The organism is Demequina capsici (genome assembly GCF_032102965.1).
In the GTDB taxonomy this organism is placed as follows: Bacteria; Actinomycetota; Actinomycetes; order Actinomycetales; family Demequinaceae; genus Demequina; species Demequina capsici.
In genome coordinates this window covers 2503316-2618658 of the sequence record NZ_CP134880.1, presented here as the reverse complement: position 1 = coordinate 2618658, position 115343 = coordinate 2503316, and the positions used below count along the sequence as shown (strand labels likewise).

Annotated in this window: 93 protein-coding genes and 4 tRNA genes (2 of these 97 running past the window's edge); 57 read left to right on the top strand and 40 right to left on the bottom strand. The window is 70.3% G+C overall.

What is annotated here, in order from left to right:
* The 11 genes from RN607_RS12455 to RN607_RS12405 all read left to right on the top strand — a co-directional run.
* Positions 1-2268: the 3' portion of an NADH-quinone oxidoreductase subunit G gene (locus RN607_RS12455; RefSeq protein ID WP_313497659.1), read on the top strand. It extends 192 nt beyond the left edge of the window; the window shows 2268 of its 2460 coding nt (coding positions 193-2460); its start codon lies beyond the left edge, outside the window; its stop codon occupies positions 2266-2268.
* Position 2269: 1 nt separating this feature from the next.
* Complete coding sequence (gene nuoH / locus RN607_RS12450) at positions 2270-3718, top strand: NADH-quinone oxidoreductase subunit NuoH (protein WP_313497657.1); 1449 nt, start codon at positions 2270-2272, stop codon at positions 3716-3718.
* A complete protein-coding gene (gene nuoI / locus RN607_RS12445; protein ID WP_313497655.1) occupies positions 3711-4400 on the top strand; it encodes an NADH-quinone oxidoreductase subunit NuoI in 690 nt (229 codons plus the stop codon). The genes nuoH and nuoI overlap by 8 nt, the downstream gene beginning before the upstream one ends.
* The gene (locus RN607_RS12440) at positions 4397-5140 is read left to right on the top strand and encodes an NADH-quinone oxidoreductase subunit J (RefSeq protein ID WP_313542920.1); all 744 of its coding nucleotides are present in this window, start codon (positions 4397-4399) and stop codon (positions 5138-5140) included. Before nuoI ends, RN607_RS12440 begins: the two co-directional genes overlap by 4 nt.
* Positions 5137-5436 carry an NADH-quinone oxidoreductase subunit NuoK gene (gene nuoK, locus RN607_RS12435; protein WP_313497651.1) on the top strand — a complete coding sequence of 100 codons (300 nt, stop codon included), beginning with the start codon at positions 5137-5139 and terminating at the stop codon, positions 5434-5436. The genes RN607_RS12440 and nuoK overlap by 4 nt, the downstream gene beginning before the upstream one ends.
* Positions 5437-5439: 3 nt before the next feature.
* The gene (gene nuoL / locus RN607_RS12430; protein WP_313542919.1) at positions 5440-7320 is read left to right on the top strand and encodes an NADH-quinone oxidoreductase subunit L; all 1881 of its coding nucleotides are present in this window, start codon (positions 5440-5442) and stop codon (positions 7318-7320) included.
* A complete protein-coding gene (locus RN607_RS12425) occupies positions 7321-8814 on the top strand; it encodes an NADH-quinone oxidoreductase subunit M (protein WP_313542917.1) in 1494 nt (497 codons plus the stop codon). It abuts the gene before it with no gap.
* Complete coding sequence (nuoN, locus tag RN607_RS12420) at positions 8814-10385, top strand: NADH-quinone oxidoreductase subunit NuoN (RefSeq protein ID WP_313542915.1); 1572 nt, start codon at positions 8814-8816, stop codon at positions 10383-10385. The genes RN607_RS12425 and nuoN overlap by 1 nt, the downstream gene beginning before the upstream one ends.
* 10 nt (positions 10386-10395) lie before the next feature.
* The gene (locus RN607_RS12415) at positions 10396-11412 is read left to right on the top strand and encodes a polyprenyl synthetase family protein (protein WP_313497644.1); all 1017 of its coding nucleotides are present in this window, start codon (positions 10396-10398) and stop codon (positions 11410-11412) included.
* Positions 11413-11535: 123 nt separating this feature from the next.
* Positions 11536-12132, top strand: coding sequence for a sigma factor-like helix-turn-helix DNA-binding protein (locus RN607_RS12410; RefSeq protein WP_313542913.1), 597 nt, complete (start codon positions 11536-11538; stop codon positions 12130-12132).
* Positions 12129-13667, top strand: coding sequence for a hypothetical protein (locus RN607_RS12405; RefSeq protein WP_313542912.1), 1539 nt, complete (start codon positions 12129-12131; stop codon positions 13665-13667). Before RN607_RS12410 ends, RN607_RS12405 begins: the two co-directional genes overlap by 4 nt.
* 5 nt (positions 13668-13672) lie before the next feature.
* Here RN607_RS12405 and rarD read toward each other — a convergent pair whose 3' ends face one another.
* The 6 genes from rarD to RN607_RS12375 form a co-directional block, all read right to left on the bottom strand.
* Positions 13673-14734 carry an EamA family transporter RarD gene (gene rarD, locus RN607_RS12400; protein ID WP_313542910.1) on the bottom strand — a complete coding sequence of 354 codons (1062 nt, stop codon included), beginning with the start codon at positions 14732-14734 and terminating at the stop codon, positions 13673-13675.
* A gap of 75 nt (positions 14735-14809) precedes the next feature.
* A complete protein-coding gene (locus RN607_RS12395) occupies positions 14810-16855 on the bottom strand; it encodes a glycosyl hydrolase (protein ID WP_313545440.1) in 2046 nt (681 codons plus the stop codon).
* 29 nt (positions 16856-16884) lie between these two features.
* Positions 16885-17610: an efflux RND transporter periplasmic adaptor subunit gene (locus tag RN607_RS12390; RefSeq protein WP_313542907.1), complete on the bottom strand. Its 726-nt coding sequence runs from the start codon at positions 17608-17610 to the stop codon at positions 16885-16887.
* A complete protein-coding gene (locus tag RN607_RS12385; RefSeq protein ID WP_313542905.1) occupies positions 17607-19520 on the bottom strand; it encodes a glycosyltransferase family 2 protein in 1914 nt (637 codons plus the stop codon). Before RN607_RS12385 ends, RN607_RS12390 begins: the two co-directional genes overlap by 4 nt.
* 281 nt (positions 19521-19801) lie before the next feature.
* A complete protein-coding gene (locus RN607_RS12380; protein WP_313497634.1) occupies positions 19802-20551 on the bottom strand; it encodes a phosphoadenylyl-sulfate reductase in 750 nt (249 codons plus the stop codon).
* Positions 20548-22335, bottom strand: a complete 1788-nt coding sequence (locus RN607_RS12375; protein ID WP_313542903.1) for a nitrite/sulfite reductase — start codon at positions 22333-22335, stop codon at positions 20548-20550. The genes RN607_RS12380 and RN607_RS12375 overlap by 4 nt, the downstream gene beginning before the upstream one ends.
* A 452-nt stretch (positions 22336-22787) precedes the next feature.
* Here RN607_RS12375 and RN607_RS12370 point away from each other — a divergent pair, with 452 nt between their 5' ends.
* Positions 22788-24179 carry a ricin-type beta-trefoil lectin domain protein gene (locus RN607_RS12370; protein WP_313542901.1) on the top strand — a complete coding sequence of 464 codons (1392 nt, stop codon included), beginning with the start codon at positions 22788-22790 and terminating at the stop codon, positions 24177-24179.
* Positions 24176-25855, top strand: coding sequence for a beta-1,3-glucanase family protein (locus RN607_RS12365; RefSeq protein ID WP_313542899.1), 1680 nt, complete (start codon positions 24176-24178; stop codon positions 25853-25855). The genes RN607_RS12370 and RN607_RS12365 overlap by 4 nt, the downstream gene beginning before the upstream one ends.
* A 124-nt stretch (positions 25856-25979) precedes the next feature.
* Here RN607_RS12365 and RN607_RS12360 read toward each other — a convergent pair whose 3' ends face one another.
* From RN607_RS12360 to RN607_RS12350, 3 genes are all read right to left on the bottom strand, one after another.
* Positions 25980-27668, bottom strand: a complete 1689-nt coding sequence (locus RN607_RS12360; protein WP_313542898.1) for a glycosyl hydrolase family 18 protein — start codon at positions 27666-27668, stop codon at positions 25980-25982.
* A 201-nt stretch (positions 27669-27869) separates the two neighbouring features.
* Complete coding sequence (locus RN607_RS12355) at positions 27870-28511, bottom strand: hypothetical protein (RefSeq protein WP_313542896.1); 642 nt, start codon at positions 28509-28511, stop codon at positions 27870-27872.
* A gap of 78 nt (positions 28512-28589) precedes the next feature.
* Positions 28590-29657, bottom strand: a complete 1068-nt coding sequence (locus RN607_RS12350) for a phospholipase D-like domain-containing protein (protein ID WP_313497622.1) — start codon at positions 29655-29657, stop codon at positions 28590-28592.
* Positions 29658-29793: 136 nt separating this feature from the next.
* Between RN607_RS12350 and RN607_RS12345 the strand changes: the two genes are divergently transcribed.
* The 9 genes from RN607_RS12345 to RN607_RS12305 all read left to right on the top strand — a co-directional run bounded on the left by RN607_RS12345 (position 29794) and on the right by RN607_RS12305 (position 40571).
* Positions 29794-31749, top strand: coding sequence for a tetratricopeptide repeat protein (locus RN607_RS12345; protein WP_313542894.1), 1956 nt, complete (start codon positions 29794-29796; stop codon positions 31747-31749).
* 70 nt (positions 31750-31819) lie between these two features.
* Positions 31820-32461, top strand: a complete 642-nt coding sequence (locus tag RN607_RS12340) for a DUF4125 family protein (RefSeq protein ID WP_313542891.1) — start codon at positions 31820-31822, stop codon at positions 32459-32461.
* 148 nt (positions 32462-32609) lie between these two features.
* Complete coding sequence (locus RN607_RS12335; protein WP_313542889.1) at positions 32610-34013, top strand: FAD-dependent oxidoreductase; 1404 nt, start codon at positions 32610-32612, stop codon at positions 34011-34013.
* A gap of 2 nt (positions 34014-34015) precedes the next feature.
* The gene (locus RN607_RS12330) at positions 34016-34513 is read left to right on the top strand and encodes a GNAT family N-acetyltransferase (protein ID WP_313542887.1); all 498 of its coding nucleotides are present in this window, start codon (positions 34016-34018) and stop codon (positions 34511-34513) included.
* A gap of 76 nt (positions 34514-34589) precedes the next feature.
* Positions 34590-35525, top strand: coding sequence for a zinc metalloprotease HtpX (gene htpX, locus RN607_RS12325; protein WP_313497613.1), 936 nt, complete (start codon positions 34590-34592; stop codon positions 35523-35525).
* Between the two features lie 129 nt (positions 35526-35654).
* Positions 35655-36212: an isochorismatase family protein gene (locus tag RN607_RS12320; protein WP_313542885.1), complete on the top strand. Its 558-nt coding sequence runs from the start codon at positions 35655-35657 to the stop codon at positions 36210-36212.
* A 216-nt stretch (positions 36213-36428) separates the two neighbouring features.
* Entirely contained in the window at positions 36429-37964 is a 1536-nt protein-coding gene (locus RN607_RS12315; RefSeq protein WP_313542883.1) for an FMN-binding glutamate synthase family protein, read from the top strand.
* A gap of 31 nt (positions 37965-37995) precedes the next feature.
* Positions 37996-39717: a thiamine pyrophosphate-dependent enzyme gene (locus RN607_RS12310; protein ID WP_313542881.1), complete on the top strand. Its 1722-nt coding sequence runs from the start codon at positions 37996-37998 to the stop codon at positions 39715-39717.
* Between the two features lie 101 nt (positions 39718-39818).
* Positions 39819-40571: an SDR family NAD(P)-dependent oxidoreductase gene (locus RN607_RS12305; RefSeq protein ID WP_313542879.1), complete on the top strand. Its 753-nt coding sequence runs from the start codon at positions 39819-39821 to the stop codon at positions 40569-40571.
* Positions 40572-40612: 41 nt separating this feature from the next.
* Here RN607_RS12305 and RN607_RS12300 read toward each other — a convergent pair whose 3' ends face one another.
* Positions 40613-41257 (bottom strand): dihydrofolate reductase family protein, encoded by a 645-nt coding sequence (locus RN607_RS12300; protein WP_313542876.1) that lies wholly within the window; start codon positions 41255-41257, stop codon positions 40613-40615.
* A gap of 123 nt (positions 41258-41380) precedes the next feature.
* On the opposite strand from RN607_RS12300, the gene RN607_RS12295 reads away from it, so the two are divergent.
* A complete protein-coding gene (locus RN607_RS12295) occupies positions 41381-41614 on the top strand; it encodes a hypothetical protein (protein ID WP_313542875.1) in 234 nt (77 codons plus the stop codon).
* 71 nt (positions 41615-41685) lie between these two features.
* The gene (locus tag RN607_RS12290) at positions 41686-41925 is read left to right on the top strand and encodes a hypothetical protein (RefSeq protein ID WP_313542874.1); all 240 of its coding nucleotides are present in this window, start codon (positions 41686-41688) and stop codon (positions 41923-41925) included.
* 10 nt (positions 41926-41935) lie between these two features.
* Here the strand turns inward: RN607_RS12290 and RN607_RS12285 are convergent, their stop codons facing one another.
* Positions 41936-42424 (bottom strand): YajQ family cyclic di-GMP-binding protein, encoded by a 489-nt coding sequence (locus tag RN607_RS12285; protein WP_313497601.1) that lies wholly within the window; start codon positions 42422-42424, stop codon positions 41936-41938.
* Positions 42425-42527: 103 nt separating this feature from the next.
* Between RN607_RS12285 and RN607_RS12280 the strand changes: the two genes are divergently transcribed.
* Positions 42528-42609: transfer RNA gene (locus RN607_RS12280), tRNA-Tyr, on the top strand.
* A 378-nt stretch (positions 42610-42987) separates the two neighbouring features.
* On the opposite strand, the gene RN607_RS12275 is transcribed toward RN607_RS12280, so the two are convergent.
* A complete protein-coding gene (locus RN607_RS12275) occupies positions 42988-44436 on the bottom strand; it encodes a sugar porter family MFS transporter (RefSeq protein ID WP_313497599.1) in 1449 nt (482 codons plus the stop codon).
* Positions 44437-44592: 156 nt separating this feature from the next.
* Positions 44593-45069 (bottom strand): Lrp/AsnC family transcriptional regulator, encoded by a 477-nt coding sequence (locus RN607_RS12270; protein ID WP_313497597.1) that lies wholly within the window; start codon positions 45067-45069, stop codon positions 44593-44595.
* A 256-nt stretch (positions 45070-45325) separates the two neighbouring features.
* On the opposite strand from RN607_RS12270, the gene RN607_RS12265 reads away from it, so the two are divergent.
* The 4 genes from RN607_RS12265 to RN607_RS12250 are packed head-to-tail and all read left to right on the top strand — an operon-like array spanning position 45326 to position 49331.
* Complete coding sequence (locus RN607_RS12265) at positions 45326-46510, top strand: polyamine ABC transporter substrate-binding protein (RefSeq protein ID WP_313497595.1); 1185 nt, start codon at positions 45326-45328, stop codon at positions 46508-46510.
* Entirely contained in the window at positions 46497-47645 is a 1149-nt protein-coding gene (locus tag RN607_RS12260; protein ID WP_313542872.1) for an ABC transporter ATP-binding protein, read from the top strand. Before RN607_RS12265 ends, RN607_RS12260 begins: the two co-directional genes overlap by 14 nt.
* Before the next feature lies 1 nt (position 47646).
* The gene (locus RN607_RS12255; protein ID WP_313542870.1) at positions 47647-48510 is read left to right on the top strand and encodes an ABC transporter permease; all 864 of its coding nucleotides are present in this window, start codon (positions 47647-47649) and stop codon (positions 48508-48510) included.
* A complete protein-coding gene (locus tag RN607_RS12250) occupies positions 48507-49331 on the top strand; it encodes an ABC transporter permease (protein ID WP_313542868.1) in 825 nt (274 codons plus the stop codon). Before RN607_RS12255 ends, RN607_RS12250 begins: the two co-directional genes overlap by 4 nt.
* Positions 49332-49393: 62 nt before the next feature.
* Here the strand turns inward: RN607_RS12250 and RN607_RS12245 are convergent, their stop codons facing one another.
* Positions 49394-50776: an aspartate aminotransferase family protein gene (locus RN607_RS12245; RefSeq protein WP_313542866.1), complete on the bottom strand. Its 1383-nt coding sequence runs from the start codon at positions 50774-50776 to the stop codon at positions 49394-49396.
* A 235-nt stretch (positions 50777-51011) separates the two neighbouring features.
* On the opposite strand from RN607_RS12245, the gene RN607_RS12240 reads away from it, so the two are divergent.
* Positions 51012-52235, top strand: a complete 1224-nt coding sequence (locus tag RN607_RS12240) for an MFS transporter (RefSeq protein WP_313542863.1) — start codon at positions 51012-51014, stop codon at positions 52233-52235.
* Between the two features lie 57 nt (positions 52236-52292).
* Here RN607_RS12240 and RN607_RS12235 read toward each other — a convergent pair whose 3' ends face one another.
* Positions 52293-53591 carry a winged helix-turn-helix domain-containing protein gene (locus tag RN607_RS12235; RefSeq protein WP_313542861.1) on the bottom strand — a complete coding sequence of 433 codons (1299 nt, stop codon included), beginning with the start codon at positions 53589-53591 and terminating at the stop codon, positions 52293-52295.
* A 131-nt stretch (positions 53592-53722) separates the two neighbouring features.
* On the opposite strand from RN607_RS12235, the gene RN607_RS12230 reads away from it, so the two are divergent.
* The 7 genes from RN607_RS12230 to RN607_RS12200 all read left to right on the top strand — a co-directional run bounded on the left by RN607_RS12230 (position 53723) and on the right by RN607_RS12200 (position 57748).
* Positions 53723-53795, top strand: a tRNA-Thr gene (locus RN607_RS12230).
* Positions 53796-53829: 34 nt separating this feature from the next.
* Positions 53830-53903: transfer RNA gene (locus RN607_RS12225), tRNA-Met, on the top strand.
* A 68-nt stretch (positions 53904-53971) separates the two neighbouring features.
* On the top strand, positions 53972-54136 hold the full coding sequence (gene rpmG / locus RN607_RS12220) for a 50S ribosomal protein L33 (RefSeq protein WP_062200684.1): 165 nt from the start codon (positions 53972-53974) through the stop codon (positions 54134-54136).
* A 100-nt stretch (positions 54137-54236) separates the two neighbouring features.
* The gene (locus RN607_RS12215; protein ID WP_313542860.1) at positions 54237-55241 is read left to right on the top strand and encodes an endonuclease/exonuclease/phosphatase family protein; all 1005 of its coding nucleotides are present in this window, start codon (positions 54237-54239) and stop codon (positions 55239-55241) included.
* 53 nt (positions 55242-55294) lie between these two features.
* The gene (locus tag RN607_RS12210; RefSeq protein ID WP_313497579.1) at positions 55295-55741 is read left to right on the top strand and encodes an FAS1-like dehydratase domain-containing protein; all 447 of its coding nucleotides are present in this window, start codon (positions 55295-55297) and stop codon (positions 55739-55741) included.
* Positions 55738-56169 carry a MaoC/PaaZ C-terminal domain-containing protein gene (locus RN607_RS12205; protein ID WP_313497577.1) on the top strand — a complete coding sequence of 144 codons (432 nt, stop codon included), beginning with the start codon at positions 55738-55740 and terminating at the stop codon, positions 56167-56169. Before RN607_RS12210 ends, RN607_RS12205 begins: the two co-directional genes overlap by 4 nt.
* A 103-nt stretch (positions 56170-56272) precedes the next feature.
* Entirely contained in the window at positions 56273-57748 is a 1476-nt protein-coding gene (locus tag RN607_RS12200; RefSeq protein WP_313542858.1) for an NCS2 family permease, read from the top strand.
* Between the two features lie 12 nt (positions 57749-57760).
* Here the strand turns inward: RN607_RS12200 and RN607_RS12195 are convergent, their stop codons facing one another.
* Positions 57761-58816: a LacI family DNA-binding transcriptional regulator gene (locus tag RN607_RS12195; RefSeq protein ID WP_313542856.1), complete on the bottom strand. Its 1056-nt coding sequence runs from the start codon at positions 58814-58816 to the stop codon at positions 57761-57763.
* 103 nt (positions 58817-58919) lie between these two features.
* On the opposite strand from RN607_RS12195, the gene RN607_RS12190 reads away from it, so the two are divergent.
* Positions 58920-60272: an MFS transporter gene (locus tag RN607_RS12190; RefSeq protein ID WP_313542854.1), complete on the top strand. Its 1353-nt coding sequence runs from the start codon at positions 58920-58922 to the stop codon at positions 60270-60272.
* Between the two features lie 13 nt (positions 60273-60285).
* Complete coding sequence (locus tag RN607_RS12185; protein ID WP_313542852.1) at positions 60286-61344, top strand: UDP-N-acetylmuramate dehydrogenase; 1059 nt, start codon at positions 60286-60288, stop codon at positions 61342-61344.
* Between the two features lie 95 nt (positions 61345-61439).
* Here RN607_RS12185 and RN607_RS12180 read toward each other — a convergent pair whose 3' ends face one another.
* From RN607_RS12180 to RN607_RS12165, 4 genes are all read right to left on the bottom strand, one after another.
* Entirely contained in the window at positions 61440-63983 is a 2544-nt protein-coding gene (locus tag RN607_RS12180; RefSeq protein WP_313542849.1) for an ABC transporter permease, read from the bottom strand.
* Positions 63983-64717 (bottom strand): ABC transporter ATP-binding protein, encoded by a 735-nt coding sequence (locus RN607_RS12175; RefSeq protein ID WP_313497568.1) that lies wholly within the window; start codon positions 64715-64717, stop codon positions 63983-63985. The genes RN607_RS12180 and RN607_RS12175 overlap by 1 nt, the downstream gene beginning before the upstream one ends.
* 144 nt (positions 64718-64861) lie before the next feature.
* Positions 64862-65563, bottom strand: a complete 702-nt coding sequence (locus RN607_RS12170) for a response regulator (RefSeq protein WP_313542847.1) — start codon at positions 65561-65563, stop codon at positions 64862-64864.
* Complete coding sequence (locus tag RN607_RS12165) at positions 65560-66843, bottom strand: sensor histidine kinase (protein ID WP_313542845.1); 1284 nt, start codon at positions 66841-66843, stop codon at positions 65560-65562. The genes RN607_RS12170 and RN607_RS12165 overlap by 4 nt, the downstream gene beginning before the upstream one ends.
* 135 nt (positions 66844-66978) lie before the next feature.
* On the opposite strand from RN607_RS12165, the gene RN607_RS12160 reads away from it, so the two are divergent.
* The 6 genes from RN607_RS12160 (at position 66979) to RN607_RS12135 (ending at position 74575) form a co-directional block, all read left to right on the top strand.
* On the top strand, positions 66979-71313 hold the full coding sequence (locus tag RN607_RS12160; protein WP_313542844.1) for a type VII secretion EssC family protein: 4335 nt from the start codon (positions 66979-66981) through the stop codon (positions 71311-71313).
* Positions 71314-71395: 82 nt separating this feature from the next.
* Positions 71396-71695 carry a WXG100 family type VII secretion target gene (locus RN607_RS12155; protein ID WP_313497560.1) on the top strand — a complete coding sequence of 100 codons (300 nt, stop codon included), beginning with the start codon at positions 71396-71398 and terminating at the stop codon, positions 71693-71695.
* Between the two features lie 27 nt (positions 71696-71722).
* Complete coding sequence (locus RN607_RS12150; RefSeq protein WP_313542842.1) at positions 71723-72055, top strand: hypothetical protein; 333 nt, start codon at positions 71723-71725, stop codon at positions 72053-72055.
* The gene (locus RN607_RS12145) at positions 72055-73428 is read left to right on the top strand and encodes a hypothetical protein (protein WP_313542840.1); all 1374 of its coding nucleotides are present in this window, start codon (positions 72055-72057) and stop codon (positions 73426-73428) included. Before RN607_RS12150 ends, RN607_RS12145 begins: the two co-directional genes overlap by 1 nt.
* Positions 73425-74033, top strand: coding sequence for a hypothetical protein (locus RN607_RS12140; RefSeq protein WP_313542838.1), 609 nt, complete (start codon positions 73425-73427; stop codon positions 74031-74033). The genes RN607_RS12145 and RN607_RS12140 overlap by 4 nt, the downstream gene beginning before the upstream one ends.
* Complete coding sequence (locus RN607_RS12135; protein WP_313542835.1) at positions 74030-74575, top strand: hypothetical protein; 546 nt, start codon at positions 74030-74032, stop codon at positions 74573-74575. Before RN607_RS12140 ends, RN607_RS12135 begins: the two co-directional genes overlap by 4 nt.
* Here RN607_RS12135 and RN607_RS12130 read toward each other — a convergent pair.
* From RN607_RS12130 to RN607_RS12100, 7 genes are all read right to left on the bottom strand, one after another.
* Complete coding sequence (locus tag RN607_RS12130) at positions 74565-75221, bottom strand: response regulator transcription factor (RefSeq protein ID WP_313497551.1); 657 nt, start codon at positions 75219-75221, stop codon at positions 74565-74567. The two genes, RN607_RS12135 and RN607_RS12130, sit on opposite strands and share 11 nt — an antisense overlap.
* A complete protein-coding gene (locus RN607_RS12125) occupies positions 75218-76717 on the bottom strand; it encodes a sensor histidine kinase (protein WP_313542833.1) in 1500 nt (499 codons plus the stop codon). Before RN607_RS12125 ends, RN607_RS12130 begins: the two co-directional genes overlap by 4 nt.
* A 284-nt stretch (positions 76718-77001) precedes the next feature.
* Positions 77002-77499 carry a hypothetical protein gene (locus RN607_RS12120; protein WP_313542831.1) on the bottom strand — a complete coding sequence of 166 codons (498 nt, stop codon included), beginning with the start codon at positions 77497-77499 and terminating at the stop codon, positions 77002-77004.
* Between the two features lie 85 nt (positions 77500-77584).
* On the bottom strand, positions 77585-78103 hold the full coding sequence (locus tag RN607_RS12115) for a hypothetical protein (protein WP_313497546.1): 519 nt from the start codon (positions 78101-78103) through the stop codon (positions 77585-77587).
* A gap of 58 nt (positions 78104-78161) precedes the next feature.
* Positions 78162-78989 carry an ABC transporter permease gene (locus tag RN607_RS12110; protein WP_313497544.1) on the bottom strand — a complete coding sequence of 276 codons (828 nt, stop codon included), beginning with the start codon at positions 78987-78989 and terminating at the stop codon, positions 78162-78164.
* Positions 78986-79861, bottom strand: coding sequence for an ABC transporter ATP-binding protein (locus RN607_RS12105; RefSeq protein WP_313497542.1), 876 nt, complete (start codon positions 79859-79861; stop codon positions 78986-78988). Before RN607_RS12105 ends, RN607_RS12110 begins: the two co-directional genes overlap by 4 nt.
* 98 nt (positions 79862-79959) lie before the next feature.
* Complete coding sequence (locus RN607_RS12100; RefSeq protein WP_313497540.1) at positions 79960-81165, bottom strand: pyridoxal phosphate-dependent aminotransferase; 1206 nt, start codon at positions 81163-81165, stop codon at positions 79960-79962.
* Positions 81166-81333: 168 nt separating this feature from the next.
* Here RN607_RS12100 and RN607_RS12095 point away from each other — a divergent pair.
* From RN607_RS12095 to RN607_RS12055, 9 genes are all read left to right on the top strand, one after another.
* Positions 81334-81406 (top strand) — tRNA-Trp (locus tag RN607_RS12095).
* Positions 81407-81465: 59 nt separating this feature from the next.
* Positions 81466-81723: a preprotein translocase subunit SecE gene (gene secE / locus RN607_RS12090; RefSeq protein ID WP_313497539.1), complete on the top strand. Its 258-nt coding sequence runs from the start codon at positions 81466-81468 to the stop codon at positions 81721-81723.
* A gap of 27 nt (positions 81724-81750) precedes the next feature.
* A complete protein-coding gene (gene nusG / locus RN607_RS12085; RefSeq protein ID WP_313497537.1) occupies positions 81751-82590 on the top strand; it encodes a transcription termination/antitermination protein NusG in 840 nt (279 codons plus the stop codon).
* Positions 82591-82651: 61 nt separating this feature from the next.
* Positions 82652-83086 (top strand): 50S ribosomal protein L11, encoded by a 435-nt coding sequence (gene rplK / locus RN607_RS12080; RefSeq protein ID WP_313497534.1) that lies wholly within the window; start codon positions 82652-82654, stop codon positions 83084-83086.
* A 71-nt stretch (positions 83087-83157) separates the two neighbouring features.
* Positions 83158-83856 carry a 50S ribosomal protein L1 gene (gene rplA / locus RN607_RS12075; RefSeq protein ID WP_313497533.1) on the top strand — a complete coding sequence of 233 codons (699 nt, stop codon included), beginning with the start codon at positions 83158-83160 and terminating at the stop codon, positions 83854-83856.
* Between the two features lie 317 nt (positions 83857-84173).
* Positions 84174-84695 carry a 50S ribosomal protein L10 gene (gene rplJ, locus RN607_RS12070; RefSeq protein ID WP_313497531.1) on the top strand — a complete coding sequence of 174 codons (522 nt, stop codon included), beginning with the start codon at positions 84174-84176 and terminating at the stop codon, positions 84693-84695.
* A gap of 57 nt (positions 84696-84752) precedes the next feature.
* The gene (gene rplL / locus RN607_RS12065; protein WP_313497529.1) at positions 84753-85136 is read left to right on the top strand and encodes a 50S ribosomal protein L7/L12; all 384 of its coding nucleotides are present in this window, start codon (positions 84753-84755) and stop codon (positions 85134-85136) included.
* A 360-nt stretch (positions 85137-85496) separates the two neighbouring features.
* Complete coding sequence (gene rpoB, locus RN607_RS12060) at positions 85497-88976, top strand: DNA-directed RNA polymerase subunit beta (protein WP_313497527.1); 3480 nt, start codon at positions 85497-85499, stop codon at positions 88974-88976.
* Between the two features lie 24 nt (positions 88977-89000).
* Positions 89001-92876, top strand: coding sequence for a DNA-directed RNA polymerase subunit beta' (locus RN607_RS12055; protein WP_313542829.1), 3876 nt, complete (start codon positions 89001-89003; stop codon positions 92874-92876).
* 94 nt (positions 92877-92970) lie between these two features.
* Here the strand turns inward: RN607_RS12055 and RN607_RS12050 are convergent, their stop codons facing one another.
* From RN607_RS12050 to RN607_RS12005, 10 genes are all read right to left on the bottom strand, one after another.
* Entirely contained in the window at positions 92971-94350 is a 1380-nt protein-coding gene (locus tag RN607_RS12050) for a S8 family serine peptidase (protein WP_313542827.1), read from the bottom strand.
* A 435-nt stretch (positions 94351-94785) separates the two neighbouring features.
* Positions 94786-95238 (bottom strand): hypothetical protein, encoded by a 453-nt coding sequence (locus RN607_RS12045; RefSeq protein WP_313542826.1) that lies wholly within the window; start codon positions 95236-95238, stop codon positions 94786-94788.
* Complete coding sequence (locus tag RN607_RS12040; RefSeq protein ID WP_313542825.1) at positions 95235-96050, bottom strand: PP2C family protein-serine/threonine phosphatase; 816 nt, start codon at positions 96048-96050, stop codon at positions 95235-95237. Before RN607_RS12040 ends, RN607_RS12045 begins: the two co-directional genes overlap by 4 nt.
* Positions 96050-97249 carry a DUF5684 domain-containing protein gene (locus tag RN607_RS12035; RefSeq protein ID WP_313542822.1) on the bottom strand — a complete coding sequence of 400 codons (1200 nt, stop codon included), beginning with the start codon at positions 97247-97249 and terminating at the stop codon, positions 96050-96052. Before RN607_RS12035 ends, RN607_RS12040 begins: the two co-directional genes overlap by 1 nt.
* A complete protein-coding gene (locus RN607_RS12030; protein WP_313542820.1) occupies positions 97236-99701 on the bottom strand; it encodes a transglutaminase family protein in 2466 nt (821 codons plus the stop codon). Before RN607_RS12030 ends, RN607_RS12035 begins: the two co-directional genes overlap by 14 nt.
* A complete protein-coding gene (locus tag RN607_RS12025; protein ID WP_313542818.1) occupies positions 99701-101056 on the bottom strand; it encodes a DUF58 domain-containing protein in 1356 nt (451 codons plus the stop codon). Before RN607_RS12025 ends, RN607_RS12030 begins: the two co-directional genes overlap by 1 nt.
* Before the next feature lie 5 nt (positions 101057-101061).
* Positions 101062-102027: an AAA family ATPase gene (locus RN607_RS12020; protein ID WP_313542816.1), complete on the bottom strand. Its 966-nt coding sequence runs from the start codon at positions 102025-102027 to the stop codon at positions 101062-101064.
* A 26-nt stretch (positions 102028-102053) separates the two neighbouring features.
* On the bottom strand, positions 102054-108020 hold the full coding sequence (locus RN607_RS12015; protein WP_313542814.1) for an Ig-like domain-containing protein: 5967 nt from the start codon (positions 108018-108020) through the stop codon (positions 102054-102056).
* Positions 108020-109138 (bottom strand): serine/threonine-protein kinase, encoded by a 1119-nt coding sequence (locus RN607_RS12010; RefSeq protein WP_313542812.1) that lies wholly within the window; start codon positions 109136-109138, stop codon positions 108020-108022. Before RN607_RS12010 ends, RN607_RS12015 begins: the two co-directional genes overlap by 1 nt.
* Positions 109139-109202: 64 nt before the next feature.
* Positions 109203-110048: an FHA domain-containing protein gene (locus RN607_RS12005; protein ID WP_313497509.1), complete on the bottom strand. Its 846-nt coding sequence runs from the start codon at positions 110046-110048 to the stop codon at positions 109203-109205.
* An 80-nt stretch (positions 110049-110128) separates the two neighbouring features.
* On the opposite strand from RN607_RS12005, the gene RN607_RS12000 reads away from it, so the two are divergent.
* The gene (locus RN607_RS12000) at positions 110129-110551 is read left to right on the top strand and encodes an acyl-CoA thioesterase (RefSeq protein WP_313542810.1); all 423 of its coding nucleotides are present in this window, start codon (positions 110129-110131) and stop codon (positions 110549-110551) included.
* Between the two features lie 6 nt (positions 110552-110557).
* On the opposite strand, the gene fgd is transcribed toward RN607_RS12000, so the two are convergent.
* Genes fgd through cofC form a run of 3 tightly spaced genes read right to left on the bottom strand, consistent with a single transcriptional unit; the run spans position 110558 to position 113126 of the window.
* Positions 110558-111577 carry a glucose-6-phosphate dehydrogenase (coenzyme-F420) gene (gene fgd / locus RN607_RS11995; RefSeq protein ID WP_313542809.1) on the bottom strand — a complete coding sequence of 340 codons (1020 nt, stop codon included), beginning with the start codon at positions 111575-111577 and terminating at the stop codon, positions 110558-110560.
* On the bottom strand, positions 111574-112443 hold the full coding sequence (gene cofE / locus RN607_RS11990; protein WP_313542807.1) for a coenzyme F420-0:L-glutamate ligase: 870 nt from the start codon (positions 112441-112443) through the stop codon (positions 111574-111576). The genes fgd and cofE overlap by 4 nt, the downstream gene beginning before the upstream one ends.
* A gap of 26 nt (positions 112444-112469) precedes the next feature.
* Positions 112470-113126, bottom strand: coding sequence for a 2-phospho-L-lactate guanylyltransferase (cofC, locus tag RN607_RS11985; protein ID WP_313542805.1), 657 nt, complete (start codon positions 113124-113126; stop codon positions 112470-112472).
* Between the two features lie 56 nt (positions 113127-113182).
* Between cofC and cofD the strand changes: the two genes are divergently transcribed.
* The gene (gene cofD / locus RN607_RS11980; RefSeq protein WP_313542803.1) at positions 113183-114142 is read left to right on the top strand and encodes a 2-phospho-L-lactate transferase; all 960 of its coding nucleotides are present in this window, start codon (positions 113183-113185) and stop codon (positions 114140-114142) included.
* Between the two features lie 128 nt (positions 114143-114270).
* Positions 114271-115343: the 5' portion of an amidohydrolase family protein gene (locus RN607_RS11975; protein WP_313542801.1), read on the top strand. Its footprint extends 238 nt past the window's final position; only the first 1073 of its 1311 coding nucleotides appear in the window; it begins with the start codon at positions 114271-114273; its stop codon lies off the right edge, out of view.

Genomic DNA, 115343 nt, shown 5'->3' with positions numbered 1-115343 from the left:
AGCCCCGGCCCCGACGGCAACCTGCGCGCGTTCCCCAAGCCCCAGGCGTCGTGCACCATGACCGTCACCGACGGCATGGTCGTGCACACGCAGCACACCTCCGAGGAGGCGGACCGGGCGCAGAAGGGTGTGCTCGAGCTGCTTCTCATCAACCACCCGCTCGACTGCCCGGTCTGCGACAAGGGCGGCGAGTGCCCCCTGCAGAACCAGGCGATGAGCCACGGCCGGCCGGAGTCGCGCTTCGTGGACGTCAAGCGCGTCTTCGAGAAGCCGCTTCCGCTCAGCTCCGAGATCCTGCTGGATCGTGAGCGCTGCGTGCTGTGCCAGCGCTGCACCCGCTTCTCCAAGCAGATCGCGGGCGACGCGTTCATCGACCTGCAGAACCGTGGTGCCATGCAGCAGATCGGCACGTTCGACGAGAACGTGCTGGACTTCGACGGCTACAGCCCCGCGGGCCCCGCCGCCGAGGACGAGTCGGGCCGCGCGTTCAGCTCGTACTACTCGGGCAACACCGTGCAGATCTGCCCGGTGGGCGCCCTGACCTCGGCCGCGTACCGCTTCCGCTCCCGCCCGTTCGACCTGGTGAGCTCGCCCGGCATCTCCGAGCACGACAGCTCGGGCTCCGCGATCCGTACCGACCACCGTCGCGGCAAGATCCTTCGCCGCCTCGCGGACAACGACCCCGTGGTCAACGAGGACTGGATCACCGACAAGGACCGCTTCGCGTTCACGTGGCAGAACCTCTCCGACCGCCTCGAGCGCCCGCTCGTGCGCAAGGATGGCGAGCTGGTCGAGGCGTCGTGGCCCGAGGCCATCGCCGCCGCCGCCGCGGGCCTCAAGGCCGCGCGCGACGGCAAGGGCGTGGGCGTCCTGCCCGGCGGCCGCGTGACCCTCGAGGACGCATACGCGTACGCCAAGCTGGCCCGCGTGGCGCTCGGCACGAACGACGTCGACGCCCGGGCACGTGTCGCTTCCGCCGAGGAGCAGGCGTTCCTCGGGTCCGCGGTGGCGGGCACCGGCCTTGGCGTCACCTTCGCGGACCTCGAGAAGGCGCCGGCCGTGCTGCTGGTCGGCTTCGAGGCCGAGGACGAGGGCGGCGTGGTCTTCCTGCGCATGCGCAAGTCGCTCGGCAAGCAGAAGGTGTTCACGGCGGCGCCGTTCCTCACGCGAGGGGCGGAGAAGCTCGCCGCGACGCTGCTCCCTGTCGCCCCTGGCGACGAGGCTGCGCTGCTCGGCGGCCTGGACGGGGACGCGCTCCAGGCGATCTCCACCGAGGGCGCCGTCATCGTCGTCGGAGAGCGTCTGGCCGCCGTGCCCGGCGCGCTCACGGCCGCCGTCGCTCTCGCCGAGCGCACCGGCGCCCGCCTGGCGTGGATCCCGCGCCGTGCAGGTGAGCGGGGCGCCGTCGAGGCGGGCACCCTGCCCGGTCTGCTCCCGGGCGGTCGCAGCGTCACCAGCGCGACCGCCGCCAAGGCCGTCGCCGAGGCGTGGGGCGTCGAGTCGCTCCCCACCGCCGAGGGTCGCGACGTCGCCGCGATCGTCGCCGCAGCCGCCGCCGGCGAGCTCGACGCACTGGTCGTCGGCGGCGTCAGCCTGTCCGACGTCACCGGCCTGGCCGACGCGATCGACCACGCCGGCTTCGTGGTCAGCCTCGAGGTCCGTCGCACCCGCATCGCCGAGCAGGCCGACGTGGTCCTCCCCGTCGCCCCGCCGTCGGAGAAGGCAGGCACGTTCGTCAACTGGGAGGGTCGCCTGCGCTCGTTCGCGACGGCCATCGCCACGGACGCGATGTCGGACCACCGCGTGCTCGACATCCTGGCGCGCGAGCTGGGCGTCGAGCTCGGCACCGGCTCGATCGGCCAGGTGAACGCGGAGCTCGCCACGCTCGGCGCCGCCGCGAACGGCGAGCGGCCCAAGGCTCCCGCGGTGAAGGCGTCCAAGGCCCCCAAGGCCGGCGCCGTGCGTCTCGCGTCGTGGCACCAGCTGATCGACGAGAGCGCGCTGCAGGAGGGTGAGCCCTACCTGGCCGGCACCGCTCGTGCCACCGTCGCGCGCCTGTCGAAGGCCACCGCCGACAGCATCGGCTTCGCCGAGGGCTCCGTCACCGTCACCGCCGGCGACGGCGACGGCGTGACGGTCCCCGCGATCGTCACCGAGGGCATGGTCGACGGCGTCGTGTGGCTCCCCACCAAGTCTCCCGGCAGCTGGGTGGCGCAGGCGTTGGGCGTCGCGCCCGGCGCAGTCGTGACCGTGAAGGGCGGTGCCTGACATGGCTCTCCTGAGTTCGCTCGGGTCCGTGATGACCTACGACTCGGACGCGTTGAAGAACGCCCACTGCGGCGTGACCGACGCGGCGTCCGCGACCGCCGACCAGACGGCGTGCCTGAACGCCTGGGGCACGCTCGCGGGCGACCCGGTGTGGCTCGTGATCGTCAAGGCCGTGCTGATCCTGGTGTTCCTGCTGCTGTCCGTGCTGTTCGCGGTGTGGTTCGAGCGCCGCGTCATCGGCCGCCTGCAGTCCCGCCCCGGTCCCAACATGCACGGCCCCTTCGGCCTGCTGCAGTCGGTCATGGACGCGATGAAGCTCCTGTTCAAGGAGGACATCACCGTCCGCGCCTCGGAGAAGGTGCTGTACATCATCGCGCCGATGATCTCCGTGTTCTCTGCGCTGCTGATCTTCGCGGTGATCCCGTTCGGACCCGCCACGCACATCCCCGGCACGGACATCGTCACGCCGGTGCAGCTCACCGACTTCCCGGTGGCGGTCCTGTACATCCTGGCGTGCGCCGCGATCGGCGTGTACGGCATCGTGCTCGGCGGCTGGGCCTCGGGCTCCATCTACCCGCTGATGGGCGCCGTGCGCTCCACCGCGCAGATCATCTCCTACGAGCTGGCCATGGGCCTGTCGCTCGTCACCGTCTTCATGCTGTCGGGCTCCATGAGCACGTCGCAGATCGTCGATGCGCAGACGGACCGCTGGTGGGTATGGCCCCTGCTCCCGGCCTTCGTGCTCTACGTGATCTCCATGGTCGGCGAGACCAACCGCCTGCCCTTCGACCTCCCCGAGGCGGAGGGTGAGCTTGTCGCGGGCTTCATGACCGAGTACTCGTCCATGAAGTTCGCCTGGTACTTCCTCGCCGAGTACATGAACATGATCAACGTCTCGGCGGTTGCCGCGACGCTGTTCCTGGGCGGGTGGCGAGCCCCATGGCCCGCCTCGTGGCCGGGCGCGGAGATGCTGAACGCCGGCCTGTTCCCGCCGCTGTGGCTGATCATCAAGATCTGGCTGCTCATGTTCGTGTTCGTGTGGATCCGCGGCGCCCTGCTGCGCTTCCGCTACGACCAGTTCATGCGGTTCGGATGGAAGGTGCTGATCCCCGTGGGCCTCGGCTGGCTGGTGTTCTTCGCCGTCGGCCGCCAGTTCATGGACTTCTACAACCGTGACCTCAACCTGTACGACGCCGTCGCCTGGCTGGTCGCGATCCTGCTGGTGTACGCCGTCTGGGGCTTCGTGAAGGACGCGAGGGCGGAGAAGGCGAGCAAGCTGGCGGACGTGGAGGACGAGCCGGTCGAGGAGTTCGACGCCTTCGCGGGCGGGTACCCCGTGCCGCCGCTGCCGCACCAGACCCTGCCGCCGTCGCCCCGTTCCGGGCGCACGGTCGAGGCCAGCCGGAGAACAGAGCCTGTCAAGACCGAGGAGGGAGGCGCCGATGACTGACGCCGACGAGACCTGGGAGGTCAATCGAGCGCGCGACGGCAAGGTCGAGCAGTTCGAGTCGAACCTCCCCAAGAAGGGCCCGATCGGGCAGGCGTTCGCGCCGGTCGCCGGCTTCGGCGTCACCCTTCGCAACTTCTTCAAGCCGACGGTCACCGAGCAGTACCCGCGCAAGAAGACGCCGCCGATGCCGCGCTACCACGGGCGGCACCAGCTGAACCGGTACCCGGACGGGCTCGAGAAGTGCATCGGCTGCGAGCTGTGCGCCTGGGCGTGCCCGGCGGACGCGATCTACGTCGAGGCCGACTCCAACACGCCGGACGCGCAGTTCAGCCCCGGCGAGCGCTACGGTCGCGTGTACCAGATCAACTATCTGCGCTGCATCTTCTGCGGTCTGTGCATCGAGGCGTGCCCCACCCGTGCGCTGACGATGACCAACGAGTACGAGCTGGCGGGGCCCACCCGTGAGGGCCTCATCTACGAGAAGCAGGACCTGCTCGCCCCGCTCCAGGAGGGCATGCTGCAGGCGCCGCACCCCATGGTGCCCGGCACCACCGACGGCGACTACTACCGTGGCGATGTCACCAAGGTGGTCAAGGAGCAGACGGACTGGGTCCGCAAGAACCGTCCCGAGGACCCGACGCTGCCTGAGAACGCCTACCGCGTGGAGGAGGCGTCCCGATGATCAGCCCGGTCCTGTTCTGGTCGGTCGCGTTCCTCACGGTCGTGCCCGCCCTGTCGCTGCTGTTCGCCAAGAAGGCGGTCCACATCGCGATGAGCATCGTCGCGGTGATGGTCGGCCTGGCCGTCGCCTACGTCGCGCTGGACGCCCCGTTCCTGGGCGTCGTCCAGATCGTCGTCTACACCGGCGCTGTCATGATGCTCTTCCTCTTCGTCCTCATGCTGGTCGGAGTCGACCAGCGCGAGAGCATGAAGGAGACCCTCAAGGGCCAGCGCTGGATCGCCGTGATCGGCGCAGGCGGCCTGGCGATCCTGCTGATCTCCGCGATCGGACAGCTCACCTACACGCCCGCAGACACGATGACCACCGGCGACCCCGACAAGGTGGCGAACCTCCTCTTCAGCGACTACCCCGTGGTCATGGAGATCCTGGGCGCGCTGCTCATCACGGCGGCCGTCGGAGCGCTGGTCCTCACGCACACTCCGCGCCTCACGCCCCGGCGTGGACAGGCCGAGCTGCAGAAGGCCCGAGTGCTCGCCGGCGCCAACCCTGTCAACAAGCCGATGCCTGGCGTCTACGCCCGCCACAACGCGCTCGACGTGCCGGCGCTCGACCCGGAGGGCAAGTCCCTCGAGGACTCGGTCTCCCGCGTCCTCGAGATCCGCCACCAGACGCAGGAGGGCGTGGAGTTCCGCGCCGCCCTGAAGGATCCGTCCAAGAAGACGACGGAGGAGGACAAGTGAGCCCCATCGCCTTCGTCTACCTCGCGACGGTGCTGTTCGGCATCGGCGCGGCAGCGGTCCTCACGCGCCGCAACGCGATCATCGCCTTCATGGGTGTCGAGCTCATGCTCAACGCCTCCAACCTCGCGCTCGTCGCCTTCTCCCGCATCCACGGAGAGATCGACGGCCAGGTGATGGCCTTCTTCGTCATGGTGGTCGCGGCCGCCGAGGTCGTGGTCGGACTCGCGATCATCATCGCGGTGTTCCGTGCCCGCCAGACCATCTCCCTCGACGAGCCCGCGGAACTGAAGGGTTGATCGATGCTTGACCTGACCTGGCTCCTGATCGCCGTGCCCCTGGCGAGCAGCCTCGTGCTGATCCTTCTGGGCAAGCGCGCCGACAAGTGGGGACACTGGATGGGCGTGGCCGCATCGACGGCAGCCTTCGTCGTGGGCCTCGGCGCCCTGATCCAGATGCTCGGCCTCGACTCCGAGTCCCGCACGCACGCGATGCACCTGTTCACCTGGATCTCGGGCGGCGAGCTGCACGTCGACGCAGGGCTGCTCCTGGACCCGCTGTCGATGACTTTCGTGATGCTCGTGACCTTCGTGGGCACGCTCATCCACCTCTACTCTGTGGCCTACATGGAGCACGACCCGCGCAGGCGGATCTTCTTCGCGTACCTCAACCTGTTCATCGCCGCGATGCTGCTGCTGGTGCTCGCCGACTCGTACCTGCTGCTGTTCGTCGGCTGGGAGGGCGTGGGCCTCGCGTCCTACCTGCTGATCGGCTTCTGGAACCACAAGCCCGAGTACGCGACCGCCGCGAACAAGGCGTTCGTCGTCAACCGTGTGGGCGACGTCGGCCTGATCATCGCGATGGGCCTCATGTTCACCGCGTTCGGCTCGCTCAGCTTCTCCGACGTGTTCGCGCAGGTCGGCGACGTGTCGACCGCCCAGCTCACCGCGATCGGCCTCACGCTGCTGGTGGCCGCCACCGGAAAGTCCGCGCAGTTCCCGCTGCAGTCCTGGCTGGGCGACGCGATGGCGGGCCCCACGCCCGTGTCGGCCCTGATCCACGCGGCCACCATGGTCACCGCCGGCGTCTACCTGATCGTGCGCTCGTCGGCCATCTTCGACCTCACCGACACGGCACGCCTGGTGGTCACGTCGGTGGGTGCGATCACGCTGGTCATGGGAGCCATCATCGGCATGGCCAAGGACGACATCAAGAAGGCGCTCGCCGCCTCCACCATGTCGCAGATCGGCTACATGATGCTCGCCGCGGGCCTGGGCCCCATCGGCTACGCGTTCGCGATCTTCCACCTGCTCACGCACGGCTTCTTCAAGGCCGGCATGTTCCTGGGCGCGGGCTCGGTGATGCACGGCATGAACGACACGGTGGACATGCGACGCTTCGGCGCGCTGCGCACCGCCATGGTCGTCACCTGGGTCACGTTCGGGCTCGGCTGGCTCGCGATCCTGGGCGTCCCGCCGTTCTCCGGCTTCTGGTCCAAGGACAAGATCATCGAGGCCGCGTTCGTGGGCGAGGGATGGCAGCCCTGGGTGTTCGGCCTGGCCGCGCTGATCGGCGCCGGGCTGACCGCGTACTACATGTCGCGCCTGTTCTTCATGACCTTCCACGGCAAGGCCCGGTGGACCGACGAGATGCATCCGCACGAGTCCCCGTGGCTCGTGACGGCGCCCATGATCGTCCTGTCCGTCGGCTCCGCGCTGCTCGGTTGGTTCCTCGCCTCCGGCGACCGCTTCACCACCTGGCTGGAGCCCGTCACCGGGCACGTCGAGGAGCACGACCCCGTCATGGCGGTGCCGCTCATCATGACCTTCACGCTGCTGCTCGTCGCAGTCGGCGTGGTCGTCGCCTGGCTGCAGTACGGTCGCACGGAGGTGCCCACCGAGGCGCCTGCACCGTCGCTCGGCACCATGCTGGCGCGCAACGACTTCTACCAGGACTCGGTCAACCGCGGTGTCCTCCAGCGACCCGGCACGCATCTCACGCGCACCCTCGTGTACGCCGATGCCGCGCTGGTCGACGGAGCCGTCAACGGCACCGGCACAGGGCTGCTGAGGCTCGGAGAGTTCCTGCGTCGATTCCAGTCCGGGCAGGTGCGCAGCTACGCCGCGCTGCTCCTGATCGCAGTCGCCGGCCTGATCGCCGGCGTCGTCCTGGGGGTGCTGTAGATGTTCCCGTTCCTGACCGTCCTGGTGCTGCTGCCGCTGGCAGGCGCCGCCCTGCTGCGGGCCCTGCCTGAAGGCGCGCGCAGCCGGGTGCGTGAGATCGCGCTCGGCGTCACCCTGCTGGAGCTCGCGCTCGGCATCGTGATGCTCACGCAGTTCGACCTGTCCGACGCGGCGACGCAGCAGTTCACCGAGACCTACTCGTGGATCCCGCAGATCGGTGCGAGCTGGGCGCTCGGAGTCAACGGCTTCGGGCTGTCGATGGTCGCGCTGTCGCTCATCCTCACCCCGCTGGTGATCCTGGCCGAATGGAGGCGCGACGCGGAGGACCACCACCGCGCCGCCCGCTACCTGGCGCTGATCCTGGTGCTGCAGGCGTTCATGGTCGGCATCTTCGCCGCCCGCGACGTCTTCCTGTTCTACGTCATGTTCGAGGCGATGCTGATCCCGCTGTACTTCCTCATCGGAGGCTTCGGCGGGGAGCAGCGACGCTACGCGGCCGTCAAGTTCCTGCTGTACTCGCTCGTCGGCGGGCTCATCATGCTCGTGGCGGTCGTCGCCCTGTACTTCGTGGGCCCCGGCGGCGAGCAGGCCTACCTGATCGACAACCTGGCCGGGTACGACTTCGGCACCACCGCCGAGCGGCTGATGTTCCTGGGCTTCTTCCTGGCGTTCGCCATCAAGGCGCCGATGGTCCCCGTGCACACGTGGCTGCCCACCGTCGCCGAGACCGCGCGCCCCGGCACCACCGCGCTGCTCGTGGCCGTGCTCGACAAGATCGGCACCTTCGGCATGATCACGCTGGGCATGGTGATCTTCCCGCAGGCGTCGAAGTGGGCGGCGCCCGTCATCATCGTGTTCGCGGTCATCTCCGTGATCTACGGAGCCGTCGCCGCCATCGGTCAGACCGACATGCTGCGCCTCGTGTCGTTCACCTCGGTGAGCCACTTCGGCATCATGGTCCTGGGCATCTACGCGTTCCAGCAGACCTCCGTCGAGGGCGCGGCGTTCTACATGTTCAACCACGGCCTGAGCACCGGCGCGCTGTTCCTGGTGGTCGGATTCCTCATCGAGCGCAACGGCAGCCCTCACGTCAGCGCCTACGGCGGCCTCCAGAAGGTCGTGCCCGTCATGGCCGGCACGTTCCTCGTCATCGGCCTGAGCGCGCTCGCGCTGCCCGGACTGTCGCCGTTCGTGTCGGAGATCATGGTGCTGGTCGGCTCCTTCGGGGTCGCCAACGCCGCGGTGGTCGTCGCCGCGCTGGGCGTGATCCTCGCCGCGCTGTACGTGCTGCTGACCTACCAGAAGGTGTTCACCGGACCCACCAAGGAGGGTCTGGAGAAGACCAGGGAGCTCGGCATCCGCGAGCGGTTCGTGCTGTGGCCGCTCATCGGCCTGATGCTGCTGCTCGGGTTCCTGCCGAGCCTGGCGATCGACTATCTGCGTGATCCGGCCGCCGCCGTGGTCACCACCGTCAACGCGGAGGTTTCCGAGTGATGTTCACCGCTCCCGACATCTCCTACATGGCGTTCGCGCCGCTGCTGATCGTCCTGCTCGCAGGCGCTGTCGGCGTGCTCGTCGAGGCGATCATCAGGACCCCGGCCACGCGCCGCGCGGTCCAGCTGGCGCTGACGCTCGTCGCCCTGCTGGGTGCCCTCGTGGTGTCCGCCGTGCAGTGGGCCTCGCTGACGGCTGCGGGCAACGTGGCGCAGACGGGCTTCTTCGTGGTCGACCGTCAGGCGCTCGCGTGGTTCTGCCTGCTGCTGGTCTTCGGTGCGCTCGGCGCGCTGCTGTTCGCGGCGCGCACGCGTGCGGGCGAGGAGTCGTTCACGTCGCTCGGAGCGGCCACCCCTGGGTCCCCTGAGGAGGCCGAGGCACGCCGCCGCGGGCTCGAGGTGACGGAGGTCTTCCCGCTGCTGCTCTTCGCGGTCGGCGGCATGATGGCGTTCGTCTCCACGACGGACTTCCTGGCGCTGTTCGTCGCTCTCGAGGTGTTCTCGCTGCCGCTGTACATCATGGTCGCGCTGGCGCGTCGCAAGCGTCTGCTGTCCCACGAGGGCGCGCTGAAGTACTTCCTTCTCGGCGCGTTCTCGTCGGCCATCTACCTGTTCGGCGTGGCGCTCCTGTACGGCGCCGCCGCATCCACGTCGTACGGAGACGTCCTCACCGCCGTGCTCGCCTCTCCCGGCGATCTCGCGCTGTTCGTCCCCGGTGCGGTCCTCGTGATCGTCGGCCTGCTGTTCAAGCTGGGCGCCGTGCCGTTCCACACCTGGTCCCCGGACGCCTACCAGGCTGCCCCCACCCCGGTGACGGCCTTCATGGCCGCCGCCACCAAGGCCGCCGCGGCCGCCGCGCTGCTGCGCATCGTGTTCACCGCGCTGTACCCGCTCGAGTGGGAGCTCAGCTGGATGATCTGGACCGTCGCCATCGTCACGATGGTGGTCGGCACCGTCGTCGCGTTGGTGCAGACGGACATCAAGCGCATGCTCGCGTACTCGTCGGTGGCCCACGCGGGCTTCATCCTCGTGGCGTTCGCAGGCTTCTCCGCGCAGGCGCTGTCCGCCGTGCCGTTCTACATGCTCACCTACGGCCTTGCCACGATCGGCGCGTTCGCGGTGATCACGCAGGTGCGTGAGAAGGCGGAGGACGGCACGGTCGGCGGCGAGGCCACCCGGCTCGGGCAGTGGGCGGGTCTGGGACGACGCGACCCGATGCTGGCCGGCGCGATGGCCCTGTTCCTGCTGTCGTTCGCAGGCATCCCGCTGACTGCCGGCTTCATCGGCAAGTTCCAGGCGTTCGCCGCGGCGATCGACGGGGGCGGCTGGCCGCTGGTGCTCGTCGCCGTGGTGGCGTCGGCGGCGGCGGCGTTCTTCTACGTGCGTCTGATCGTCCTGATGTTCCTCACGGACGTCCCTGAGGACCAGCAGGCGCTCGTGGAGGTCGACTACCACCCGTACACCCGCGTCGTCATCTGGATCACCGCCGCCGCGGTGCTGATCCTCGGTGTGCTTCCGGCCGGTGCGCTCTCCATCGCCTCCGACGCCGGTGTGCTCCTGATCGGGCTGTAGGCTCGAACGCATGTCAGTCCCCATCGGCAACGACCAGCTGCAGGATGCGCTGACACCGCGACTGGAGCTGATCGAGGAGCGGTTGCGCGACGCGGTCGCGCAGTCCGACAGGCTCGCGGACGCGACGTCCAGGCATCTGGTGGACGCCGGCGGCAAGCGGCTCCGTCCCATGCTGGTGCTGCTCGCATCGCAGCTGGGCGACGGATCGCGCCCGGAGGTGCTCGACGCGGCGGTGGTGTGCGAGCTGACGCATCTGGCGACCCTCTACCACGACGACGTGATGGACTCCGCGCCCACCCGGCGTGGAGCGCCGTCGGCGCACGAGGTGTGGGGCAACTCGGTCGCGATCCTCACCGGCGACCTCCTGTTCGCCCGGGCGTCGGTCGTGGTCGCGGGCCTCGGGCCGGAGGCGGTGCGTCTGCAGGCGACCACGTTCGAGCGCCTCTGCCTGGGCCAGCTCCACGAGACCGTGGGACCTGCTGAGGACGACGACCCTGTCGAGCACTACATCCAGGTGCTCGCGGACAAGACCGGCTCGCTGGTCGCGATGTCGGCGAGGTTCGGCGCGATGTTCGCCGGCTGCGCCCCCACGATCGTGAAGCAGGTGACGCAGTACGGCGAGCTTGCCGGCGTCGCATTCCAGTTGGCGGACGACGTCCTGGACATCCGTTCGGACACGGAGGTGTCCGGCAAGACCCCTGGCACCGACCTGCGGGAGGGTGTCGACACGATGCCCACCCTCCTGCTGAGGCGCCGTATCGCTGCCGGTCCTGGGCCCGAGGTGAGCGCCGAGCAGCACGCGGCGGACCTGGCCCTGCTCGCGGACATCGACGGCGACCTGACCTCGGACGAGGCGCTCGCCTCCGTCGTGGATCGCCTGCGCGTGCATCCGGTGGTCGATCAGACGGCCGCGCTCGCCCACGACTGGAGCCGCCAGGCGATCGTCGCCATCGACGGCCTCCCGGCGGGCGAGGTCAAGGACGCGTTGGTCGCCTTCGCCGAGGCGCTCGTCGCCCGCGCCGCCTGAACGCCCCCGATCGGCGCTCGTTCATGAGCCCGTGCGGAGGCCATGCCTCTGCATGAGCGGACGCAGCCTCACCTTCCCGCGGTCCGCCGCATATGAGAAGGTGAGTGCTACGAGGGAGAACGCATGGGGGACCTGCAGACGCTCGTCGAGCGGCTGATGCATGAGCGAGGCGCGAGCCTGACCGCGTACGCAGCCATGCTCGCTGACCGGGATGACGATGCGGTCCGCCTCATGGACGACGCGATCGTGGCCGTGCTCCGTCGCAGGAGGCCCCCGACCGATGTCGACGAAGCCGACGCGCGGGTGCGCATGGCGATGGCGACCACGGTGGCGGGCCGGTCGCCCCGGCGCACGTGGAGGGCGTCGCGCGGCTCTCGCCCTGCCGCGGGCCCGGACTCCGCCCCCCACGCGGACTCCGCCCCCCACGCGGACGGCGCGCCCCGCAGCCCACAAGATGACCGCCAGGACCGCGTGGACGACGGCTCCGACGTGCGCACCGCACTGCGCGCCCTCCCGCCCCGCGAGCGCGCCTGTGTGGTGATGCGCCACCACGACGAGCTGACCCTGCCGCAGATCGCGCGCGCGCTGCATGTGGAACAGCACCAGGTGCGGCGCTGCCTGCAGGACGCGACGGCGAGGCTGTCCCCGCTGCTCGGCGTCGTCGACCCGGGTCCGGAGCCCGAGGTCGCTGAGCTGGTGAACCCCAGGAGCCGCCGATGAGCGCGCTGGGCGAGGCTCTCAGGAGCGCCGGTGCCTCGCACGCGCGGGCGATCGGCGCGGACGGACAGGCGCCGCAGGGGCGGCAGGATCGCGCGCTCAGACGCATCGCGCGTCGGCGTCGCGCACGGACGGGCGCGATCGGTGTGGCCGCTGCGGTCGCCTTGGCGGCGATCGGGCTGTCGGTCGTGGCCGGCGTGGCCGACCGGCAGCAGCAGGCGGCGGCTGCGCTTGCCGCGGCGGGCAACCCCTGCGACCTGGACACCTACCCGCTGCCGAACGTCGCCGCGTTGGCCGGAGCCCCGTACTACGGGCGGGCGTACGTGGACGTCAGCGCGGGGACGGGGCACTATCGCAAGGCCGACGGCACGCTCGTCGAGGTCGTCGCGGGCAACACCCCGACCACGGACTGGGAGCCGACCCTGTGGTACCGCGTCGAGGATGGCGGCCAGGCCTTCAGCCTCGATCAGTACGGCTGGATGGGCCTGCTCACGGTCGACGGAGGGGAGGCGGACCACCTGGTGTTCGACATCACCGGGATGGGCGCCGTGCCTGTCTACGATCCCGCGGACCTGTGGACCGGGTGGACCACCACGCTCCCCGCGGTGGTGCCGGTGGGCGTGTCGCCGACGGAGGTGGCGACGATGCATGCGTGGGCCTTCATGGCCACGTATGCGTCGATCATGTCGAGCGCCGCGGGCACCGACGCCGTGATCCAGCGGATCGTGACGCACGCCGACGGCACCCAGGACGAGGAGCCGATGCTGGTGGGGTACTACATCGCGCCGCTGCTGGACACCTCCGACGTGGTCGGCATCACGACGCGCATCACGATGCCGTCGGGTGAGCGCTACGACGTCGTCTCCTCGCGGGACGAGGGTGCGCTTCCGAGGTCGGCGTGCGGGAGCAACGACACGGTGTGGCAGCCGCTGGCGCTCGGCACGACGGACAGCGGCGTCTACCAGGGTCCGGACTATCTGACGGGGCCGGAGGTGGACGAGTTCCAGTGCGGTGCGCCCCTCGATCCTTCGTTCGAGGTGCCGGTGGTGAGCAGGGAGCGACGGCGAGGCGTGACCTACGAGGACGACCTCGGCATGCAGGTGGACTACCGCTCCGGCGCGACCCTGGTGACGGTGGAGGCCGGCTATGGCGACTACCCGGACTTCGACTTCGACCTGCTGCCGAGCGCCCCGGGCTGGGACGCGGCCTACGGTGACGCGCCGGACGGCTCCACCGGCGCGTTCCGCTACGCGTCGGTCGTGTGGGTCGACGGGCTGGGTCGGATCGTCGGGAGCCTGGAGCCGACGCAGGACGACTACCCGTTCGGAACCGCCGGCTTCATCCCTGGCTGGTGGTACTTCTGGCAGCTCGCGGGCGGGGTCGGGCCGTGGGAGGCGACGGTGTATGACGACGCGGGCGTCGTTCCATGCGACGGAGCCTCCCAGGCGGCTGTGGCGGGCGCGTCGCCGGTGGTGATCCTCGGCGAGGGTCCGTCGCCCGACGCGATGCATTGGTCGTGGTTCCCGGTCCACGCGTGAAGGGCCTAGACGGGCTCGGTCGGCTCCACCTCGGCCTCGCGCGGGTCGCGGGTGCGCGCCCGCGACGCGCGGAAGCTGTCCACCGTGAGCACGATCAGGGCGACCCACACGAGCAGGAAGCCGATCCATCGGCCGGTGGACATCGGCTCCCCGAAGTGCCAGACGGCCAGCATGAACATGATCGTGGGTGCGAGGTACTGCAGCAGGCCGACGATGTTGAGCGGCAGCCGCTGCGCGCCGCCGGCGAACAGCAGCAGGGCGCCCACCGTGAAGACGCCGGTGGAGGCGAGCAGCAGGTCGTGCCCGATGCCTAGCCCGTCGCCGCCGCGGGTGCCGAACGTGAGCGTGCCCGCGTGGTGCATCCACCACACGGCGATGGCGGCGAACGGTGCGAGGACCAGGGTCTCGATGGTGAGGCCCGTGACGGGGTCCACGTTGAGGCGCTTCTTGATGAGCCCGTAGATCCCGAAGGAGAAGGCGAGCGCGAGCGCGATCCATGGCAGGCCGCCCACCTCGACGCCGATGATGACGACGGCCACGGTGGCGATCGCGACGGCGACCACCTGGCCGCGGCGCAGGCGTTCGCCGAGGACTACCACGCCCAGCCCCACGAGCACCAGCGGGTTGATGTAGTAGCCGAGCGACGCGGAGTTCACCTGATCGCTGGTGACCGCGTAGACGTAGATCAGCCAGTTCGCGACGATCAGCGCGGCGGCGAGTGCGAGCGTGGCGACGGTGCGCAGGTCGCTCAGGGCGGTGCGCAGCCGTGCCCACCCGCGCACGACCGTGACGATCACCGCGCACACCAGCAGGGACCACAGCGCGCGCTGCGCCGTGATCTCGAGAGGCGACGCGGGCACGAGCGCGTGCATGAGCAGAGGGAAGAGGCCCCACACCAGGTAGGCGCCGAGGCCGAGCCCCAGGCCTGTGCGGTCGAGCGCGGCGGCGTGGGCGGGCGACCCTGTGGCTGCGGACGGGGAGGGGCTCGAGCCGGCGCTCGCCGGCGTGGGAGCGGCCGACGCGGTGGGGACGGTTCCGCTCGCGGGCTGGGTGGAGGAGTCGGTCACCGAGCCAGTGTGACTGCGCCGCGGGGTGCCACACCACCCCTCGCTGGCGTCAGCCCGACGCGCCGGTCATGATGCTCACCCCACGCTCGCGATGAAGGCGAGCATGTAGGCGCGCGACATCCCGTCGTCGATCGCCGAGTCGGGCAGGGTGAGGGCGACCGCCCACGCCGCTGCCTGGGTCTTGGCTCCTCCGAGCGCCGTGTACATCGTGATGAGGTCGGTGAACTGGTCGGCGGTGCCGGTCGGCATGGCCTCGGCGATGGATGCGGTGGCGCGTCCCGCGGCCGTGTCGTCGGCGGGCGTGAGGATCCCGATCTGGGTGGGTGCCATCGGGATCAGCTGGATTCCGAGCATGGCGGCGGGGTCCGCGGAGAACCAGGTGGCGTAGTCGCGCTTCGCGCCCCACTCGATGCCCACCACCAGATGCGTGTACTCGGGGGCGAACGAGGTGTCGGGCCGTACGTAGAGCGCGAGCGACGAGTGCGCCTCCGCAGACAGCATCCACTGTGCGCGGGTGGCCGCCCCGGCGTCTCCGCGCAGCTGCGCCCAGGCCGCGACGGCGGTCCAGGCGGTGATCGCCTCGGAGCTGGACTCCTGGTTGTTGCCGTCGGCGAACGGCGAGATGCCCGAGGCCCACGAGTGGCCGGCGAACGGATCGAACACCCTGATCGCAGGCACCTCGCTGGTGCCGGGGGAGGCGATGTCCGCCACGAGCGAGTCGATCACGGGTGCGACGGCGTCGATGTCGACGATCCCCTCCTGCACCGCGATCGTGGCGGCATAGATGAGGTAGCCGTAGTGGAAGTGGTGGTCGTTGAACTGCTCGGACCCGAAGGCGGTGTCCAGCCCGACGACGCCGCCCCACGCGTCGTCGTAGACGAAGCAGCGGCTGGTGCGGGTGGTGCACCCCTCCGGATCTGTCCACTGGCCCAGCTCGGTGGCGAGCCTCTCCCCGATCTGCGTGGAGGCAGCGGTGTCTCCCAGGTCGTCCGCGAGTGCGAGCAGCTGGGCGTCCCGGTACATCGCCTTGGAGCCGAAGTACGTGTCGGACGGGTACGCGACGCCCCCGGCCTCGGCGTCGAGCGCGGTCGTGACCGCCTGCTTCTGCTCTGCGGTGAGGCCGCTCACGTTGAGCGTGAGCTGGGGGGTGACGGTGGTGACGTCCCACGCGAGCGCGGTCCCCGCGCATGCGACGGTGGGTCCGTCGATCGTGTCGAACAGTCCGATGTCGCAGGTCCCGTCAGGGCTGGTGCCGTCGACGGCTGCGGACGGCACCAGCACCGTCGGGCCTCCGTCGACGGTCGTGTAGGCGAGCGTGGTGGTCGTCGTCTGGGTCCCCACCGCCCACTTGGAGGTGGCCTTCGTCACGGGCGAGCTCATGAGCGCCGCGTAGCCGGCAGGGTCCGTGAACCCGGTGGCGTCGTCGCCTGAGGGGATCGGGAAGACCTGAAGCCATCCTCCTGCCGCGAGGGTGACGCTGGCGCCGTCCACCTGCGCCCGCGATGTCGTCACCCCGTAGGTGGTTCCCTCGAGCTCCACGAGGCCCACGCCGTCGTCCCCCCACGCGGGGGCTGAGGACAGCGTCAGCGTCACGTCAGCGTCCGCGACGAGCCCGATGGCGGGCCATCCCTGTGCGACGGTCGCGGTGGCGAGCGGCCCGTCGGGCCCGGAGTAGGCGAGCGACGTGTACACGGGGTCGTTGATCGTCACCTGCGGCCGGGCGTCCGACCCGCCCACCGCCACCGTCAGGAACGCGCCGGTCTGGGCCGCGATGAGAGCGTCCGACCCGACGACGGAGGGGAGCGCGATCCCGATCGAGCCGGCGTCCACCTGGACGGCGACGGGCGTGGGGTAGGCCTTGGCGGGCAGGTCCGCGTAGGCGAGGGCCGAGTACCAGCGGTTCGTGGGCGCGAGCACACCGTCGGCCACGCCGGCGGACGACGGGGCCTCTCCCACGCTCTGGATCGGCAGCGTCTGCGCGACGGTCGAGGCGGCCGCGTCGACCACGCCCGTGGCCGCAGGTGAGCTCGATGTCGCGGACGTGGGGGCGATGCTTCCTTCCGGAGCGGGCGAGCCCGTGCACCCCGCCGCGAGCGTCAGGGCGCCCGCGGCGGCGAGCATGGTCACGATCCGACTCCTGACGCGTCGCCTCACAGGCCGATCCTATGAGCGAACGCGACGAGCATGTCGGTCACGCCCGCCAGTGGTCCGTCGTCGCGCAGGTGGAGCGTCGCCTCGATGGGCGTGCCTGGTGCGACCAGCGCGTCCTCGGCGCCGGCCGTGAGCTGCGGCGAGTCCACGCGCACCGTCACGAGCGCGTCGCCGTCGGTGGTCTCCACGTCGAGCGACGTGACGGTGCCGGCCATGGTGCTCCTGTCCGGCAGCATCAGGTCCACCTGCGCGCCGTCCTCGATCCGTCCGAAGTCTGCGGGCGACAGCATGAACTGCGCGTCGATGTAGAGCGTGCCCGTCTCGTCCACGTGCCCCACGACGTCGCCCGGCTGCGCGTACGAGCCGACCGTGACCGGCATGTCGGTGACCGTGCCGTCGACGGTGGACAGGATCGTGTAGGTCCCGTCCGCGCTCGCGTTCTCCGTGCTCGCGTCGACGATCCCCTGGGCGATGTCGCGCGCCAGCAGCTGGGACTCGAGCGTGAGCAGGGGATCCCCGACCGACACGTGGTCGCCTTCCTTGACCGCCGCTGCGGTGACAAGGCCGCCGTAGTCGGTGCCCACGTCGATCGCAGCCGCCTCGATCGAGGCCGTGGTCGAGTCCACCCGCAGCTCGCGCTGGTTGAACAGCAGGGTCGCGGCGGCGACGATCCCCAGCACCATCGTGAAGCTGAGGAGGAGCTTGAACCTGTTGCCCCACGTCATCGCGTCACCTCCGATGAGCTGACCGCCTGGCGGAACACGTCCGCGCCCCGCCTGCTCTCGTAGGCGGCCCTCGCGGCGGGCGGCGCGGACTGACGGATCGGAAGCGGCGAGGTCACGACGCTGCGCTCAGGCGGAGGCGAGGCCGGCCGTCGGACCACAGGAGCCGTGACGACGAGGCCTGTCGGCGACTGCGCGGCCGTCGCGGCGATGCCGGGCCGGTCGGCCGCCGGCGCGGTGTCGATCCTGCGTGCGACCGCCACGACGCTCGGCTCGACCGCAGCGTCGGAGCGGCGTGCGGGACGCCGTGCGGCGCGGCGCTCTGCCCTGCGTGCCGCGCGGAGCGCCTTCGCCTCCTTGCGCGCGGTGAGCGCGAACGCGGCGAGCACGACGGTGTTCACCAGGTTCCAGCCGGTCGCGAGCGACGGGACGCCGTGCATCCAGTCGCGCCAGATCGCCACCACGGAGGTGAGCGCCAGGAACAGCAGGAACGCCATCTGCGGCACGATGAAGTTGTACGGGGATCGAGTCTTCACGGCTCCGGTCACGGACCAGCCGACGTCCTTGCCGCGGATCACGTTGAGCAGCGCCTTCGTGTAGATGGGGAAGGACACGGTGGCGAGCGTGAGCGTCTCCCAGCGGAAGGTGCCCAGCGTGAACCACATCAGCACGATCTGCATCACGTAGAAGCCGCCATAGAAGACCACCCATTGCGCGGCGGAGATCGACACGGACATGGGGTGCAGGTCCAGGTAGATCTCCATGGGCGGCACCAGCAGCAGGAGCAGGGGCGCGATTCCCGTGAGGTAGAACGTGGCGGTCACGAAGTACTGGAGCCGCTGGTCGATGGTCAGATTGCTGCGCCGCGACCACAGCGGGTGGGTCAGCAGGATCTCGAATCCGCCGGTGGCCCACCTCAGCTGCTGCTTCGAGTACGCCTCGACGGACTCGGGGGCATCGCCCACCGCCAGCACCTCGGGCAGGAAGATCGAGTTCCAGCCGCGTTCGTGCATGAGCAGCGACGTCCACACGTCCTCGGATTTCGAGTCCGTGCAGATGCCGCCCACGTCGTCCACGGCGGCGCGGCGGAACACGACGTTCGTGCCCACGCAGAAGGCGGCGTTGAAGCGGTTCCTGCCCGGCTGCACGAACTTGTAGAACATGGTCTGCAGGTACGCGGCACCGCGGGCGATGGTGCTCTGCGCGGCGTTGCCGTAGCTCTGCGGAGTCTGCACGAAGGCGAGCTGGTCGTCCACGAAGAACGGCATCGTCTGCTCGAGCAGCTCCTCGCGCGGCACGAAGTCGGCGTCGAGCACCACGAAGAACTCGCCCTTGGCGAGCGTGAGCGCGTGGTTGATGTTGCCGGCCTTCGCACCCCCCGAGCCCATCCTGCGCACGTAGCGTGCACCGGTCGCGGCGACGGCGTCACGGAGCTCGTCGCTGTCGCCGTCGTCGAGCACCCACGTGCGGTGCCGACCTCGCATGCGCATCGCGGCTGCGGCGGTGCGGGTGATGGTCTCCACGGGCTCGCCGTAGGCGGTGATGAAGACCTCGACGGTGACGGTCCGGCCGCGCAGCATGAGCGGCCACGTGGTGGGGTCTGCGCCTGTCGTGTGGGCGTAGAGGCGGTCCCGCGCCTGATGCACGGCGAAGGTCCGCGGGTCGGGGCTGCCCGCGAGGATCGTCCACATGGAGACGACGGCGTGGAACGCGAGGATCGACTCCGCGACGATCACGAACGAGTAGGGCAGCAGGTCCCCGCGGTGCGCGGGGTTGAGCAGGAAGGTCGAGTAGGCGAGGACACCGAGGGTGGCGATGAGCACCAGCAGGGTCATCACGGGGGAACGCTCCGCGGCCTGCACGGGGGAAGCGGCGGTGTCGTGGGCGGTGGCGCTCGGAAGCAGCGTGGTCATGGCGGGCTCCGGGGTGCGTCGTCGAGCTGAGGCGTGTGAGGAGTCGCGTGGATCGCGACGGCGTCGTTGCCTTGGGGGAGGTACGAGCGTCCTCCCGCGGGACGTGGGCCGTGCGGCCCGTCATTCCACTCAAACCGAAGCCATCTGAGAGGGAGGGGGATTCCTCTCAGATCCACAGCATGGACCGCTCTGTGAAGTTTGTCTAGTTCGTCACACTTGACCGGAGTGTCGGGGCGTGCGCCGTCGCGCGGTCCTCCAAGGCCGCGGGACGGCGCACGCCGTCAGACGTGGATGCCGCACTCCGTCTTGTCCTGGCCTGCCCATCGTCCGGAGCGCGGGTCCTCGCCAGGTGCCACCCGCCGGGTGCACGGGCCGCAGCCGATGCTCGGGTATCCCTGTGCTACGAGGGGATTCCTGGGAAGGTCGTGCTCCACCTGGTAACGCTCGACGGCGTCGTCGTCCCACAGTGCGACGGGGTTGATCTTGACCAGGCCGTGCTTCGCGTCCCAGCTGACCACGGGCAGCTCGGCGCGCGTGACGGCATCGACCCGGCGGGCGCCCGTGACCCAGGCACGGTAGCCCTGCAACGCCTGGCGCAGCGGCTCGACCTTGCGCAGCGCGCAGCACAGGTTCGGGTCGCGATCGTGCAGCCTGGCGCCGTGCTCGGCGTCCTGCTCGCTGACCGACTGCCGCGGGGTGGCGTTGACGACCGTGATCGGCAGGCGCCGTGCGGCCTCGTCGCGCGTGTCGAGCGTCTCCTGGAAGTGGTAGCCGGTGTCCAGGAACACGACGTCCACCCCCGCTTGCCGGGTGCCGAACAGGTGCGGCAGGACGGTGTCCTGCATGGACGACGCGACTGCCAGGTCCGTGCCGAACGTGGCCACGGCCCAGTCGGCGATATGGGCGGCGGAGGCGTGCTCCAGGCGTGCGTTGACCTCGGCGCAGGTCTGCTCGTTCCACTCGGTGGGGTTGAGCAGCGTGAGGGCCGCGGCTCCGCCGAGGACGCCGCCTCCCTGCGGCACGGCGCTCATCGGATCAGCTCCTCGTCCACCCTGAAGGCCCAGTCCGCGAAGGGCTCGTCCTGCTGGCGGGTCTCCAGGTAGTTGCGGGTGACGCGGTCCACGTAGGCGGGCATGCCGTCGGCCGTGACCTTGTGGCCGCGGATCTTGCGGCCGAAGTCGTTGTCGTCGCCGCGTCCCAGGCGTCCGCCGAGGTGCACCTGGAAGCCGGGCACCTGCTCGCCGGTCTCGTCGTCCAGGACCAGCTGGCCCTTGAACCCGATGTCGGCGATCTGCACGCGGGCGCACGAGTTCGGGCAGCCGTTGACGTGCACGGAGATGGGGGAGTCCAGGTCGGGGAAGCGCTCGTCCAGCACCTTGACGACCTCGCGCGCCGTCGCCTTCGTCTCCACGATCGCGAGCTTGCAGTACTCGATGCCGGTGCAGGCGATCACGTTGCGGTGGAACTCGCCGGGCTGGGACTCGAGCTCGAGGGCGCGCAGTCCGTTGACCACGTCGCTCACGCGATCCTCGGGGATGTCGAGGACGACGATCTTCTGCAGCGGGGTGAGGCGGATCCGATCGGAGCCCACAGACTCGGCGAGCCGTGCGATCTCCAGCAGCTTCTCGCCCGAGATGCGCCCCGCGACGGGCGCGACGCCCACGTACCAGCGGCCGTCCTTCTGCTGGTGGATGCCCACGTGGTCGCCACGGTCGCCCGCGGTGCCGACGCGCGGCGCCGGGCCCTTGGGCAGCTCGTAGCCCAGGTAGTCGTCCTGCAGCACCTGCAGGAACTTCTCCGGTCCCCACTCCTTGACCAGGAACTTGAGGCGTGCGCGGGTGCGCAGACGGCGGTAGCCGTGGTCGCGGAAGATGCCGGCGACGCCCTTCCACACCTCGTGGGCGATCTCGGGGCGCACGAAGACGCCAAGCCGCTTGCCGAGGAACGGGTTGACGGACAGGCCGCCGCCCACCCACAGGTCGTAGCCGATGCCCAGCTCGGGGTGCTCGACCGCGCAGAACGCGATGTCCTGCACCTCGTGCAGGATGTCCGGCACGGGCTGGCCGGTGAAGGCGGTCTTGAACTTGCGGGGCAGGTTGGAGAACTCGGGGCTGCCGATGTAGCGGTCGATGATCTCCCGGATCTGCGGGGTCGGGTCGATGAGCTCGTCCTTGGCGATCCCTGCGACGGGCGAGCCGAGGATGACGCGCGGGACGTCGCCGCAGGCCTCGGCGCACAGCAGGCCCACCTCCTCGACGCGACGGAAGATGTCGGGGACGTCCTCGATGCGCACCCAGTGGAGCTGGATGTTCTGCCGGTCGCTGACGTCGGCCGTGTCTCGCGCCAGGTCACGCGAGATCTCGCCGATGGTGCGCGCCTGCGCGACGCTCAGCTGGCCGCCGTCCGAGCGGATGCGGAGCATGAAGAACTCGTCGTCGAGCTGGTGCGGCTCGAGGATCGCGGTCTTGCCTCCGTCGATCCCGGGGCGGCGCTGCGTGTACAGGCCCCACCAGCGGAAGCGACCGCGCAGGTCGCCCGGCGGGATGGACCAGAAGCCCCACTTGGCGTACAGCGTCTCGATGCGGTGGCGCACCTGGAGCGGGTCGCCGCTGGCCTTCATCTCCTCGTTGGGGTTGAGGGGGGTGCGGTCGCCGGCTGCCCACTGGCCGTCGCGCGAGGCGGTGTTCTTGCGCGCGGCCGCCTCGCGGGTGCGGATGAGGCGTGCCTCGTCGCGCTGTCGTTGGCGCGCGTCCGCGTCGCCGGCCGCGCTCGGGGCGGGTGCGGTCTGCGTGGTGGTATCGGTATCCGGGTTCACCGATGCTCCTGGCTTCTTGCGGGAGCTCGGCCTGCGCGGGCGTACTGGAGGGTTGCGCCCGGTTCAGCCGAGCGCCCTGGGGTACGGGTGGTGTATCCGAGGGCGACTCAGGCCGAGGGACACATGACGCAGCACATCGCGCGCATGGTGCGCAGCGAGGGGAGTGCCGAGTTCGTCATGCGGAGAGTGTGACACATCAACTTCCGATTGGCCAGCAATCTACCAGGGACTATCCCTCGGGGGGTATTGCTACCAGGCGTCTTCATGCTTCGCGGCCATCGCCGCGGCAAGCCCTCGATCCCACGGCGACGCTCGCGACCGCTCGGCCGTGAAACGGACATAGCGGTACAAAACGGATAGTCTGCACGAGCCGCCGCGAACCGCCGACAGGGCGGGGCACGGGGTGGGCCGAGACGACCGTCCCGGCCCGAACGGAAGAAGGGAACCGACCTATGCGTCCGCACCACACTCCACCACGATCGACACGCCCGCGCACAGCGATGGCGCTGCTCGCCGCAACAGGCCTCGCCGCCGCGATGCTCACCGCAGGCGCCGCAGCCCAGGCGGCGACCGCGCGCACCGGAACGGCACCGGCCGCCTCGGTGCCGGCGCCTCCGAGCGGCTTCACGACGGTGTGGAGCGACGACTTCAGCGGCGCAGCGGGCACGGGCCTCGACACGTCCAGGTGGCTCTACGACATCGGGCACGGGTACGACGGCGGTGCGTGGAACTGGGGCACGGGTGAGATCGAGTACATGACGAGCAGCACTGCGAACGTCTCCCAGGACGGCAGCGGGCACCTGGCGATCACGCCGATCCGCGATTCAGCCGGGAACTGGACCTCAGGTCGCGTGGAGACGCAGGACACCTCCTTCGAGGCGCCCGCCGGCGGGATCCTCCGTGTCGAGGCGTCCATCAAGCAGCCCGACGTCACGACCGCGAACGGCGCCGGCTACTGGCCGGCCTTCTGGATGCTCGGCGAGCAGGCGCGCGGCACCGGCGCCGCCGGATGGCCGTCGTTGGGCGAGATCGACATCCTGGAGAACATCAACGGTCGCAGCAGCTACTTCGGCGCCCTGCACTGCGGGACCGCCTCCGGTGGCCCGTGCAACGAGACCACCGGCATCTCCTCCGGGGAGCGGACCGCCTCCGGCGTCGGCACCGGCTTCCACACCTACGCGGTCGAGCTGGACCGCAGTGCCAGCCCGGAGCAGATCCGCTACTACATGGACGGCGCCAACTACTTCACCATCAGCGCCGACCAGGTCGACGCGACCACGTGGAGCAACGCCGTCCATCACGGCTTCTTCATCATCCTGAACGTGGCAGTCGGCGGCGGCTTCCCCGACGCGTTCGGGGGCGGCCCCTACGACTCCACGGTGTCCGGCAAGCCGATGCTCGTCGACTACGTCACGGTCGCGACCAAGCGCGCCGGCGGGACCTCTGCCTCCGGCCACGGGACGGTGGTCAATGCCGTGAACGACAAGTGCCTGGACGTGGCAGCCGCCAGCAGCGCGAACGGCACCGCGGTGCAGCTCTACGACTGCAACGGCACGAACGCGCAGCAGTGGACCTTCGCTGACGGCGAGCTCAAGGCGTTGGGCAAGTGCCTGGACGCCTCGGAGTGGGGCACGGGCAACGGCACCCCGTTGCAGATCTGGGACTGCAATCCCGGGCAGGTGAACCAGGTGTGGGAGCGCTACAACGGCGGCTATCGCAACCCCGTGTCGGGCCGATGCATCGACGATCCAGGTTCGTCCACGGCCAACGGGGCCCGCATCCAGCTGTGGGACTGCAACGGCACGAACGCGCAGAAGTGGACGACCCCCGGAGGCGCCCTGTGAGCCGCCTCACCGCCCTGACGGGCCTCCGGACCGCGGCAGTGGCCGCCCTCGCGGCGGCGCTGTGCGCAGCGCTCGTGCCGGCTCAAGCCGCCACGACCTCCCTGCCGATGACCGTCGCCAACGATTCGGGGCGCTCCGAGCAGACGTACATCTACGTGACCGCACGGAACCAGTCGACGGGCGAGCAGGGCTATGTCGGATCCGACGGGCAATGGCATGCGTTCGAGCTGCCGTCGTCGGTCCCGGCGGGCCAGCCCAACCCGGCGGCGCCCGACTTCGCGATCGCGGGGCCGACCGACGGCTCGAGCACGACGCTCGACCTGCCCAGCAGCCTCGCGGGCGGCAGGATCTACATCTCCTTCGGCGAGAAGCTGAGCTTCTACCTCTCGCCCGGGGGTCTGGTGGAGCCTGCGGCGTGGAACGAGAGCGACCCGAACCACGACATCCTGTTCGACTGGGCCGAGTTCACGCGCAACGGCACGGGGATCTTCATCAACACGACGATGGTCGACATGTCGAGCGTGCCGCTCTCCCTGTCGGTGACGGACTCGAGCGGTGACACGACGACGGAGGGCACGCTCGTCTCGGGTGGCCGTGAGCAGATCTTCGCGGAGATCGAGGCCCTCGGCGGCGACTGGGCGAACCTCATCCAGACACGGGAGTCCGACGGCCTGCCGCTGCGCGTGCTCGCGCCGATCCACGGCATGGAGACCGAGTCGGCCTTCAGCTCGACGTTCTTCGACTCGTACATCGACGACGTCTACGACTACTACGCGAGCCACACGCTCACCGTCGCGATGGACATGGGCACGTACACCGGCACCGTGAACGGCGACTCCTTCACCTTCACGGACTCGAGCGGCGTGACGATCGGCTCGCTCACGCGACCCACGACGGCCGAGGTGTTCGGTTGCAGCGGTGCGCTCCAGCCGGGTGGTCAGCCGAACCAGACCGCGATCCTGGCGGTCGGTGCGCGGGTGTGCGCCGCCTTCCATCGAGGGACCCTGTCGACGCCCAGCCGGGTCGCCTCGGACACGCAGCCGACCTACGACGCGTCGTCGTTCTACCAGACGGCCTCGTCGGATCTGTACTCCAAGGTCATGCACGACGCGTCCGCCGACGGCCGTGCGTACGGCTTCGCCTTCGACGATGTCGCCGAGCTCAGCCCGAGCATCGACGTGTCCGACCCCGTGTCGGCCACTCTGACCCTCAGCCCGTTCACCGGTTCCGGCGACGGGGACGACGGCGGCTCGACCGGTGGTGGCGACGGCTCGGATGGTTCGTCGCCGGGTGCGGTGGTGAACGCGGTCAACGACAAGTGCCTGGACGTGGCGGCGGCCAGCAGTGCCAACGGCACGGCGGTGCAGCTGTACGACTGCAACGGGACGGTCGCGCAGCAGTGGACGTTCGAGGATGGCCAGCTCAAGGCGATGGGCAAGTGCCTGGATGCTGCCGAGTGGGGCACGAGCGACGGCACGCCGTTGCAGATCTGGGACTGCAACCCGGGTCAGTCGAACCAGACGTGGGTGCGGTTCAACGGCGGGTATCTGAACCCGGCGTCGGGGCGGTGCGTGGATGATCCGGGCTCGTCGACCGAGAACGGTGCACGCATCCAGCTGTGGGCGTGCAACGGCACGGACGCGCAGAAGTGGACCACCCCCGGGGGAACCCTCTGATGCGGCGCGCGGCGCGGTGACGCGGGGGCAGGGACGGCGTTCGTGCGTCGTCCCCGCCCCGGCATGAGAATCGCCCCTGGTCGAGCCCCGAGAGGGGCCCGGCCAGGGGCGATGTCGTGCGGGGTCAGCCCAGGCCGCTGCCGATCGCGTGGATCAGCTCACCGTCCGAGGTGTCTCCCGAGAGCTCCCAGAAGAACGCTCCGCCCAGGTCCTCCTGGTTCACGTAGCTCATCTTCCCCGAGATGGTGGCCGGGGTGTCGTAGCTCCACCACTGGCCGTTGCAGAAGGCGTACGCGGTGCCGCCCACGGTCCCTGTGGCCGGGCAGCTCGTCTTCAGGACCTTGTAGTCCTCGATGCCTGCCTCGTAGGTGCCGGGCGCCGGGCCCGTCGCGGTGCCGCCCGCGGCCTCCTGGGTCACGCCGGTCCAGCCGCGCCCGTAGAAACCGATGCCGAGCAGCAGCTTGTCCGACGGGATCCCGAGCGACTTCAGCTTGGCGATCGCCGTCGCGGAGTCGAACCCGGCGACGGTCTGGCCGGTGTACGAGGTCAACGGCGAGTGCGGTCCCGTGGGCCCGGTCGGGTTGAACGCGCCGTTGTAGTCGTATGTCATCGGCATGAAGAAGTCGACGGACGACGCGGCGCCGGCGTAGTCGGCGGCGGCGATCTTGCCGCCGTCGGTGCCGTCGGCCGTGATCGCGGAGGTGACGAGGTCGGAGCCGAACCGGTCCCGCAGCGCCTTCATCAGGTTCGGGTACGCCTCGTAGCCGCTCGCGTCGCACTGGTTGCCGCAGCTGTTCGGGTACTCCCAGTCGATGTCGATGCCGTCGAACACGTCGGCCCAGCGGGGGTCCTCCACGAGGTCGTAGCAGGACTCCGCGAAGGCCGCGGGATCGGCCGCAGCCTGCGTGAACCCGCCCGACCACGTCCAGCCGCCGAAGGACCAGATGACCTTCAGATCGGGATGCATCGCCTTGAGCTTGCGCAGCTGGTTGAAGTTGCCGCGCAGGTCCTGGTCCCATGTGTCGGCGACGCCGTCGACGCTCTGGTCTGCGGTGTACGCCTTCTCGTAGTCGGCGTACGAGTCGCCGATGGTGCACTCGCCGTTCTGGACGTTGCCGAACGCGTACACGATGTGGGTGAGCTCGTCGGCCGAGCCCGAGGTCTCGACGTCCTTGACCTGGTAGTCGCGTCCGTAGATGCCCCACTCGGTGAAGTAGCCGACGACGCGTGCTGACCCGTCGCCTGGTGCGGCGGGAGTGGTCGGGTCGGTCGCGGGGTCCGTCGGTTCCGTAGTCGGCTCCGTCGGGTTCGTGGCGGCGGCGCTGCAGGTGCCTTCGTCGGCCCAGACTCCCGAGCCGCCGGAGCTCGGCGTCTCCCCTTGGGTCCACCATCTCGCCTGCCAGTTGTGGTCACCGTACGAGACCTGGGTGCCGCCGGTGTAGACGGACGCCGCGTCCCACGCGGCGGCGCACGTGCCCGAGTCGGACGGCGTGGTGGCGCCGTCTGTCGGATCGCCCGTGCCCGTGCAGGTGCCCTGTTCGCGCCAGACGCCCCAGTCGCCGGTGGTGCCGGGCTCCTCGCCCTGGGTCCACCATCCGGCGGTCCAGGTGTGCCCGTCGTGGGCGACGACCGCGCCGCCCGTGTAGACCGATGCCGCGTCCCATTCCTGGGCGGTGCAGGAGGCTGTGGACATCGGCACCGTCACCGGCGCCGTCTCCTGCGGGTGTGCCTGCGCGGTGGACGCCGCCGCAGTCGGGATGAGCATCCCGACCGCGAGCGCGATCGCGCCGACCATTGAACGTGCTCTTCTCACTTGGGTTCCTTTCGATGGGCCTCGTCGCCGCGGGCGGGCCCGTGGGCGCGCGGCCCTGGTGTGCGGTGGCGGCGACGGCGCCCCCCATGCGTCGTCGCCGCGGGTGCGTGGTGCGGCTCACCTCCTCTGTCCGTGTGCGGGGCCGACGGCGCCGCCGTCGGCATCGGGCGTTCGGCTGACGGGCCGGCCGCCCGACGTGGGTCAGGACTGCGAGGCGACCCAGGCTGCGCCTGCGACGCTGTTGCGCAGTCCGTCGAACGACCACCGATCGACGATCAGCACCGGGCCGCCTGGGGCGTCGGGCAGGTACCACTGGAGCTGTGAGACGGTGTGCCGCACGGCCCCGTCGTCGTCGGTGCAATCCACCCGCAGCTCGGCGAGCGTGCCGTCGACGCCGTCGATCACGACCTCGGTCAGGGTCGGGTCATCGTCGGTGGCCTGGGGTGCGAGCCCGCCGGGGCACCCGGTCCCGTCCTGCGTGTAGGCCGCGGAGGGGTCGGTCTCGCCGATGATCGCGTCGCCCTGCAGGACCGCGAACGCGGGGCAAGGGGTGTCCGCGGCGCAGCCCTTCGCCTGCACGATGGTCGCTCCGTCGACCGTGTCGAGGACATCCCAACGGTCGGGGACCCCGAGCAGGATCGGGCCTACCGCGGTGCGGATCTCCCCGCTGTCCGCCGCGTGGGCGTCAGCCGTCCCTGCTGCAGGTCCTGTCGCGTCCGACGAGGCCCCGGTCGCTGGGGTCAGCGTGTCGCTGGCCGTGGTGGTGCCGCATCCGGTGAGCGCGGCGAGCGCCAGGGTGGCGCCGAGCGTGAGACGCATGGTGTGCCGTGTGAACGATGTCATGGGTCAGGACTATAGACACAAGATGTCCGATTTGTCCGATTGGGCGTGACGTTCCGCCTGGTACACGACGCGCCACCGTCAGGAGCGCGGTGCCTCGCCGCCCGTGCCCCGCACATGGGCGTCGTGGAAGCGCAGGATCTGCTCGATCGTCGCCGGGTCGCGCGTCTCGAGCGCGATCTCCCGGGTGCCCAGCCGCACGCCTCCGAGCACGAAGTTGTGGGAGCCGGTGATCGCCACCCGTGCGCCCGAGGGGCGGAAGAACACCAGCGCCTTCGCGTGCAGGTACTGCCGTCGCTCGTACTCGGTGCGGTGCCCTGTCCACAGCATGGACGACGCGATGAGCACCCGGTTGGCGGCGCGTGCGTTGCGCGGCGGGTTGAACCAGAGCTCGTGCTCCCGCTCGCGGATCGCACGGCCCAGCTCGCCCGTGGGGCAGTACTGCGACATGAGCAGCACCCGCTGCGCGCTCAGCGCGTGGTGCAGGGCGCGGCGGTAGATGATCGAGTCGCCGGGGATGCCGCCGTCCACGAGCACGCGGTCGGTGCCGTACCTGAGCTCGAGCGAGCGGTGGCCGCGCTCTGACAGGTTCATGCGCTGGATGCGCCCGTACACGTCGTCCAGGTCGTCGGCCAGGCGCGGGTCGTCGATCCGCAGCATGAAGTCGGCGTTCTCCACGCCCTTGCGGTCCAGGTTCACGCCTCCGAAGGCGTACGCGACGTCGTCCACCACGCAGAACTTCGTGTGGGTGCGGCCACGCCAGATCAGTCCCTTCTCGCGGCCCAGCCAGGAGAACGCGACTCCTTCGCGCGCGAGCTTCGAGGCGAGCATGCTCGAGGCGCGCCAGCGGGCGTTGCGATAGCCGGTGGGCAGGAAGGTGCCGGCCGCGTCGGCGTACGTGAAGACGTCGGCGGCCACGCACACGCGCACGCCGCGCCTGGCCGCCCAGACGAGCGCGTCGATCAGCTCGTCGGTGCGATGGTCGTCGGCGATCGTGAGGGTGGTGAGCAGCACCCTGCGCCTGGCTCCGTGGATCCGGTGCGTCGCGTCCGCGATGTACTCGTCCGAGGTGAGGAGCTGGGGGCGCGTCAGAGCGCCGCGACGGCCGTCCGAAGCGGCGCCGCGGGGACGGGGCGGGGCGCTTGCCACAGCACGAGGCTCGCACGCCGTCGAACCAGTTCACCCCGTTGGGGCCTGTCCTTCACCGAAGATTCATCGGCCTACACTCGAAGGACGGCATAGCCCCCGCGAAGAGATGCCGTGCCAGCCACGAAGGGCGATGAGGATGGACGGTTCGCGCCCCGCCTCCGGCATGTACGACGTGCAGTCGATGCTGTCCGGGCTCGATCGGATCCTTGCCTCCCAGGACGCGCCGTCCGCGGTGCCGTTCCTGGACGATGCGCTCACGGGGGCCCGGACCCTGGGCGACGAGGCCGCGGAGCTCACCATCCTCAACGAGGTGATGGGCCTGCACCGCTCGCTCGGCAGCCATGAGCGCGCGCTCGAGGCCGCGGAGCGTGCCCTGGGGCTGGTCCCGAGGCTCGGCCTCGCCGGCACGGACGCCCATGCGACCACGCTCATCAACGCAGCCACGGCGCGGCGTGCCGCCGGACGCCTTGACCAGGCGCGCGACACGTATGCCCAGGCGCTGGAGGTCGCGGGCCGCACGTTCCCTTCGGGCGATCGTCGCCTCGCCGCCCTGCACAACAACCTCTCCATGCTGCACTCCGAGGCAGGCGATCCGCAGGGTGCGTACGACGAGCTGTCCCAGGCGCTCTCGATCGTCGAGGCGGCCTCCGTGGATCCGGGCAGGGACGTCGACGTGGCGGGCACGCTCACCAACCTGTCGCTCGTGTGCCACGACCTGGGACGGGACGACGAGGCCGAGCGGCTCGCGCGCCGGTCCCTCGCGATCTTCAAGGCCGGCGGGCACGACCAGAACCCCCACCTGGCGGCTGCGCTCGCGGGGCTCGCGGAGGCCTGCTTCCGTTCCGGACGCCACGCCGATGCGGTCGAGCTGTACGAGCAGGCGCTCGCGATCGTCGACGCCGCGTACGGCTCGCAGAGCCCGCAGCACGACGTCACGCTGGAGAACCTCGCTCAGGCGAGGACGGCGGCCGCAGCGGACCCTGGCCCGCGCCTGCTCGTCGACGCCTCCTCTGCGAGGGACGGCGGATCGTCCACGGTCGATTCCGAGGCATCGCCCGGCGGCCTCGACCCGGCGCTCGCGGTGCCGCGCATGACCGGGCTGGCGCTGGCGCGCGCCTTCTGGGAGGAGCACGGCAGGCCGATGCTCGACCGCTACCCGGAGCAGCGGGGGCGCATCGCGGTGGGGCTCGTGGGTCACGGCTCCGAGTGCTACGGCTTCGACGACGACCTCTCCCGCGACCACGACTTCGGGCCTGGCTTCTGCCTGTGGCTGGGCGAGGCCGACCACGCGGAGATCGGATCGCGGCTTCAGGCAGACTACGACGCGCTGCCCGCCACGTTCATGGGGTTCGGCCCGCGGGTGACCACCACGCGTGCCAGGGGAGGGGGTCGACGCGTCGGAGTCTTCGAGATCGCCGACTTCTTCCAGGGGCTCACGGGGCTGCCGTCCGCACCTCCCGCCGATCAGCCCCACCTCTGGGTGACGTTGGACGAGGCGACGCTCGCCGCCGCCACCAACGGCGAGGTGTTCGCCGACCCGCACGGGGCGTTCAGCGCCGTCCGAGGCGCGTTCCTGCGCATGCCGGACGACGCTCGGCTGGCACGGATCGGGCAGCGCCTCGGGATGATGGCGCAGGCCGGCCAGTACAACCTGCCACGCATGCTGGCCCGGGCCGACGGCGAGGCGGCCTGGCTCTCCGTCGCAGAGTTCGTGCGCGCGGCGGCGTCCCTCGTGTTCCTGCTCAACCGGCCCACCGCCGTCGGCTACCTGCCCTACTACAAGTGGCAGAGCGCGGCGTTGCGTCGCCTCGCCTCCCGTCCCGTGTCCCGCCTGGCGGGGGTGCACGCGCAGCTGGCCGACGCACAGCGGCTCGCGTCCGCGGCCTGCTTCGGCGGCGCAGGGTTCGGCGAGGGAGGCGCCGGGGCTGCACCCGCGCGGCGGGGCCTGCAGGCCGCGATCGACGACGTGTGCACGCAGGTGGTGGCCGAGCTGCGGCTGCAGAGGCTCAGCGCCTCGGACTCGACGTTCCTCGAGGCGCACCGTGACGAGGTGCGTGCCCGCATCGGTGACCCGTGGTTGCGTGCCCTGTGACCCGCTCCCCACGATCCTTGCGCCTGGCGGTCGCCCGCCCGGTGCCGGGCCGTCGCCTGAGGAGGCATGTGTGACCGAGACCATGGAGGAGCGCGCCGCCCGGCTCGAGCGCGCGCGGGAGATCGTCGCGCACGAGTGGTCGCAGTTCCAGCTGGTGCGCGGGGACGACGGGCGTGCCGCCTGCCAGGACAATCCCGCCGAGTTCGAGGTGCAGAGGCTCGGCCAGTTCATGACGTGGCCCATGCCGCTGCTCGACTCGTACGCCGCGGACCTGGACGCCGCCGACGCCGCGGGACGCAACCTGCTGACCGAGAAGTACGCCCGCATGATGGAGCCCACCGAGCCGGAGCGCTACGTCCGCGAGCTCGCGCCTCATCTGCCGCTCCTGGACGCCGACCGCGTCGCCGCACAAGAGGAGATCATCGCGATCCAGGTGCCGTGGGCGCGCGACTTCCACCGCGACCACCCGGCGCTGGGCGCGGCGATGCGGGTGCTGACGACCGCAGAGGACACCCTGGAGGCCACGTCCTTCGAGACGTACCTGCGGGGCGAGCTCGGCACCTACTCCGACGCGACGCTCGCGCTGTACCGGGAGCTGGTCGACGCGACCGTCGCCGCCGGCCAGAACCTCACCTGGCGTACCGTCGCCTACACGAGCATCTTCGCCGGGTACCCCGACCTGGAGGCCGCCGAGGCGGCGCAAAGGGCGTGACCGCCGTGTCGTCGAACTCGCCGACGACGCGTCGGCAGGCCGCACCCGGGCCTATCCCCCCGGGGGGATTCCGTGCGTGGACGAGGCATTTTCGCGCTGTCAGCATGCCTATACTCTGGTCTCATTGCGCCGGTGGGACGTCCCGGCCATGACCTTCCCCGACCGAATCGAGTACGACGTGACCGCCAACCGCCCCCTGCGCGTGGCCATCATCGGAGCCGGCCCCGCCGGCACCTACGCCGCGGACATCCTGTCGAAGACCGACCTCCACGTGTCGATCGACATCATCGAGCGTCTTCCCGCACCGTTCGGCCTGGTCCGCTACGGGGTCGCACCCGATCACCCGCGCATCAAGCAGATCATCGTGGCGCTCGCGAACGTGCTGGGCCGAGGCGACATCCGCCTGCTCGCGAACGTGAACATCGGCACGGACCTCACCCTCGACGATCTGCGCGAGCACTACGACGCTGTCATCTTCGCCACCGGCTCGTTCAAGGACGCGGACCTCGACATCCCCGGCATCGACCTTGAGGGCTCGTACGGTGCCGCAGACTTCGTGTCCTGGTACGACGGCCACCCCGACGTGCCCCGCACCTGGCCGCTCGAGGCCAAGGAGGTCGCGGTGCTGGGAGTCGGCAACGTCGCGCTGGACGTGGCGCGCATCCTTGCCAAGCATGTGCCCGACCTGATGCCCACGGAGATCCCCGCGAACGTGCAGGCAGGCCTCGAGTCGTCACCGTGCACCGACGTCCACGTGTTCGGCCGTCGCGGTCCCGCGCAGGTGAAGTTCAGCCCGCTCGAGCTGCGCGAGCTGGGCCAGGTCCCGGGCGTCGACGTGATCGTCTACCCGGAGGACTACGACTTCGACGAGGCGTCCATGGAGGCCGCCGAGACGAACAAGCAGACCAAGCAGGTCGTGAAGACCCTCACCGACTGGACGCTCCGCGAGCCCAAGGGCTACGACCACCGGATCCACCTGCACCTGCTGCAGGAGCCGCACGAGATCCTGGGCGAGGACGGCAAGGTCGCGGGCATCCGCATGGAGCGCACCGCGCTGCAGGGAGACGGCTCGGTCAAGGGGACCGGCGAGTTCCTCGACTACCCCGTGCAGGCGGTGTACCGCGCGGTCGGCTACTGGGGCACCGAGATCGACGGCGTGCCCTTCGACGATCGCAGGGGCGTCATCCGCAACGAGGGCGGCCGCGTGCTCGACGAGTCCGGCCAGCAGGTCCCCGGCTTCTACACGACCGGCTGGATCAAGCGCGGCCCGGTCGGCCTCATCGGCCACACGAAGTCCGATGCGCAGGAGACGATCGCCAACCTCGTGGCCGACGCCGACGCGCTGTTCGCCGAGTCCCGGGCCGGCGCCGAGCAGCTGAGCCCCGACAACGTGCTGCGCCTGCTCCGTGCGCGTGAGGTCCCGGTCGTCCTGTGGGACGACTGGGAGGTGCTCGACGCGCACGAGCGGTCGCTCGGAGACGCGCAGGGCCGTGAGCGCGTGAAGGTCGTGCCGCGCGAGGAGATGACGGACATCGCACTCAAGCGCGCCTGAGCGTGACGGGGTTCGTCCGGGTCTGGGATCCGACGGATCCTGCTGACTGCGAGGCGGTGTCGCGCCTGGTAGGCGACTACCTGGTGGCCACAGAGGCGGAGAAGGGCACCTTCGTGGACCGCGCCGATGCGCTTCCCGAGCGGTACCGCGTCGAGACGGACGATGCGCCCCGCGCCTTCGCGCACGCCGACGTCTTCGTGGCACACGATTCGGACGCGCCGGTGGGGTGTGCGGTCCTGTCCGATCCGCGCGACGGCGCCAGCCAGATCAAGCGGCTCTGGGTCGATCCGGTTGCGCGTGGTCGTGGCCATGCGGGGCAGCTCATCGACGCTGCGGTCGCTACTGCCATCGCGCGCGGGGACGATGCGGTCCGCCTCACGGTGTGGTCATGGCGCCAGGGAGCCATGGCGCTCTACAGGAGCCGCGGCTTCGTGGAGGTGCCGTCGTGGGATGCTCGCCCCGACCTGGTGTGCATGGAGCGTCCGCTCGCCACCAGGTGAGAGAATCTGCGCGAGAGGGGAACCCGTGCGCGCCCGCGCCCGTTCTTCTCGTGTCTGAGACGTCTACGGAGGAAAAGTGGGTAGCACCAAGCACTTCAACGGGCTGAAGACCTTCGGGCTGTTCGTGCTGCTGTGGGTCGTCATGCTCGCCCTCGGCTCGTTCATCGGCAGCGGCCAGTACCTCTGGATGTTCGCCGGGCTGGGCCTGGTCGGCACCGTGTACGGCTACTGGAACTCCGACAAGCTCGCGATCCGCGCGATGCACGCCCGACCCGTGAACGAGGTCGAGCAGCCTGCGATGTACCGGATCGTCCGCGAGCTGAGCCGTGAGGCGAACCAGCCCATGCCCATGCTCTACGTGTCTCCCACGGATGCCCCCAACGCTTTCGCAACCGGACGCAACCCTTCTCACGCGGCGGTCTGCTGCACCACCGGCATCCTGGGCCTGCTGGACGAGCGCGAGCTGCGCGGCGTCCTGGGCCACGAGCTCATGCACGTCTACAACAGGGACGTCCTCATCAGCTCCGTCGCCGCGGCGTTCGCCGGCATGATCACGGCGGTCGCCCAGTGGCTGATGTTCTTCGGCGGCGGACGCGATTCGCGTGACAATCCGCTCGGCATCTTCGGAGTGCTGGCGATGATGCTTCTCGCCCCTCTCGCGGCGACGCTGATCCGCATGGCGATCTCCCGCACGCGTGAGTACGACGCCGACCAGGATGGAGCGACCCTCACCGGCGACCCGCTCGCGCTCGCCTCAGCGCTGAAGAAGCTCGAGGGCGGTGTCCAGCGCAGGCCGCTGCCGCAGGAGCCCAAGCTGGAGAACGTGAGCCACATGTTCATCGCGAACCCGTTCCAGGGTGCCGGCATGGCGAAGCTCTTCTCCACCCACCCGCCCATGGATGAGCGCATCGCGCGGCTGGAGGACATGGCCCGCGAGGGCGGATACGGCGGCTTCGGCGGTCAAGGCCCGACGCGCGGCGACGACCTGGGCGGCGGCTACCGCCTCAACTGACGGTTGCCTCCTCAGCTGACGGCGGCCGCGCGTCCGGGCTCGAGCGTCGGGCGGGACAGCACGGCGGCCTCCACCCGCGTCGTGTCAGGCGTCGCGCGTACGCTCGGGACGAGCAGAAGGGGGAGGTCGATGTCGACTCGTGAAGAAGGAGAGGCCACCGCCCTGGTGGTCGTCGATGTGCAGACGTCCGTGGTGGAGCACACGTACGCCCGGGATCAGGTGGTCGGGAGGATCGCCGAGGTCGTCGATCGTGCGCGATCGCTCGGTGCTCCTGTGGTGTGGGTGCAGCACTCGGGCGAGGGGCTCGAGCGCGGCTCCGACGGTTGGCAGCTGGTACCGGAGCTGCGCGTGGGCGAGGGTGAGGCGCTGGTCCACAAGCGGTTCGGGGACGCCTTCGAGGACACGGACCTCGAGGAGGTGCTCGGCGCGCGCGGCGTCGGGCGGATCGTGGGGTGCGGTGCGCAGACCGACGCCTGCGTCCGGTCCACCCTGCACGGGGCGCTGGCGCGCGGCTACGACGTGACGCTCGTGAGCGATGCGCACACGACCGAAGACCTCACCTCGTACGGAGCTCCGGCGCCGGACCTGGTGATCGCTCACACGAACCTCTACTGGAGCTACCAGTCGGCGCCGGGCCGTACCTGCGAGGTGGCTCCGGCGAGCGAGGTCGGCCTCGCCGAGCCGTGACGCAGACCCTGCGGAGTCGACCCGTGTCGCGGCGCCCTGAGCGCGGACGCCGAGGAGGCTATTCCGGGGGCGAGAACTCTGAGACACCCTGGTAGAGGGGCAGATGTGTGGGCGAGGATGCCCATTCAGGAAGCGTCCCGCGCGGGATCTGCGTTGCCGTAGGAGGAGGCGGAACGTGCCGCCTTCCCTGATGGACGCACCCCAGAGGGAGGACGGATGCCCCGCAGCAAGGGCCTTGCCGCCGGCGCGATCGCGCTGGGGGCCACGGCGGCCGTCGCCGCCTACGATCTGATCCAGCGGCGCCACTCGGTGCTGCGCAACTACCCGGTCGTCGGTCACCTGCGCTACGGCCTCGAGCGGATCCGACCGGAGGTGCAGCAGTACTTCATCGAGCGCAACTGGGACGGCCGTCCGTTCGACCGGGACATCCGCTCGATCATCTACGAGCGCGCCAAGGGCACGCTCGAGGAGCAGGCGTTCGGCACGGAGCGCGACGTCTACCGTCCGGGGCACGAGTACCTGGTCCATTCGGTGCACCCGGCGCCCGAGCCTCAGGAGGCACCTCGGGTCCGCATCGGCGGCCCCGACTGCACCCGGCCCTACGACATGGCTCTGGTGAACGTGTCGGCCATGAGCTTCGGCGCGCTGTCCGCGAACGCGATCCGTGCGCTCAACGGGGGAGCGGCCAAGGGCGGCTTCGCGCACGACACGGGCGAGGGCGGGCTGTCGCCGTACCACCTGGAGAACGGCGGCGACCTGGTGTGGGAGCTGGGTACCGGCTACTTCGGCGCCCGCACCGAGGACGGGGACTTCGACCCCCAGCAGTTCGAGGACAAGGCTGCGCATCCGTCCGTGAAGGCCGTGTCGCTCAAGCTGAGCCAGGGCGCGAAGCCCGGCATCGGCGGCGTGCTGCCGGGCGCGAAGGTCACCGAGGAGATCGCCCGCACCCGCAACGTGCCGGTAGGCGAGAAGTGCGTGAGCCCCGCGTCCCATCGCGTGTTCGACACGCCCGTGGGCCTCATCGAGTTCATCGCCCGCATGCGGACCCTCGCGGGTGGGAAGCCGGCCGGGTTCAAGCTGTGCGTGTCCTCCCGTGAGGAGGTGCTCGCCATCGTGAAGGCGATGCTGGAGGTGGGCACGGCGCCCGACTTCATCATCGTCGACGGCTCGGAGGGCGGGACCGCCGCGGCTCCGCTGGAGTTCGAGGACCACGTCGGCATGCCGCTGACCGACGGCCTCATGACCGTCCACAACGCGCTCGCCGGCGCCGGCCTGAGGGACCGGGTGAAGGTGGGTGCGTCGGGAAAGGTGGCCGCCGGGAACGACGTGGTGAAGCGCCTGATCCAGGGTGCGGACTACACGAACTCGGCGCGCGCCATGATGATGGCCGTGGGCTGCATCCAGTCGCAGATCTGCCACACCGACAAGTGCCCGGTGGGCGTCGCGACGCAGGACCCGCGCAGGGCCCGCGCGCTCGACGTCCCCGACAAGACCGAGCGCGTCCGCCGCTACCAGGATGCGACCGTCCGTGAGGCGGTGCGCCTGATGGCTGCCATGGGTGTCGACCACCCGTCCCAGCTGACCCCCGATCAGCTGCGCGTCGTCGTGGACCACGGCCGGACCGAGTCCTACGGCGAGCGCTACGACTGGCTCTCCACCGGGGCGCTGCTGGAGGGAAGCGCCCCCGAGCAGTGGGTGCGCTCGTGGGAGCGCGCCGACGCCAGCACGTTCCATACCCGCGCCGTCGCCTGAGACGGCCCCGACGTCAGCGAAGGAGATCCCGATGAGCACCGTCGCGCAGTGCATCGTCAGCTCGCTCGCGCACCACGGAGTCACGCAGGTCTGGGGCGTCGTGGGCGACGCCCTCAACCCCGTCACGGACGCGATCCGTACCACGGACGGCATCGACTGGATCGGTGTCCGGCACGAGGAGGCGGCCGCGTACGCCGCGGGCGCCCAGGCGCAGCTCACCGGCCGCGTCGGCGTCTGCATGGGGACCGTCGGCCCGGGCGCGATCCACCTGTTGAACGGCCTGTACGACGCGAAGAAGTCCCATGCGCCCGTGCTGGCGGTCGTGGGCCAGGTCCCCACCCCGGAGGTCGGCACCGACTACTTCCAGGAGGTGGACAACGACAAGCTGTTCGCCGACGTCGCCGTGTGGGCGCACACGCTCACGTCCGCCGACCAGCTGCCGCACGCGCTCGAGGCCGGCGTCAACGCCGCCTACGAGCTGGGCGGCGTCGCGGTCCTCACCCTGCCGGGGGACGTCGGCTCGCTCGAGATCGACGACGCGGTCGCCACCTTCTCCCGCCCCGCGCCGATGGCCGCGCCCGGCCCCGCGGACGTGCGGTCCGTGGCGGACGCGATCGCGGAGTCCGACAAGGTGACCCTGCTCGTCGGGCGCGGAGCAGCGCATGCGCGCAGCCAGGTCGTCGCGCTCGCGACCGCCCTGCAGGCGCCGATGGTGGTGACGGTCAAGGGCAAGCCCGCGTTCGACGGGGACAACCCCTTCAACGTGGGTCAGGCGGGCCTGCTCGGCAACCCGGCCGCGGCGTCGGCCCTCAAGGATGCGGACCTGCTGCTGATGGTCGGCACCGACTTCCCGTATCGCGAGTACTACCCGGACGACGCGTTGGTGGTCCAGATCGACTCGCGCGCCTCGCATCTCGGTCGGCGCACCCGGGTCGACATCCCGCTGGTGGGCGACGCTGCCGCGACGCTCGACGCCCTGCTCCCTCTCGTGGCCCAGCGCGACGACACCTCCCATCTGGACTCGGCCGTGGGCGAGCTGCGGTCCTGGCGTGAGCGCCAGGCGGCGCTCGCGGACCCGGGTCATGACGACGAGGGCCTGATCCGGAAGGCGCGGTCGCTCTTCGACAATCCCGAGGGACGGATCCGCCCGGAGGCGGTGGCGACGGCGGTGGACCGCGCGGCACCGCTGGATGCGGTGTTCACGGTGGACACCGGGATGTCGACGGTGTGGCTCGCACGGTACGTGGAGATGCGTGGCGACCGCGAGCTGCTCGGCTCGTTCAACCTGGGCTCGATGGCGAACGCGCTTCCGCAGGCGCTTGGAGCGGCGGCGGCGGACCGTTCCCGTCCCGTCATCTCGTTCTCCGGGGACGGTGGGCTGATGATGCTGCTCGGCGATCTGCGGACGGCGGTCACCTACTCGCTTCCGATCGTGGTGGTCGTGTTCGACAACGCACGGCTCGGAATGGTGAAGCTGGAGCAGGAGGAGGGCGGCCTTCCGGAGTTCGGCACCCGGCTCGACAACCCGGATCTGGCTGCCGTCGCCTCGGCGATGGGTCTCGCCTCGCGCCGCGTCGAGGACCCGGACGACGTGGACGAGGCGGTGCGTTGGGCGCTGGCCCAGGAGGGTCCCGTGCTGCTCGACATGGTGACGAACCCGGACGAGGTGGCCGTGCCGCCGCATCCGAGCGTGTCCCAGGCGTGGGGCTTCGCGGTGGCGAAGGTGCAGGAGGCGCTGGAGAGCCGTGCGTAGGGTTCGAACGCGCGGAATACCTTCTGATCGACACCTGTTGATGTATGCGTCAGCATCTAATAGGCCGCGTCGACGCGGCACGACAGAAGGAAGTGGTCCCCATGGCCAGGTTCGACAGCAAGGTCGCGATCGTCACCGGCGGAGGCAGTGGCATCGGCGCCGAGATCTCACGTGAGCTGGCGGCTGAAGGCGCGAGCGTCGTCGTCACCGACATCAGGCTCGAGGCCGCCCAGGCGATCGTCGACCAGATCACCGCAGCGGGCGGCAGGGCCGCAGCATTCCAGCAGAACACCGCAAGGTGGGAGGACTCCGAGGCGGCGGTCACCTTCGCCAAGGCGACCTTCGGCGGTCTGCACCTTGCCGTGAACAATGCCGGCATCGGCGCGGCACCGCAGAACATCGGCGACTACAAGATCGAGGACTGGGACCGCGTCCGCGCAGTGGACCTGGATGGAGTCTTCTACGGCCTCCGCTTCCAGCTGCCTGCCATGGTCGAGTCCGGCGGAGGCGCGATCGTGAACATGGCGTCCGTGCTCGGCTCCGTGGGCATCGCGCAGAACGCGGCCTACGTGACCAGCAAGCACGCGCTCATCGGTCTCACCAAGGTCGCCGCGCTCGAGTACACGGCCCAGGGCGTGCGCACCAATGCGGTCGGCCCTGGCTTCATCGACACCCCGCTTGTGCGCTCGAGCCTCTCGCCCGAGGCCCTCGCCGGCCTGGAGCAGATGCACGCCGCGAAGCGTCTGGGCAAGGACAAGGAGGTCGCGGCGCTTGCGCTGTTCCTCCTCAGCGATGACGCGTCGTTCATCTCCGGCAGCTACCACCTGGTCGACGGCGGCTACTCGGCGCAGTAGGCCGCGCCGCATCGACGCGGTGCGGGTCGGCGGGGTCCGGGTCAGCGGGGACGACGGGTGAAGGTCACGTGCGTGACGCCCGACGGCGTGCTCACGGCCTCGCTGTCGAAGCGCTGCTCGAGCCCCTCGAGCCCCCACCACAGCTGTGACCCGCGACCCAGCACGATCGGCACGACGACCACGTGGAGCAGATCCACGAGGTCCTCGGCGAGGAAGCTGCGCACCGAGGTCGGGCCGCCTCCCAGCCGCACGTCGGCCTCGCCTGCGAGCTCCCGTGCGACGTCGAGGGCGCGAGCGGGGGCTGCGTCGAGGAAGTGGAACGTGGTCTCGCCGAGCGTCAGAGGCGCGCGCGGCCGGTGCGTGAGCACGACCACGGGCGAGTGGAAGGGAGGCTCGTCGCCCCACCAGCCCTGCCAGTCGGGGTCGTCCTGCCAGCCCGGGGGACCGAACTTGCCGGCGCCCATGATCTCCGCCCCGATGCCTTCGAAGCTGCGACGCGCGAACGCATCGTCGGGAGTCGGCTCGCGCGTCAGGTCGCCCTGCTGGGCGCCGAAGGTGCGCGTCGGGAGGAACCATTCCATCAGCCGCATCCCCGCGTGACCGAACGGGGATGCGAGGTTCTGGTCGGCGCCTGCGCCGAAGCCGTCGAGCGAGATCGCCAGGTTGTGCACGCGCACCAGGGACATGACGGCAGTGTGCCACCGCAGGCGGTCCGTGTCCCGGTGAGCGTCGCGTCCTCCACAGGCGACGCCGAGTGAGGGCCGCGCTTCAGCGATCCGTGGCATGCTCCCACCCCGGAAGGAGTGCACATGGCGGCCGCGCTGTTCGTGCTCACGATCGTGAGCCTGATCTGCGTGGGCCTGGTGTCCCCGCGCTGGCGAGAGGTCCCGATGGCGGTGCTCGCGGTCGCCTCCGGCGTCCTGATGCTGGAGGACCGCGCGAGCGACATGCCGCTCACCGCCCGTGTGGTCATGTGGGCGGTGGTGTCCTCCGTGTACACCGGCTGGCAATGGCACCTGCGGGTCACGGAGGTGGCGACCTAGCGCCGGGGATCCGCGCAGAAAGTCCGGTTTGGGGCTTTCGATGGCATGATGGCCCTCATAGGGGGTACGGCGTGACTTCGACGACGGTGTTCATCGTGGCAGCGGCACTGCTGTCGGCTGCGGCGTTCCTCCCGCGTCGCTGGTGGGGCTGGGCATGGGGCGTGACAGCTGTCGCGGGATCGGCCGCGATCCTCGTGGCGGGCGGCGCCATGGTCTCGCCGCTGGCGGTCGCCGTCTGCGCGATCATGGTGTCGAGCACATATGCGTGGAGGCGGCGCCAGGAGCCTCAGGCCCCCGCCGCCGCCTCCTAGCTGTGCTCGCTCAGCGGAAGTTGACGAACTGCAGCGCCGCGTCGACGTCGGCGTTCTTGAGCAGCGCGATGGTCGCCTGAAGGTCGTCGCGTGACTTGGACGTCACTCGGAGCTCGTCGCCCTGGATGAGCGCCCTGACCGACTTGGGGCCTTCGTCGCGCACGAGCTTGGTGAGCTTCTTCGCCACGTCCTGCGCGATTCCCTCCTTCATCTTGGCGACCAGGCGGAACTCCTTGCCCGACGCGACCGGCTCGCCCCACTCGAGCGCCTTCATCTCGATCTGACGCTTGGCGAGCTTGGAGATGAACACATCCAGCACGGCCTTGACGCGCTCAGGGCTGTTGGCCTTCATCAGGATGTCCTCGCCGGAGAACTCGATCGAGGCGCCCACGCCCTTGAAGTCGTACCGCTGATTGATCTCCTTGACGGCCTGGTTGAGCGCGTTGTCCACCTCCTGGCGGTCCACCTTGCTCACCACGTCGAAGCTGCTGTCGGCCATGAGTCCTCCTTGTCGTCGAGTCGTGTTCCGGGGGCGAGCGGCGCGAGTTCGCGCGGTGCCCCGATTCCTTGCTATCCTTCCATGCGCGCCGCTTGCGGCGCACGGCAGGTTGCCCGAGCGGCCAAAGGGAGCTGACTGTAAATCAGCCGTCTGTGACTTCGGGGGTTCGAATCCCTCACCTGCCACATTCGGGAAGCCCTCTCCGAGAGATCGGGGAGGGCTTTCCTGTTGTTCGGGCGGGTCGGGGTGCCGGATTCTTGCGCGTGGTCGAGGTCGCGAGAAGGGATCTTTCGAGGTTCGACGCCGACCCGCGAGAAGCCCGAGAAGTCGTGCGTGAAACTCCGTATGACATGGAATGACACGATGCCCCTGAGGGTGTAGCGTCTGACTCAGCGCGCACCCCCCTCGCGCGCGAGATGGCTCCCGCACGACCCCCCCTTACGTTGCGGGGACCACGATAAAGGGCGCGTCGACCCCCTCGACGCCCCGCACGGCCCCACCAGCCGGCTCAGCCGCGGTGGGGCCGTGGTTCGTCGTGGGGGCTTCTGCCAGGTGCGCGGCGCTCAGCCGGCGTGGGCGGCGTGGTGCACGGAGGCGCTCTCCATGTCCTCGAGCTCGATCCCCTTGGTCTCCGGCACCTTGGTCCAGACGAACCAGAACGAGAGCGCGGCCATGAGCGCGTAGAAGCCGTACGCGAACTGCAGCCCCCAACCGGCCATCACAGGGAACGTGAGGGTGATCGTGAAGTTCGCCAGCCACTGGGCTGCGGCAGCGACGGCGAGCGCCGCGGCACGCAGCCGGTTGGGGAACATCTCGCCGAGCAGCACCCACACGACCGGTCCCCAGCTCGCGGCGAAGAACACGACGAACGCGTTCGCCGCGACGAGCGCGATGATCGACCACGGGTGCTGGAGCTGGGTGTCTCCCGCCGCGTCGACCGTGGCCTGGTTGAAGGAGACGGCCATCGTGAGCAGGGACACGGTCATGCCGACCGAGCCGATGATGAGCAGCGTGCGCCGCCCGATCCTGTCCACCAGGGCGATCGCCACGAGCGTCATGACGATGTTCGTGAGCGACGTGATCGTGGAGGTCGTGAACGCGTCGGACTCGTCGAAGCCGACCGACTTCCACAGGGTGGTCGAGTAGTAGAAGATCACGTTGATGCCCACGAACTGCTGGAAGACGGACAGCAGGATGCCGATCCAGACGATGGGCTGCAGCCCGAAACGGGGGCCTCGCAGGTCCGACAGGGTGAGGCTCTCGTCGCCGCCGAGCGAGGCACGGATGAGCGCGATGCGGCCCTCGGGGTCCGGCTCGCCCGTGTAGTCCTTGAGGATCGCGGCGGCCTCCTTCTCGCGGTGTCGTTCCACCAGGTAGCGAGGCGACTCCGGGAGGGTGAGCGCCACGCCTCCGTAGATCAGCGCGGGGATCACGGCGGTGAGGAACATCCAGCGCCATGCCTCCACGCCGAACCACAGCTCGTACGAGGCGCCGCCGGCGGCACCGGCGAGCACCTCGTCGGACAGCAGCGAGGCGAAGATGCCCAGCACGATCGCCATCTGCTGCAGCGATCCCAGCCGACCCCGGAAGGCGGCCGGCGCCACCTCGGCGATGTAGGCGGGGGCGATGACGGACGCGGCGCCGATCGCGAGGCCGCCCACCACGCGCCAGCCGATCAGGTCCCACACCCCGAAAGCGAAGGCGGAGCCGATCGCGGACACGAGGAACACGATGGCGGAGATGACCATCACACGGACACGGCCGAAGCGGTCCGCGAGCCCGCCCGCGAACCATGCGCCGACTGCGCAGCCCAGCAGCGCGGACGCCACCGCGAAGCCCGTGAACGTGTCCGACAGCGCGAACTCGCTCGAGATCGAGTCGACCGCGCCGTTGATCACGGACGAGTCGAACCCGAACAGGAAGCCGCCGAGCGCGGCCCCGATGCTGATGGCCACGACCTTCGCGTGGAGTCCCCTCGTCGGTGTGCCGGCCTGCGATCCTGCAGCGGACATCGCCCCTCCTTCGAGCCTGGTGAGCCGCTCCGGCGCGAGCCGAGGCCCGTCCGCACGGTTGATACTCCAGACCCTAATCTGGCGACCGACGGTTCGCCCCTTTTGCGAGGTGCGACGCGCAGGGAGCTCGTCGGGGTGCGGCCGTGAGCGGATCGCTCAGCGCACGCCCCACGAGTAGGTCTGCTTGCGCAGCTCGAGGTACATGAACGTCTCCGTGGTCAGCACGCCGGGGATGGTCCTGATCGAGGAGCTCACCAGGTCCAGCAGGTGGTGGTCCGACTCGCAGACCACCTCGACGAGGATGTCGAAGCTCCCGGCGGTGATCACCACATAGTCGACAGCCTCGAGCTGCTCGAGCGCGCTCGCCACCGGCTCGGGCGGTCCGGACACCTTGATGCCGACCATCGCCTGGCGTGCGAAGCCGAGCTCCATGGGGTTCGTGACGCCGATGATCTGCAGCACGCCGGTGTCCAGGAGGCGCTGCACGCGCGCGCGGACCGCCGCCTCGGAGAGGTTCACGACCTTCCCGATCGCGGCGTAGGAGATCCGACCGTCCTGCTGGAGCTGCTCGATGATGATCTTGTTCGTCGGGTCGAGCGCGCCGCTGCTCTTCGGGGTCTCGGCTGCAGTCATGAGGTGCAGTCTTACGGCCCCGCGGGCCCCCGGTCAACCCAGAAACGCGCTCCACGCTACGGTTTCGTTACACAAGTGTTAAATCTTGTGCTGGATTCGTTGCGATTCGGTCTATTCACTGCGCAAACGCTCGCCCGGACGGCGATTCCGTGCAAGTATCCCTCTCAACGTCCTGCCGCAACAGGACCACCTAACCCCGGAGGTGGCGCTGGCCGTGAGGCTCGGTGTCGCCGCCCTGAACAGTGAGGATGCGCACATGTCAGAGATCCCGCCCCCGGAGGAAGAGAAGAAGAAGGGCGTCTCGCGCCGCGGACTCATGATCGGCGGTGGCGTCGCGGTGGCCGGAATCGCAGGCTTCAGCCTGCTGAGCCGCGGCGGTGGCGGCGGCTCGGGCTCCGGCGACTGCGTGACCACGGACCTGTCGGACACCGAGGCGAAGCTGAACGTCTCGAACTGGCCTGAGTACATCGACGAGGACGACGGCGACTACGTCTCGACCCTCACCCAGTTCCAGAAGGACACCGGCATCTCGGTGACCTACACGCCCGACGTGAACGACAACGTCGAGTTCTTCTCCAAGGTGCGCAACCAGCTCGGCGCCTGCCAGCCGACGGGCCGCGACCTGTTCGTCCTCACGGACTGGATGGCCGCCCGCATGATCGACGCCGGCTGGATCCAGAAGCTCGACAAGGCCAACGTGCCGAACCTCGACAAGAACCTCATCTCGTCGCTCCAGGGCGTCGGGTGGGACCCGAACCGCGACTACTCCGCTCCGTGGCAGTCGGGCTTCTCCGGCATCGCCTACAACAAGTCGCTCGTCGGCGAGGTGGGCAGCGTCGCGGAGCTCCTCACGCGTGCCGACCTCAAGGGCAAGGTCACCATGCTGACCGAGATGCGCGACACGATGGGGCTGCTGCTGCTCGCCGACGGCGCCGACCCGTCGAACTTCACGGACGACGAATGGGGCAACGCGATCGACAAGCTCAGCAAGGCCCGCACCGACGGTCAGATCCGCGCGTTCACCGGCAACGAGTACATCAACGACCTCGCCGCCGGCAACATCGCCGCGTGCGTCGCCTGGTCGGGCGACGTGGCCGCGGCCGAGGACGAGAACCTGGTGTTCCTGCCCCCCGAGGAGGGCATGATGATCTGGGCTGACAACATGCTGATCCCGGTGCAGGGCCAGCACAAGAAGAACGCCGAGAAGTGGATCGACTACTACTACGACCCGGTGGTCGCCGCGAAGCTCGCCGCCTACGTCTGGTACGTCTGCCCGGTGGAGGGCGCGCAGGCGGAGATGGAGAACATCGACCCCACGCTCGTCGACAACCCGCTGATCTTCCCCACGGCCGACTACCTGGCCCAGACGCATTCCTTCATGGCGCTGGACGAGGCGAAGGCGTCGCAGTACGAGAAGGACTTCGCCGATGTCACTGGCTGATGGTGCGCGCGGGGACCTGCGCCTGACGGGTCTTCACAAGCGCTACCCGAACGGTTTCGTGGCTGTCGAGTCGCTCGACCTGGTGATCCCGCAGGGCTCGTTCTTCGCGCTCCTGGGTCCGTCGGGCTGCGGCAAGACGACGACGCTGCGCATGGTCGCGGGGCTCGAGGACGTGACCAAGGGCACGATCCACATCGGCGACGAGGACATCACTCACGCCAAGCCGTACAAGCGGCCCGTGAACACGGTGTTCCAGAACTACGCGCTCTTCCCGCATCTGACGATCGCGGAGAACGTCGAGTTCGGTCCCAAGCGCCGTGGCGTGAAGGACCCGGCGCAGGAGGTGACGGACATCCTCGCCCTCACGGAGCTCAGCGAGCAGGCGGCCAAGAAGCCGGCGCAGCTGTCCGGTGGCCAGCAGCAGCGCGTCGCCCTGGCGCGTGCGCTCATCAACCGGCCCGACGTGCTCCTTCTCGACGAGCCGCTGGGCGCGTTGGACCTCAAGCTGCGCCGTGCCATGCAGATCGAGCTGAAGCGGATCCAGGAGGAGGTGGGCCTCACCTTCGTGCATGTCACGCACGACCAGGAGGAGGCGATGACCATGGCGGACACGGTCGCCGTCATGAACAAGGGCCGCCTGGAGCAGATGGGCTCGCCGTACGACCTCTACACGAACCCGAAGACGACGTTCGTGGCCAACTTCCTGGGCCAGTCGAACCTCATCAAGGGCAAGGTCGTCGGCCGCGAGGGCTCCGGTGCGGACGAGGTCGTGAAGGTCGACATGTACGGGACCATCGCCACGATCAAGGCAGGCCGCGTCCACACCGACTCGAAGGACGTCTGGGTGGGCATCCGGCCCGAGAAGGTGCTGATCCAGCCGGCCGGCACCGCCATCGACGCGCCCGGCGGGCACCTGGCGGGCGCGGTCGTCTCCGAGGCGGTCTACATGGGCGTCTCCACCGAGTACCACCTGACGATGCCGTGGGGCCAGGAGCTGATCTGCTTCGAGCAGAACACCGGCCGACGCGGCGGCCTGGTCGCCGCGGGCACCGCGGTGGACGTCTCGTGGCGGCCCGAGTTCGCGTTCCTCCTCGACTCCTCTCAGGATGCCGAGGCCGGGCGCGAGGAGGAGTGACGTGGAGTCGCTCCAGAGGGTGTTCGGCAGGAACGCGGCGTACTGGCTGATCGGGCCGGCAGCGCTGTGGCTGGCGGTGTTCTTCCTGTTCCCGATGCTGTCGCTGCTGACCACGTCGTTGTCGGACCCGGCGGGCTCCCCGATCTACGGCTACGACATGACGTGGCGGCTTCAGAACTACGGTGAGGCGCTCGGAGAGTACTGGCCGTACCTGATCAGGTCGCTCATGTACGCCGGCATCGCCACCCTGCTGTGCCTGGTGCTCGGGTACGTGCTCGCGTACGCGATCGCGTTCAAGGCGGGCCGCTGGAAGACCGTGATGCTGGTGCTCGTCGTGGCGCCGTTCTTCACGTCGTTCCTGGTGCGCACGCTGTCGTGGAAGCTGATCCTCGCGGACAACGGGTGGGTGGTGAACACCTTGCAGGCCGTGCACATCCTCGGGCCCGAGGGCCGTCTGCTCGCGACGCCGTTCGCGGTCATCATGGGGCTCACGTACAACTTCCTGCCGTTCATGATCCTGCCGCTGTACACGAGCCTGGAGAAGATCGACCCGCGCCTGACCGAGGCGGCGGCCGACCTGTACGCGAGCCCGTTCCAGCGGTTCTCCAAGGTGGTGTGGCCCTTGTCCATCCCCGGCGTGGTCGGCGGCACCCTGCTCACGTTCATCCCGGCGACGGGCGACTACATCAACGCCTCGCTGCTGGGCAGCCCGAACACGCAGATGGTCGGCAACAAGATCCAGCAGCTGTTCACGACCGCCAGCGACTATCCGCATGCGGCGGCGCTGTCCGTCATCCTCATGGTCCTGATCGTCGCGATGGTGCTGTTCTATGTGCGCAGGGCAGGAACGGAGGAGCTGCTGTGATCACGCGACTCGGCCGCTGGATCGGCAAGCACCTGCCGCTCACTCTGGGCATCCTGGTGCTGTTGTACATGTACATCCCGAACTTCATCGTCGCGCTGATGTCGTTCAACGACTCGTCGCAGTCGCGCAACCTCTACCAGTTCCAGGCCTTCACCTGGGACAACTGGTTGAACCCCTGCGAGCCGCAGGGCATGTGCGAGTCCCTGCGGGTGAGCATCAGCATCGGCCTGCTGGCCACGCTGGTGTCGACGATCATCGGCACGCTCGCCGCGTTCGCGCTGGTGAGGCACCGCTTCGAGGGCCGTTCCACGATGAACCTGGTCCTGTTCCTGCCCATGGCCACGCCGGAGATCGTGATGGGCTCCTCGCTCCTCGCGCTGTTCGTGGCCGCGGGGTTCGGTGGGCAGCTCGGCTTCTGGACAGTATTGATTGCGCACATCATGTTCTGCATCTCGTTCGTGGTGGTGACCGTCCGGTCCCGCCTCGCCGGGCTCGACTCCAACCTGGAGAAGGCCGCGATGGATCTGTACGCGAACGAGTGGCAGGCGTTCTGGAAGATCACCTTCCCGCTGGTGTTCCCCGGAATCCTGTCGGCCGCGCTGCTGGCGTTCTCGCTCTCGTTCGACGACTTCATCATCACGAACCTCAACTCGGGCACCACGGTGACCTTCCCGATGTTCGTGTGGGGCTCCGCGCAGCGCGGTGTCCCGATGCAGGTGAACGTGATCGGCACGCTGATGTTCCTCATCGCTCTCACGGTCGTGATCGGTGGCGAAGTCGCCTCGCGTCGCCGGGCGAAGGGCAAGGCCGCCGCGCTCTGATCGGTGGACCACGAAGGGGGACGACGCGCCACGCGTCGTCCCCCTTCGTCGTGCCTGCGACGCTAGAGAAGCGCCTGTGCCCGCGTGATGACGTCGCGCAGGATCGACTCGATCTCATCGAACTCGGGCTGGCCGATGATCAGCGGCGGCGAGAGCTGGATCACGGGGTCGCCGCGGTCGTCGGCGCGGCAGTAGAGGCCTGCCTCGTAGAGCGCGGGGGAGAGGAAGCCGTAGAGGATCCGCTCGCACTCCTCGTGGGTGAGGGAGGTGCGGCTCTCACGGTCCTTCACCAGCTCGATGCCGTAGAAGTACCCGGCGCCGCGCACGTCGCCCACCATGGGCAGGTCGAGCAGCCTCTCGAGCGTCGTGCGGAAGGCGTCCTCGTTGCGGCGCACGTTGCCCAGCAGGTCCTCACGCTCGAACAGGTCGAGGTTCGCCAGCGCGACTGCCGAGCCGACGGGGTGCCCGCCCCACGTGTAGCCGTGCGCGAACATCTCGCCGGACTCGAGGAACGGCTCCATGAGGCGGTCCGAGGCGATCATCGCGCCCATGGGGGCGTAGCCGGAGGTGAGGCCCTTGGCGGAGGTGATGATGTCCGGGACGTAGCCGTAGCGGGTGGAGCCGTACATCTCGCCCAGGCGACCGTAGGCGCAGATCACCTCGTCGGACACGAGCAGCACGTCGTGCCGGTCGCAGATCTCGCGCACCCGCTGCCAGTAGCCGGGGGGCGGCGGGAAGCAGCCGCCGGCGTTCTGCACGGGCTCCAGGAAGACGGCGGCGACGGTGTCGGCACCCTCGTTGAGGATGGCGACCTCGATCTGGTCGGCGGCCCAGCGGCCGAACGCCTCAGGATCGGAGCCGTCGAGCAGGCCTCCCGTGATCTCGGGAGCGCGGTAGATGTTGGTGTTCGGCACCCGGAAGGTCGACGGCACGAGCGGCTCGAACTGCGCCTTGAGGCCCGGCAGGCCCGTGATGGACAGAGCGCCGTGCGTGGTGCCGTGATAGGCGACGGCGCGGCTGATGACCTTGTGCTTCATCGGCTTGCCGACGAGCTTGAAGTAGTTCTTGGCGAGCTTCCAGGCGCTCTCCACCGCCTCTCCGCCGCCGGACGTGAAGAAGACGCGGTTCAGGTCGCCGGGTGCGTGGCTGGCGAGCCTTTCCGCGAGCTCGATCGCACGCGGGTGGGCGTACGACCACAGCGGATGGAAGGCGAGCTCCTTGGCCTGGGCGGCCGCTGCCTCGGCGAGCTCGGTCCTCCCGTGGCCCGCCTGGGTCACGAACAGGCCGGCGAGGCCGTCGAGGTAGCGACGGCCCTTGTCGTCGTAGATGTAGGCGCCCTCGCCCCGCACGATGATGGGGATGTCGGCGGAGGCGTACCGGGTGTGATCGGTGAAGTGCATCCACAGATGGCGCTTCGCGGACTCCTGCATAGCGGTGTGATCCATGTCCTCATGTTCCCGGGTTCGACGACGAAAAGCAACTGTCGCACCGGCTCGTTACTGTCGATATCAACACTCACAACGCAATTCGACTGCGGTAAGCGCTGCAAACTGTCTCTTCCGCCACCAAATCCGCATCGGTGCGAACCGTCGGTGCAGCACGGCTGGAGCGGTCCGGCGGGAATATCCGCGACGCCCGCGCGCTTGGCCCCGACGTGGATGAGCCGATGAGCACCCCCGCATGGTGACCGCCGATGCGACCAGCGCGGCGCGCACCCTTCCTGCGACCGGTCTGAGCCTCGCCGCCGCGTCGTACGTCCTGGCCGTCGTCATGATGGGGACGACGATGCCGACCCCGCTCTACCCGCTCTACGAGGACCGGTTCGGATTCGGAAGCGCGACCGCCACCGTCCTCTACGCGATCTACGCGGCCGGCGTGATCGCCTCGCTCGTGCTGTTCGGCACCCTGTCAGATGTGCTCGGCCGGCGCCCGCTGCTGCTCGCGGGGCTGGTGCTCTCGCTCGCGTCCGCGGGGGTCTTCCTCGTGGCGGACCACATGTGGCTGCTCTTCGTCGGCCGCGTGCTGTCGGGGCTCGCGGCCGGCATCCTCACCGCGACGGGCACGGTGGTGGTCTTGGAGAACGCCCCCGAGGGTAGGGCCAGGCTGGCCTCGTCCCTCGCCACCGCGTCGAAAGTCGGGGGCCTGGGCCTCGGCATGCTGATGGCAGGAGCGGTCGCCCAGGTCGCGGCGGAGCCGTTGCGTGCGCCGTTCGTGGTGCACGCGCTGCTGCTGGTGGTCGGCGTGCTGGCGCTGTGGCCGGTGCGTGAGCGTGGTGGCCGGCCCGGCGCGGCACGAGGTCTCCGGCTGCCGAGGCTGCATCCCAGATCGCGGAGCCTCTTCGCGACCGCCGCGGTGGGCGCTGTCGCCGGGTTCGCGGTGTCGGGGATCTTCGCGTCGCTCCTGCCGGGCTTCATGGGCTCCGTCCTCCATGTGAGCGCGCCTGTCGTGGTGGGCTTCGCGACGTTCCTCTTCTTCGGGGTCTCGGCTGTGGCGCAGATCTCGCTGAAGGGCCGATCGGACCGCACTCTCGTCAGGCTCGGCGCGGCGTCCCTCGCGGCCAGCATGGTGCTGCTCGCGGCGGCGTTGACGAGCGCCTCGCTCGTGGTGGTGCTCGCATCCTCCGCGCTCGGCGGTGCGGGCATGGGCCTGCTCTTCATGACGGGGATGCGTGCGGTGACGGTCGCGACGCCACCGGAGGCGCGCACCCAGGTGACGACCGCCTACTTCCTGGTCTCCTACCTGTCCATCTCGGTGCCCGTGATCGCGGCCGGTGCGCTGTCGACCGTCGTGGGCCTCACATGGACCGGGCTCGTCTTCGCCGCGCTGCTCGGAGCCGTCGCGCTCGTCGCTCTCGCAGGAGCAGGGCGCTTCACCGGGTCCGACGGCGCGCGCACGCTGCGTTGAACGGACCTGCCTCCCGCGGCGGCGGACAGGCACGCTCGACGCCGGCGACGAGCGCGATCAACCTGCCATGAGCGACGGCGCGAGGTTGCCACGTGGTGCGATCCGCACCTCGTGCAGGCCCAGCCAGGTCGCCATCAGCTCCAGCTCGTGACGCAGCGCCACGCCCACCTCGTCGTCCTTGCGGCGTCGTGCGCCCGGCACGGTTCGCTCCTCCCGCCACGCCGCCTGCACCAGCAGCCTGCCCGCCTTGCGATCGGCCTTGAGGTCCACTCGCCCCACCATCTGATCGCCCAGCAGGAACGGCAGGCAGTAGTACCCGAAGACGCGCTTCGGCTCGGGGGTGTAGATCTCGATCCGATAGTCCATGCCGAACATGCGCAGCAGTCGCGGCCGGAACCAGCACACAGGGTCGAACGGGCTGAGCAGGGCGGCCCCGGTGGCCCGACCGGGATCGCTCGCCGGGCGATGCCATGCCGGCGCGCCGGCGGATGCCGTCGCGAGCAGTGCGGGCTCCTTCCAGCCCTCGACCGTCACCCACTGGGCGAGGCCCCTCTCCACGGCCGACGCCGCCCAGGCCGGGCCTCCTGCGCCGCCGGCCTCGCGCGCGCCCGCCTGGAACGGCAGTCGGAAGTGGTCGCACAGGTCACGGACGGTGCCGATGCCGACGGCGGCGAGCCCGCGGTCGAACAGCAGCTGATGCGCCTGCGCGGGGGGAAGCCCCCAGCCCCCGCGCTCGTCCGCCGCGGCGAGGCCCCACGCGCGAGCCGTCGAGTCGTAGGTGCGGGTGAAGTGGCGGCCACGGGAGGCGGCGACGCCGCCCGTGATGAACAGGTACTCGAGCGCGTCCTTCACATGGGTGGTGTCCCACCACGGTCCGCGTGGGCCCTCGTGCGGCGCCAGGTGCTCCAGCTGGCCCGCGGTCACGGGCCCCTCCGCGTCCACGGCGGCCCGCACCTGCTCCAGGAGCCCCGGACGCTCCCGGTCCAGCCGCGCCCGCGTGCGCGACTTCCACGACGCCTTGCCCTGCATCCGATGGTGCATCGCAGGCAGCAGGTCTCGCGGCATGACGGAAGCCTCGTGACCCCAGTGCTCGAAGACGTGCGGCGAGTGGCCGGCGTGATCGCCCCACAGGTGGGCGTCCAACGCTGCGGTGTCGTAGCCGCCGAGGCGCGAGAAGAGGGGCATGTAGTGCGCCCTGGCAAGCACGTTCACCGTGTCGAGCTGCAGCACGCCCTGGGACTCGAGGTACGCCTGGAAGTCCGCCGCCCGCGGCCGGCGCGAGGGCCGCCTGCGGGCAAGCCCCTGCGCGTCGAGGAACGTCCGGCGGGCCTGGGCGGCGGACAGGGAATCGGTCACGTCGAACACTCTAGGTGGGGGGTCGGACATGGCGGAGAACACGGCCCCGACGGGCCCGACGAGGCCGCGCGCGCGAGGTGCATGATTCGATTTCGCGTTCTGGCGCGCTGGCGTGTACTCTGTTCCGGCTGGCCCCGATAGCTCAGTCGGCAGAGCGTTTCCATGGTAAGGAAAAGGTCCAGGGTTCGATTCCCTGTCGGGGCTCTCAGTTCGATGCTTCTCACGAGCATCGGACCGTGGCGGGGTAGCTCAGCTGGTTAGAGCGCACGACTCATAATCGTGAGGTCGCGGGTTCGAGCCCCGCCCTCGCTACTGAGGCCCGGGAATCACCCCGGGCCTTCGCGCTGTAGAGCGCGCCCTCGAAGGCTGGGAGAGACATCATGGCCAAGAACGACGTTCGCCCCAAGATCACGCTCGCGTGCGTGGACTGCAAGAACCGCAACTACATCACGCGCAAGAACCGCCGCAACAACCCTGACCGTGTGGAGCTCTCCAAGTTCTGCCCGAAGTGCGGCAAGCACACCGCGCACCGCGAGACGCGCTGAGCAAGTCGCGGCCACAGAGCCGTTGAAGCGAAGGCCCGCCCTGTCCACAGGGCGGGCCTTCGTCGTTCCCTGGCCGACGGCGCGTGCCAGACTCGGCGGCATGGCCGCAGGGGAGATCGACTCGCACGTGGTGCGGCATCGGCGCTTCAGGCCTCCTGCGCCGCTCGGCCATCGGATCGGTCATCTGCTCGCGCTGCTCGCCACGGCGGCGCTCGCCGTCCCCTTTCTCGCGAGGCTCACGGGCATCGAGCCCGGGCCGCTCGCGGTACTCGTCGCGCTCACCCCGTGGTTCAGCGCCGCGCTGCTCGTGCCCCTCGTGCTCGCGCTGGTGTCGCGCGCCTGGGGAACGGCGATCGCCGCATTCGCCATGCTCGCGGTGGGCGCGTCCTGGATCATCCCCCTGTACACCGGCGGCTCCGATGCGAGCCCGGTGCTGACGGTCCTCACGGTCAACGCGCGGCTGGGCCTGGCCGACGCGGACGCGATCGTCGATCTTGCCGACGACCGCGGCGTCGACGTGCTGGCCGTCGAGGAGCTCACGCCGGGGATGCTCGACGACCTCGAGGCGGCCGGGATCGGACGGCAGTTCTCCTACGCCGACGCGTGGCCAGAGCCCGGCGTGACCGGCACCGGGCTGTGGACCCGGCTTCCCGCGCAGCCCGCCACGGCCGTGGAGGGCCTGTACTCCCGCGCCGTCGCGGCGGCCGTCGACGTCGACGGCGTCACGGTCACCGTGCTCGTCGCGCATCCCGCCGCGCCGGAGCTGCGCGATCACGGCAGGTGGGCGTCCGACCTCGATCTGCTGCAGGGGTGGGTGGAGGGCACCTCCGGTCCCGTGCTCGTGCTCGGCGACCTCAACACCACGCGGGATCATGCGGCGTTCCGCGCGCTCGAGTCGATCGGCCTCATCGACGCCGCCGACCAGGCCGGATCCGGGATTCAGGCGACGTTCCCGGCGAGCGGGTCGCCCTTCCCCTTCGTGGCGATCGACCATGTGCTCGTGCGCGACGTGCCGTTCGTCGCGACATCCACGGAGGCGGTGACGATCCCCGGCACCGACCACCGCGCGTTCGTCGCCACCTACGGTGCGGCGGAGCCCGGCTGACCGCGCGGTCTGTGCGCCACGCCCGCGTCGGCCCGGTTCGCTAGGCTGGCGCCGTGCCAGTGAACCCCGATGCCCAGGGCCGCAGCTACGGCCCGCACGAGCCCTACGAGGTCTCGCGCGCCAAGATCCGCGAGTTCGCCGATGCGGTGGACGCTCGGTCCTTCGCTCACCGCGACGTCGACGCCGCGCAGGCCGAGGGCTACGCAGACCTCGTCGCGCCGAGCACGTTCGCGGTCGTCATCGCGCAGCGCGCCGAGTTCCACGTGGTGCAGGACCCTGAGGTCGGCGTCGACTTCTCCAAGGTGGTCCACGCCGACGAGCGTTTCACGCACCACCGCCCGATCGTCGCGGGGGACGAGATCTCCACGACCATCCACATCGATCGCATCGTCAGCCGTGGGGGAGTGTCCACCGTGACCACCCGCGCGGAGCTCGCGGACCTGGACGGCGCGCCTGTCGCCACCGTGCTGTCCACGCTGGCAGTGAGGGAGGACGCATGAGCGACCAGGACGCACCCTCGTTCGAGGGCCTCGAGAAGGGCCAGATCGTCGCCACCCGCGAGGTCGGCTTCACCAGGGACTCGCTCGTGCGGTATGCCGGAGCCTCCGGCGACTTCAACCCGATCCACTACAACGACGTCGTCGCGCAGTCAGTCGGGCTCCCCGGCGTGATCGCGCACGGCATGCTCACCATGGGCACGGCGGCATCGGTCGTCGAGGAGTGGGCCGGACCCGGCAACGTCGTCGACCTCCAGTGCCGGTTCGCGCGCCCCATCCCTGTGCCGAATCCCGGCGAGGCGACCGTCATGTTCACCGCCACGGTCGGCAGCCTGGACGACGAGACGCGCACCGCTCGCATCGATGTCACCGTCGAGCTCGATGGGCAGAAGGTGCTCGTCAAGGCGCAGGCGCTCGTCAGCTGCGCCTGACAGGCGCGGTGCGTGTGGATGTGAGCGCGCACCTCGCGGGCCCTCGCTGTTCTGGGACCGATGACGCACGGGTCTGGGACCTCGCCCTGGCACCATGACAGTCATGACCTCCACCGCACAGGACACCGGCGTCCGCATGCGCCTCGACGCCTACTTCGGCATCACCGAGCGCGGTTCCACGTTCAGCCAGGAGATCCGCGGGGGGCTCACGACGTTCTTCACGATGGCGTACATCGTGGTGCTGAACCCTCTGATCCTGGGCTTCGTGCAGGACAAGGACGGCAACTACCTGGGGGGTGGCGCCGCGCCGAACCTGGGCATGATCGCCGCGGCGACCGCTCTGGTCGCCGGCGTGCTGACCATCCTGATGGGGGCGTACGCACGCTTCCCGATCGCCATCGCGGCGGGCCTCGGCATCAATGCCTTCGTCGCGTACGGGCTGGTGGGCTCGGGCATGTTCACGTGGCCCGAGGCGATGGGTCTGATCGTGATCGAAGGCGCCCTGGTGCTGGTGCTGGTGCTGACCAAGCTGCGGCTCAAGTTCCTGCTGGCGGTCCCCATGCCGCTCAAGAAGGCGATCGCCGCAGGCATCGGGCTGTTCCTCGCGTACATCGCCTTCTGGGACTCGGGCATGATCACCGACGACCTCACGTCGTCCACGCCGGGCGCCTTCGGTGACGGAGGCTCGATCGCCACAGTGCCCACGCTGCTGTTCCTGGTGGGCATCGTGCTCGGCGGCATCCTGCTGGCGCGCAAGGTCAAGGGTGCGCTGCTGCTGTCGATCGTCAGCATCACGGTGGTCGCGTTCATCGTGGAGGCCGTCTGGGGCTTCGGGCCCGCGAGCGCGGACAACCCCGGCGGCTGGGCGCTCGTCGTGCCGACGCTCGCAGGGCAGGACTGGTCCTTCGTCCCCGACCTGGGCCTGCTGGGCCAGGTGAGCCTCTTCGGGGCCTTCGACTCGGGCGTGGCCGTGGTCACGGTGCTCATGACGATCTTCTCCCTGCTCGTGGTGGACTTCTTCGACACGCTGGGGACGATGACGGCCGTGGGTGAGGAGGCGCACCTCAACGATGAGGACGGCGTCCCGGAGAACTCGCAGCAGATCCTCATCGTCGACTCGCTCGCCGCCATGGCCGGCGGTGCTGCGTCGGTGTCGTCGAACACGGCCTACGTCGAGTCCGCCTCGGGCGTGGGCGACGGTGCGCGCACGGGTCTCGCGTCGGTCGTGACGGGTCTCGCGTTCCTGGTCGCGACGTTCCTGTCTCCGCTCGCGAACATCGTGCCGTTCGAGGCCGCGACCCCCGTGCTCGTGCTCGTCGGCCTCATGATGCTCGCCTCCGCGACCGACATCGACTGGCGCGACTTCCGCATCGCCGTGCCCGCGTTCCTCACGATCATCGTGATGCCGTTCGGCTACTCGATCGCCGCGGGGATCGGCATCGGCTTCATCGCCTATGTCGCGATCGCGGCGGGCACCGGCCGCCTCAGGGAGATCAAGCCGCTGATGTGGGTGGGCGCCGCGGCTTTCGCCGTCTACTTCGCGCTCCCTGCGATCCAGAGCGTGCTCGGCGTCGGCTGAGCCGTATGCGCGTCAGCGCGGGCTGGCGATGGTCGTGCCCTCGCGCAGCTCCAGCTCGATGCGGATCTCGCCGGGTGTGCCTCCCGACAGGACGTCGCGCACGGCGGCGGCGATCGCGTGACCCTTGGCGGTGCCGTCCTGCGCCTGGGTGGTGAGCTGCAGGGGGGCGAGCCACGGCAGCTCCAGGCCGTCGAAGCCGGTGACCGACAGGTCGCGCGGCACCTCCAGCCCCGCCTCCCTCGCCGCGACGATCACGCCTCCCGCCAGCAGATCGGAGTGGCACACGATCGCGGTGGGCCGTGACGGGTGAGCGAGGAGCAGCCGGCCGGCCTGCATGCCTGCCTCGACGTTCGACGCCTCCGACTCGACGATGGCGCAGGGGGTGACGCCCGTCTGCGTGAACGCGTCAAGCCGGTGCCTCGCCGCCGTCCACATCGGGTCGGGCAGCGCTTCCGCGTCGACCAGCCGGGTGCGTGCGTCGTCGGTCATCGGCACCGTGACCGTGGCGATGCGGGTGTGGCCCAGCCGCCGGAGGCGCCGCACCAGCTCTGCCGTGGCCGCAGTGTCGTCGATCGTGACGTGCGCGGTGACCGCGCCGTCGGGCGCCTCCATCGCGACTGCGGGGATGCCGCGTCGCCGCAGGATCTCGAGCGCGGGCTCGTCGTGGTCGCGCACTCGCAGCACCACGGCGGCGTCCATCGCGGCGGTCGCGACCAGCGACCTGTCGCGGTCGTCGGCCGCGGGGGAGGGCAGCAGGAGGACTCCGACGCCGAGCTCGCCCAGGTCCTCGACAAGCGCGTCGAGGATGCGCAGCTGCAGCGGGTCGCGCAGGGACCGGACCAGGCGCTCGTGGACCACGACACCGACGATCCCTGTGCGGCCTGAGCGGAGCGCGCGCGCCTGCGCCGACGGGCCCGCGTAGTCGAGCTCGGCGGCAGCCGCCATGACCTTGGCGCGGGTCTCCTCGGTGAGCGGGCCCGCGCCCGAGTAGGCGAGCGAGACGGTGGACACCGAGACTCCGGCCTGCGCGGCGACGTCGGCCATCGTCGGTCGTCGGGTGCGGGCCATGCTCCTCCTCGTGTCGGCGCGGCGCGGGTGCGTCGCGCGTGCGTCGTGACGCCAGGCTAGCCGTATCATCGTCCATGTCGAAACGTTTCGAACCCTGGATGCCATGCTTCCCTCCTTCGGCTTCGCGCCCACCACCGCCCCCGACGCCTCGCGGGTCCGTTCGGCGCGGATCGGCGTGCTCTCACTGTTCGGGTTCCTCGGCCTGCTCACCGCGACGTTCCTGTCCCGCGTGCCGTCCATGCGCGACCTGCTGGACGTCAGCCCCGCAGGGCTCGCGACCCTCCTGATCTTCGGAGCGGTCGGCGCGCTCACCGCGCTCCTCATCACCGGCTGGGCCGCCGCGCGCCTGGGCACGCGCGCGCTCCTGTGGTGGTCCAACCTGTCCTACCTGGGCGCGATCTCGATGGTCGGTCTCGCGACGATGCTCGGGGACCACGTGCTGTTCGCCGCGGGATACTTCCTGGTCAGCTTCTCGTTCGCGTTCACGAACGTCGCGATGAACACCGAGGCGGCTCGCATCGAGCGCCGCGTGGGCCGGGCGATCATGCCGCAGTTCCATGCGGGCTTCTCACTCGGCATGGCCATCGGGCTGGGCGTCGGCGTCCTGTTCTCGCACGCGGGCATCGCACCCCTGTGGCACTTCCTGATCGTGGGGACCGTCGCCACCGTCGCGCGCCTGTTCATCGTGCCGCTGTCCACGATCGACGGGCGGCCCGACCCCGACGCCGCGGCCGCCAGCCTCGGCGGCCCGTTCGCCACCGCGAAGGCCGAGTACCGGGATCCGCACGTGATCCTCATCGGCATGATCGTGTTCGCCGGCGCGATGACCGAGAACGTCGCGGCGCAGTGGCTGCCGCTCTCGGTCGTCGACGACTTCGGCCTGACCGAGTCGACGGCGGACCTCGTCTACTGGGTGTTCGTCGTCGCGATGGTGACGGTCCGCTGGTTCGGCGCGCGCGTCATCGGCCGGCTGGGACGCGTCGTCTCGCTGCGTGCCTCCGCGGTGCTCGTCGCCTCGGGCGTGCTCCTGTACGCGTTCACACCCGCGGTCCACCTGGTGCCGGTCGCGGCCGCGCTGTGGGGCATGGGCGCGGCGCTCGGCGCACCCATCGGCTTCAGCGCTGCGGCGGACGACCCTGCCCGCGCAGCGGCCCGCATGGCTGCCGTGTCGTCGTTCTCGACGATCGCGGGCCTCGTGGTGCCGCAGCTGGTCGGGCGCGTCGCCGAGCTCGTCGAGCTCCGGTACGCGCTGCTGCTGGTGCTCGTCGCCGCGACGATCACCTTCACGCTCGCGCGCGCGGTCCGGTCGCCCAAGGGCCTGTTCCGTTCGCGCCGTGCCCAGGAGCGCGCCGTCGGTGCCGCGGTCCTGGCCGCCGACGAGGCGGCCTCGCTCAGCGGCAGCGACACCGCGGGGATACCCGGCGAACGGGTCGCGTCTCGGTGGCGTCGACGCTGACTACGCTGGACGCATGACGTCACCCCGCCTGGCCGATCTCACCACCTTCCGGGTCGGGGGGCCCGCACGCGACCTGGTCGAGGCGAGCACCGAGTCGGAGCTCATCGACGCCGTCCGGAGCGCGGACGCCGACGGCACGCCGCTGCTCGTCATCGGAGGCGGGTCCAACCTGCTGATCGGCGATCAGGGCTTCGACGGTCGCGTCGTCAAGGACACCAGGACCGACGTGTCGCTCGCCAACCACGGGTCGTGCGGAGGGCTGGAGATCACCGCCACCGCAGGCATGCCGTGGGACGCGTTGGTCGACCAGGCGGTCGCCTCGCGATGGAGCGGCTTCGAGGCGCTCTCGGGCATCCCGGGCTCCACCGGCGCCACACCCGTCCAGAACGTGGGGGCGTACGGCGCCGAGGTCAAGGACATCGTCGCCCTGGTCCGCACGTGGGACCGCGAGCGTCAGGCCGTCACGTCGCTGCCGCTCGTGAAGGCGCAGTTCGGCTACCGCGACTCCATGCTGAAGCGCACCATGACCGACGGTCCCTGGGGGCCGACGCCGCGCTACGTCGTCATGGACGTCACGTTCCACACGCGTATGGCGAGCATCTCCGCGCCGATCCGCTACCAGCAGCTCGCGACTGCGCTGGACGTCGAGCTGGGCACGCGCGTGCCGATCACCGACGTGCGGCAGGCGGTGCTCGCGCTGCGCGCCTCCAAGGGAATGGTGCTGGATGCCTCGGACCACGACACCTGGTCCGCGGGCTCGTTCTTCACCAACCCCATCGTGCCTGCGGGCGCGCTTCCCGATGGCGCACCCGCGTACGCCACCGGCGACGAGGCGCGTGTCAAGACGTCCGCGGCCTGGCTGATCGAGCAGGCGGGCTTCCCGCGCGGCTTCGCCGTCGGGCCCGACGCGCCGGCCTCGCTCAGCACCAAGCACACGCTGGCGCTCACCAACCGGGGAGGCGCCTCGGCGGACGACCTGCTGGAGCTGGCGCGCGTGATCCGTGGCGGTGTCGCGGATCGCTTCGGCATCATGCTCGTGCCCGAGCCGGTCCTTGTGGGCGCCACGCTCTGACGTCGCCTGCGACGCGCGAAGACCCCGGAGCGTGCGCTCCAGGGCCTTCGCGAACGTCGCGACCACGGATTCGGCCGCCGGGCGGCCGGTCCGGGTCAGCCGTCCGTGGCGATCGCCTTGAGGATGTCCATCCGGGACGCCCTCCAGGCGGGCCAGATGGCGGCGATCACGCCGGAGATCGCAGCTCCGACCGTGTAGACGATCAGCCACACCCACGGGATCGCGACCGTCGTGAAGCCGAACTCGGCAAGCGCCTTCACCAGCGCGGCACCCAGGCCCACGCCCAGGATCATCCCCAGGATCGTGCCGAAGATCGCCATGACCATCGACTCGATCGTGATCATCCGCCAGATCGAGGACTTGCGGACGCCGACGGCACGCAGCAGGCCGATCTCCCGGGTCCGCTCCGTCACCGACAGCAGCAGGGTGTTCGCCACGCCCAGGATCGCGATGATCAGCGCCGCACCCAGCAACGCGGAGATGACGCCGAGCAGCAGATCGATGAACGTGTTCGCCAGCTGCGCGAGCTGACCGGGCTGCTGCAGCACCACGAGCGGGTAGTCCTGCGCCAGCTCGGCGGACAGGGTCGTCTGCATCGCGTCGACGTCCACGCCGTCGTCCAGCACGACGAGCGCCTGCGAGGCCTCGACCGTGCCGAACAGCGCGTCGCCCTGGGCCGTGTCCACCCAGAATGAGGCGTCGCCCTCGGTGTTGTACAGGCCGGTCACCTGGAGCGTCGCGGTACCGTCGGTGCCGGTGAGGGTGACCTCGTCGCCCACCTGGACCCCGAGCGCCTGGATGTCGGGCCCGATGAACACTCCGCCGTCGATCTGGTCGAAGTTCGGCGTGTTGTCGTAGTCGTAGGCGAGGTCCGCCTTGTCCGCCTCGATCACCGCCACCGACTCAGGGGTGCCGTCGTACTGGGCGGACTCGAGCGCGATGGTCGTCACGAAGTCGACCCCGTCGGTGCCGGAGATGATGTCGATCGCGCCTTGCGGAACCGTCCCGCCGGTGCTGAGCGCGAAGAAGTCCGCCTCGATCTGGCTGAACTGGCTCGTCACGACCGCCTTGAGGGACTCGGTGAACGTCGCCACCAGAGCCAGCAGCATGACGCCGATCATCAGCGCCGCAGCCGTGTTCGCGCTGCGACGCGGCTCGCGACGGATGTTGTTCGCCGCCAGCTTCCCGTCGATCTTGAACACACGCGTGAGCACGTCCCGCAGCCCGAATGCCAGCGGCACCAGCACCTGCGCGGCCAGCAGGGTCACGCCGATGACGAGCGCCATGGCGCCGGCGCCCACGTAGATGTACGGGTTCTCGATGCCGGTGTAGAGGCCGACCGCGACAGCCACGAGCCCGAGCGCCGCGATCGCGCCGCCCACGATGTTGCGCACCTTGAGCGGCTTCTTGGACTCGGTCGCGGCCTCCCGCAGCGCCTCCATGGGGGAGATCGTGGACGCGTGGATGGCGGGCAGCAGGGCCGACACGAGCGTGACGAGCGCGCCGAGCGCGTAGCTGTACAGGACGGCGTCGATCGGCAGCGTCACGGTTCCGAACAGGTCTCCTGAGAACGCCTCCACGAGGGCGGACATGCCGAGCGCGCCCAGGTATCCGAGGATGATGCCGATCGTCGCGGACACGACGGCGATCACGACAGCCTCGAGCAGGATCATCGTGCGCAGCTGGCGTCCGGTGACGCCGATCGCTCGCATCAGGCCGAACTCCCTGGTGCGCTGTGTGACGATGATGCGGAACGTGTTCACGATGATGTACGAGCCGACGAACAGCGCGATCAGGCCGAACGCGATCGCGAAGATGTCGATGTACTGGAGGATGTCGTCGAGTTGGGACGCCTGCTCGGCGGCCTTCTTCTCACCTGTGATGGCGCGCGTGCCATCGGGCAGGATCTCGTTGATCGCCGCGGCGACCGCATCCTTGTCAGCCCCGTCGGCGGTGACGACGGCGATCTGCTGGAATCCGTCGTCGCCCACGAGCGCGTGCGCCTCCGCCTCGGTGACGTAGGCGAGCGTGGCGCCCTGCAGCGAGTTGGACTCGCCGAAGCGCACGAGGCCCACGAGCGTGAACTCGGAGACGCCGTCGTTCATGGCGACGGTGACGGTGTCCCCGATCGCGTAGCCGAGGCGAGGCGCCGAGTCGACGTCGAGCACGATCTGGTCGTCGGAGGTGGGTGCGGCGCCCTCCACGAGCGTGGCCTTGTCGACCTTCGGCTCACCGGTCCAGTTGAACATCTGGGTGGGGCCGCCGCCCGTGCCGGACATGAGGTCGCCGGACGGCTCGTAGCCGTTCGGGAGGACGGTGCCGTCGACCTGGATGCCTCCGTACGCGGCCGCGACGCCGTCGACGGCCTCGATCGCTGCGAGGTCCTGCTGCGTGAAGATCGACGTCGAGGCGTCGAACATGCTGTTCCCGGTGCCGGCCGCCTGGTCGGTCGGGACCTGCTCCACGACCACGTCGGTGGTGGCGTAGATCTCCCCGAACAGCTTGTCGAAGCCGCTCGAGAGCGCGTTGGTCAGGGTGAGGGTCGCGGCGACGAGCGCCACTCCGAGCGCCACCGCGACCGCCGTGAGCACCAACCGCTTCGGGTTGTGCTTGACGGACTTGTAGGCGAGACGGAACATCAGTGCCCCATCTGCTTCATGCGGTCGAGGACGCGGTCGGCGGTCGGCTCGCGCATCTCGTCGACGATCTGCCCGTCCTCGAGGAACAGGATGCGGTCGGCGTACGCGGCGGCGGACGGGTCATGCGTGACCATGACGATGGTCTGGCCGAACTCCTTCACGGCGCGACGCATGAAGCCGAGCAGCTCGGCGCCGGAGCGGGAGTCCAGGTTGCCGGACGGCTCGTCGGCGAAGATGATCTCCGGCCGGGCGACGAGGGCACGTGCGACGGCGACGCGCTGCTGCTGGCCGCCCGACAGCTCCGCTGGGAGGTGGGTGAGGCGGTCCCCGAGACCGAGGATCCCGATGATCTCGTCGAACCACGACTTCTCGACGGGCTTGCCGGAGATGTCGAGCGGAAGGGTGATGTTCTCCTTCGCGGTGAGCGACGGGATCAGGTTGAACGACTGGAAGACGAAGCCGATGTGGTCGCGACGGACCTCCGTGACCTTCGCCTCGGGCAGCTGGGTGATCACGATGTCGGCGATCGACGACTCGCCTGCGGTGAGCTTGTCGAGGCCGGCGAGGGTGTGGAGCAGGGTCGACTTGCCCGAGCCCGACGGGCCCATGATCGCGGTGAACTCGTGGCGGGCGATGTCGACGTTGATCCCGTCGAGCGCCCGCACGGCGGTGTCGCCGAAGCCGTAGTCCTTGTAGCCGCCGCGCATCGTGGCGGCGAGGGAGGTGGTGGTCATGCTGTCCCCTTCATGAAGCCCGCGCGAGCTGCGCGGTACGTCTGACGGGTCCAGTGTGGACGCGTCGGACGCGGCTGGGCATCGTCCTTCAGGACGGTTCGCGGCCGTCGTTCGCGTGGACGACGCCGGGGTTGTCCCCGAGCGTCAACCTCGGGGGAGGACGATCCCGGAGTCGTACGCCTCGACCACGGCCTGCACGCGGTCGCGCACGCCGAGCTTGGTGAGGATGTGGCTGACGTGCGTCTTCACGGTGGTGTTGGACACGAACAGCTCGGCGGCGATCTCCTGGTTGGACAGCCCGCGTGCCATGAGCTGAAGGACCTCGACCTCGCGGTCCGAGAGGTCGCCGATCGCCTCGGGTGAGGGCTGGTGGGGCACGTCCCCCTGGGGCGCGGTCGGCTCCGGGTCCGCGGCGGCGTGCGGCGCCGACGAGGCGAAGCGCTCGATCACGCGTCGCGTCACCTCGGGCGCCAGCAGCGCCTCGCCGCCGGCGACGATGCGGACGGCCTCGACGAGCGTGTCACCGTCGGCGCTCTTGAGCAGGAAGCCCGACGCGCCGGCACGAAGCGCCTCGTAGACGTACTCGTCGTCGTCGAAGGTGGTGAGGATCACGATGCGGGCGTCCGGCTGCTTCGCGATCAGTGCGCGCGTCGCGGCGATCCCGTCCATCCCCGGCATGCGCACGTCCATCAGCACCACGTCGGCTGCGTGGGTGTCGGCCAGCTCCAGAGCCTGGTTGCCGTCCGCGGCCTCGCAGCACACCCGGATGTCGTCCTCGGACTCGAGGATCATCCTCAGCCCCACCCGCACCATCTGCTGGTCGTCGACCAACGCCACCTTGATCATCGGTTCCCCCTTGTTCGGGTGCGCGCCATCCCGGTGCGCACCTGGTCGTCCGTCACCGGCAGCACCGCATGCACGCGGAAGCCGCCGCCCGGTCGCGGGCCGAGCTCGATGTCCCCACCGAGCTGCGCGACGCGCTCCCGCATGCCCGCGAGCCCATGGCCGCCGCTCGTGCCCGCCGCCTCGCTGATCGTGCCGCGTCCGTCGTCCTCGACGTCGATCGTCACCGAGTCGGCGCGGCGCCTCAGCGTGACCTCGGCGTGAGCGCCCGGGCCCGCGTACTTCAACGCGTTCGTGAGCGACTCCTGGACGATCCGGTAGGCGCTGAGCTCCACTCCTGCGGGCACGTGCGTGGTGCCGGAGATCGTGAGGTTGACGGGCATCCCCGCGTCCTCGACCTGCTGGACGAGGTCGGGGATCGCGGCGAGCGACGGCATCGGCCCCAGGTCGTCGCCGAGCACGGCGCCGACCATCCCGGTCCCGCGGACGCGGCCTGTGAGCTCGGCGGCCTCGTCCTCCGCCTCGCGCTCGGTGGTCCGCAGCACCCCGATCATGCGCTGCATCTCCGCGAGGCCCTTGCGACCCGAGTCGGAGATCGTGGCGAGCGCCTCGGCGAGCACGGGATCCTCCCTCGCGGCGAGCCGCCGGGCCCCCTCCGCCTGCAACGTCATCACCGTCACCTCATGGGCAACCACGTCGTGCAGCTCGCGCGCGATGCGGGCGCGCTCGGCGCGGACCGCGTCGGCCGCGGCGGTGCGCTCCGCCTGCTCCTGCCGCTGCGCGTCGAGCTCGATCGCGGTGGTCCGCTGCCGACGCCGGTAGTCGGTGAACCCCAGCCCCACGGGAACGACCACTGCGAGCGCCCCCTGCAGGTAGTACCAGGCTGTCACGTAGTCGGTGGCCAGCAGACCCACGGTGATCCACGCCATCAGCACGCCCGTGGCGGCGGCGATGTGCACGATCGCCTGCCGAGGCGGCAGGTACGAGGCGACGCCGTACAGCGCGATGTAGATGGCGAGCATCGCGGGCGACCCCAGGTAGCCCAGTCCCGCGGCGATCACCCAGAACAGCATGCTCGCCCACAGCACGCCGCGCGGATACCTCTGGCGGAACGCCAGCGGCGCGACCTGCAACGCGATCAGCGCGTAGCCGAGGGCGTCGTACGCGTGCGCATGCTGCTGGGCCTGCTCCTGCGCCTCGAGGCCCAACGCCGTGATCAGCGCGAGCGTGAGCATCGACACCGCGATGAGCACGTCCGGCAGGCGGGGCAGCTTGAGGTCCACGCACACAGGCTAGCCGGGAGGGCCGACGCGGGGCGGGACCGGGCGCCGCGGCCGCCGTCCACAGATCGACGGTCGACGCGAGACGCTACCGCCTCGTCGGTCTAGCGTCGGCCCCGCGGGACGACGGGAGGCACCATGAACCTGCTGCTGACGCTTCAGGGCGCCGCCGGCCCTCGACACGTCGAGGTGACCCTCCCCGACGGCGCGACCGCGGCCGACCTCGCCGAACGGCTCGCGCCCGGCTGCGGCCTCGCGGCCGACGCAGGGCCGCTCACGCTCAAGTTCCTGCCGGTGTCGGGCGGCATCGTCCAGGGGTGGTGCGCGCTCGCGCCGGAGGCCGACCTCCGGACGGCGGGGCTGCGCCGCGGTGACCATGTCGAGCTGCTCGACGCCTCGGCGCACAGCTCCGGGGCGGACGTGGCCGCCGTGGTCGTGGCCGTGGACGGCCCCGACGCGGGAGCCGTCTTCCCGCTGCGGGCAGGCGCGAACCTGGTGGGCAGGGACGATGCGGCTGCGGTCAGGCTGACGGACCCGCTCGTCGCGCTCCGGCACGTCGCGATCCACGTGGGAACAGCCGTCGAGGTGGTGGACCTCGGCTCCACCGGTGGCGTCGTGGTCGGCGGCACCCCTGCGACCCGAGCCCCGTTCCGCCCAGGCGAGACGCTGGCGATCGGGGCGACCGCCTTGCGGCTGGGTGACGACGTCGTGTCTGCAGGAGCCGAGGCGGATCCCGATCAGGACGTCGTCACCGCCTCGCCTCGCGTCCTGCCACCGTTGCCCGACGCGCCTGTGGAGCTGCCGCAGCCGCCCGCCGAGCCCGAGCCCAGGCGGATGCCTCGGGCCGCGCTGCTCGCGCCCGCGCTCATGGGGCTCGCGATGTACGCGGTCACCGGTCGCGCGCTGTCGCTGGTGTTCGTGGTGATGTCGCCCCTCATGATGGTCGGAGGGGTCCTCGACGCGCGCTGGGAGCGTCGGCGCAGGCTCGCGGCGCTGTGCGCGACGTTCGACGCCGAGGCGGACGAGGCCGAGCGACGGCTGGTGGCGCGGGAGCCCGACGAGCGCGCGGCGCTCGAGGCGCGATACCCGACCACCGTCGCCGCAGGTCGCGGCCTCGAGCAGCGCGACCCGATGCTCTGGTCGCGCAGGCCCGAGCACACCGAGTTCCTCACCGTGAGGCTGGGCACCGGCTCCGTGGCAGCGACCGCGCCACCCGAGGCCCTGCACGGCTCCGAGGGGGTCGCGAGCGCACGTGAGAGGCATGCCGCCCTCACGGCGCGATTCTCCACCCTGTCCGACGCGCCGATCGTCGCGTCGCTCGGCGAGTGCGGGTCGCTGGGAATCGGCGGAGCAGAGGCCGACTCCGTCGCGCGTGCGCTGCTTCTCCAGCTGGCCGCGACCCACTCTCCGCTCGACTGTGCGCTCGTCGTTGCCGGTGCCGATCCGGGCGCATGGCAGTGGGCCCAGTGGCTGCCGCACACCGCTGCCGCGCGGACGCTGCTGGGCCGGCCCGCGGTCGCGACGGGGCGGGCGGTCGCCGGCCTCGTGGACGCGCTCGAGGACCTGGTCGCGACGCGAGCGGGCACGGACATCGCCCACGCCGCGCCCTCGGCGCGCGACGGGGAGCATCGCCACGACGCCGGCGAGCCTGGCCGGGCGTCGGTGGTCGTGATGGTGGACGACCACGCTCCGGAGCGGCCCCGGCTGCTGCGGCTCGCCGAGCGAGGCCCCGACGTGGGGGTGCATGTGCTGTGGTCGGCTCGCACCTGCGCACGGGTGCCTGGTGCATGCCGCACGGTCGTGGACACGGATCGGCCGGGAGGCCCCGTCGTCGGCCACGCCCTGCGCGGTGGACCACGGACGGCGCTGCGGCTCGAGCACCTGTCCGAACGGGAGGCCTCACGGCTCGCGCGGCGGCTGGCGCCGATGCGTGACGCCGCCCACGTGACCGAGGCCTCCACCGCGCTGGGGCCGCAGGTGCCGCTCGTATCGCTGCACGGCGCCGAGGTGCTCGATCCTGCGGTCCATGCCGCACGGTGGCGGTCCGGCCGCATGGGCGCGTCCCGCGGCTCCCTGCGCGCGCTCGTCGGCCACGCGTCCGACGGACCCATGTACATCGACCTCGCGCGCGAGGGCCCGCACGCGCTGGTGGGCGGCACCACCGGCGCCGGCAAGTCGGAGCTGCTGCAGGCCTGGATCCTGGGGATGGCCTGCGCGCACGGCCCAGAGTCCCTCAGCCTCCTGCTCGTCGACTACAAGGGCGGCGCCGCGTTCGCGGACTGCGTGCGGCTCCCTCACGCGGTGGGCCTGGTCACAGACCTCGACCCGCGGCTCGCGACCCGCGTGCTCACGTCGCTCCGCGCAGAGCTGCGTCACCGGGAGCGCCAGCTCGCTGCGGCAGGCGCGAAGGACCTGGACTCCCTGCTCGAGTCCGGTGCTCCCGCGCCGCCGCGGCTGGTGATCGTGATCGACGAGTTCGCGACGCTCGTGGCCGAGGTGCCCGCCTTCGTGGACGGCGTGATCGACATCGCCCAGCGCGGGCGCTCCCTCGGCCTGCACCTCATCATGGCCACCCAGCGGCCGGCCGGCGTGATCCGGGACAACCTGCGCGCCAACACGAACCTCCGCATCGCCTTGCGGATGGCCGACGAGGCCGACTCGCGCGACGTCCTCGGAGACCCCGGCGCCGCGCAGCTCGACCCCGCGGTGCCCGGCAGGGCGCTCGCGCGGACAGGGCCAGGGCGGATCAGGCGCTTCCAGTCGGCCTTCGGCGGCGCGCGTTCCGGCGCCCCCGGCGCGCATCACGTCCAGATCGAGGTCAGCGACGTCGACCCGGCGGGGTGGCGCCGATGGCCCACGCCGGTCGACTTGCGGCCGCCCGACAGCCTCGGCACCGACGCCGAGCGCGTGGTCGACGCCCTGAGATCGGCGCACGAGATCGCAGGGGGCGCCCCTGTGCACAGGCCGTGGCTCGACGAGCTTCCCGCCGCGATCCCGCTCGAGGAGCTGCCGCAGCGCTCAGGCGCGCTCGTCGTCGGCAGGGTCGACGACCCGGCGCGACAGCGTCAGGACCCGCTCGTCGTGGACCTCGAGGCGGACGGGGGCGTGCTGATCGTCGCTGGGCCAGGTGCCGGAGCGTCGGCCGCGCTCCGATCGTTCGCGGCCGCAGCGGCGCTCGCGGCGCAGGAGACGCCGATCCACGTGTACGGGATCGATGCCGGAGGCGGCGGGCTCGCGCCGCTCACCCCGCTGCCTCACGTGGGCGACGTGGTCGAGGTGGGCGACGCGGAGCGGATCCGACGGCTGCTCGGGACGCTCGCCCGGACCGTGCGGGAACGACGGGCGACCGGGTGGGATCGTTCGCGGGGCGGCCAACCGCGCGTGCTGCTGCTCGTCGACGGCGCGGCCGACCTGCAGGCGGAGTGCCTTCACGTGCCGGGCCGCGAGCAGGTCTGGGAGGACCTCCGCGCGGTGGTGGGCGAGGGCGCCGCCGTCGGTGTGCACGTGGCGCTGGCCGCTGGCAGATCCGGCGCGCTCCACACCTCGCTGCGTGCGCTGATGACGCGTCAGCTCGTCCTGCGCACCTCCGACGAGTCGGAGTATGCGCTCGCCGGGCTGCGGTCCGCGCGCGTGCCCGCCGACGCGCCGCCGGGCAGGGGGTTCGACGCGCAGTCCGGCCTGGAGCTGCAGATCGCGGTGCCTGGTGGCTCGCCTCGACTGGACGCGCAGGCGCAGGCGCTCGGCGCGATCGCTGCGGCCAGCCGCGCGGAGCCTCCCGCGCGGGTGCCGCGGATGCCTCTGCAGGTCGAGGCCGGACAGATGCCCGCCCACGTCGGAGGGTTGCCGGTGCTCGGGATCGAGGAGCAGAGCCTCGCTCCGATGGGCGTCGCGCTGGACCGTCCGTTCGTGATCGCGGGTCCCGCCGGGTCCGGGCGCACCGCCGCGCTCGCATGGCTGGGCACCGCCCTGCGCGCCCAGGACCACGACGCGGCGATCGTCCACCTGAGCATGCGCAGATCGAGCCTCAGCACTCTGCCCGCGTGGTCCGACTCGCTCTCGGGCCCTGACGCCGGGCAGCGGCTGCTCTCGGGCTGGGGCGAGGCGCTCGCGCAGGTCGCCGAGGATGCGGGCCGCGTGACGGTGATGGTGGAGCACCTGGCGGACCTGGGGCCGAGCACCTCCGAGCAGGTCCTGGTGCACGCGCTTCGGCAGGCGATCCGGCTCGGCCACGTGGTGGTCGCCGAGGCCGACACCCAGTCCTGGCTCGGGCCGCTGGCCGGTGACATCAAGGCCGCGCGGCGGGGGATCGTGCTCTCCGCCGAGCCGGCCGACGTGCAGGTGCTGCTCGGGGTGCGAGGCCCCAGGGCCTCCAGCGCGCAGCGCCCGCCCGGCCGCGCCGTCGCGGTGGAGCCGGGCCGCGTGAGCGTCGTCCAGATCCCCTGGCTCCCCGGAGCGTTCTCCACAGATCGCTGACGGCCCCTGGGGGCGAGTGAAGCACGGCGGTTAGTTTCGCTGACATCCGCTCGAACGGGCGGGGACGAACAAGGGGGAGCCCATGGCCAACATCACCGTCACCTACGACGACCTTCGCGTCGCCGCCGATCAGCTCGTGTCCGGTCAGTCCGACATCGACTCGCGGCTGACGGAGCTCAAGGCGTACATCGACTCGCTGGTGTCAGACGGGTACGTCACGACCGCCTCGTCGGGAGCGTTCCACGACCAGTACACGACGTTCACGAGCTCCTCGCGTCAGGCGATCTCCGCGCTCGAGGGTCTGAGCCAGTTCCTGCGGAGCGCGAGCGAGACGCTTCAGCAGACCGATGAGGCGCTCGCGAGCGCGATCCGCGGTCAGTAGACCGGTGCCGGACCGAGGGAGAGATCTGTGACGCAGCACCTGGTCATCGCCGGGGATGCGCTCGTGGTGGCCGCGACCCGCATCGACGGGCTCGCGGTCGACCTCGGATCCGCCGACGACCGGAGCGCGCAGATCCGCGATGGGCTGGGGACGGCCGCCGAGGTCGAGCCGCTGCGGTCGGCGGTGGACGGCTTCGTGTCGAGCTGGGGGATCAGGCGCGAGGGACTGTGCGAGTCGCTGTCCGGGCTCGCGAGTGCGGCTCGCCGCATCGACGAAGGGTTCGACGGCGCGGAGCAGAACCTGGCGCAGAGCGCGACGCCCGTGAGCCGGACGGTCGCTCCAGGGCACGAGGCGATCTGATGACGACCACGGTCACGGTCGCTCCACGCATCACGGGCGATCCTCAGTTGATCCATGGGGGCTCGCAGGCGCTCGACGCGGTGGCGCAGACGATCGCGACGACCACGCTCGAGCTCCGTCAGGCTCGCGCCGGGACCACGATGGCCGGCGAGTCGATCGATGCCTACCTGGAGGCGGCCGCAGCGATCGAGGAGGCGCTCTCCCAGGTCGAGTCTCGGTACAGCGCGGCTGCTTCCTCGCTCGCGAGCTACGCGGCGTCGCTGACCGACCTGCAGGCCCAGGCGGCAGACCTCGAGCTTCGGAGGCGGTGGGCCCAGGACGACCTGGACGCGGCCCAGCGGCGGATGCGTGAAGCCGGGCCCGACTCCGAGGTCGAGGGCGGCGTCGGCACGGCCTCGCTCGACGCCATGCTTGATCACACGCAGGCTGCGCATGCCGCTGCCGAGCAGGACGCGGATGATGCTCGTGCGTTGCTCGCCTCCTACGACAAGCAGCTCGAGGAGCTGGTAGGTGACTGGTGCGCGATCGTCAGGGCTCGTGCCAGGGATATCGATGTGGTGGTGGAGGGATCAGACCTCAACGACTCGGCCTGGGATGGCTTCTGCGGCCTCCTGGAGACCGTGCTCGACGACTGGCTTCCCGACATCGAGATCGCACTCGACGTGCTTGCGGTCGTTTTGACCGTCGTCGCGGTGGGCTGTGCCCTGACCGGTGGCGGCGCGGCGCTGGCCCCGGTCCTGTTCGCTCTGTCGCGCGCCGCGCAGCTCGGAGCCCGGGCTGTGGCCGCCGTCAAGGCGACCGCGACCTGCATCCTCGTCGTGTCAGGCAAGCGCCCGCTGACGGACCTGGCCGCGGTCGGTGTCGACTACGTGGCGGGCCGAGTGCACAGCAAGGCTCTGGATGGCGTCCTGCACGTCGGCAGCCGCTACGCGGGCAGGACGTTCAGCAGCACCGCTGGCAGGGTCGGTTCATTCCTGCATGACGCGCTCGACGGCGACGGGAGCGTCGCCGGCCGTGCGGCAACCCTTGAGGCGCGGCTCACGAGGACCACCTTCGAGGACTGGGTACGCACCAGGCTGGATCCGGTCGCGAACGCGGAGTCGGTGCGCCTCGGTCGCTGGACCGTGAGCACGCAACGGCTGCTCGATGCGGAGAACAGGTGGAACGCCATGGATGACGCGGTGGTCGGTGGGGTGCTCGACCTCGGAGGCGGGCACGGAGCGCTGGACGGCTGGACGGATGTGATGAGCCGCACCACTGCGGGCGAGCACGCGCTGAGCGGGCTCTCGTATCAGGTCGTGGACGTCTGCCAGGAGGTCCGTGGGGCCTTCGCCTCGCCCTCGACTCAGAAGAATGTGGAGGTGGTCTCATGACCGCGACATTGGAGATGACCGTGCCGACCGGATGGCGGCTCGTCACGCGAGGCGACGGGCCGCACTCGGTGGAGACCGTCGCGAACGACCTGGTCCAGGACGTGCCGTCGAGCGATCGCTCTGCCCGCCTGCGCGAGGTGAGAGGTGCGCTCGAGGCGGGTTTCGCGTCGGTCGCAGCAGAGGACGCCGAGGTGGCGTCGCTGCTGGTGCCGGGAGGGGTCGCGGGAGCGCGCCTGCCGATCACGGTCGCGGTGCTGCGGTTGACCATGGCCACGCGGTCGTCGATGGAGGCCAACCGTGCCCTTGCGGGCATCGCGGCCCAGGACCCCACCGCGCGCCTCCTCGCCACCGACGCCGGCCCGGCGATGCGGACTCACTCGCTCGCCCCTTTCGGACGCCTCCACGCCGAGCGCCTCGGGTTGGACGAGCGGGACCTTGCGGACGGTGCGGCGCTGCACGCGCGCTACCTGCTCCCGCCTCGCGGAAAGGGCAGATGGCTCGCGCTCGTCCACACGGTGCTCATGGTCGAGCCCGACTCCGTGTCGGCGTGGCTTGAGCTGTGCGACGCGCTCGTCACCGCCGTCCAGTGGCGGCGTGACGAGTGATCTCCGGCGACTGGACCTTCCCCGCGGACCCGCAGCGATGGTTCCCCGTGCCGCCCGCGGCGATGCTCGACGACGACGCACGTCTGCGGTGGGTGGCGCTGGCGCAGGCGCGGTCAGGGCTCGACGGCCCTGCCGGTCGCAAGGAATGCCAGGCGCTCCTCATCTCAGCCCCGCCCGAGGGCGGGTGCCTGTTCCTGCCGGAGCATGGCGGCAGCCCCAGAGTCGCGACGTTACGTCTGACGGACGGCGCCTCCATCGCTGCACTGGAGCCCGCATGGATCGACCCTCGTGGGGCGCGGACCGTGCGGGTCGACCGGCTCGATCACCCCGCCTTCCCGCACGCCGTGAGGAGCTCACGGACCATTCAGCTTCGAGGCGGCGCGCTCACCTTCTCCGTCGGCGTGCTCGCGTGGGGCGGCGCTGGCGGAATCGAGCTCGCTCTCGCCACCAGGGATGTGGCGACGGCGGCCAGCTTCGCAGGTCACGCCGAGCGCCTCGTCGCGAGCGTCCTGCCGCGCGGCAGCGGTCAGCTCAGCCGATGAACCGATAACCCACGCCGCGGACTGTCTCGATCGCGTCCGCTCCCAACCTGCCACGCAGATAGCGGATGTAGACGTCGAGCACGTTGTCCTTGGACGCCGAGCCCCACACGTGCTCCAGCGCGTCGGCCCGGCTCACCACCTCGCCCTGCCTGGTCATCAGCAACGTGGCGAGCTGCAGCTCGCGGGGGCTCAGCTCCACCGGCTCTCCCTCGCAGGTGAGCTCGCGAGCAATCGTGTCCAGCTCGCACCGTCCAAGACGGATGACCGTCACCTCAGGCTCAGCGGAGCTCGGTCTGGCCCTGAGCCGCACCCTGGCAAGAAGCTCGTCGAAGCTGAAGGGCTTCGGCATGTAGTCGTCCGCGCCCCGCTCAAGGCCACGCACCGTGTCCTCGGCCGACGTGCGCGCCGTCAGGATGATCACCGGCAGGTCCGACCCCGCGGACCTGAGCCGTCGCAGCACCGTGAAGCCCTCCATGTCGGGCAGCCCGATGTCGAGCAGCATGATGTCGAAGCTCTCGCCTGTCGCACGAGCGAGAGCGTCACGCCCGGTTCTGACATGCACCACCTCGAGGCCCGCGACCGTGAGCCCCTCGCTGATCGACGCAGCGAGCCGATCCTCATCCTCCACGAGCAGCAGCCGCGTCATCGCCCGGCCTCCTCGACCGCGTCGTCCGCCCATGGCGAGCTCAGGGCGGGGTCCTTCGCGCGCGGCGCATACGCCGGAAGGGTCATCGTGAACGTCGATCCCGCGCCCGGCCGCGACTCGATGTCCAGACGGCCCTCATGTGCTGCGACGATGGCGGACACGATAGGGATCCCCAGGCCCGCGCCATCCCGGTCGTCGCCCGCGCGTCCGAAGCGAGAGCGGATCCTGTCCATGTCCTCCGCCGCGATCCCGACACCCTCGTCACGCACCCAGAGCCGCACCTCAGGAACGCCGGCATCGTTCACTCCGATCGAGCTGCCGAGGGCGACCAGCGTGCCCGGCTCGGAGAAGCGCAGCGCGTTGGCGGACAGCTGCAGCCACGCCTGGGTCAGCCTCTCTCGGTCAGCCTCGACCACGCCTTCGGCGACGGCGTCGAGCTTCCACCGGCGAGGACCGAGCGTCTCCGCACGAGCGTGCGCGAGCTCGGTGAGCTCCGCGAGGTCCACTGCGTCGAGCCGCAGGAACTCCGGGCGGTCCGCCTTCGCGAGCGTGACGAGGTCGTCGACCAGCCGTGACATCCGGGTGACCTCTCCCAGCAGGTCGTCGCGTGTGCTCACGACGGAGTCAGGGTCGCGCGGCTCCACCAGCTCGAGCCTGTTGCGCATGATCGTGAGAGGCGTCCGCAGCTCGTGGGAAGCGTCGTCCAGCATGCGGCTCTGCTCCGAGAAGGCGCGTTCGATGCGGTCGAGCATCTGGTTCACAGTCTCCGACAGCCGCGCGAGGTCGTCGTCGCCGACGATCGGGATGCGTTCCGACAGGTCGGACGTGGAGATGCGGCGCGCGGTCGCATCCAACAGCCGGATGGGCTCCAGCAGCCTGCCGACCGTGACGTACCCGAACCCGGTGATCGCGACGAGCGACAGCAGTCCCACCATCGCGTAGACGCGGAATGTGTCCTGCAGCGCGGCGACGGTCGCGCCGCGATCCACGCCGTAGATCACGATCCCCTGGACGTCGCCAGAGTCGGACACCACCGGCACGGCCAGGTAGCGGTAGTCAGCCTGTGCCGTGGTGAGTGCGCGCACGTTGAGGGTGCCGCTCGCGGCGGCCGCGCTCGCGTCCGTCAAGAGCTCCTGGTCTGCGTCCAGGCGAAGGACGTCGCTGCCGCCAGGCACGAACCGCGGGGTGCCGTCGATCAGCGCGACGGCGCTCTCCGTGGGCGTGGCGACCACGCGCCTCATCGCCTCCCGGAGGATCGACTCAGCGTCGGTGAAGGCCTCTCCCGTGACGGGATCGCCGTCCGCGACGAGCGACTGGAGGTCGTTCGCGCGGAGCACGAGGTCCTCCGTGATCTCCCGATCCAGCCGGGCCCGCTCGATCACGAAGGCCGTGGTGCCGGCCACGGCGAGCGCCACGCCGGTGAGCACGGACAGGTAGACGAGCACACGGACCCGGACGCTGACGCCGGCCGGTCGGCGTGCGAGTGACATCACCATCGGAGCCGCCCTTCGTCGCCACCACGCTAGCGCGTGGTTCGGCGCACCGGCACGGCTCACCTTCGCGAGGGTGTCGCGAGCGCGCATGGTGGCTGAGGAGAGTCGTGCAGGCAGCAGCTCGGCCCGGATCCGGATCCGACCGACAGCGGTGGTCCTCAGCCGCGTGGCCCGGCGCCCCGCGGATACGCCAGAGGCCGCACGCGTGATGCGTGCGGCCTCCGGGCTGAGGGGTGTCGGTGGAAGCTCTGTGCGCACGGTGGCTCTGCGGCTACCTGCGTCGAGGCTCAGCGGTGACCGTCGTGGTCGTGCTGCTCGTCGTCGGAGCCGCTCCGCTCCGTGAACGCGGTGCCGGCGGTGGCGTCGTCGTTCCAGCCGTCGCGGTCCTGGTCGCGGGTCTGGTCCTGGTCGCGGTCCTGATCGCCGTCGCAGTCATCCTTGGTCGCGTCGTCGCTGGGGTCGTCGTTGAGGTCGACGACCTCCTGGGCGACGGCCACAGGTGCCGCCGCCGGCGTGGTCTCCGCGGGTTCGGTGGGCTCGGCAGGCTCGGTCTCGGTGGCCTCGGGGGATGCGCTCTCCGAGTCCTCGGACGCGGATGACTCCGCCGGCACGGTGGCGACCGGCTCCGACGTGAGGACTGCGGGGAGGATCACGGCCTCCGGCGTGGTCGGATCCGCGGTCGCCTCGCCGGACGAGCCGACGGCCGCTGCGGTGAGGCCGACGGCGATCAGAACGCCAGCGGTCGCTGCGATGGTCGCGATGAATCGAGATGTCGTGTTCTGCATGCTCTCAGCATCGCGCCGCTCGTCTGAGAGCCGTCTCAGGGTTGTGACATCCCGCACACCGTGAGCCACCGCAGGCGCGGTCGGCTCAGCTGTCGGGCAGATCCGTCGAGCGGTTGCCGTCCACGCCGTCCTCAGCGGAGCGCTCGTCGTCTCCGACCTCAGCCCCGTTCGTCACCGAGTCGGCGGAGCCTCGCTGCCAGTTCTCACCGGCGGTCCCGTTCGAGTCGTCGTGTCCATCCTCGCCTGCGCGTGCGCCGGAGCCGGACTCGGTGCGTTCTGGCGCCCCGACGGCTGCTGCCCCCTCCGGCGTCGCGGTGCCCTCGGGATCGTCGGCCTGGCCGAGGTCCACGACGTCGTCGGTGACGACCTCGACCGTGTCCGGCGACGCGATATCCGAAGGGTCGTCCGCGGGGCTGGGGTCGGAGCCGAGGTCGTCCGTCGCGTCGGGAGCGGTCGACTGGGAGCCGGGCAGGACCACCGGATCTGCTGCGGCGAGGGGCGCAGCGCCGCCGGAGCTCACTGCTGCGGCTCCCAGGCCGAGCGTGACGAGCATCCCCGCGGTGCTCGCGAGGGTGACGAGGAAGCGGGAGGTGGCGCGATCCATGGGCACACTGTCCCTCAGGGAGTCTGAGACCTGGCAAAGAACGGACAGTCGGGACGAATCATCGGTCGTCGGGCCGTGTCCACCGGAAGGTGCGCATCGATACGAGCAGCCCGACGACCAGCCACGCGGCCAGGACGGTCGCGGCCATCGGGAGCTCCCATGACTGCCGGGCCTCGGCGTACATGTAGTTGTCCGGGAGGAACACCGAGCGCAGGCCCTGCGCGAGCCATTTCAGCGGGAAGATCTCGGCGAAGTGCTGCAGGAACGTCGGGATCTGCGTGTACACGAGGTACACGCCGGACGTGAACTGCAGGAGCAGGACCACGGGGGTGAGGATCGCCGATGCGGCCCGCGACGAGCGCAGGAGCGACGAGGTGGCGATGCCGAGGGTCGTCGAGGCCCCGGTGCCCAGCAGGAAGACCCAGGCGAAGGTGAGCCACTTGCCGGGGTCGGTGGGGAGCTGGGTGTCGAAGATGGCGACGCCGAGCAGGATCAGGGCGGCGATCTGCACGAGCGACACGGTGATGACCTGGAGGATCTTCCCGGCGAAGTAGGCGCTCGCCGGCAGCGGCGTGGCATGGATGCGCTTGAGCAGGTCCTCGTCCCGGTCGAGCGCGATCGACATGGCGAGCGACTGGAAGCCGGTGTAGATGATTCCCGACGCGATCATGCCGGGCAGGAAGTACTGGGCGAACGTCACGCCGTCGTCGGAGATCTCCTGACCGCCGAAGACCGAGCCGAACAGGAGCAGGAACATGATCGGGAACATGAAGATGAAGATCATCTGCTCGCGGTTGCGCGTGAACTCCTTGAGCTCGACGACGTAGCGGTTGAGCGTCATCGATGCCCAGGCGGGGGATGTCCGTGCGGTGCTCGTGGCGGTCATCGGGCGTTCTCCTCCTCGCGCGTGGCGGCGGCGTGCGCCTCACCGATCAGCGACAGGTACACGTCCTCGAGGGTGGGTCGGGTGACCTCGAGGTGCGGGATCTCTCCGGGGTGCCGTGCGAGCAGCTCGCGCAGCAGCGCCGTGGGCTCTCCCGTCAGCCGCTCGCGGGCCGTGCCGCCTTCGTTCCAGGCGACGCGCGTGTCGGAGGCGCGGGAGCGCAGGCCCGCGGGGCTGTCGAGCGCCACCAGCCTGCCGGCGGCGATGATGCCGATGCGGTCGGCCAGGTGGTCGGCCTCGTCGAGGTAGTGGGTGGTGAGCACGATCGTCGTGCCGTCGACCCTCAGCGCTTCGATGAGCTGCCAGAACTGCCGGCGCGCCTCGGGGTCGAAGCCGGTGGTCGGCTCGTCGAGGAACACCAGCTCGGGCCGGCCGACGACGGCGAGCGCCACGTCGAGGCGTCGCCGCTGCCCGCCTGACAGGGTCTGCGGCTTCGCGTCGGCCTTCTCGGTGAGGCCCACCGCGGCAAGGGTCTGGTCCACGTCGCGGGGACGCGAGTAGTAGCGGGACGTGTGGAGCAGGGCCTCGCGAGCGGTGAGCGCCGAGCGCTCCGATGTGGACTGCAGCATCACCCCGACGCGCTCGCGCCACGCGTTGTCCGCGTGGTGCGGGTCCACTCCGAGCACGGAGACGTCGCCGGACGTGCGCTTGCGGAACCCCTCGAGGATCTCGACGGTCGTCGACTTGCCTGCGCCGTTGGGGCCGAGCAGGGCGAACACCTCGCCGCGCGTGATCTCCAGGTCGACGCCGTCGACCGCGTGCAGGTCGCCGTAGTGCTTGTGCAGGTCCGAGATCCGGATCGCAGGTTCGGTCATGCCGCCGAGCCTAATGACGACCGCCGAGGTCGGCGTCCTCCTGAGGCACGACTGTGGAGGCGAGGGCCTCAGGGGAGGCCCTCGCCCGCCGGCGTCGCCTACTCCGCGAGCAGCGACTGGATCCGGCCGACGCCCTCGGCCAGGTCCGCGTCGCCGAGCGCGTAGCTGAGGCGCAGGAACCCGGAAGGACCGAACGCCTCGCCTGGCACCACGGCCACCTCGACCTCGTCGAGGATGACGCCCGCGAGGTCGGCGCTGGAGGTGATCTCCTTGCCGCGCACGGTGCGGCCGATGACGCCCTCGACCGACGGGTACGCGTAGAAGGCGCCCTTGGGGGTGGGGCAGACGACGCCGTCGATCGCGCGCAGCATCGACACCATGGTCTGGCGGCGGCGGTCGAACGCGACGCGCATCTCGTGGACCGCGTCGAGGCTTCCCTCGAGGGCGGCGATCGCCGCGCGCTGCGAGACGTTGGCGACGTTGGACGTCAGGTGCGACTGGAAGTTGCCGGCGGCCTTGATGACGTCCATGGGCCCGACCATCCAGCCCACGCGCCATCCGGTCATGGCGTAGGTCTTGGCGACGCCGTTGAGGACGATGGTCTGGTCGGCGAGCTCCGGCACGAGCCTGAGGATCGGGGAGAAGACCGCGTCCTCGTACAGCAGGTGCTCGTAGATCTCGTCGGTGATGACCCAGATGCCGTGCTCGAGCGCCCACTCGCCGATCGCCTTGGTCTGCTCGGCGGAGTAGACGGCGCCGGTCGGGTTGGACGGCGAGCAGAAGAGAAGCGCCTTGGTGGCGTCGGTCCGCGCGGCCTCGAGCTGCTCGACCGTCACCAGATAGTCCTGGTCGGCGCCTGCGAACACCTCGACGGGCGTGGCGCCAGCGAGGGAGATCGCCTCGGGGTAGGTGGTCCAGTACGGCGCGGGCAGCAGGACCTCGTCGCCCGGGTCGAGGATCGCGGCGAAGGCCTGGAAGACAGCCTGCTTGCCGCCGTTGGTCACAAGGACGCTCGCGGGGTCGATCTCGTAGCCCGAGTCGCGCAGGGTCTTGGCGGCGATCGCCTGCTTCAGCTCGGGAAGGCCGCCCGCGGGGGTGTATCGGTGGTTGCGAGGATCCCGAGCCGCGGCCACCGCCGCCTCGACGATGTAGTCGGGCGTGGGGAAGTCGGGCTCTCCCGCGCCGAATCCGATCACGGGGCGGCCCGCGGCCTTGAGGGCCTTGGCCTTGGAGTCCACGGCGAGCGTGGCGGACGGCGCGATGGCACCGAGGCGAGCAGAGACACGGCGGGCGGGAGCAGTCATGCGACCATTGTTCCACCCCTCGCGCGCGTGAGGATCCGGTCCTCCAGGCCCAGGTTCGCATCTAGAGCGGAAACCACGTACTATGGCTCCTCGGCACTTGACAGAAGCCATGATGGTCCGCGCCCTGGTGCGGGTCGGTGGTCAAGAGCCTCGGGGCCCAACCCCCGAAGGGCAGTGGCGCAATTGGTAGCGCATCGGTCTCCAAAACCGACGGTTGGGGGTTCGAGTCCCTCCTGCCCTGCGTTCAGCGGACGTGTCTTCCGCAACCCCCCACACATCACGCAAGCAAAGGACTGATCGGTGAGCGAATCCGTCGTGACCGACACCGGAGACAAGGACCCGCGGCACGAGTCGCGCGAGGGTCGCAACGTCTTCGGTCGCATCGCGCTGTTCGTGCGTCAGGTCGTGTCGCAGCTTCGTCTGGTCGTGACGCCTACGCGTCACGAGTGGATCCGTCTCATCGGCGTCGTGCTTGCGTTCGTCGCCGTGATGATGGGGCTCTCGTTCGTGCTCGATCTCGTGTTCGGCTGGGGCGTATCGAAGGTGTTCGGCGCATAGCCGGCGAGTGAAGGAGTCGAGAGAGACGTGAGTGACGACAAGATCGACGAGGCGCTGAGCGCTGCCGAGGCCGACCTGGCCGAGACCGACGCGCAGCTCGTGGACGCCGTGGAGGCCGCCGAGGAGGCCCTCGCGCCCGCCGTCGACGACGCCGAGCTCGACGACGCTCCGGTCGACGCCGTGGTGGAGGGCGACGACGACTCCGTGCCGAGCGAGCCCGAGACGCCTGCCGAGGAGGCCGCCGTTTCCGAGGTCGTCGAGGACGCGGCCCCGTCGGCTGAGGACGACCTTCGCGCCTCGCTGCGCATGCAGGAGGGCGACTGGTATGTGGTCCACAGCTACTCGGGCCACGAGAAGCGTGTGAAGCAGGCGATCGAGCACCGTCGCGAGAGCCTCAACATGGAGGACTACATCTTCCAGGTCGAGGTCCCGATGGAGGAGGTCGCCGAGATCAAGAACGGCCAGCGCAAGAAGGTCGTCCGCGTGCGGATGCCCGGATACGTGCTGGTCCGCATGTACCTCACGGACGAGTCCTGGGGCACCGTGCGCAACACGCCTGGCGTCACCGGCTTCGTCGGCCACGCGCACCAGCCGGTGCCGCTGACCATCGACGAGGTCTACAGCATGCTCGTGGGCCCCGAGTCCCAGGCCGCAGCCGAGTCCGGCGACGCACCCGCGCCGAAGCAGACCGTCGAGGTCGAGTTCGAGGTCGGCGAGTCGATCACCGTCATCGACGGTCCTTTCGCGACCCTGCCCGGCACCATCTCCGAGATCAGCGTGGAGAGCCAGAAGCTCCACGTCCTCGTCTCCATCTTCGGCCGGGAGACCCCGGTCGAGCTGTCGTTCACCCAGGTGCAGAAGCTCTAGGCGGACGACGCACGTGGCGGCGGCCAGCCGCCATCCAAGCAAGTAAAGGACCCGAAAGAACATGGCAGCCCCTAAGAAGAAGAAGGTTGCCGGCCTGATCAAGCTTCAGATCCAGGCCGGTGCCGCGAACCCTGCTCCGCCTGTCGGACCCGCACTGGGCCAGCACGGCGTGAACATCATGGAGTTCTGCAAGGCCTACAACGCGGCCACCGAGTCGCAGCGTGGCAACATCATCCCGGTGGAGATCACGGTCTACGAGGACCGCACGTTCACCTTCATCACGAAGACCCCGCCGGCGTCGCAGCTCATCAAGAAGGCTGCTGGCGTCGCCAAGGGCTCCGGCGTCCCGCACACCCAGAAGGTCGGCAAGCTGACCGACGCTCAGGTGCGCGAGATCGCTCAGGCGAAGATGGAGGACCTCAACGCGAACGACATCGACGCCGCGGCGAAGATCATCGCCGGCACCGCCCGCTCCATGGGCATCACGGTCGAGTAAGACCGCTCTCAAGACTTCTCCAGTGGGAGGGCCGCGCTGGCCCGCCACCACGACTGCAAAGGACAACGCAGATGACCAAGCGCTCCAAGGCTTTCCGCGACGCAGCCCAGCTCGTCGACCGTAGCCAGCTGTACACCCCCGCAGAGGCCGTCCGCCTCGCGATCAAGACGGGCTCCAAGAACACCGACTCGACCATCGACGTCGTGTTCAAGCTCGGCGTCGACCCGCGTCACGCCGACCAGATGGTCCGTTCCACCGTCATCCTGCCCAACGGCACCGGCAAGACCGCTCGGGTCCTGGTCTTCGCCAACGGTGACAAGGCGGATGCCGCTCGCGAGGCAGGTGCCGACATCGTCGGCGGCGACGAGCTCATCGCCGAGGTGGCCGACGGCCGCCAGGACTTCGACGTCGTCGTCGCGACGCCGGACCTGATGGGCAAGGTCGGTCGACTGGGCAAGGTGCTGGGCCCCCGTGGCCTCATGCCGAACCCCAAGACCGGAACCGTCACCATGGACGTGGCCAAGGCCGTGACCGACATCAAGGGTGGAAAGATCGAGTTCCGTGTCGACAAGCACGCGAACCTGCACTCCATCCTCGGCAAGGCTTCGTTCGGCGACGCCAAGCTGGTGGAGAACTACCAGGCGATCCTCGACGAGGTCATGCGTGTGAAGCCGTCCGCATCCAAGGGCCGCTACATCCAGAAGGCATCGATCTCCGCGACCCAGGGCCCCGGCATCCCCGTGGACGCCCTCGCGAAGCCTGAGGCGTAAGCCAAGCCTGATACCTGGCTCGATCGGGCCCGACCCCCGCAGGGGTCGGGCCCGATTTGCATCTCAGGGGATGCTCCCGTAAGGTTGGCACGCCCAAGACCGCCGGTCGTCGGGTCCGGTTCGCCGGAAACGACCGAAGCTCCGCGTGACGCGGGGACCAGCGCAGGTGAGAAAGTAGCGCCACGTGCGCGAACCCTTGGGCGGCCTTGCGGCCGCCTTTCGTGTGTTCGCCCCGTGAGAGCCACGGCCCCGCCTGCGCGGGGCCTTTCGTCGTTGTGGAGCGGGTGCCGGTGGTCACTTTCCCTGAAAGGACAACTATGGCGACGCCCGACAAGGTGGCCGCAGTCAAGGAGCTCGCGGACAAGTTCCGTGCCTCCGACGCTGTGTATCTCACCGAGTACCGCGGCCTCAGCGTCCCGCAGCTTGCGAAGCTGCGCGGTGCGCTCCGCGGCGAGGCGACCTACGTGGTCGCCAAGAACACTCTCACGGCGCTCGCGGCCAAGGATGCCGGTGTGGAGGGTCTCGACGACCTTCTCGTCGGCCCCACGGCCATTGCATTCGTCACCGGTGACCCGGTGGAGGCTGCAAAGGGTCTGAAGGCTTTTGCCAAGGAGAACGACAAGCTCGTCATCAAGGGCGGCGTTCTCGAGGGCAACCTGATCTCGGCTGACGAGGTCAAGAAGCTGGCGGACCTCGAGTCCCGCGAAGTGCTGCTGGCCAAGGCTGCAGGCGCCATGAAGGCGTCGCTCTTTGGTGCTGCATACCTGTTCCAGGCGCCGCTCGCTCAGGCAGCGCGCGCCGTCGACGCCCTGCGTGCGAAGCAGGAAGACGCGGCCTGACGGCCGCACCCCCGAAACCCACACTGCCTCACGCAGGCCAAGAGTAAGGAAACCACCATGGCTAAGCTCACCACCGAGCAGCTCATCGACGCGTTCAAGGAGCTCTCGCTCATCGAGCTCTCCGAGTTCGTGAAGGCGTTCGAGGAGACCTTCGAGGTCACCGCCGCCGCTCCGGCCGCCGTCGCCGTCGCCGCCGCCCCCGCGGAGGCCGCCGCCGAGGTCGAGGAGAAGGACGAGTTCGACGTCATCCTCGCCGCCGTCGGCGACAAGAAGATCCAGGTCATCAAGGAGGTCCGCGCGCTGACCTCCCTCGGCCTGGGCGAGGCGAAGGCTCTCGTCGACGAGGCCCCCAAGGCCGTCCTCGAGGGTGCCAAGAAGGAGGACGCCGAGAAGGCCAAGGCTCAGCTCGAGGCCGCCGGCGCCACCGTCGAGCTCAAGTAAGCTCAGCGCACTGACGCACTGAAGGTCGGGTCGTCCCCAGCGGGGCGGCCCGGCCTTCGTCGTTCGGCGGGCGTGCTGACGCGCGTCGCCCGCTCTTCCTGGGCCCTTCATCGGTGTGTCCACACGATGGGGCCACGGATCACATTTCTCAACCGAACCGCGCGCCACTCTTGACGCAGGTCCGAGCGAGGTGGACAATCGCTCGTTTCCGCGTTAGTCTAGCGACCGCGCTGTCTTTTGCCCTGCCCTCAGATGCCTACCCGGCGTGCGCCCGTCACCTGACGGAAACGCCCCGGGGTCCGGTGGAGCTGTGGCTGGACGACGTGTACACGCACGATCACCACAGGGAAGGACCCGTCCTTGGCTGCCTCGCGCACCCCTTCGGCCACCGCCATCTCCAACCGCTCCGCATCACGGCGCATCTCCTTCGCACAGCTCGCTGAGCCGATCGAGGTCCCCAACCTCATCGGTCTGCAGACCGAGTCGTTCGACTGGCTGCTCGGCAACCAGGCATGGCAGGACCGCGTCGCCGCGGCCAAGGCTGCCGGCCGCAACGACGTCCCCGAGGTCGCAGGCCTCGAGGAGATCTTCGAGGAGATCTCCCCGATCGAGGACTTCGGCCAGACCATGTCGCTGAGCTTCTCGGACCCGTACTTCGAGGAGCCGCGCCACACTCCCGAGGAGTGCAAGGAGAAGGACTTCACCTACTCCGCGCAGCTCTTCGTGACGGCCGAGTTCATGAACAACACGACCGGCGAGATCAAGTCGCAGACGGTCTTCATGGGCGACTTCCCGCTCATGTCCCCGCGCGGCACGTTCATCGTCAACGGCACCGAGCGCGTCGTCGTCTCGCAGCTGGTCCGCTCGCCCGGCGTGTACTTCGAGCGCACCCCCGACAAGACGTCCGACAAGGACATCTTCACCGCCAAGGTGATCCCGTCACGCGGCGCCTGGCTCGAGTTCGAGATCGACAAGCGTGACGCCGTCGGCGTCCGCGTCGACCGCAAGCGCAAGCAGCCCGTCACGCTGTTCCTCAAGGCGCTCGGCCTCACCGACGAGCAGATCGCCGAGGAGTTCGCCGAGTTCCCGGCCGTGCTCGAGACGCTGGCCAAGGACACCGTCCACACGCAGGAGGAGGCGCTCGTCGACCTCTACCGCAAGCTGCGTCCGGGCGAGCCCCCCACGGTCGAGGCGGGTCAGAACCTGCTCGACAACTTCTACTTCAACTCCAAGCGCTACGACCTCGCGAAGGTCGGCCGCTTCAAGCTGAACAAGAAGCTCGGCCTGTCCAAGGTCCTCGGCGACTCCACCCTGGGCATCGACGACATCGTGTCGACCGTCAAGTACATCGCCGCCGCCCACGCCGGAATGCAGAAGCTGGCGACGGCCGACGGTGAGATCACCGTCGAGACCGACGACATCGATCACTTCGGCAACCGTCGCATCCGCGCGGTCGGCGAGCTGATCCAGAACCAGATCCGCACCGGCCTCTCCCGCATGGAGCGCGTGGTCCGCGAGCGCATGACGACGCAGGACGTCGAGGCCATCACGCCGCAGACGCTCATCAACACGCGTCCCGTCGTCGCCGCGATCCGCGAGTTCTTCGGCACGTCGCAGCTGTCGCAGTTCATGGACCAGAACAACCCGCTCGCGGGCCTGACGCACAAGCGTCGTCTGTCGGCCCTGGGCCCGGGCGGTCTGTCCCGCGACCGCGCCGGCATGGAGGTCCGTGACGTCCACCCGTCGCACTACGGCCGCATGTGCCCGATCGAGACCCCTGAGGGTCCGAACATCGGTCTGATCGGCTCGCTCGCGTCGTTCGGTCGCATCAACCCGCTGGGCTTCGTCGAGACGCCGTACCGCAAGGTCGTCAAGGGCCAGGTCACCGACCAGGTCGACTACCTCACCGCGGACGACGAGGACCACTTCGTGATCGCCCAGGCGAACGCCGTGCTCGACGACGACGGCAACTTCACCGAGGACCGCGTCCTGGTGCGCGCCAAGGGTGGCGAGGTCGAGTTCGTGCAGAAGGACGCCGTGGACTACATGGACGTGTCGCCGCGCCAGATGGTGTCGGTCGCGACGGCCCTGATCCCGTTCCTCGAGCACGACGACGCGAACCGCGCCCTCATGGGTGCCAACATGCAGCGCCAGGCCGTGCCGCTCGTCCGCTCCGAGGCGCCGCTCGTCGGCACCGGCATGGAGCGTCGTGCAGCCGTCGACGCCGGTGACGTGGTCGTGGCCACCAAGCCGGGCGTCGTCACCGAGGTGAACGCCGACCTGGTCACCGTCGCCAACGACGACGGCACCACCGGCTCGTACCGCGTGGCCAAGTTCGAGCGCTCGAACCAGGGCACCAGCTACAACCAGCGCGTCGTCGTGAACGAGGGCGACGTGCTCGTCGCCGGCTCGGTCATCGCCGACGGTCCCGCCACCGACGAGGGCGACCTCGCGCTCGGACGCAACATGCTCGTCGCGTTCATGTGCTGGGAGGGTCACAACTACGAGGACGCGATCATCCTGTCGCAGCGCCTCGTGCAGGACGACGTCCTCTCCTCGATCCACATCGAGGAGCACGAGGTCGACGCCCGTGACACCAAGCTCGGCCCGGAGGAGATCACCCGCGACATCCCGAACGCCTCCGAGGAGGTGCTCGCAGACCTCGACGAGCGTGGCATCGTCCGCATCGGCGCCGAGGTCCGCGCAGGCGACATCCTCGTCGGCAAGGTCACCCCGAAGGGTGAGACCGAGCTGACCCCCGAGGAGCGCCTGCTCCGCGCGATCTTCGGTGAGAAGGCGCGCGAGGTCCGCGACACGTCCCTCAAGGTCCCCCACGGCGAGACCGGCACCGTCATCGGCGTCCGCGTGTTCACCGAGGAGGACGGCGACGACCTGCCCGCCGGCGTGAACCAGCTGGTCCGCGTCTACATCGCGCAGCGCCGCAAGATCCAGGAGGGCGACAAGCTCGCCGGCCGCCACGGCAACAAGGGCGTCATCTCGACGATCCTGCCGGTGGAGGACATGCCGTTCCTCGCGGACGGCACGCCGGTCGACGTCATCCTCAACCCGCTCGGCGTCCCCGGCCGTATGAACGTCGGCCAGGTGCTCGAGACGCACTCGGGCTGGCTCGCCAAGAACGGCTGGGACGCGACCGAGGCCACGGGCGAGTGGACCAAGCACCTGCCGGACAACGCGCGCAAGGCGGAGCCGGGCAACCCGATCGCCACGCCGGTGTTCGACGGTCTGCACGAGGACGTCCTCAACGGTCTGCGTGAGCACATCAACCCGAACCGCGACGGCGACCGCCTGGTCGGCCCGGATGGCAAGGCTCAGCTCTTCGACGGCCGCTCCGGCGAGCCGTTCCCCGAGCCGATCACCGTGGGCTACAAGTACATCCTGAAGCTCCACCACCTGGTGGACGACAAGATCCACGCCCGCTCCACCGGCCCGTACTCGATGATCACCCAGCAGCCGCTCGGTGGTAAGGCGCAGTTCGGTGGCCAGCGCTTCGGTGAGATGGAGGTGTGGGCGCTCGAGGCATACGGCGCGGCCTACGCCCTGCAGGAGCTCCTGACCATCAAGTCCGACGACGTCACCGGTCGTGTCAAGGTCTACGAGGCCATCGTCAAGGGGCAGAACATCCCCGAGCCGGGCCTTCCCGAGTCCTTCCGCGTGCTGATGAAGGAGATGCAGTCGCTCTGCCTGAACGTCGAGGTCCTGAGCCACGACGGCTCCGTGATCGAGATGCGCGAGACCGATGAGGACGCGTATCAGGCAGCCGAGTCGCTCGGCATCTCCCTGTCCAGCCGCCCCGACGCCTCGAGCGTCGACGAGATCTGACTTTCGAGAGGTAAGGAATAGACAGTGCTCGACGTCAACGAGTTCGGCGACCTCCGCATCGGTCTTGCCACCGCGGAGCAGATCCGCGAGTGGTCCCACGGCGAGGTCAAGAAGCCCGAGACCATCAACTACCGCACCCTGAAGCCGGAGAAGGACGGACTCTTCTGCGAGAAGATCTTCGGCCCCACCCGTGACTGGGAGTGCGGCTGCGGCAAGTACAAGCGTGTCCGCTACCGCGGCATCGTCTGCGAGCGATGCGGCGTGGAGGTCACCCGTTCCAAGGTGCGTCGCGAGCGCATGGGCCACATCGAGCTGGCCGCGCCCGTCACCCACATCTGGTACTTCAAGGGCGTCCCGTCGCGCCTCGGCTACCTGCTGGACCTGGCTCCGAAGGACCTTGAGAAGGTCATCTACTTCGCCGCCTACATGGTCACGTCGGTGGACGAGGACGGCCGCCACGAGGACCTTCCCCAGCTCCGCAACGAGCTGGAGAAGGAGAAGAAGTTCATCGCGAACCAGCGCGACGTGGACATCAACAACCGCGCCGAGAAGCTCGAGAAGGACATCGCCGAGCTCGAGGCCGAGGGTGCCAAGGCCGACGTGAAGCGCAAGGTCAAGGACGGCGCCGAGCGCGAGATGGCCAACCTGCGCAAGCGCGCGGACGCCGAGATCGAGCGCCTCGACGCCGTGTTCGACCGCTTCGCGAGCCTCAAGGTCCAGGACCTCGAGGGCGACGAGCTGCTCTACCGTGAGCTCTCGCGCCGCTACGGCTCGTACTTCAAGGGCTCCATGGGCGCCGAGGCCATCCAGCAGCGTCTGAAGGACTTCGACCTCGAGGCCGAGGCCGAGCTGCTGCGCGACATCATCGCCAACGGCAAGGGCCAGCGGAAGACCCGCGCGCTCAAGCGCCTCAAGGTGGTCAACGCCTTCCTCACGACCACCAACTCGCCTGTCGGCATGGTGCTGGACGCGGTCCCGGTCATCCCGCCGGACCTGCGCCCGATGGTCCAGCTGGACGGTGGCCGCTTCGCGACCTCCGACCTCAACGACCTGTACCGCCGCGTGATCAACCGCAACAACCGCCTCAAGCGCCTGCTCGACCTCGGTGCCCCCGAGATCATCGTGAACAACGAGAAGCGCATGCTGCAGGAGGCCGTGGACGCGCTGTTCGACAACGGCCGTCGTGGTCGCCCCGTCACGGGCCCCGGCAACCGTCCGCTGAAGTCGATCTCCGACATGCTCAAGGGCAAGCAGGGTCGCTTCCGTCAGAACCTGCTCGGCAAGCGTGTCGACTACTCGGGCCGCTCGGTCATCGTGGTCGGCCCCAAGCTGAAGCTGCACCAGTGCGGTCTGCCCAAGCAGATGGCGCTCGAGCTGTTCAAGCCGTTCGTGATGAAGCGCCTCGTGGAGCTCAACCACGCGCAGAACATCAAGTCGGCCAAGCGCATGGTCGAGCGTTCGCGTTCCGAGGTGTGGGACGTGCTCGAGGAGGTCATCCGCGAGCACCCCGTGCTGCTGAACCGTGCGCCCACCCTGCACCGTCTGGGCATCCAGGCGTTCGAGCCCCAGCTGGTCGAGGGCAAGGCCATCCACCTGCACCCGCTCGTCTGCGGCGCGTTCAACGCCGACTTCGACGGTGACCAGATGGCCGTGCACCTGCCCCTGTCCGCAGAGGCGCAGGCCGAGGCCCGCATCCTGATGCTCTCGAGCAACAACATCCTGAAGCCGTCGGACGGTCGCCCCGTGACCATGCCGTCGCAGGACATGATCATCGGCCTCTATCACCTCTCGCTGCTCAAGCCGGGCTCGAAGGGCGAGGGCCGTGTGTTCGCCAACGAGGCGGAGGCGCTCATGGCGCTCGACGCTGGCGACATCACCCTCAACTCGCAGATCCAGCTCCGCGTCGACGGCGACACCGTCCCGCCGCGCGGCTGGGTGGCGCCCGAGGGCCATGTCGATGGCGAGCCGTTCATGCTCGAGACGACCCTGGGCCGCTCGCTCTTCAACGGCCTGCTCCCGGTGTCGTACCCCTACGTCAACCGCAACGTCGACAAGAAGGTGCTGGGCGACATCGTCAACACCCTTGCCGAGCGGTACCCGAAGGTGGAGGTCGCCGCCTCGCTCGACGCCCTCAAGTCGTCCGGCTTCTACTGGGCGACCCGTTCGGGCGTGTCGATCGCCATCGGCGACGTCGCGACGCCTCCCACCAAGCAGGCCATCCTGGAGCGCTACGAGGCTCAGGCCGAGAAGGTCCAGGACCAGTTCGACACCGGTCTGATCACGGACGACGAGCGCCGTCAGGAGCTCATCGAGATCTGGACCCAGGCCACCAACGAGGTCGACCGCGAGATGCGTGCGTCCTTCCCGGAGTACAACACCGTCCACACCATGGTCGGCTCCGGTGCGCGTGGTAACTGGATGCAGGTCCGTCAGATCGCCGGTATGCGTGGCCTCGTGGCGAACCCGAAGGGTGAGATCATCCCGCGTCCGATCAAGTCGAACTACCGCGAGGGCCTGTCCGTCCTCGAGTACTTCATCGCGACGCACGGTGCCCGTAAGGGTCTGGCCGACACCGCTCTCCGTACCGCAGACTCGGGCTACCTGACCCGTCGTCTGGTGGACGTCTCCCAGGACGTCATCGTCCGCGAGGACGACTGCGGCACCGAGCGTGGCCTGGTCATGCCCATCGCCCAGACGCTTCCCGGCGGAGAGCGGGTCAAGCACGACCGCGTGGAGACCTCGGTCTTCGCCCGGACGCTCGCGACCGACGTGCTCGACAAGGACGGCAACGTCGTGGCGACCGCCGCCTCGGACATCGGCGACGTCCTCATCGACGCGCTGATCGCCTCGGGCGTGGACGAGGTCAAGGTCCGTTCGGTCCTGACCTGTGAGTCCGCTGTCGGCACCTGCGCCAAGTGCTACGGCCGCTCGCTCGCGACCCGCGAGCTGGTGGACATCGGTGAGGCTGTCGGCATCATCGCCGCCCAGTCCATCGGCGAGCCCGGCACCCAGCTGACGATGCGTACGTTCCACACCGGTGGTGTGGCGTCCGCGGACGACATCACGCAGGGTCTGCCGCGTGTCCAGGAGCTCTTCGAGGCCCGTACCCCCAAGGGTGAGGCCCCGATCTCCGAGGTCACCGGTGTGCTCCGCGTGGACGACTCCGAGGCCACCCGCCGCCTGGTCGTCACGCCCGACAACGGCGACGAGCCGATCGAGTACCCCGTCACCAAGCGTTCGCGCCTGCTGGTCCAGGACGGCGAGTCCGTCGTGGTCGGTCAGCAGCTCGTCGCCGGTGCCGTGGACCCGAAGAACGTCCTGCGCATCCTCGGCCCGCGTGCCGCTCAGAAGCACCTGGTGGACGAGGTGCAGAACGTGTACCGCTCGCAGGGTGTGGAGATCCACGACAAGCACATCGAGGTCATCGTCCGTCAGATGCTCCGTCGCGTGACGGTGCTCGACTCGGGCGACGCCCCGCTGCTGCCGGGTGAGCTCGTCGAGCGCGCCCGCTTCGAGCAGGCGAACCGTGCCACGGTGGTCGCTGGCGGCAAGCCCGCCTCGGCCCGTCCGGAGCTCATGGGCATCACGAAGGCGTCGCTCGCGACCGACTCGTGGCTGTCTGCGGCCTCCTTCCAGGAGACGACGCGTGTCCTCACCGAGGCGGCGATGTCCGGCAAGTCGGACCCGCTGATCGGTCTGAAGGAGAACGTCATCCTCGGAAAGCTGATCCCCGCCGGCACCGGTCTGCAGCAGTACCGGACGGCGACGGTGGAGCCCACCGAGGACGCGAAGGCCAGCCTGTTCCCGACCTTCGGGTACGAGGAGTGGGACGGTCAGTACTTCTCGGAGGGCACCGGCGAGGCCGTGCGCCTCGAGGAGTTCGACATCCCGCGCGACTAGTCGCAACCCGCGTCGAGGGCCCGGTCACCGCAAGGTGGCCGGGCCCTCGTGCGTACGGGGTGGCCGGCTTGATCGCCGCCTCCCGGTGCGCGCGCTAGGTGTCCTGGCTGTCGGCCTGCCCCGCCGTGGGGTCCGCCTCGCGGCGTCCGCGTCGGCGTTTCACCAGGCTCCCGGTGCCATAGACGAGCAGACTCAGCAGGGCCAGCGCGCCGACAAGGACCAGTAGCACGGACAGCAGCGGCACACCCACCATGATCAACGAGAACAGAGCCGACTCAGGCGGATGCTCGTCCCAGTCATCGGTCACGTCGCGGCTCGCGGCAGGTGCGGTGGGGGACGCCGGCGACGCGGAGACGGTGGGCGCCGTCGGCGCTGGGTGCTCGGCCTCCCACTGGGCCTCGAGGATCGCGCTCGCGACCCTCTCTTGCGTGGGGCCGTTCGCGGAGCTCGCACCGAGGAAGGGATTCGTGCTCGTGTACTGATGCGGGTCGTCCGCGCGCATGGCCGCCAGGCTGACCACGCCATACCCCGCGTCGCCGTTGCGGCCCCGCTGCACGCCCGACGACGTGGACGCAAGCATCGACTGCAGGATCTGTCCATGGCTGGCCTCGGGATGCGCTTCGATGGCGAGTGCGAGCTCGCCCGCGAGGACCGCGGCGGCATACGACGCGTCGTCGACGATGCTGAGATCCTCCCAACCTGACGCGTCACCCTGCGCGAGCAGGTGGAGCCCCGGGGCGACGACGTCGGTGGCGGCACCGCCGGACGCGGGGGAGACCTGCCCATCGGGTCCGTATGCGCCGACGGTGACGACTCCGTTGCTGGCCGCGGGGAAGGCGTGCGTGGCGTCGTCCGCTCCTGCGGCGGGTGCGAGCACGATCGCGTCGGCGACGTACGCGTCGATCAACGCCTGCTCGGGGTTGGTGGTCACCGAGGGCGCGACGACGATGATGTCGGCGCTGCTCGCCGCAGCCGCCGTGATGGCCGCCGCCACCGCATCACTGGAGGCGTCCCCGGTCCCGAAGCGGTCATAGCAGCCGGCGTCGGCGCCGCGCGCCGAGTAGAACAGGATCACGGCGCCTGGCGCGATGCCCTGTATGCCGGCCTGGTCGGCATCGCCCGTGCCGTCGCCGGCGATGAGGGAGACCATGGTGGTGCCGTGAAGGGCCCGGGCCGGGTCGTCGCTGCGGGCCCGCAGCGAGGCGCCGTCGCTGTCGGCGCAGAACGACTCTCCGCGCACCTGACGGACGTTTCCGAGTGTCGGCACCTCGGTGTTGATCGCGTCGTCGATGACTGCGATCACGACGCCCGAGCCGTCGATGCCCTGGGAGTGCAGGTCCGCGATGTGGAGGTCGTCGAGGTACCACTGCCCGTCGGCGGCCTCCGCCGTCGCGGGCGGCGCAGCCGCCCACTGGGACCAGCATGCGAGCAGCAGCGGTGTCGCCGCAGCGCGAGCGCGCCGCACGACGTTCACGACTCCACCCGCGGGTCGGCACAGCGCGCCACGTCCGGACTCCTTCGCCCCCTCGACGGTAGTCGGACGTCTCCGCTGGTATACCCCGGCGCGAGTCCCAGGCCCCCCTTGGACCCCGTCACCTCCACACGTTAGCGGCGGGCCGAGCGCGTGACAACGCTCCCCGCGAAGCTCAGGCGGGCGGCGACCGCCCTCGTGCGGCGGGTGTGAACTTTCATTCATCCGCCTTGCGAAGGCTGACACGCGTGCCGACAACGCCGATAGGAGGCGCGACGGCGTCGGTCGACGGAAGGAGGTGCCGACATGGGAACTTTCATGGCGTGGTGGGCGGGAGCGTCCATCGTCCTGTGCTCCGGCCTCACCGCGTGGGCGCTGCACCGGCTGCGCTGGTGATCCTCGCGGACCGCTGACGGCCGCCGTCCGAGTGGCTCGTGGTCAGACGATCAACGACGCGAGGAGGGCAAGGCCGCCCAGCGATGCGACGCAGGCCACGGCGAACAGCGCGAGCACCAGACGGGCGCCTCGCTGACCCCGGAGGTTGACCGACGGGATCGCCCGGCCGTCGGTGCGCTCGCGCGGCTCGTCGTCCGTCGGGGTCGGCGCGACCGGAGCAGGGGGCACCGGCCGCGGCCAGTAGACGTCGACTGCGCCAGGCCCGACGGCCTCGATCGCCGACTCGGGCAGCACCGGCGCCGGTGGGGGAGCGATGCCCCGCCGACGACCAGCCACACGCTCCTCCAGCAGGCTCGGCTTGCGCGCGACGGCGAGGGTCGCATCGTCCGCGGCAGGCTTGGGGCGCGCCCTTCGCACCACGAGCGTGTGGTCGGCTGGATCCGCGGCACCCGCCTGCGGGCGATCGACCTTCACCGTGTGCTCGTCCTCAGTCATCGGTGCTTCACCACCGTGTCCGCTGTCGTGTCCAGGCCCACATGGGACGTGTGCTCGGAGAGCAGATCGTCAGCACCGGCAAGCACATCGATCACGACGACGGTGATGTTGTCGCGGCCGCCGTGCTCCTTGGCGAGCGCCACGAGACGTTGCGCAGCATCCTCCGGCCGTCCGGTCATGGTGAGCACGGCGCGGATCGTCTCGTCGTCCACCTCGCCGTGCAGCCCGTCGGAGCACATCATCAAGCGCTCCCCGTTGACGACCGGCACCAGCCAGCTGTCGGCGAGGCTGTCGTCCGCTCCGATCGCGCGGGTGATCACGTTCCGCTGGGGGAAGGTCGCGAGGTCCGCCTCGGAGAGCTCGCCCGCGGCGACGAGCTCTCGCCCGAGCGAATGATCCGTGGTCAGCTGCTGCAGATGCGTGCCCAGATGACGGTAGACCCGTGAGTCGCCGACGTTGAACACCAGCCAGTGCGGGCGACCCTGATGGTCGGTGAGCACGGCGCCGGTCGCGGTGCTGCCCGCACCGATCGTGGTGCCCGCGGCGACCACGGCGACGCGATCGTCGGCGTCCAGCAGCGCGGCGTTCACCTCGTCGAACGTGCCGAACGCGGTACTGCTGAGCCGATCCTTGAACGCCGCGATGACCGCCGCGCTCGCACGGTCGCCGGCCTCGTAGCCGCCCATGCCGTCGGCCACGACGAATGCCGGGCCGTCGGCCATGAATGCGTCCTCGTTCTGTGCGCGCACCAGGCCGACGTCGGTCACAGCTGCGACGTTGAGGCTCACGGAGCCGATGGTCAGGGCTGTCATCAGCGGCCTTCCTCGAAGGTGAGGTGCATGCCGACCTCGCCGAGCACGAACCGGCCTTGGGCAGACGCGGTGGCGCCCGCGTCGAGCAGCGTCTCTGTGCCGTCGACGGCGACGAGCATGACGCCGTTGGTGGAGTTCAGGTCGGTGATGGTCCACTGACCGTCGGCCAGGTCGAGTCGGGCATGGACCTTGGATAAGGTGCGCGTCGAGTCCTGCAACGCGAGCGCCTGCACCGCAGGGTCGCTGGCGGTGGGCTTGCGTCCCAGCAGCACATGGTCGGCGGTGAGGGCCACGGGCGGGGCGTCGTCGACGACAAGCGTCCACCGTATTCTCGGCCGCCGGTCGACGACGACAGTGGAATCGTGGTCGTGGTCGTGGTCGTGGTCGTGGTCGTCGGTGGTCGGCGAGGTGGCAGGCGGTGCGGCCGGGTCGGGTGCCCACGGGAGGGGCGCGGACCGAGGCGCGGCGCCCGAGACTTCTGGGAGGGTCGGGAGCGCGGATGCCCAGGGGGCGGGCGGCGGCACCTCCGCGTCGTCGCTGCCCGGGATTGAGGTCGATGGCGTGCGGTCGTGCCACGCGAGGTCGCGCCATGCGAGGTCGGGCTCGGAGTCGTGGGTCTCGGCGGGTGGAGCGGCGCTCGTAGGCACAGTGGTGCTGGTGGGTGGTGCGGCGCTGGTGGGTGGAGGCGTGGGAGCGGCTGCAGGTGCGGCTGCAGGTGCGGACAGCGCGGTGGGAGCGAGCGGAGCGGGACGAGGGACAGGCGTGGCACGGTCGGCGGTCGGTGCGGTCGGCGTCGGAACGGATCCGGTCACGGGTCCCGGCGCGGGTGCGGTGGCGTCCCGGAGCAGGAGGGTGGCCCACAGCGGCGGGATCAGCACGCCCACCCACGTGAGGCCAGCGTGGCGGCCCATGCGGGTGGTGATGCGCTGGACGGACACGATCAGGATGACGAGCGCGTACAGGTTCACGACGGGGACGAACAGCAGCACCACCCGCCACGGAGGGAAGCCTCCCACCGACAGCAGCTCCGCGATGTTGACGAACGGCACCCAGCCGCGCCAACCGTCGCGTCCCCAGAGCGGGAACAGACGTGACAGGGCGAATCCGAGCCACACGTACAACCCGAGGGTGACGAGGGCCGACGCGGCGCTCGCGGCGAGCACCAGCATGTGGGTCGACTGCGCATCAGGGCTCGGCATGGGTCCTCCTTCCGGGGTGGGACAGCGCGGGCGTGCGGGGGAGTGCACGTGAGGCGCGGCGCGCGAACGACGCGGGGGTCATGGACGCACCGAGTCGACGCCAGATCGAGTGCTCGTGGGCGAGCGTCCGTCGTTCGACGTCGACAAGGTCCCAGACCGCGTCGCCGGCCGAGCGAGCGGGTGGATGCTCCGCGAACACGGCGTGGTCCACCATCGTGGCGACCACGGCCGCGGCGTCGCGCCCGAGCAGGTCCGCGAGCTCGCCGCGCGTCAGCCGTGCGGGGACCTCCACGCCCATGTCGACGTACGCGTCGACGAGCTCCTCCCACGCGCCCACCATCGCCACCTCGGCCACCGGATGGTGGCGGCGCCGCCGGCGACGCAGCCGCTTGGCCAACGGGAGGACGAGCAGCGGTGCGAGCAGCAGCACCGCACCGAGCGCGGCGGTGACGACGGTGACCACGATCGCAAGGGCCTTGGCGACGCCCGGATCGGTGCTCTGATCCTCAGGTGCCGCGTTCGATGCCTCGTCGCGCTGGACGGTGGGCGGCTCGATGACCTCGGACGACGGCGGATCGACCTGGGTCGCGTTCTTGGGCATGCTCTCGCCCTGGGTGATGCGCGTGGGGTTCTCCTGGAACTGCGGGGTGACGTCCAGCGGCACCCACTCGCCCGCCGCGGAGCGGACCTCGACCCAAGCGGTCACGTTGGCGCCGGTGCAGGTCGAGTCGCATGCAGGCACGCCGTCGGCGGGATCGGCCTCGCCCAGGCGCACGCCGACGACCACCCGGGACTCGAAGCCTAGGTAGCGCGCAAGGACGGCGGCGGCGGCCGAGAACTGCTCATCGTCGCCGACAGCGGACACCAGCACTGAGGCATCCGCGCCGGCGCCGGCACGCAGCTCCTGGTCGAGCAGCGTCTGGAAGAGCGTCTCCACCTTCGCCGACGTGTGCCCGGCGCGGACAGGCTCGAAGGTGTAGGCCGCCTTCGCCGAGAGGTCCGCGATCCAGGCTGTGGCGTCGTCCGCGCGCGCGGCGTGGCTCAGGTAGCCCCGTTCCCTCATCCGAGCGACGAGTTCCTCCAGGTCCGCACCGGTGCGGCCGAGGCCCTGCTGGTCCACCCACGCGGCGAGCGCCGGGTAGTCGTCGCCGGACACGGTCGCGTCACCGCCGGACGCTGCGGCGAACGCCGCGTCGTCGGTCACGGGGGTCGCCTCGATCTCGAGGGAGTCGCCCGCGGTGAGCCCGACTCCCTCACTCGCCCCATCGAGCGCGATGAGCGACGTGTCGAGGGCCGGGTCCGCGTAGTACGCGTCCGTCAGCGCATCGGCCCTGGTTCCGAGGAAGGTGGGGGCGCCGCCCGTCGCCGACGTCAACGGGACCCACACGCCGGTGAACGCGGGGCCGATGGTGACCGTGATGTCAGGCGACTGCGTCCCCGGCTGACGTGCGAAGCGCGCGGTGTCGCTCGCGACGTGGAACGTCTGCCCGTCGTACTCGTCGAGGGTCGTGAGCCGCAGCCGCTGGTTCTCGACAGCACCCGACACCGTGAGCAGCACCGCATCGAAGCTGCCGTCGGCGAACCAGCCGCGGTAGGTGGTCAGGGGGCTCGGCTGCGCAGCGATGACCTCCGGCGGCAGCACGTCCTCGCGCAGGGCGTGCCGGTCGCCGAGCGCAGCGGTCGCCGGTGCCAGCAGCACGGCGCCGACGAGCGCAGCCGCGACGAGGCCGGCCCCGGCCAGGCGACGCCGCGCCGCGAGCGCCAGGGAGGTGCCCGCCCTGCGCACCGTCGCGGTCTGGGAGCGTGCGATCCGCAGCGCGTCCGCCCGGTCGATGCGCGCGCGGGCGATCAGCCATGTCGACACCAGCGCGAGGGTGAGGCCGCCGATGAGCACCTGCGTGGGCGCCGGGACCTCGAGGGGGCCGACGTGGATCGGGGGTGCGGCGTCGCTCGAGCCGAAGACCGCGCCGAATGCGACCATCGCGACCATGGGCACCGCTGCGAGCGATGACGCGCGGCCGCGCACGAACGACACGGTGAGCGCCAGCCACGAGCAGAGCACGACGAGGGCGAGGAACGGGACGAGCAGCGTCTGGTAGCCGTCCACCGGGATCGCGATCGTGAGAAGGCGCTTCCAGTCGAGCACGACCGCCGCCACAGCGTCGCGCAGGCCCGAGGCGATGCGCGCGGGCGAGCCGAGCGCGGACGGCACGGCGGCTGGCACCACGACGACCAGGAACCCCAGGAATGCGAGCGCGGCGCTGGTCCAGGGGGACCAGGACCGCGCGCGTGCGAGCAGAGCCGCGCCTGCGCCGACCGCCAGGCCGACGGCAGCCACGATGACCGCCCTGCTGGTCCCGTAGATGGGCCAGGCCGACCACACGGCGAGCGCGACGCTCCCGGTGAGCACGGCGAGCGTCAGGGCCAGCTGCCTCGGGTTCCCGCGCGGCATCACACGCTCGCTCGCAACAGCAGGTGACCGAGGTCGTGCAGCATGCCGACCGTCGCCACACGGAGCTCGCGCGCGGTGCGCAGCGACGGCTCCGCGCCGACGTCGGCTCGCACCGCCATCACCTGGATGTCGGCGGGGAACGCCGCGGCGGCCTTGCGGAGGTCCGCCCACCCGCGCTGGGATCCCGTCGCGATGAACACGAGCGACAGCTCGGGGGCCTCCTGCAAGGTCATCGACGCGACGCGCTCCAGCGGCATGGCGAAGGGGCTGGAGCTCAGGTCGCTCATCGCGTCGAGCAGCGCGCGGGCCGACAGTGTGGGAAGGGTCTGGAGGGAGTGGACCTTGCCGACCTCGTGCTCGGCGAGCGGCGCGCTCGCGGACACGATGAGCTCGCGGCCGTCGCGGACCGCCTGGGATCCGAGCGATGCGGCGACGGACACCGCCATCTCGAACTCCTCGTCGGAGCCGTAGCGCGTGGAGTCCAGGTCGAGCACCACGGCGATCCGGGAGCGCCGCGTCTCCTCGTACTGCCGGACCATGAGCGTGCCGGTCTTCGCGGTCGACTTCCAGTGGACGTGGCGGCGGGAGTCGCCCGGCATGTAGTCGCGGATCGCGTGGAAGGACAGGTCGGAGTCGACGATGGTGCGGGTCACCTGACCCTCAAGGTCGCGGATCAGGCCCGCGCTCGTCGACGGGATCGTCGTGGTCGCCGGATGCACGAAGATCGTCTGCGTCCCCGGCCAGGTGTGGTCGCGGCGGAGGATGCCGAGCGGGTCGCCGCGCCCGATGGTCATGGGGCCGACGGAGATGATGCCCCGGTGCGCGGCGGACACGGTGAGCGTCTCGCTGTGGGATGCGGACGCCCGCAGCAGCGGCACGTGCGCCTCGACGAGTCCGTCGCCGACCGGGATGTCGAGCACCGACGGCAGCGACACCCTGGAGCCGTGGTTGCGCACCTCGAGCTGCGCCTTCACGTCGGCCCCTGCGACGACGCGTTCCCGCTCGAGCTCGAGTGAGACGTCGTACGTGTGGGAGCCGAGCAGGAAGGGCACGCAGACGAGCAGCAGCAGCAGGGCTCCGGTCGCGACGATCGCTCCTTCGGCCCACCCCCACATCAGCGCGGTCGCGACGCCCGCCGCTGCGGCGGCTGCGAGGAGCCAGCCGGCGGGGCTCACCGTCGCATCGACGGTCCGCCACCCGTGCGCGATCGACGCGAGGGTGCGCGACAGAGCGTCGCGGCCACGCTCGACCCCGGCGGCGAGGCCGGTGCGGTCGGTCGCGTAGCGCGTGACGGTCGCACCGCGCGTGTACGACGCGGTGCTGCGGTGGTTGCGCTGCTCGCTGCTGTCGGTCACCTCTGTCAGCCCGCTCCGTTCTCGGCGGGAGGCGGCACGTCGAGGATCACCTGGCCGATCACGTCGGTCGCGCTGACGCCGTCGAACTCCGCCTCGGGCTCGAGGATGAGCCTGTGCGACAGCGCGGGGATCGCGAGGTCCCGCACGTCGTCGGGGGTGGTGAAGGTGCGGCCGTGGGCGGCCGCCCAGGTCATGGCCAGGCGGGACAGCGAGATCGCCCCGCGCACGGACACGCCGAGGCGCACCTCCGACGCGCGCCGCGTGGCATCGACGAGCCGCATGATGTAGTCCGATACCAGGGGATTCACATACACCGTCCGGGCGATGGCGATCATCTCCATCATCCGCTCCGGCGTGACGACGGGGCTGACCTCCGGGCGTCCGGCGCCGACGTCCTGGAGGATCCGCAGCGTCGCGGCCTCGTCCGGGTAGCCGATCGAGGTCCTGATCATGAAGCGGTCCAGCTGGGCCTCCGGCAGCCGGTAGGTGCCTGCCTGCTCGACAGGGTTCTGGGTGGCGATCACCAGGAACGGCGCTCCGACGTGGCGGGTGACGCCGTCGACGGTGACGTTGCCCTCCTCCATGACCTCCAGGAGTGCGGACTGCGTCTTGGGGCTCGCACGGTTGATCTCGTCGGCCAGCACCACGTTCGCGAAGATCGGGCCCGCGTGGAACTCGAACTCGCCGCGCTTCTGGTCGTAGACCGTGATGCCGGTGACGTCGCCCGGCAGCAGGTCCGGCGTGAACTGCAGGCGCGACGATGATCCTTGGACCGTGTTCGCCAGCGCCCGCGCGAGGGCCGTCTTGCCTGTGCCTGGCACGTCCTCGAGGAGGACGTGGCCGGCGCTGAGCTGGGTGGCGAGCACCAGCTCGATGACGTGGCGCTTGCCCAGGATCGCCTGCTCGACGTTGTCGGCGAGCGCCGAGAACGTCTGCGCGTACCACTGCGCCTGATCGGGTGAGATCGTCATGGAGGTCCTTCCAGGAGGTGCGTGCGTCACGGGCTCGGGGAGACCGAGGGATCAGGGGTGGGCGTGGGGACCGGGCAGCGGTCGACCGCGTAGGTCAGCGAGGGCAGCGAGGCGAACGTGCCGGCGAACGTGACGACGTAGTTGTCGCCCGTCCCGTCGAGCGATCGGGTCGCGGCGCCGTTCGCCGCCGGCGTCACGGCGATCAGGTCGTCCAGGTTGTCGCCATCCGTGTAGCACTGGGTGGGGAAGGTGACCTGGACGGTCGTGGGGGGCGACGACGAGGCGGGCGTCACGGCGGCCGGGGCGCCGCACTTGTTCGGGTGCGTGTCCTCGCAGTAGACGGCCGTGATGGACTCCGTCGCGGCGGTGGAGAGCCGGAACTGCGTGGTGCGGGTGCCGCCGTTGTAGGAGTAGTAGATCGTGAAGCCCGGCTTCGGATCCCAGGTGGGAGCCGTGAACGACAGGAACGACGCGGTCGTGCCGCTCCATGCGGGCGTGGTGCCCACCGCATAGGTGGACGTCCCGGTCGGCGCCGACGGTGCGACCCACGTGAACACCGTCGACGGGGTGTCGACCCACGTGACGCCGTAGCCGTTCGATCCGCATGCTCGTACCTGGTAGTCCTGGTTCGCCACGAGTCCGGAGAGCGTCGGCGTGGCGGACGTGGCCTCGGCTCCCGTGACGACGGCGGTCCCGGTGGGGCTCATGGTGCACGCGGGCGTGCCCGAGCGCCAGGCCGCGTACACGACGCTGGTGGCCTGCGCGGAGTAGTTCGCCTGCACAGACGTGGGGCTGCCGACCGTGATGGTCGTGCCGGCGGCCTGCGCGTCCGCCGTGCTCGTCGTGAAGTAGGGGCTGCCGGCGACCACCACGTCCGCGCTCGCGGTCGCTCCCTGGCTCGACCCCGTGAGCGGGGGTGCGAACCTGCTGAGGGGGACCACCTGGATCGTCCGGTTGCCGACCGGGAGCACGAGCTGCGTGGTGGTGACCGTGCCCGTGCGGGTGACGGTCGCGGCCTGACCGACGATCTGGAAGCCGGCCACGTCGTCGTCCGCGGTGATCGAGAGCGCGACCGCGCCGTTCTGCTGGGTGGTCCTGGTCGCGTCGTAGACGGGGACCGCCGTCACGGCGTCCACGGTCGGCGCGTCGTAGGCCCACGTGGTGACGGCGGACGTGTCGAGCGACTCGCCCACGCTGTTCACCGCGCGGGCGGTGTACGTGTGCGGTGCGCCGTTCACGAGCCCGGACACCGTGCACGCATAGGTGGTGGGTCCGGCGGGCGCGCAGGCGGCGGCGACCTTCGTCCCGCCCTCGTACAGCGCCACGGTGTCGATCGCGGGGTGCGCCTGCGCCGCCGGACCGAGGTTCACGAGCATCGTCACCGACGAGGCCGTGTACGACTGCGTGACGATGCTCGAGGGTGTCTGCGGATAGCCGAGCACGTCGATCGTGAGCGTGCCCGTGCCGGTGCGGTTCTGCGCATCGGCCACCGTGAAGGTCACGGCGCACTCGCCGCCCGTGGGTCGAGGTCCGGACGGGTAGGTGACGGAGACCTGCGAGGCGTTCGCCATGCTCACGGTGGCGACGCTGCACTGGGCGGACGAGCCCGTGCCGACGCCGACGAGGGTGAGGCCCGCGTCGGGTGCTCCTGCGAACGGGTCGTGCTCTCCCGCGATCCCGACCACCGTCACCAGGCATGATCCCTGGCTGACGTCGCACTGGGTGCTGAAGTGGGCGCCCTCGGGGACCGCGGGCACGGCGGCCCCGACCACCAGCGTGATGGGAGCGCTGAGGCCCCCGTACGCAGGCGAGGTCACCTGGATCGTCTCGCGGGTGCCCGGTCGAGCGTTGGCACGCGCCTCGATGGTGACGGACGTGCCGGTCTGGGAGACGATGAACGACGATCCGCTGTAGGTGACGGTGAGCTGCAGCGACCCGACGTCGCCCACCCGCCCGCCCTCCCAGGAGAGCATCTGGCCCAGCAGGTCGATCTGCTCCGACGTCCCTGGTGCGACGGTCCTGCTCAACGCTCCGAGGATCGCCTGGGGGTCCTTCGGGACGATCGTGAACAAGACGGGGACGATCGTCCACGTCGTCTGGCCGGAGACGCGCACGGCCACCGAGCAGGTGTCGCTCCATGGCGCCTCGCGTCCCGCCGAATAGGTGATGGTGCCGTCACCGGACGCGGTGCAGGTCGCATTGGCGCGCTGCACGACGAAGCTCGCGTCCTGGCGCACCTCGATCGTGTCGCTCGGCGCCACGGCGAGCCTGTCCCGCAGCGCCACGTCGATGGACTGCTCCTCGCCCACCTCGATCGGGTCGAGACCTGTGGCGGCCTGCACCCGCATGTCGTCGAGCCCGGGGATGCGCAGGAATCCGTAGCCGACCGCCTCGTTGCCTGACGAGTCCACTCCGGTGAGCACGAAGGGCACGAGCGTCGTCGAGGCGGGAAGGGTGCCGCTGATCCGCCAGCCGTCGACGCTGAAGCCTGCGGGCGCTCCGTCCCAGAGGCTCAGCGTGAGGTCGGAGACGGCGCCGGTGGCCCAGGTCACGTGGTCCGTCACCACGTCGATGCCGTCCGTCTCGAGCGCGGTGCGGGTCTCGAGCGTGATGATCGAGTCGCTGACCTGGATCGAGTCGGGTGCCGGGGAGTCGGACACGTCGACCACGATCATGCCCTCGGCGGTGCTGAAGGATGCCTGCGACTCGACGGTGTAGATGTACGACTGCACGCCCTCCACGTCGCCGGGAAGGAGCGATACGACTCCTGCGGCCAGGTCGGTGCCTTCGCCGATCAGGGACTCCAGGCGGTCGTACTCGGCGGTGCCCTCCACCGCGTTGGGTCGCAGGCTCGCGATCTTCAGAGCGCCCTGGAGCGGGTCGCGGTCGTTGGTGAGCGGCAGCACGGTGACCGCTGCGTCGGACCCGAGCTCCACGCCCACGTTGTCGCTGTACGTCACGGGCGCGACGTCGGACAGCTCTCCGGTGAGCACTCCGACTCGGACGGTGGCGGTGCCGGTCGCGCCGGCGGCGTCGCGCACGGTGTAGGTGAAGCTCACCTGGCCGCCGTCGACCCCGGTGGCAGGTGCCCGGTACACGATGGTGCGGCCCGAGGGCCCGATCGTCGCCACACCGGCACCGCCTACCGGTTGGGACACCTCGGCGAGCGTCACCACGTCCCCGTCGGGGTCGATCCCGGCGGTGTCGATCGTGAGGGTGACTGAGCGACCGGCGAGCACGCGCGCGTCCTGGTCGCGCGGTCGCGGTGCGGAGTTCGCGCCCGCGGGCAGGACGGTGATGGTGACGGTGGCGCTGTCGAGCCGGGTGGGGTCGCTCTCGAGGTACGTCGAGTAGAGGACGGTGTAGACGCCCGGCGTGGTGGGCGCGACGTAGCGCAGCATGGTGCCTGACGTGAACGCGAGCTCCCCGACGGCGCCCGAGCCGACGACGTCGGGGTGGAGCATGATCCGTTCGCCGCGCGGGGTGACGTCGTTCGCGAGCACCGGGATGTCGACCTGCGCTCCGGCGCGCACGGTCACGGCGTCGGGTGCCGCGATCGGGCCGATGCCGTGGGTCGCAGGCAGCAGGATCACCGTGAGCTGGGTCCGCACCGCTGCGCCGGTGCCGTCGGCGATGACGATGTCGGCGACGCCCAGCGTGCCGACGGCCTCGGTCCGGGTGGTGGCGCTGACGCGCACGTACGTCTGGTCGACGACGCTGACGCTCAGCGCGGGATCGTCGGTGGAGGCCTCCTGGACCATCAGCACCCGCTGGCCTGCTCCGGACACGGCGCCTAGCACGTCGACGGTGGTGTCCTCTCCCGCCCTCACGAACGCGGTGAGGGGTGCGGCGGTGAGGGCCCGCGCGGAGTCGTCGACGGTCACGCGGAGCACGGCGGTCTGCCGTGCGGAGGTCACGGTGTCCTCGACCGTGTACGTCGCCGTGTAGTCGCCGGCGGTGGCGCTGGACACCGCGATCGTGCCCTCGGTGGCGCTGGGGAGCACCGAGAGCGTGTCGCTGAGACCGGTGGACGGTGCGGCGTCCACCAGGCGATACGAGCCTGAGCCTCCCGTGACGATGTCGTCGATCGAGACGGACCGCGTCTCGCCGACGCCGACGGTGACCGCCGTGGGCTGCGCCACGAGCGCAGGAGAGGAGGTCACGCGCAGTTCGAGGGTCTGCTGGGCGGTCGCGCCGCGCGCGTCGGCGACCGTGACGGTGATGGGGATGACGGCGTCGCCCGCGTTCGCATCGAGGTGGCGGATGGCGACGCGCCCGTCGGCGGTGGGGACCGCGGTGATCGGCGCGGTCGGGTCGTCGACGGTGGCGTCCTCGAGCACGATCGGGTCGCCTTCGGGGTCCACCCAGCCGGCCAGCACGTCGACCGCGACGTAGCCGCCGGGGGACACCTGCGGCGTGGGCCAGGTGAGCACGCAGCCCGCGCTGCCGCACCATTCCGGCGCTGACTGCGTGGAGTCGTCCATGACGGTCAGGGTCACGGTCGCAGGCTCGGAGGTGGCCATGCCGTCGGTGACCGTGTAGGTGAAGGATGCCGTGCCGGCGGTCGCGGCGACGCGGATCACCGCCTCCTGGTCGTCCGACACGAGCCCCACGTCGCCGAAGGAGGGGTCCATGCCGCTGATCGACGACGGGACGATCGTCAGCACGTCCTTGCTGTTGGGGTCGTGGTCGTTCAGCAGCAGGGGGAGCGACACGACGGCGCCGGCGCGCACGCCGAACGCGTCGTCCTCCGCCACGGGCGGCTGCTGCTCCACCACGTCCTCGACCTGGACGGTGCCCTCCTCCTGGTCGCTCTCCGACAGCGCGTTCCATTCGTCGAGCGGCAGCAGCGTGCCGTCCGGCACCAGCCACACCATCCCTGTCGCGGTCTCGGTCAGCACCACCCTGTCCCCGTTCGAACGGAACGCGAGCGCGAGGCTCCGCGTCTCGTCCAGGTTGGAGGTGTCGACCGTCAGGGGGACCGTCTGCGCATCATCGCTCGACCACAAGGTGCCAGAGGTCAGCGTCACCCACGCGGCGTGCGCGATGCCGTCGACCACCACCGGCGCCGCCGGGGTGCCGCTTGAGGAGACGAGCCGTGTGACGCCGCCGTCGGCGAGGCTGATCGACAGGAGGCCCGCAGTGTCGGCGAGCAGGACGTCGGCGCGCGACGAAGGCCCGTCCTGCAGCACCGCCCCGCTGGCGGCGCCCGTGGACACGGGGGCGCTCAACCCCTCGATCCAGACCCGCAGGTCCGCGGCCGACGAGAGCACCCATCTGCCGGCGACGACCGCCATCTGCACCGACGAGTCCGCCGCGGGCGGCTCCGGGACCGTCTGCACGGTGGAGTCGAAGGCGCCTCTGTCGATGTCGTACGTGCGCACGGCGCCCTCGGCGGCCGAGTACATCGCGACGGTGCCGTCGTCGCCGAGCGCGACCGCGTCCGCGACGTAGGTCGCCTGATCCGCGTCGTCAGTGGCCGGGAGGCCTGCGTACGGATCCAGCTGGTACGGGTTCGACGAGGCGCCGTCGTCGTCCGGGAGCGTCCCTAGGTACACCTCGCCGGTCGATGTGAGGTAGGCGATCGTGTCGCCTGCCGTCTGCACGGTCTCGGTGCCTGCGGGGATGCTCGCGGCGACCCCGCTCCCGCCGGTCGTCGCCGAGTCGACCAGGTCGGCCGGGGTCGCGCCCGTCAAGGCCCACGCCTGCCCGTAGGCCTGCGTGAAGACGATGCCGCGGGAGCCTGACTGGACCACCGTGGAGGGGTCCGACACGGACTTCACCGTCTCGAACTCGCCCAGGTCGGTGTTGACGCGCGCGTACTGGCCGTCGTCCCTGGTGACCCAGACCGAGGTCTCCACCTGGTCCGTCTCATGCACGTCGTAGCCGGGGGAGACCACCGCGGCGACGGCTACCGAGGCCACCACGACCGCGACGGCGCTGAGCCGGAGGACCGGTCCGATCCGCCGTCCGCTGGCGCGGGCAGCCACCATCACAGCACCGCTGCCAGGATCGCGACGAGCGCGACCGCGGCCGCTCCGATGCCGACGCCCAGGAGGACCGGTCGACGTCCGGAGGGGCCTCCGGCACGATCCTCCTGCGCCATCTCTCTGCGCCGCTGCGACGACGCGAGGTGCTGCGCACGCGCCGCACGCCGCGACTCGCTGTTGACCGTCGAGATCACCGGCGTGCGCGCAGGCGACGCGTCGGAAGGCGCCGCCGCCGAGGCCCACTCCGGGGCCGCGACCTCGAGAGCGGTGGGCGGGAGACCGAGCTCGTACTGCGCCCAGCGCAGCTCCTCGGCGAGCGCGAGCATCGACCCGAACCGTGCTGCCGGATCCTTCGCGAGCGACTTCTCGAGCGCAGCGGCGAACCGGTCGCCCAGATCGTCGCGACCCGTGGGAACGTACCGGCCCTTGAGGATCCTGTCCTCGTGCTGCCTGCGCCCGATCCGCTCGCCACCGGGCGGCTCGAACGGTGCTCGGCCGGCCACGAGCGTGTACAGGGTGGCGCCCAGGCTCCACACCTCTGACTGCACGGTCCCCGTGACGTCGCCTCGCACTACCTCGGGTGCGCTCCACGGCAGGGACAGGGCGATCGTCTCGGTCGCGTCGTCGGCGAGCGCCACGGCCGACGCGATGCCGAAGTCGGCGAGGACGGGCGAGCCGAGCGACGTGACAAGGACGTTCGACGGCTTGATGTCACGGTGCAGCACGCCGCTGCGATGCGCCGTCTCGAGCGCTGCGGCCATGCGCACGCCGGTGTCGAGCGCACGCTCCACCCCGAGCGGCGTCACGCGCATCCGCGCGCCGAGCGTGTCCGGGCAGTACTCCATCACGAAGTAGGGGCGCCCGTCCGAGGAGATGCTCGCCTGGTGGATGGTCACGATCGAGGGGTGGCTGCTGAGCCGGGCGAGGATGTCCGCCTCGGCGGTGAAGGCCGACAGCACCTTCGGGTTGATCGCATCATCGATGAGCACCTTCACGGCGACGACGCGTCGCGGCATGTCCTGCTCGTACAGGAAGACGTCGGCGAACCCTCCCGCGCCCAGGGGCCTGATGTAGCTGTAGCCCGGCAGCACCGGTGGCGCTGCTGTCGTGCGTCGGGGCACCTGTTCCTGCCTTCCCCTCGTCGGCGCGGGCGCGCCTTGCGGCACCCCGCGAGTTCCCTCGAGCTCAGCGGCGTCTCGCGACGCTGATGAGGAATCCCTCGCCGAGGTCGAGGGTATCTCCTGGCTCAAGTGTCGCATCCCGTCCTTCGTGCAGGAGTCGGGCCGGCGCGTCGGCCTTGCGCATGATCGTGCCGTTGGTCGAATCGAGGTCGCGCGCATGGAGCGTGTCCGCGACGACCGTCAGCTCGAGATGCCTGCCCGAGATCTCGCGGTGGGGCGAGGGCGCCTCGAGGTAGGCGGCGCCGGTGTCCTGTGCGTCGGCCCCGTCAGCGCTCCATGGGCGCCGTCCGACGACCAGTCGAGGCGAGGCCTCGAGCTCGCTGCCGTCGGCCAACGTGAGCACCCAGCCGCTGTCGTCACCGTCCGGCGGTCCGGACGATGCTGCCTTGCTCGCGCGGTCCGGCGTCGGCGGTGCGTCGTCGAGCGTCGTGCACACGGCCGAGGCGGGGCATGCGCCGTCGCGCAGGGGAAGGCGGTGCGGCGACTCGTCGGCGGGGTCGAGCGCGAAGCGGAGCGTGGCGAGGTCGTCGACCTCGCTGACGACGCAGGTCGCATCGGCAGGCCAGGCGAAGCGGGTCGTGGCCGAGGCGCCCAGGTCCACGGTGAGGTCGCCGCGCAGGGCGATCCTGACCGGTGCGGTGTCGACGCGTGCGATCGCGAAGCGTGCGCTCGGCTCGGCGGTGGCGAGCATCGCCGCGGCCTGCTCGATCGTGGCGGCGCCGCCCGTGAGGGAACGGTGCAGCCGTGAGACCAGATCGGTGCGTGCCCCGACGTCGACGAGTGCGACGTACCCGCCCGTGACGACCGCGCATCCGGTGTCACCTGCTCGGGCCGGGGCGAACTCGATCATGGCGCACACGATAGCGGCCGGCCCGTGCGCTCGGGAGGGGGTTGTGAGGGACTCGACGGGCCGGGGGTAGCGTGGCGTCCATGTCCGCTGTCACCGTTCCCGTCCCCCTGCGCTGGTCCGACTGCGACGCCTACGGTCACGTCAACAACGTGGCGATCGTGGGCCTCCTCGAGGAGGCCCGCGTGCGTGCGCTGTGGGACGACGACGATCCGATCATGCCGCCGCTCGGTGCCGGGTCCGCCGTGTGGGTCCTGGTCGCGGACGTGTCGGTCAGGTACAGGCGGACGATCGACCACCGTGTGGCGCCGATCGACGCGGAGGTGTCCGTGTCCCGGTGCGTGGGCGCGAGCTTCGTCCTGGACTACCGGCTGCTCGTCGATGGGATCGTCTGCGTGGAGGCGTCGACGACGATGGCGATGGTGGACGGCGCGACGGGGCGCCCGACGCGCCTCACCCCGGAGCAGCGGGAGCGGCTCCTCGCCCTCGCGCCCGACGCGGACTGAGCCCGTTCAGCCGAGCGCGCGCAGCCGCGGTGCGAGGTCGCGCTCGAACAGGTCCATGAAGCGCCGCTGGTCGTGGCCGGGGGCGTGGAACACGAGGTGCGTGAAGCCCATCTCGACGTACTCGCCGATCCTCGCGGCGACCTCGTCGGGATCGGTGCCCACGATCCAGCGGGAGGCGATCGTCTCGAGCGGCAGCGCGTCGGCGGCCTTCTCCATCTCCATGGGGTCGGTGATGTCGTGCTTGGCCTCGGCGGGCAGCGACAGCGGCGACCAGAAGCGGGTGTTGTCGTACGCCGCCTCCTCGGACTCCTCGTAGGAGAGCTTGATCTCGATCATCCGGTCCACGCTCGCGGGATCCTTCCCCGCGGCGGCGGCGCCTTCGGCGACGGCGGGGAGCAGCTTGTCGACGTAGAGCTCGCGGCCCTTGCCCGAGGTGCAGATGAACCCGTCGCCCGCGCGGCCCGCGTACTTGGCGACGGTGGGGCCGCCTGCGGCGATGTAGATCGGGATGCCGCCGTCGGGCCTGTCGTAGATCGACGCGTCGTGCGTGGAGAAGTACTCGCCGTCGAAGGTGACGCGCTCGCCTGCCCAGAGCGCCCGCATGAGCCGGATCGACTCGCGCAGGCGGGCGAACCGCTCCTTGAACTCGGGCCAGGGCTGGTCTCCTGCGCCGGCCCAGCCGGTGGCGACCTCGTTGAGCGCCTCGCCGGAGCCGACGCCCAGCCAGATGCGGTCGGGGTTCAGCATGCCCAGGGTCGCGAACACCTGCGCGAGCACTGCCGGGTTGTAACGGAACGTGGGGGTGAGCACGGAGGTGCCGAGCGTGATGGTGGAGGTCCGCTCGCCCGCGGCGGCGAGCCATGAGAGCGAGTGGGGGGCGTGCCCGCCGGTGTGCCTCCAGGGCTGGAAGTGGTCGCTGATCGCAGCGGACTCGAAGCCGTGACGCTCGGCCTCGACGGCGAGCTCCACGAGCTCGCGCGGCCCGAACTGCTCGGCCGAGGCCTTGTATCCGAGGGTGAGCGTCATTCCTTCTCCTTGTCCGCGCCGGTGGGGCCGGCGTCGTCTCGTGCGGCGAGTCCCGCGGCGTAGCCCTCGGCGTACGCCTCGCGGTGGCCTTGTCTGAACATGTCGGTCTCGGGGGAGCGGACGATGCTCCGCGCGCCTGGCAGGTCCAACGCGCCGACGGCGTGACCCATGCCGCGCACGATCGCGAATGGCCTTCCGCCCGCCTTGCCCTTGACCAGGTCGGCCGCGCCGGCGATCTCGTCCGCCAGGCAGGGTCGCGTGGCGACGAGCGTGCGTCCCTGCGCGTCGGTGGTGCCTGCGAGCTCGGCGAAGACGGTGACGCCTGCGGCGCCGATCGCCACGTCGGTCTGGCCGTTGCGCCAGGCGCGTCCCAGGGTGTCGGTGACGATCACGCCGATCTGCGCGCCGGTCGCCGAGCGCAGGGTGGTGGCGAGCGTCCTGGCCGACGCGTCGGGATCCTCAGGGAGCAGGAGCACCGTCCCCGGCTCGGTGTTGGAGGCGTCGACGCCGGCGGCGGCGCACACCATCCCCAGCCGGTTCTCGACGATCAGCGTGGCGCCGTCGTCATGCGCGTGGGGGATCGATGCGACCACGCGGACGGTCTCGGCCTGGATGGCCGCCTCCCGGGTCTCGGCCGCGACGATCCTGCCCTCGGCCTTGGACACGACCTTGGACGTGACGACCACGACGTCTCCGTCGCGCAGCGGCTCCCCGCCGTCGAGGGCCGTGAGGAGGAGCGCGGCGAGGTCGTCGCCGGGACGGACCTCGGGCAAAGGTCCAGGCGCCCAGATGGTGAGCGTCGCGTCGGTCCTGGGGGACTGTCGGTCCGGCACGGGCTGAGGCCGGCCGAGGTGCAGGGGCGTCATGATCCGCTCACAGTACGCGGGTCAGGTTACGGGGATGTTGTGGCGCGAAGCGGTCCGGTGATCCTCGCGTGCACGCGACGGCTGGCGGGGCGCAGGCCGAGCGCGACGGCGCGCTCGAGGTCGTCGATCGTGTCCACGTCGGCGCGGATCCGTGCGGGCGCGCGCTCCGCGAGCGACGCATAACCCGCCGCGAGGTGGCGCGCGAACGAGCCGGTGCCGAACGCGGGCCGGTGCGCGATCCCCGCGCTCGCGGTGAGCAGGGTCGTGCCGGTTCCTGCGGCGTCGGGCACGACGCCGAGCGGCACCGAGGCTGCGGCGCTGAGCGTGACGTCGAGCGAGTCGCCGTCGAGCGCGGGAAGGTCGCCCAGCAGCACCGCGCGGGGCGCCGCGACGGGGCACGACGCGAGGCCTGCGAGGATCGCGCCGGCCAGGGACGCGGGCGCGCTCTCGGTGAGCACGCGTGCACCCATCTGCTCGAACACGGTGCGTGCGGCCTCCGCCGTCACGACCACGACCTCCGCCGCGAGCCTCGACTCGAGCGCGGCATGGACCGTGTCGCGCGCGAAGGCGCGTGCCAGGCGCTCGCGGTCCTCGTCCGGCAGCGCGAGCCTGCTCTTGGACGGCGCGGTGCCGCGCACGGGGATGACGATCCGCCACTGCTGCGCGGTTCCGGGGCCAGGCATACTCGTCAGTCTAGGGAGCCGACGGGACGCGTCGGTCCGCGGTCAGGAGGGCCCAGGTGAAGGACGTCGTCGTGCTGTCGGGCGGGGTGGGGGGTGCGCGGTTCACCCGCGCGCTGAGGGACGCTGCCGCGGGTCAGGGCATGAGGATCCGTGTGATCGTGAACACCGCCGACGACATGTGGATGGCGGGGCTGAGGATCTGCCCGGATCTGGACTCCGTGACGTACACGCTGGCCGGCGTCAACGACGAGCAGCGTGGCTGGGGCCGGATCGGGGAGACAGAGAGGGTGTCGGCGGAACTGCACGCGTGGGGCATCGGCTGGCCCTGGTTCACGCTGGGCGACCTCGACCTGGGGATGCACATCGCGCGCACCTCCCTGCTGCGCGAGGGGGCGCCGCTGTCGGAGGCGGTCGCGCGGCTGACCTCGCGCTGGGATCTGGGCGCGGAGCTGATGCCGATGACCGACGACGAGGTCGAGACCCACGTCGTCACGGGCGAGGGCACGATGCACTTCCAGGAATGGTGGACCCGGCATCGCGCGAAGCTGCCTGCGCTGGGGTTCGACATCCGCGGGGCCGCGGAGGCGGTCCCTGCGCCCGGCGTCGTCGAGGCCGTCCTCGAGGCTGACGCGGTGCTGTTCGCGCCGTCCAACCCGGTCGTGTCGATCGGTCCGATTCTGTCGGTCCCGGGGATCCGCGAGGCGCTCGCGTCCACGTCGGCTCCGGTCGTCGGCGTCTCGCCGATCATCGGCGGCTCCGTCGTGAGGGGCATGGCCGACGCGTGCCTCACGGCGGTCGGCACGGCGACCGATGCCGCGGCGGTGGCGCGGCGCTACGGCGCCCGATCGGACGGCGGCGTCCTCGATGGATGGCTCGTGGACCTGGTCGACGCGCACGAGGTGGGGGAGCTCGCGACGCGGGGGATCACGGCCAGGGCGGTCCCGCTGTGGATGACGGAGGCGGAGGCCGCGCAGACGCTGGCGCGCGACGCGCTCGCGCTGGCGGGGAGCCTCTAGCTCGTCGCGGGGCGGCGCGCTCGCGGCGGCGGCGCGTGATGGACACATGTGCGCCAGGGTCTTGCGGCGATGACTTGTGTCTCATATCTTATCTAGGGACCCCTGTCCCCGACCCTGGAGTCCGTCACATGGCAAGAACCGTCATCAAGGGTGGCGCGGTGCTCACCCTCGACCCCTCCGCCCCCTTCCACGCCGACGGCGCGGTCGTCATCGATGGCGACCGGATCGCGTGGACCGGGCCCGCGTCCGAGCTCGTGCCCGAGCCGGGGGACCGCATCGTCGACGCGTCGCGGAAGGTCGTGATGCCCGGCCTGGTGAACCTCCACTACCACGTGGACCTGGGGCGAGCCACCGGCGAGTTCACCGCCGAGAGCGACCGTCGTCCCATGTGGGACACGCTCTTCGACGACTGGTACCCGTTCATCGGTCAGCTCCGCCCCGACGAGGTCTACTGGGCCTCCATGGCCTGCTACGCCGAGGCGATCCGCTTCGGCAACACCAGCGTCAACGACATGTACGTGCAGACCGAGGCGCGTGCGCGTGCCGCCGGAGGCGTCGGGATCCGCGCGACGCTCTCCAATGAGATCGCCACCCCCGAGACGGGGATCGACACGATCCAGGACAACATCGACGCCTTCAAGGCGGCCCATGGCACGCAGAACGGGCTCGTCAAGGTGGCCTTCGGCATCGAATGGCTGCCGTGCGCCTCTGACGCGATCCTCTCCGACGTGCGCGCCGCCGCCACCGAGCTGGGCGCAGGCATCCACATCCACCTGAACGAGGCGATGTCCGAGGTGGAGAACAGCCTCGCACGCTTCGGGAAGCGCCCCACCGAGCTCGCGTACGAGCTCGGATTCCTGGGCCCCGACGTGGTCGCCGCGCACTGCGTGCACCTCGATGACCGCGAGATCCAGATGGTCGCCGAGACCGGCGCGCACATCTCCCACAACCCGGCGTCCAACTCGTTCCTCGGGAACGGCGTCGCGCGCATGAACGACTTCCGCGCCGCCGGCATCAACGTCGGCATGGGCACCGATGCGTCGTTCATGCAGGACATGTTCGAGGCCATGCGGTGGTCGACCTACCTGCACCGCGCGACGGCAGCGGACATCTCCGTCCGCTCGTCGTACGAAGCGCTCGAGATGGCGACCGTCAACGGATCGAAGGCGCTCGGCCAGGACACCGGCACGCTCGCCGCCGG

Bases quoted from the DNA above. Each gene is read 5' to 3' on its own strand.
- RN607_RS12245 (WP_313542866.1), bottom strand. From the start codon at position 50,776: ATGGATCACACCGCTATGCAGGAGTCCGCGAAGCGCCATCTGTGGATG.
- RN607_RS12030 (WP_313542820.1), bottom strand. From the start codon at position 99,701: ATGCCGCGCGGGAACCCGAGGCAGCTGGCCCTGACGCTCGCCGTGCTC.
- RN607_RS12190 (WP_313542854.1), top strand. From the start codon at position 58,920: ATGCTTCCCTCCTTCGGCTTCGCGCCCACCACCGCCCCCGACGCCTCG.
- nuoH (WP_313497657.1), top strand. From the start codon at position 2,270: ATGGCTCTCCTGAGTTCGCTCGGGTCCGTGATGACCTACGACTCGGAC.
- cofC (WP_313542805.1), bottom strand. From the start codon at position 113,126: ATGCCTGGCCCCGGAACCGCGCAGCAGTGGCGGATCGTCATCCCCGTG.
- RN607_RS12440 (WP_313542920.1), top strand. From the start codon at position 4,397: ATGATCAGCCCGGTCCTGTTCTGGTCGGTCGCGTTCCTCACGGTCGTG.
- RN607_RS12105 (WP_313497542.1), bottom strand. From the start codon at position 79,861: ATGACCGAACCTGCGATCCGGATCTCGGACCTGCACAAGCACTACGGC.
- RN607_RS12160 (WP_313542844.1), top strand. From the start codon at position 66,979: ATGAACCTGCTGCTGACGCTTCAGGGCGCCGCCGGCCCTCGACACGTC.
- RN607_RS12100 (WP_313497540.1), bottom strand. From the start codon at position 81,165: ATGACTGCTCCCGCCCGCCGTGTCTCTGCTCGCCTCGGTGCCATCGCG.
- RN607_RS12205 (WP_313497577.1), top strand. From the start codon at position 55,738: ATGAGCGACCAGGACGCACCCTCGTTCGAGGGCCTCGAGAAGGGCCAG.
- RN607_RS12415 (WP_313497644.1), top strand. From the start codon at position 10,396: ATGTCAGTCCCCATCGGCAACGACCAGCTGCAGGATGCGCTGACACCG.
- RN607_RS12385 (WP_313542905.1), bottom strand. From the start codon at position 19,520: ATGACCACGCTGCTTCCGAGCGCCACCGCCCACGACACCGCCGCTTCC.
- RN607_RS12265 (WP_313497595.1), top strand. From the start codon at position 45,326: ATGTCAGAGATCCCGCCCCCGGAGGAAGAGAAGAAGAAGGGCGTCTCG.
- rplA (WP_313497533.1), top strand. From the start codon at position 83,158: ATGACCAAGCGCTCCAAGGCTTTCCGCGACGCAGCCCAGCTCGTCGAC.
- RN607_RS12215 (WP_313542860.1), top strand. From the start codon at position 54,237: ATGGCCGCAGGGGAGATCGACTCGCACGTGGTGCGGCATCGGCGCTTC.
- rpmG (WP_062200684.1), top strand. From the start codon at position 53,972: ATGGCCAAGAACGACGTTCGCCCCAAGATCACGCTCGCGTGCGTGGAC.
- rplJ (WP_313497531.1), top strand. From the start codon at position 84,174: ATGGCGACGCCCGACAAGGTGGCCGCAGTCAAGGAGCTCGCGGACAAG.
- RN607_RS12015 (WP_313542814.1), bottom strand. From the start codon at position 108,020: ATGGTGGCTGCCCGCGCCAGCGGACGGCGGATCGGACCGGTCCTCCGG.
- rplL (WP_313497529.1), top strand. From the start codon at position 84,753: ATGGCTAAGCTCACCACCGAGCAGCTCATCGACGCGTTCAAGGAGCTC.
- RN607_RS12130 (WP_313497551.1), bottom strand. From the start codon at position 75,221: ATGACGCGGCTGCTGCTCGTGGAGGATGAGGATCGGCTCGCTGCGTCG.
- RN607_RS12395 (WP_313545440.1), bottom strand. From the start codon at position 16,855: ATGCTCGCCGCCGCGGGCGCCCTGACGCTCGCGGCGGGGTGCACGGGC.
- RN607_RS12390 (WP_313542907.1), bottom strand. From the start codon at position 17,610: ATGACGTGGGGCAACAGGTTCAAGCTCCTCCTCAGCTTCACGATGGTG.
- nuoL (WP_313542919.1), top strand. From the start codon at position 5,440: ATGCTTGACCTGACCTGGCTCCTGATCGCCGTGCCCCTGGCGAGCAGC.
- RN607_RS12275 (WP_313497599.1), bottom strand. From the start codon at position 44,436: ATGTCCGCTGCAGGATCGCAGGCCGGCACACCGACGAGGGGACTCCAC.
- RN607_RS12120 (WP_313542831.1), bottom strand. From the start codon at position 77,499: ATGCAGAACACGACATCTCGATTCATCGCGACCATCGCAGCGACCGCT.
- RN607_RS12115 (WP_313497546.1), bottom strand. From the start codon at position 78,103: ATGGATCGCGCCACCTCCCGCTTCCTCGTCACCCTCGCGAGCACCGCG.
- RN607_RS12425 (WP_313542917.1), top strand. From the start codon at position 7,321: ATGTTCCCGTTCCTGACCGTCCTGGTGCTGCTGCCGCTGGCAGGCGCC.
- RN607_RS12335 (WP_313542889.1), top strand. From the start codon at position 32,610: ATGACCTTCCCCGACCGAATCGAGTACGACGTGACCGCCAACCGCCCC.
- RN607_RS12240 (WP_313542863.1), top strand. From the start codon at position 51,012: ATGGTGACCGCCGATGCGACCAGCGCGGCGCGCACCCTTCCTGCGACC.
- RN607_RS12315 (WP_313542883.1), top strand. From the start codon at position 36,429: ATGCCCCGCAGCAAGGGCCTTGCCGCCGGCGCGATCGCGCTGGGGGCC.
- RN607_RS12155 (WP_313497560.1), top strand. From the start codon at position 71,396: ATGGCCAACATCACCGTCACCTACGACGACCTTCGCGTCGCCGCCGAT.
- RN607_RS12005 (WP_313497509.1), bottom strand. From the start codon at position 110,048: ATGATCGAGTTCGCCCCGGCCCGAGCAGGTGACACCGGATGCGCGGTC.
- RN607_RS12380 (WP_313497634.1), bottom strand. From the start codon at position 20,551: ATGAGCGCCGTGCCGCAGGGAGGCGGCGTCCTCGGCGGAGCCGCGGCC.
- RN607_RS12000 (WP_313542810.1), top strand. From the start codon at position 110,129: ATGTCCGCTGTCACCGTTCCCGTCCCCCTGCGCTGGTCCGACTGCGAC.
- RN607_RS12175 (WP_313497568.1), bottom strand. From the start codon at position 64,717: ATGACCACCACCTCCCTCGCCGCCACGATGCGCGGCGGCTACAAGGAC.
- RN607_RS12295 (WP_313542875.1), top strand. From the start codon at position 41,381: ATGGCGGCCGCGCTGTTCGTGCTCACGATCGTGAGCCTGATCTGCGTG.
- RN607_RS12045 (WP_313542826.1), bottom strand. From the start codon at position 95,238: ATGACTGAGGACGAGCACACGGTGAAGGTCGATCGCCCGCAGGCGGGT.
- RN607_RS12260 (WP_313542872.1), top strand. From the start codon at position 46,497: ATGTCACTGGCTGATGGTGCGCGCGGGGACCTGCGCCTGACGGGTCTT.
- RN607_RS12035 (WP_313542822.1), bottom strand. From the start codon at position 97,249: ATGCCGAGCCCTGATGCGCAGTCGACCCACATGCTGGTGCTCGCCGCG.
- RN607_RS12345 (WP_313542894.1), top strand. From the start codon at position 29,794: ATGGACGGTTCGCGCCCCGCCTCCGGCATGTACGACGTGCAGTCGATG.
- RN607_RS12110 (WP_313497544.1), bottom strand. From the start codon at position 78,989: ATGACCGCCACGAGCACCGCACGGACATCCCCCGCCTGGGCATCGATG.
- RN607_RS12145 (WP_313542840.1), top strand. From the start codon at position 72,055: ATGACGACCACGGTCACGGTCGCTCCACGCATCACGGGCGATCCTCAG.
- RN607_RS12370 (WP_313542901.1), top strand. From the start codon at position 22,788: ATGCGTCCGCACCACACTCCACCACGATCGACACGCCCGCGCACAGCG.
- cofE (WP_313542807.1), bottom strand. From the start codon at position 112,443: ATGACGCCCCTGCACCTCGGCCGGCCTCAGCCCGTGCCGGACCGACAG.
- RN607_RS12310 (WP_313542881.1), top strand. From the start codon at position 37,996: ATGAGCACCGTCGCGCAGTGCATCGTCAGCTCGCTCGCGCACCACGGA.
- RN607_RS12020 (WP_313542816.1), bottom strand. From the start codon at position 102,027: ATGACGATCTCACCCGATCAGGCGCAGTGGTACGCGCAGACGTTCTCG.
- RN607_RS12125 (WP_313542833.1), bottom strand. From the start codon at position 76,717: ATGGTGATGTCACTCGCACGCCGACCGGCCGGCGTCAGCGTCCGGGTC.
- RN607_RS12040 (WP_313542825.1), bottom strand. From the start codon at position 96,050: ATGACAGCCCTGACCATCGGCTCCGTGAGCCTCAACGTCGCAGCTGTG.
- RN607_RS12180 (WP_313542849.1), bottom strand. From the start codon at position 63,983: ATGTTCCGTCTCGCCTACAAGTCCGTCAAGCACAACCCGAAGCGGTTG.
- RN607_RS12200 (WP_313542858.1), top strand. From the start codon at position 56,273: ATGACCTCCACCGCACAGGACACCGGCGTCCGCATGCGCCTCGACGCC.
- rplK (WP_313497534.1), top strand. From the start codon at position 82,652: ATGGCAGCCCCTAAGAAGAAGAAGGTTGCCGGCCTGATCAAGCTTCAG.
- RN607_RS12300 (WP_313542876.1), bottom strand. From the start codon at position 41,257: ATGTCCCTGGTGCGCGTGCACAACCTGGCGATCTCGCTCGACGGCTTC.
- fgd (WP_313542809.1), bottom strand. From the start codon at position 111,577: ATGACGCTCACCCTCGGATACAAGGCCTCGGCCGAGCAGTTCGGGCCG.
- RN607_RS12410 (WP_313542913.1), top strand. From the start codon at position 11,536: ATGGGGGACCTGCAGACGCTCGTCGAGCGGCTGATGCATGAGCGAGGC.
- RN607_RS12305 (WP_313542879.1), top strand. From the start codon at position 39,819: ATGGCCAGGTTCGACAGCAAGGTCGCGATCGTCACCGGCGGAGGCAGT.
- RN607_RS12195 (WP_313542856.1), bottom strand. From the start codon at position 58,816: ATGGCCCGCACCCGACGACCGACGATGGCCGACGTCGCCGCGCAGGCC.
- nuoI (WP_313497655.1), top strand. From the start codon at position 3,711: ATGACTGACGCCGACGAGACCTGGGAGGTCAATCGAGCGCGCGACGGC.
- RN607_RS12185 (WP_313542852.1), top strand. From the start codon at position 60,286: ATGACGTCACCCCGCCTGGCCGATCTCACCACCTTCCGGGTCGGGGGG.
- RN607_RS12405 (WP_313542912.1), top strand. From the start codon at position 12,129: ATGAGCGCGCTGGGCGAGGCTCTCAGGAGCGCCGGTGCCTCGCACGCG.
- nuoN (WP_313542915.1), top strand. From the start codon at position 8,814: ATGTTCACCGCTCCCGACATCTCCTACATGGCGTTCGCGCCGCTGCTG.
- RN607_RS12270 (WP_313497597.1), bottom strand. From the start codon at position 45,069: ATGACTGCAGCCGAGACCCCGAAGAGCAGCGGCGCGCTCGACCCGACG.
- RN607_RS12285 (WP_313497601.1), bottom strand. From the start codon at position 42,424: ATGGCCGACAGCAGCTTCGACGTGGTGAGCAAGGTGGACCGCCAGGAG.
- RN607_RS12170 (WP_313542847.1), bottom strand. From the start codon at position 65,563: ATGATCAAGGTGGCGTTGGTCGACGACCAGCAGATGGTGCGGGTGGGG.
- RN607_RS12355 (WP_313542896.1), bottom strand. From the start codon at position 28,511: ATGACATCGTTCACACGGCACACCATGCGTCTCACGCTCGGCGCCACC.
- RN607_RS12140 (WP_313542838.1), top strand. From the start codon at position 73,425: ATGACCGCGACATTGGAGATGACCGTGCCGACCGGATGGCGGCTCGTC.
- RN607_RS12320 (WP_313542885.1), top strand. From the start codon at position 35,655: ATGTCGACTCGTGAAGAAGGAGAGGCCACCGCCCTGGTGGTCGTCGAT.